The organism is Microbulbifer maximicatervae (SeqCode), from assembly GCF_052466985.1.
The window spans coordinates 1,328,392-1,443,734 of sequence record NZ_CP174298.1; the positions used below are offsets into that span (position 1 = coordinate 1,328,392).

95 protein-coding genes and 4 tRNA genes (2 of these 99 only partly in view) are annotated in these 115,343 nt (G+C 48.9%); 41 read left to right on the forward strand and 58 right to left on the reverse strand.

Translation table 11 applies throughout. The annotated features are described in order from the left end of the window. The 12 genes from gspL to ACJJI3_RS05895 all read right to left on the reverse strand — a co-directional run. On the reverse strand, positions 1 to 171 hold the start of the coding sequence (gene gspL, locus ACJJI3_RS05840) for a type II secretion system protein GspL (RefSeq protein WP_444941825.1). The gene continues 1,173 nt to the left of window position 1, outside the view; 171 of the gene's 1,344 nt are visible here — the first part of the coding sequence; its start codon is at positions 169 to 171; its stop codon lies off the left edge, out of view. Positions 172 to 182: 11 nt separating this feature from the next. Beyond that, a complete protein-coding gene (gspK, locus tag ACJJI3_RS05845; RefSeq protein WP_444941826.1) occupies positions 183 to 1,184 on the reverse strand; it encodes a type II secretion system minor pseudopilin GspK in 1,002 nt (333 codons plus the stop codon). Positions 1,185 to 1,232: 48 nt separating this feature from the next. After that, positions 1,233 to 1,922 (reverse strand): type II secretion system minor pseudopilin GspJ, encoded by a 690-nt coding sequence (gene gspJ / locus ACJJI3_RS05850; protein ID WP_444912991.1) that lies wholly within the window; start codon positions 1,920 to 1,922, stop codon positions 1,233 to 1,235. Between the two features lie 5 nt (positions 1,923 to 1,927). Beyond that, a complete protein-coding gene (gene gspI / locus ACJJI3_RS05855) occupies positions 1,928 to 2,299 on the reverse strand; it encodes a type II secretion system minor pseudopilin GspI (RefSeq protein ID WP_413665696.1) in 372 nt (123 codons plus the stop codon). Beyond that, on the reverse strand, positions 2,289 to 2,855 hold the full coding sequence (gene gspH / locus ACJJI3_RS05860) for a type II secretion system minor pseudopilin GspH (RefSeq protein ID WP_413665863.1): 567 nt from the start codon (positions 2,853 to 2,855) through the stop codon (positions 2,289 to 2,291). Before gspH ends, gspI begins: the two co-directional genes overlap by 11 nt. Before the next feature lie 19 nt (positions 2,856 to 2,874). Further along, positions 2,875 to 3,303, reverse strand: coding sequence for a type II secretion system major pseudopilin GspG (gspG, locus tag ACJJI3_RS05865; RefSeq protein WP_282932708.1), 429 nt, complete (start codon positions 3,301 to 3,303; stop codon positions 2,875 to 2,877). A 267-nt stretch (positions 3,304 to 3,570) separates the two neighbouring features. Then, positions 3,571 to 4,788 (reverse strand): type II secretion system inner membrane protein GspF, encoded by a 1,218-nt coding sequence (gene gspF, locus ACJJI3_RS05870; protein WP_413665695.1) that lies wholly within the window; start codon positions 4,786 to 4,788, stop codon positions 3,571 to 3,573. Positions 4,789 to 4,790: 2 nt separating this feature from the next. Then, positions 4,791 to 6,287 carry a type II secretion system ATPase GspE gene (gspE, locus tag ACJJI3_RS05875; RefSeq protein ID WP_444941827.1) on the reverse strand — a complete coding sequence of 499 codons (1,497 nt, stop codon included), beginning with the start codon at positions 6,285 to 6,287 and terminating at the stop codon, positions 4,791 to 4,793. After that, positions 6,284 to 8,299 (reverse strand): type II secretion system secretin GspD, encoded by a 2,016-nt coding sequence (gspD, locus tag ACJJI3_RS05880; RefSeq protein WP_413665693.1) that lies wholly within the window; start codon positions 8,297 to 8,299, stop codon positions 6,284 to 6,286. Before gspD ends, gspE begins: the two co-directional genes overlap by 4 nt. A gap of 57 nt (positions 8,300 to 8,356) precedes the next feature. Further along, positions 8,357 to 9,052 (reverse strand): type II secretion system protein N, encoded by a 696-nt coding sequence (locus ACJJI3_RS05885; protein WP_413665692.1) that lies wholly within the window; start codon positions 9,050 to 9,052, stop codon positions 8,357 to 8,359. A 220-nt stretch (positions 9,053 to 9,272) separates the two neighbouring features. After that, positions 9,273 to 10,202 carry an electron transfer flavoprotein subunit alpha/FixB family protein gene (locus ACJJI3_RS05890; RefSeq protein WP_444941828.1) on the reverse strand — a complete coding sequence of 310 codons (930 nt, stop codon included), beginning with the start codon at positions 10,200 to 10,202 and terminating at the stop codon, positions 9,273 to 9,275. After that, positions 10,202 to 10,951 carry an electron transfer flavoprotein subunit beta/FixA family protein gene (locus ACJJI3_RS05895; protein ID WP_282932702.1) on the reverse strand — a complete coding sequence of 250 codons (750 nt, stop codon included), beginning with the start codon at positions 10,949 to 10,951 and terminating at the stop codon, positions 10,202 to 10,204. Before ACJJI3_RS05895 ends, ACJJI3_RS05890 begins: the two co-directional genes overlap by 1 nt. 354 nt (positions 10,952 to 11,305) lie before the next feature. On the opposite strand from ACJJI3_RS05895, the gene ACJJI3_RS05900 reads away from it, so the two are divergent. Next, positions 11,306 to 12,943, forward strand: coding sequence for an electron transfer flavoprotein-ubiquinone oxidoreductase (locus ACJJI3_RS05900; protein WP_444941829.1), 1,638 nt, complete (start codon positions 11,306 to 11,308; stop codon positions 12,941 to 12,943). A 56-nt stretch (positions 12,944 to 12,999) separates the two neighbouring features. Here ACJJI3_RS05900 and ACJJI3_RS05905 read toward each other — a convergent pair whose 3' ends face one another. The 6 genes from ACJJI3_RS05905 to ACJJI3_RS05930 all read right to left on the reverse strand — a co-directional run bounded on the left by ACJJI3_RS05905 (position 13,000) and on the right by ACJJI3_RS05930 (position 21,010). After that, complete coding sequence (locus ACJJI3_RS05905; RefSeq protein WP_444897200.1) at positions 13,000 to 13,368, reverse strand: hypothetical protein; 369 nt, start codon at positions 13,366 to 13,368, stop codon at positions 13,000 to 13,002. A gap of 309 nt (positions 13,369 to 13,677) precedes the next feature. Then, positions 13,678 to 16,398 (reverse strand): TonB-dependent receptor domain-containing protein, encoded by a 2,721-nt coding sequence (locus tag ACJJI3_RS05910; protein ID WP_444941830.1) that lies wholly within the window; start codon positions 16,396 to 16,398, stop codon positions 13,678 to 13,680. Positions 16,399 to 16,520: 122 nt separating this feature from the next. Then, entirely contained in the window at positions 16,521 to 18,176 is a 1,656-nt protein-coding gene (locus tag ACJJI3_RS05915) for a beta-helix domain-containing protein (protein ID WP_444941831.1), read from the reverse strand. A gap of 590 nt (positions 18,177 to 18,766) precedes the next feature. Further along, positions 18,767 to 19,321: a DUF1285 domain-containing protein gene (locus tag ACJJI3_RS05920; RefSeq protein WP_444941832.1), complete on the reverse strand. Its 555-nt coding sequence runs from the start codon at positions 19,319 to 19,321 to the stop codon at positions 18,767 to 18,769. Then, the gene (locus tag ACJJI3_RS05925; protein ID WP_282932697.1) at positions 19,314 to 20,000 is read right to left on the reverse strand and encodes a TetR/AcrR family transcriptional regulator; all 687 of its coding nucleotides are present in this window, start codon (positions 19,998 to 20,000) and stop codon (positions 19,314 to 19,316) included. Before ACJJI3_RS05925 ends, ACJJI3_RS05920 begins: the two co-directional genes overlap by 8 nt. Before the next feature lie 329 nt (positions 20,001 to 20,329). Then, on the reverse strand, positions 20,330 to 21,010 hold the full coding sequence (locus ACJJI3_RS05930; protein WP_413665686.1) for a hypothetical protein: 681 nt from the start codon (positions 21,008 to 21,010) through the stop codon (positions 20,330 to 20,332). A gap of 349 nt (positions 21,011 to 21,359) precedes the next feature. Between ACJJI3_RS05930 and ACJJI3_RS05935 the strand changes: the two genes are divergently transcribed. Both ACJJI3_RS05935 and ACJJI3_RS05940 read left to right on the forward strand, forming a co-directional pair. Further along, positions 21,360 to 22,208 (forward strand): acyl-CoA thioesterase, encoded by an 849-nt coding sequence (locus ACJJI3_RS05935; protein ID WP_282932695.1) that lies wholly within the window; start codon positions 21,360 to 21,362, stop codon positions 22,206 to 22,208. A 69-nt stretch (positions 22,209 to 22,277) separates the two neighbouring features. After that, positions 22,278 to 22,354 (forward strand) — tRNA-Pro (locus ACJJI3_RS05940). Between the two features lie 438 nt (positions 22,355 to 22,792). On the opposite strand, the gene ACJJI3_RS05945 is transcribed toward ACJJI3_RS05940, so the two are convergent. Continuing rightward, positions 22,793 to 22,869 (reverse strand) — tRNA-Pro (locus tag ACJJI3_RS05945). 1,120 nt (positions 22,870 to 23,989) lie between these two features. Between ACJJI3_RS05945 and ACJJI3_RS05950 the strand changes: the two genes are divergently transcribed. From ACJJI3_RS05950 to ACJJI3_RS05975, 6 genes are all read left to right on the forward strand, one after another. After that, on the forward strand, positions 23,990 to 24,859 hold the full coding sequence (locus ACJJI3_RS05950) for a hypothetical protein (protein WP_444941833.1): 870 nt from the start codon (positions 23,990 to 23,992) through the stop codon (positions 24,857 to 24,859). A 91-nt stretch (positions 24,860 to 24,950) separates the two neighbouring features. Continuing rightward, positions 24,951 to 25,184 (forward strand): hypothetical protein, encoded by a 234-nt coding sequence (locus tag ACJJI3_RS05955; RefSeq protein WP_444941834.1) that lies wholly within the window; start codon positions 24,951 to 24,953, stop codon positions 25,182 to 25,184. Between the two features lie 85 nt (positions 25,185 to 25,269). Then, positions 25,270 to 27,177 carry a S8 family serine peptidase gene (locus tag ACJJI3_RS05960; protein WP_444941835.1) on the forward strand — a complete coding sequence of 636 codons (1,908 nt, stop codon included), beginning with the start codon at positions 25,270 to 25,272 and terminating at the stop codon, positions 27,175 to 27,177. Between the two features lie 397 nt (positions 27,178 to 27,574). Further along, positions 27,575 to 28,960 carry a hypothetical protein gene (locus tag ACJJI3_RS05965; protein ID WP_444941836.1) on the forward strand — a complete coding sequence of 462 codons (1,386 nt, stop codon included), beginning with the start codon at positions 27,575 to 27,577 and terminating at the stop codon, positions 28,958 to 28,960. A 311-nt stretch (positions 28,961 to 29,271) separates the two neighbouring features. Further along, positions 29,272 to 29,345, forward strand: a tRNA-Cys gene (locus tag ACJJI3_RS05970). Between the two features lie 90 nt (positions 29,346 to 29,435). Next, positions 29,436 to 29,522 (forward strand) — tRNA-Leu (locus tag ACJJI3_RS05975). A 731-nt stretch (positions 29,523 to 30,253) separates the two neighbouring features. Here ACJJI3_RS05975 and folE read toward each other — a convergent pair. Beyond that, on the reverse strand, positions 30,254 to 30,796 hold the full coding sequence (gene folE / locus ACJJI3_RS05980) for a GTP cyclohydrolase I FolE (protein WP_444941837.1): 543 nt from the start codon (positions 30,794 to 30,796) through the stop codon (positions 30,254 to 30,256). Between the two features lie 553 nt (positions 30,797 to 31,349). On the opposite strand from folE, the gene ACJJI3_RS05985 reads away from it, so the two are divergent. Continuing rightward, complete coding sequence (locus ACJJI3_RS05985) at positions 31,350 to 31,847, forward strand: 6-pyruvoyl trahydropterin synthase family protein (RefSeq protein ID WP_444941838.1); 498 nt, start codon at positions 31,350 to 31,352, stop codon at positions 31,845 to 31,847. 1,151 nt (positions 31,848 to 32,998) lie between these two features. Then, positions 32,999 to 33,463, forward strand: coding sequence for a RidA family protein (locus ACJJI3_RS05990; protein ID WP_444941839.1), 465 nt, complete (start codon positions 32,999 to 33,001; stop codon positions 33,461 to 33,463). Positions 33,464 to 33,623: 160 nt separating this feature from the next. Here the strand turns inward: ACJJI3_RS05990 and ACJJI3_RS05995 are convergent, their stop codons facing one another. Both ACJJI3_RS05995 and ACJJI3_RS06000 read right to left on the reverse strand, forming a co-directional pair. After that, a complete protein-coding gene (locus ACJJI3_RS05995; protein ID WP_444905356.1) occupies positions 33,624 to 34,319 on the reverse strand; it encodes a YopT-type cysteine protease domain-containing protein in 696 nt (231 codons plus the stop codon). Positions 34,320 to 34,705: 386 nt separating this feature from the next. Next, a complete protein-coding gene (locus tag ACJJI3_RS06000; protein ID WP_444941840.1) occupies positions 34,706 to 35,872 on the reverse strand; it encodes a dipeptidase in 1,167 nt (388 codons plus the stop codon). Between the two features lie 79 nt (positions 35,873 to 35,951). On the opposite strand from ACJJI3_RS06000, the gene ACJJI3_RS06005 reads away from it, so the two are divergent. After that, entirely contained in the window at positions 35,952 to 36,560 is a 609-nt protein-coding gene (locus tag ACJJI3_RS06005; protein ID WP_444941841.1) for an LEA/WHy family protein, read from the forward strand. Between the two features lie 30 nt (positions 36,561 to 36,590). On the opposite strand, the gene ACJJI3_RS06010 is transcribed toward ACJJI3_RS06005, so the two are convergent. The 11 genes from ACJJI3_RS06010 to ACJJI3_RS06060 all read right to left on the reverse strand — a co-directional run bounded on the left by ACJJI3_RS06010 (position 36,591) and on the right by ACJJI3_RS06060 (position 50,680). After that, positions 36,591 to 38,300: a sulfatase-like hydrolase/transferase gene (locus tag ACJJI3_RS06010; protein ID WP_444941842.1), complete on the reverse strand. Its 1,710-nt coding sequence runs from the start codon at positions 38,298 to 38,300 to the stop codon at positions 36,591 to 36,593. Between the two features lie 159 nt (positions 38,301 to 38,459). Then, the gene (pgsA, locus tag ACJJI3_RS06015) at positions 38,460 to 39,023 is read right to left on the reverse strand and encodes a CDP-diacylglycerol--glycerol-3-phosphate 3-phosphatidyltransferase (protein WP_444941843.1); all 564 of its coding nucleotides are present in this window, start codon (positions 39,021 to 39,023) and stop codon (positions 38,460 to 38,462) included. Between the two features lie 100 nt (positions 39,024 to 39,123). Further along, positions 39,124 to 40,938, reverse strand: coding sequence for an excinuclease ABC subunit UvrC (uvrC, locus tag ACJJI3_RS06020; RefSeq protein WP_444941844.1), 1,815 nt, complete (start codon positions 40,936 to 40,938; stop codon positions 39,124 to 39,126). Positions 40,939 to 40,982: 44 nt separating this feature from the next. Further along, the gene (locus tag ACJJI3_RS06025; protein WP_413665673.1) at positions 40,983 to 41,636 is read right to left on the reverse strand and encodes a response regulator; all 654 of its coding nucleotides are present in this window, start codon (positions 41,634 to 41,636) and stop codon (positions 40,983 to 40,985) included. Positions 41,637 to 42,186: 550 nt separating this feature from the next. Beyond that, complete coding sequence (gene murB, locus ACJJI3_RS06030; protein ID WP_444941845.1) at positions 42,187 to 43,203, reverse strand: UDP-N-acetylmuramate dehydrogenase; 1,017 nt, start codon at positions 43,201 to 43,203, stop codon at positions 42,187 to 42,189. A gap of 11 nt (positions 43,204 to 43,214) precedes the next feature. After that, complete coding sequence (gene kdsB / locus ACJJI3_RS06035; RefSeq protein WP_444941846.1) at positions 43,215 to 43,982, reverse strand: 3-deoxy-manno-octulosonate cytidylyltransferase; 768 nt, start codon at positions 43,980 to 43,982, stop codon at positions 43,215 to 43,217. After that, a complete protein-coding gene (gene lpxK / locus ACJJI3_RS06040) occupies positions 43,972 to 45,006 on the reverse strand; it encodes a tetraacyldisaccharide 4'-kinase (RefSeq protein WP_444912975.1) in 1,035 nt (344 codons plus the stop codon). Before lpxK ends, kdsB begins: the two co-directional genes overlap by 11 nt. A gap of 9 nt (positions 45,007 to 45,015) precedes the next feature. Next, positions 45,016 to 46,845 (reverse strand): lipid A export permease/ATP-binding protein MsbA, encoded by a 1,830-nt coding sequence (msbA, locus tag ACJJI3_RS06045; RefSeq protein WP_444917054.1) that lies wholly within the window; start codon positions 46,843 to 46,845, stop codon positions 45,016 to 45,018. An 83-nt stretch (positions 46,846 to 46,928) separates the two neighbouring features. Further along, the gene (locus ACJJI3_RS06050; protein ID WP_444941847.1) at positions 46,929 to 47,348 is read right to left on the reverse strand and encodes an ExbD/TolR family protein; all 420 of its coding nucleotides are present in this window, start codon (positions 47,346 to 47,348) and stop codon (positions 46,929 to 46,931) included. A gap of 15 nt (positions 47,349 to 47,363) precedes the next feature. Next, positions 47,364 to 47,987, reverse strand: coding sequence for a MotA/TolQ/ExbB proton channel family protein (locus ACJJI3_RS06055; protein WP_413665667.1), 624 nt, complete (start codon positions 47,985 to 47,987; stop codon positions 47,364 to 47,366). 113 nt (positions 47,988 to 48,100) lie between these two features. Further along, entirely contained in the window at positions 48,101 to 50,680 is a 2,580-nt protein-coding gene (locus ACJJI3_RS06060; protein ID WP_444941848.1) for a DNA internalization-related competence protein ComEC/Rec2, read from the reverse strand. Between the two features lie 270 nt (positions 50,681 to 50,950). Here ACJJI3_RS06060 and ACJJI3_RS06065 point away from each other — a divergent pair, with 270 nt between their 5' ends. Next, positions 50,951 to 51,889, forward strand: coding sequence for a porin (locus ACJJI3_RS06065; protein ID WP_282932674.1), 939 nt, complete (start codon positions 50,951 to 50,953; stop codon positions 51,887 to 51,889). A gap of 121 nt (positions 51,890 to 52,010) precedes the next feature. On the opposite strand, the gene ACJJI3_RS06070 is transcribed toward ACJJI3_RS06065, so the two are convergent. Beyond that, positions 52,011 to 53,495 (reverse strand): bifunctional 2-methylcitrate dehydratase/aconitate hydratase, encoded by a 1,485-nt coding sequence (locus ACJJI3_RS06070; protein WP_444941849.1) that lies wholly within the window; start codon positions 53,493 to 53,495, stop codon positions 52,011 to 52,013. A gap of 137 nt (positions 53,496 to 53,632) precedes the next feature. Between ACJJI3_RS06070 and ACJJI3_RS06075 the strand changes: the two genes are divergently transcribed. The 3 genes from ACJJI3_RS06075 (at position 53,633) to trhP (ending at position 56,457) form a co-directional block, all read left to right on the forward strand. After that, positions 53,633 to 54,277 carry a Crp/Fnr family transcriptional regulator gene (locus ACJJI3_RS06075; RefSeq protein WP_444941850.1) on the forward strand — a complete coding sequence of 215 codons (645 nt, stop codon included), beginning with the start codon at positions 53,633 to 53,635 and terminating at the stop codon, positions 54,275 to 54,277. An 87-nt stretch (positions 54,278 to 54,364) separates the two neighbouring features. Further along, on the forward strand, positions 54,365 to 54,934 hold the full coding sequence (locus tag ACJJI3_RS06080) for a cytochrome P460 family protein (protein WP_444941851.1): 570 nt from the start codon (positions 54,365 to 54,367) through the stop codon (positions 54,932 to 54,934). A gap of 167 nt (positions 54,935 to 55,101) precedes the next feature. Then, positions 55,102 to 56,457, forward strand: coding sequence for a prephenate-dependent tRNA uridine(34) hydroxylase TrhP (trhP, locus tag ACJJI3_RS06085; protein ID WP_444941852.1), 1,356 nt, complete (start codon positions 55,102 to 55,104; stop codon positions 56,455 to 56,457). Between the two features lie 97 nt (positions 56,458 to 56,554). Here the strand turns inward: trhP and ACJJI3_RS06090 are convergent, their stop codons facing one another. Continuing rightward, positions 56,555 to 56,782 (reverse strand): hypothetical protein, encoded by a 228-nt coding sequence (locus ACJJI3_RS06090; RefSeq protein WP_413665662.1) that lies wholly within the window; start codon positions 56,780 to 56,782, stop codon positions 56,555 to 56,557. A gap of 174 nt (positions 56,783 to 56,956) precedes the next feature. On the opposite strand from ACJJI3_RS06090, the gene ACJJI3_RS06095 reads away from it, so the two are divergent. The 5 genes from ACJJI3_RS06095 to ACJJI3_RS06115 all read left to right on the forward strand — a co-directional run bounded on the left by ACJJI3_RS06095 (position 56,957) and on the right by ACJJI3_RS06115 (position 62,707). Then, the gene (locus ACJJI3_RS06095) at positions 56,957 to 58,207 is read left to right on the forward strand and encodes an efflux RND transporter periplasmic adaptor subunit (RefSeq protein WP_444941853.1); all 1,251 of its coding nucleotides are present in this window, start codon (positions 56,957 to 56,959) and stop codon (positions 58,205 to 58,207) included. Positions 58,208 to 58,242: 35 nt separating this feature from the next. Further along, complete coding sequence (locus tag ACJJI3_RS06100) at positions 58,243 to 58,959, forward strand: ABC transporter ATP-binding protein (protein WP_444941854.1); 717 nt, start codon at positions 58,243 to 58,245, stop codon at positions 58,957 to 58,959. Continuing rightward, complete coding sequence (locus tag ACJJI3_RS06105) at positions 58,956 to 61,391, forward strand: ABC transporter permease (protein WP_444941855.1); 2,436 nt, start codon at positions 58,956 to 58,958, stop codon at positions 61,389 to 61,391. The genes ACJJI3_RS06100 and ACJJI3_RS06105 overlap by 4 nt, the downstream gene beginning before the upstream one ends. Before the next feature lie 89 nt (positions 61,392 to 61,480). Continuing rightward, positions 61,481 to 62,380: an alpha/beta fold hydrolase gene (locus ACJJI3_RS06110; RefSeq protein ID WP_444941856.1), complete on the forward strand. Its 900-nt coding sequence runs from the start codon at positions 61,481 to 61,483 to the stop codon at positions 62,378 to 62,380. Positions 62,381 to 62,431: 51 nt separating this feature from the next. Further along, positions 62,432 to 62,707 (forward strand): TehB family protein, encoded by a 276-nt coding sequence (locus tag ACJJI3_RS06115; protein ID WP_413665657.1) that lies wholly within the window; start codon positions 62,432 to 62,434, stop codon positions 62,705 to 62,707. A gap of 281 nt (positions 62,708 to 62,988) precedes the next feature. On the opposite strand, the gene ACJJI3_RS06120 is transcribed toward ACJJI3_RS06115, so the two are convergent. Beyond that, a complete protein-coding gene (locus tag ACJJI3_RS06120) occupies positions 62,989 to 63,840 on the reverse strand; it encodes a hypothetical protein (protein WP_413665656.1) in 852 nt (283 codons plus the stop codon). Positions 63,841 to 65,127: 1,287 nt separating this feature from the next. Here ACJJI3_RS06120 and ACJJI3_RS06125 point away from each other — a divergent pair. From ACJJI3_RS06125 to ACJJI3_RS06140, 4 genes are all read left to right on the forward strand, one after another. Continuing rightward, positions 65,128 to 65,700, forward strand: coding sequence for an SEL1-like repeat protein (locus ACJJI3_RS06125; RefSeq protein ID WP_444941857.1), 573 nt, complete (start codon positions 65,128 to 65,130; stop codon positions 65,698 to 65,700). A gap of 194 nt (positions 65,701 to 65,894) precedes the next feature. After that, positions 65,895 to 66,497 (forward strand): hypothetical protein, encoded by a 603-nt coding sequence (locus tag ACJJI3_RS06130; protein WP_444941858.1) that lies wholly within the window; start codon positions 65,895 to 65,897, stop codon positions 66,495 to 66,497. A 100-nt stretch (positions 66,498 to 66,597) separates the two neighbouring features. Further along, complete coding sequence (locus ACJJI3_RS06135; protein ID WP_444905377.1) at positions 66,598 to 67,104, forward strand: arsinothricin resistance N-acetyltransferase ArsN1 family B; 507 nt, start codon at positions 66,598 to 66,600, stop codon at positions 67,102 to 67,104. A 490-nt stretch (positions 67,105 to 67,594) separates the two neighbouring features. Then, on the forward strand, positions 67,595 to 67,912 hold the full coding sequence (locus ACJJI3_RS06140; protein WP_413665654.1) for a heavy metal-binding domain-containing protein: 318 nt from the start codon (positions 67,595 to 67,597) through the stop codon (positions 67,910 to 67,912). 12 nt (positions 67,913 to 67,924) lie between these two features. On the opposite strand, the gene ACJJI3_RS06145 is transcribed toward ACJJI3_RS06140, so the two are convergent. Continuing rightward, a complete protein-coding gene (locus ACJJI3_RS06145; protein ID WP_444941859.1) occupies positions 67,925 to 68,986 on the reverse strand; it encodes an FAD-dependent oxidoreductase in 1,062 nt (353 codons plus the stop codon). 272 nt (positions 68,987 to 69,258) lie between these two features. Between ACJJI3_RS06145 and ACJJI3_RS06150 the strand changes: the two genes are divergently transcribed. The 5 genes from ACJJI3_RS06150 (at position 69,259) to pbpC (ending at position 78,348) form a co-directional block, all read left to right on the forward strand. Next, positions 69,259 to 69,678 (forward strand): hypothetical protein, encoded by a 420-nt coding sequence (locus tag ACJJI3_RS06150; protein WP_444941860.1) that lies wholly within the window; start codon positions 69,259 to 69,261, stop codon positions 69,676 to 69,678. 296 nt (positions 69,679 to 69,974) lie between these two features. Continuing rightward, positions 69,975 to 70,364, forward strand: coding sequence for a hypothetical protein (locus tag ACJJI3_RS06155; protein ID WP_444941861.1), 390 nt, complete (start codon positions 69,975 to 69,977; stop codon positions 70,362 to 70,364). Between the two features lie 49 nt (positions 70,365 to 70,413). Beyond that, positions 70,414 to 70,572 (forward strand): hypothetical protein, encoded by a 159-nt coding sequence (locus tag ACJJI3_RS06160; RefSeq protein ID WP_282932647.1) that lies wholly within the window; start codon positions 70,414 to 70,416, stop codon positions 70,570 to 70,572. 295 nt (positions 70,573 to 70,867) lie between these two features. Next, the gene (locus tag ACJJI3_RS06165; RefSeq protein ID WP_444941862.1) at positions 70,868 to 75,985 is read left to right on the forward strand and encodes an alpha-2-macroglobulin family protein; all 5,118 of its coding nucleotides are present in this window, start codon (positions 70,868 to 70,870) and stop codon (positions 75,983 to 75,985) included. After that, positions 75,982 to 78,348, forward strand: a complete 2,367-nt coding sequence (gene pbpC, locus ACJJI3_RS06170; protein WP_444941863.1) for a penicillin-binding protein 1C — start codon at positions 75,982 to 75,984, stop codon at positions 78,346 to 78,348. Before ACJJI3_RS06165 ends, pbpC begins: the two co-directional genes overlap by 4 nt. Before the next feature lie 243 nt (positions 78,349 to 78,591). Here the strand turns inward: pbpC and ACJJI3_RS06175 are convergent, their stop codons facing one another. The 3 genes from ACJJI3_RS06175 to ACJJI3_RS06185 form a co-directional block, all read right to left on the reverse strand. Continuing rightward, on the reverse strand, positions 78,592 to 79,503 hold the full coding sequence (locus ACJJI3_RS06175) for a right-handed parallel beta-helix repeat-containing protein (protein WP_444941864.1): 912 nt from the start codon (positions 79,501 to 79,503) through the stop codon (positions 78,592 to 78,594). Between the two features lie 267 nt (positions 79,504 to 79,770). Further along, a complete protein-coding gene (locus tag ACJJI3_RS06180; RefSeq protein WP_444912953.1) occupies positions 79,771 to 80,373 on the reverse strand; it encodes a nitroreductase family protein in 603 nt (200 codons plus the stop codon). Between the two features lie 117 nt (positions 80,374 to 80,490). Then, on the reverse strand, positions 80,491 to 81,396 hold the full coding sequence (locus ACJJI3_RS06185; protein WP_444941865.1) for a LysR family transcriptional regulator: 906 nt from the start codon (positions 81,394 to 81,396) through the stop codon (positions 80,491 to 80,493). A gap of 103 nt (positions 81,397 to 81,499) precedes the next feature. Between ACJJI3_RS06185 and ACJJI3_RS06190 the strand changes: the two genes are divergently transcribed. After that, on the forward strand, positions 81,500 to 82,432 hold the full coding sequence (locus ACJJI3_RS06190; protein ID WP_444941866.1) for a DMT family transporter: 933 nt from the start codon (positions 81,500 to 81,502) through the stop codon (positions 82,430 to 82,432). Positions 82,433 to 82,490: 58 nt separating this feature from the next. Here ACJJI3_RS06190 and ACJJI3_RS06195 read toward each other — a convergent pair whose 3' ends face one another. From ACJJI3_RS06195 to ACJJI3_RS06230, 8 genes are all read right to left on the reverse strand, one after another. Continuing rightward, entirely contained in the window at positions 82,491 to 82,736 is a 246-nt protein-coding gene (locus ACJJI3_RS06195; protein WP_444941867.1) for a DUF2164 domain-containing protein, read from the reverse strand. 149 nt (positions 82,737 to 82,885) lie between these two features. Then, on the reverse strand, positions 82,886 to 84,439 hold the full coding sequence (locus ACJJI3_RS06200) for an alkaline phosphatase D family protein (RefSeq protein WP_444941868.1): 1,554 nt from the start codon (positions 84,437 to 84,439) through the stop codon (positions 82,886 to 82,888). 383 nt (positions 84,440 to 84,822) lie between these two features. Continuing rightward, positions 84,823 to 87,462: a TonB-dependent receptor gene (locus ACJJI3_RS06205; RefSeq protein WP_444941869.1), complete on the reverse strand. Its 2,640-nt coding sequence runs from the start codon at positions 87,460 to 87,462 to the stop codon at positions 84,823 to 84,825. A gap of 624 nt (positions 87,463 to 88,086) precedes the next feature. Continuing rightward, entirely contained in the window at positions 88,087 to 89,265 is a 1,179-nt protein-coding gene (gene prpF, locus ACJJI3_RS06210) for a 2-methylaconitate cis-trans isomerase PrpF (RefSeq protein WP_444941870.1), read from the reverse strand. Between the two features lie 3 nt (positions 89,266 to 89,268). Continuing rightward, the gene (acnD, locus tag ACJJI3_RS06215) at positions 89,269 to 91,866 is read right to left on the reverse strand and encodes a Fe/S-dependent 2-methylisocitrate dehydratase AcnD (RefSeq protein WP_444941871.1); all 2,598 of its coding nucleotides are present in this window, start codon (positions 91,864 to 91,866) and stop codon (positions 89,269 to 89,271) included. 126 nt (positions 91,867 to 91,992) lie between these two features. Next, a complete protein-coding gene (gene prpC / locus ACJJI3_RS06220) occupies positions 91,993 to 93,120 on the reverse strand; it encodes a bifunctional 2-methylcitrate synthase/citrate synthase (RefSeq protein WP_444905390.1) in 1,128 nt (375 codons plus the stop codon). Between the two features lie 87 nt (positions 93,121 to 93,207). Continuing rightward, entirely contained in the window at positions 93,208 to 94,086 is an 879-nt protein-coding gene (gene prpB, locus ACJJI3_RS06225; RefSeq protein ID WP_282932634.1) for a methylisocitrate lyase, read from the reverse strand. A 3-nt stretch (positions 94,087 to 94,089) separates the two neighbouring features. Continuing rightward, positions 94,090 to 94,770 carry a GntR family transcriptional regulator gene (locus ACJJI3_RS06230; RefSeq protein ID WP_282932633.1) on the reverse strand — a complete coding sequence of 227 codons (681 nt, stop codon included), beginning with the start codon at positions 94,768 to 94,770 and terminating at the stop codon, positions 94,090 to 94,092. A gap of 312 nt (positions 94,771 to 95,082) precedes the next feature. Between ACJJI3_RS06230 and ACJJI3_RS06235 the strand changes: the two genes are divergently transcribed. After that, complete coding sequence (locus tag ACJJI3_RS06235; RefSeq protein WP_413665638.1) at positions 95,083 to 95,607, forward strand: DUF2062 domain-containing protein; 525 nt, start codon at positions 95,083 to 95,085, stop codon at positions 95,605 to 95,607. On the opposite strand, the gene ACJJI3_RS06240 is transcribed toward ACJJI3_RS06235, so the two are convergent. From ACJJI3_RS06240 to ACJJI3_RS06260, 5 genes are all read right to left on the reverse strand, one after another. Further along, the gene (locus ACJJI3_RS06240) at positions 95,604 to 95,975 is read right to left on the reverse strand and encodes a hypothetical protein (protein WP_444941872.1); all 372 of its coding nucleotides are present in this window, start codon (positions 95,973 to 95,975) and stop codon (positions 95,604 to 95,606) included. The two genes, ACJJI3_RS06235 and ACJJI3_RS06240, sit on opposite strands and share 4 nt — an antisense overlap. A gap of 50 nt (positions 95,976 to 96,025) precedes the next feature. Next, entirely contained in the window at positions 96,026 to 97,285 is a 1,260-nt protein-coding gene (locus ACJJI3_RS06245; RefSeq protein WP_444941873.1) for a lipoprotein-releasing ABC transporter permease subunit, read from the reverse strand. After that, a complete protein-coding gene (gene lolD / locus ACJJI3_RS06250) occupies positions 97,278 to 98,030 on the reverse strand; it encodes a lipoprotein-releasing ABC transporter ATP-binding protein LolD (protein WP_282932629.1) in 753 nt (250 codons plus the stop codon). The genes ACJJI3_RS06245 and lolD overlap by 8 nt, the downstream gene beginning before the upstream one ends. A gap of 61 nt (positions 98,031 to 98,091) precedes the next feature. Beyond that, entirely contained in the window at positions 98,092 to 99,333 is a 1,242-nt protein-coding gene (locus ACJJI3_RS06255; protein ID WP_444941874.1) for a lipoprotein-releasing ABC transporter permease subunit, read from the reverse strand. Between the two features lie 51 nt (positions 99,334 to 99,384). Next, the gene (locus tag ACJJI3_RS06260; RefSeq protein WP_444941875.1) at positions 99,385 to 101,019 is read right to left on the reverse strand and encodes an alpha/beta hydrolase; all 1,635 of its coding nucleotides are present in this window, start codon (positions 101,017 to 101,019) and stop codon (positions 99,385 to 99,387) included. A gap of 264 nt (positions 101,020 to 101,283) precedes the next feature. Between ACJJI3_RS06260 and ACJJI3_RS06265 the strand changes: the two genes are divergently transcribed. The 3 genes from ACJJI3_RS06265 to asnS all read left to right on the forward strand — a co-directional run bounded on the left by ACJJI3_RS06265 (position 101,284) and on the right by asnS (position 103,827). Continuing rightward, positions 101,284 to 101,580 (forward strand): hypothetical protein, encoded by a 297-nt coding sequence (locus ACJJI3_RS06265; RefSeq protein WP_282932628.1) that lies wholly within the window; start codon positions 101,284 to 101,286, stop codon positions 101,578 to 101,580. Positions 101,581 to 101,747: 167 nt separating this feature from the next. Next, a complete protein-coding gene (locus ACJJI3_RS06270) occupies positions 101,748 to 102,221 on the forward strand; it encodes a L,D-transpeptidase family protein (RefSeq protein WP_444941876.1) in 474 nt (157 codons plus the stop codon). A gap of 199 nt (positions 102,222 to 102,420) precedes the next feature. Beyond that, positions 102,421 to 103,827 carry an asparagine--tRNA ligase gene (asnS, locus tag ACJJI3_RS06275; RefSeq protein WP_444897139.1) on the forward strand — a complete coding sequence of 469 codons (1,407 nt, stop codon included), beginning with the start codon at positions 102,421 to 102,423 and terminating at the stop codon, positions 103,825 to 103,827. A gap of 46 nt (positions 103,828 to 103,873) precedes the next feature. Here the strand turns inward: asnS and ACJJI3_RS06280 are convergent, their stop codons facing one another. Continuing rightward, positions 103,874 to 105,835 (reverse strand): GMC family oxidoreductase, encoded by a 1,962-nt coding sequence (locus ACJJI3_RS06280; RefSeq protein ID WP_444941877.1) that lies wholly within the window; start codon positions 105,833 to 105,835, stop codon positions 103,874 to 103,876. Positions 105,836 to 106,518: 683 nt separating this feature from the next. Here ACJJI3_RS06280 and ACJJI3_RS06285 point away from each other — a divergent pair. Continuing rightward, positions 106,519 to 106,896, forward strand: a complete 378-nt coding sequence (locus ACJJI3_RS06285; RefSeq protein WP_444941878.1) for a hypothetical protein — start codon at positions 106,519 to 106,521, stop codon at positions 106,894 to 106,896. A gap of 82 nt (positions 106,897 to 106,978) precedes the next feature. Here ACJJI3_RS06285 and ACJJI3_RS06290 read toward each other — a convergent pair whose 3' ends face one another. Further along, complete coding sequence (locus ACJJI3_RS06290) at positions 106,979 to 107,662, reverse strand: hypothetical protein (protein ID WP_444941879.1); 684 nt, start codon at positions 107,660 to 107,662, stop codon at positions 106,979 to 106,981. A gap of 616 nt (positions 107,663 to 108,278) precedes the next feature. Here ACJJI3_RS06290 and ACJJI3_RS06295 point away from each other — a divergent pair. After that, on the forward strand, positions 108,279 to 108,533 hold the full coding sequence (locus tag ACJJI3_RS06295; protein ID WP_444933074.1) for a DUF1330 domain-containing protein: 255 nt from the start codon (positions 108,279 to 108,281) through the stop codon (positions 108,531 to 108,533). 167 nt (positions 108,534 to 108,700) lie between these two features. Here the strand turns inward: ACJJI3_RS06295 and ACJJI3_RS06300 are convergent, their stop codons facing one another. Beyond that, a complete protein-coding gene (locus tag ACJJI3_RS06300; RefSeq protein ID WP_444941880.1) occupies positions 108,701 to 109,255 on the reverse strand; it encodes an RNA 2'-phosphotransferase in 555 nt (184 codons plus the stop codon). A gap of 74 nt (positions 109,256 to 109,329) precedes the next feature. After that, the gene (locus ACJJI3_RS06305) at positions 109,330 to 109,794 is read right to left on the reverse strand and encodes a GNAT family N-acetyltransferase (RefSeq protein ID WP_444941881.1); all 465 of its coding nucleotides are present in this window, start codon (positions 109,792 to 109,794) and stop codon (positions 109,330 to 109,332) included. Positions 109,795 to 110,018: 224 nt separating this feature from the next. On the opposite strand from ACJJI3_RS06305, the gene ACJJI3_RS06310 reads away from it, so the two are divergent. After that, positions 110,019 to 112,136, forward strand: coding sequence for a TonB-dependent siderophore receptor (locus ACJJI3_RS06310; RefSeq protein ID WP_444941882.1), 2,118 nt, complete (start codon positions 110,019 to 110,021; stop codon positions 112,134 to 112,136). Between the two features lie 288 nt (positions 112,137 to 112,424). Here ACJJI3_RS06310 and ACJJI3_RS06315 read toward each other — a convergent pair whose 3' ends face one another. Then, on the reverse strand, positions 112,425 to 112,817 hold the full coding sequence (locus ACJJI3_RS06315; RefSeq protein ID WP_413665625.1) for a DUF3224 domain-containing protein: 393 nt from the start codon (positions 112,815 to 112,817) through the stop codon (positions 112,425 to 112,427). A gap of 188 nt (positions 112,818 to 113,005) precedes the next feature. Between ACJJI3_RS06315 and ACJJI3_RS06320 the strand changes: the two genes are divergently transcribed. The 3 genes from ACJJI3_RS06320 to ACJJI3_RS06330 form a co-directional block, all read left to right on the forward strand. Continuing rightward, positions 113,006 to 113,215, forward strand: a complete 210-nt coding sequence (locus ACJJI3_RS06320) for a hypothetical protein (protein WP_444941883.1) — start codon at positions 113,006 to 113,008, stop codon at positions 113,213 to 113,215. A gap of 365 nt (positions 113,216 to 113,580) precedes the next feature. Further along, on the forward strand, positions 113,581 to 114,399 hold the full coding sequence (locus ACJJI3_RS06325) for a hypothetical protein (protein WP_444941884.1): 819 nt from the start codon (positions 113,581 to 113,583) through the stop codon (positions 114,397 to 114,399). Positions 114,400 to 114,609: 210 nt separating this feature from the next. After that, on the forward strand, positions 114,610 to 115,343 hold the 5' portion of the coding sequence (locus ACJJI3_RS06330) for a hypothetical protein (protein ID WP_444941885.1). The gene runs 133 nt beyond the window's last position; the window shows 734 of its 867 coding nt (coding positions 1-734); its start codon is at positions 114,610 to 114,612; its stop codon lies off the right edge, out of view.

The following is a 115,343-nucleotide window of genomic DNA, read 5'->3' on the forward strand; positions in this document are numbered from 1 at the left end:
AAATGCCTGAGCAAATTCTGAGTCCAGGGCTACTTGTTGCCAATTACCCTCTTGCCACTGATGCAAGCGCAGAGTCAGGTCAGCAGTTTCGCTCAGCCGCAGCAGAACCATAGACGACTGAGGAGGCGCTGGAGGGGCTTTAATCTCGTTAATACTCTTCTTCTTAAACATACAATTTCTAACTATTCACTCTCTTCAGTACTTTCGTAGTCGAGTAGCTCCTGCAACATTTGACCAGAAAAGGTCCGGCGCTGGCGCTGGCGCACCCGAACCGTGCCATCTGTGTTGTTCCGAACCAGGGCGGACTCCCAATACTGCCGGTAATCTCCATCGTCCCCGAGTTGGACAGCAATACGCGCCAGAAAGTGCTGGCTTTGAAAGGTAAAAGGCGCCGAGTTAGCAATGCCATAATCCGCATATTCACTCGAATCACTGATATAGCCGCCCGACTCGCGGAGTTGCACCAACTTGGAAACACTTGCGGAAGGCTCAATCGCCTCGATCAGCTCCTCAGAAGCAGTGTTGATATTTACCAGGGTTCCTGTCTCCGGGAGGGCACAAATGAAAGGTTCCAGTTTCTGCCAGTCCTCCAGCTCCATATCCACTACCGATGACAATTCAGAAGTATCACTGATCATTATGTCCGGTGTTCTGTGGGCGAGTTCCATACCCAAATAGCCGTCATCCTCTGTCCCCGACGTTCGTGGGGTATCGCCATCGTCCACCCAATCTGCAATTGACTTAGCGAGATCTGACTTCCCTGTAGTGTTATTCACCAGGCGCTGAAAGATCTCAAACTGATCGCTATTACTGCTATCGGACAAATTATTCACATTAAAACATGAATGTAAGTCCTTGATATTCATCCGAATTTTTCCGTTATCGGGATTGAATTGTAGAACGGGAAACGCCCAGGGTTCCAAACTGTGATCTACATTTTCGTTAGCATCCTGATCTTCTTCAAAGTCCTCTAACAGAGATACACGCGTCCAGGCTTCTGCGGCTTCGACAAACTCAGCAAGCTGAGTATTGGCAAGCAACGCACCACTACGGGAGATCGAAATTTGATCGCGCATTATAGAGTGAGTTACCGCCGAAATAGCGATCACCATTACCAGCAGCACAACAATCAAAGCAACTCCTGTTTGGCGTGCTATCGGTACCGGTATTACTCTACTCGTCATTGTCTAAGTACCTGGGAGAGCCACTAGGGCGGGTTACTGGTAGAGCCATTAGTCTTCGGCAGGCAAGAGTTGGAATACGCGGCGAACCTCTCCGTACTGCCGGGTGATAATCACAAATTCAATCGCTTTGGGAAGACGTATATCAGCACTGGTCGTGGAGTTGGTATTGCTAACCGGCGGCCACTGGGCAACCCAGGCATCACTCTCTGGGTCCAGGTATTGAAGAGTCAAGCTTTCAACCCCCATGAGAAGGGGTTCGGCAATAGACTCAGAATCTGGGGATCGATCCAGAACCTGCCAACGGCTGCGTAGTAGCAATCCGCCGATATCCTCATCCTCCCCTTCAACACCGATTGTCAAGGAGTCGCTTTCAAGGTCCTCGGAGTAACCAAGGCTATAACTCAAACGCAATAGCTCTCCACGAGGTTCGCCGGTGAGATTAGCTGCACCAAGGCGTGTAAATTCCAATTCATCCTCGTCACCACGCAGAGCGTGCTCATAGCCGCTATAGGCATTCTTAACTGCACGAGCTGTGATCTGCCGAAAATCATTGTCAATGCGATACATCGCCATGGAGAAACGGCGCAGTTGTTCCGCTCTCTGATCTACCACCTCTTCAGTGTCAAAGAAGAGTCCCAATAGTGAGAAGCAACCGACACTGATAATGGCAACGAGAACTAAAACGACAAGGACTTCAACGAGGGTAAAGCCCGACTGACTGGGAAGGCGTACAGGCATACTCGCTATTCCTCCGCCGCCCAGGCATCCAGGGTCAAGGTTGGGTTTTCTGCGTCCAGGTGGCCAACCTCAATAATAATATGGCGCAAGCGCTCATTAGTGGTGGCTTCCACACGGGCCCTCACCTCCCACTCCCTTTGCCCAAGTGTCACCTGATCTGTTTGTTCGCCTATAGGGGGCCAAGGAGTTTGAACACGAACTTGGGAAAGTACCTGCTGGGCGACCCAGTTTGCCGCTAGGCGATCTTCCATCATCCGCTGCTTATGAACACTACCCTGCATTGCCCCCAAAACAGCGATGGCAATGATGCCGAACATAAATAGAGCAACCAATGTCTCAATCAAGGTAAAGCCGCGTTGAGCACCCTTAAAATTCATCGGCCTGCCACTCTAGCTGCAATCCGTTCAGGCTGGTGTAAGAAATAGTCGCACCTCGAACGTCGTCGCCATTCTCAACAAGGTACATGGCAACTTCCACGGGAAGTACCTCTCCACTGGAGAGAGCAACAAATTGCGGAACGACTCGATCTTCATTGGTCTCTTCTGCAAATTCCGTGGATTCTGTCGACGGCAGCTCCGCCTCAGTTATCACTTCAAGGCGAACAATTTCCGGCAATTCATGGGTGGCAAAACGCGCAGCACGCCTCCCCGACGCAACCGAATCTATCGGCAACCAGGTCATTGTTTCTTGCTCAAAATGCACCACGCTATAAGTGCCCTGCTCAAAAACAACGCCGTAATGCATTTTGTCAATCAGGGCTCGATCCGCAACCAACTGCAAAAGGGCCGACAAGCGCTGGGCTTCTTTTTGCCACACGCGCCCGCCGGAATTCCCCATCGATAGAGTCGCCATGCCCGCCAGAGAGGCGATGATGACAATCACTACCAACAGTTCGATCAGCGTAAAGCCACGGCTTCGACCGATGCTATACATCAAGTGCAAATTTCAGGTGTTACAGGTCAGTAACGTAGATATCAGCAGCTTCGCCCTCACCGCCCGCTTTGCCATCGGCACCGAGGGTGAATAGGTCGTAGGCACCGGCACTGCCTGGGCTGATGTACTGATATTCATAGCCCCAGGGATCTTTTGGCGCTTTCTTCAGGTAGGGCTCAGTCCAGTTCTTCGCTTCGGGGAAGCCGGATGGGCGGGATACCAGTGCCATCAGGCCCTGATCAGAGCTGGGGTAGACAAAGTTATCCATGCGGTAAAGGTCTAGTGCAGTCTCGATAGCTTTAAGGTCAACCCTGGCCGCTTTCATTCGAGCTTCGCCGGTCTTGCCAAGAACATTAGGTACAACCAGTGCACCAAGCACCCCGAGAATTACGATCACCACCATAATTTCAATCAGGGTAAAGCCACCACTTTTACGTAGGGTTTTCATTTTTCTCTCCTAGTTCACTCTAACTCTGGGAACCCCAAGGGTCACGATACCCTTCGTGACCCCAATTATTTAAAAGTCACCAAATCAGTAAATTACACGATTCCCCAGCCTAAAGCAGCAACATGCCCAGCAAAACTGCCGCTCCCAGCCCAACAAGAATCTTCGACGCCTCTAGCAGTGTAAAGCCGGCGCTGTTGCGCAAGGATTTCATACCAACCTCCTGAAGCAGCTACGCAATTTCTCTTTGACCTACACCTAATTTGAGCATTAAACAACCAATTCGTTCATGCTCAGAATTGGCATCATAATAGCCATAACGATGAACAACACGATGGCAGCCATTATCAGCAGCATCAGAGGTTCAAAGATGCTCACAAAGGCAGTTACCGCACCCTGCAAATCCTGCTCTTGCGAATCCGCCGCACGCTGAAGCATTTCATCAAGAGTGCCTGAAGATTCACCACTTGCGATCATATAGATCATCATCGGTGGGAAATAGCCTACATCTTCCAGGGCTTTACGAAGGCTCCCGCCCTCGCGCACGCTCTTTTGAGCCGCATCGAGTCGGTCTTTAAGGAAGGTATTGGTCATTACTCCACCGGCGATACCCATGGCTTGAACCAGCGGCACACTGCTGCCCGTAAGAATCGCCAGGGTCCCTACATAGCGAGCACTCTGTGTCCCTCGCATCATCCAGCCAATAATTGGCAGCTCCAGCAAACGGTGGTGGAAACGATACCGAATTGCCGGGCGCCGCAGCATCATCACAGCGCCAAAAATGAGCGCCCCAAGTGCCGGCGGCACCAGCCAGCCCCAGGCAGAAATAAAATCGCTCATGGAGACCAGAATGCGGGTAGCCAGCGGCAAAACCTGCCCGGTGCCGGTAAATACCTCGATAACATCAGGTACCACGTACACCATCAAACCGGTTACAACCAATACACAGATAAATACCAAAACAACTGGGTAGATCAGAGCCAGCTGCACCTTCTGCCGAAATTGCTGCTGCCCTTCCGTGTAGTCACCGAGGCGATCCAGCACCGCATCCAAATGACCAGAGTGCTCCCCTGCTTCAACCGTAGCGCGATAGAGTTTGGGGAATGCCCGTGGAAAACTGCTCAGGGCCAAGGCGAAACTGTGCCCTTCAAGAATTTTGCCCCGAACAGCCAATACCACGCGTTTGATTTTTTGGTTGCGTGTCTGGTTGGCAATGGCCCCTAGGGTTTCTTCCAGGGGAATTCCCGCTCGAAGCAAGGTGGACATCTGACGAGTTAGCAGGGCCAGGTTTTTAACACTCAGCCCAGGGCTACCAGATAGAAAGCTGGCGCCGCCCTTCTCTTCTTTCTCGGTAGCTGCACTGACTTCCAGGGGCACCATGCCTTTCGCGCGCAGTTGCTGCCGCGCAGCGCGCGCGCTATCCGCCTCGAGCGTACCGCGACTCTTGCGGCCGGATGCTGCCAGCGCTGTATACTCAAAAGCTGCCACAATCAGGACTCCTGCGTAACTCGTAGTACTTCCTCAAGGGAGGTCCTACCCGCTAGTACTTTCTCTACGCCATCATCACGGATGCTGGGGCCGAGCTTGCGTGCTTCCGCAACCAACTTGCTCTCTGAAGCGCGATCGTGGATCAATTGGCGCATCACTTCGTTGAGCGGCACCAATTCATAGATACCGATACGACCGACATAGCCACTGTGATTACACTCTTCACAGCCATTAGGTCGATAGATGATGGCTTCCTCTTCAGGCCCGACGCCCAAAACCTCACGCTCGCTACTGTCAGCCACATGAGGTTGCTTGCATTCAGGACACAGAACTCGCACCAGGCGCTGGGCAAGAACACCAATCACGCTGGACGACAGCAGAAAGGGTTCAATTCCCATGTCCACCAGACGGGTTACCGAACCCAAAGCGGTGTTGGTGTGCAGGGTTGAAAGTACCAAGTGTCCGGTCAAACTCGCCTGGATTGCAATCTGCATAGTCTCCAGGTCTCGAATCTCACCGACCATCACTACATCCGGGTCCTGACGCAGGATCGCGCGAAGCCCCCGGGCGAAAGTCATATCAGCTTTGGTATTTACCTGAGTCTGTCCAACCCCTTCCAGGTTGTATTCCACCGGGTCCTCGACCGTCAGAATGTTCTTCTCACGGTTATTGATACTACCGAGGCCAGCGTACAAGGTGGTGGTTTTACCAGAGCCCGTTGGCCCGGTCACCAGGATAATGCCGTGGGGGTGTCCCAACAGGTCTGTCATCACGCGCAAGTCGCGATCTGCCATCCCCAGCTTACTCAGGTCCATTTTGCCCGCTTGCTTATCCAGCAAACGCATTACCACCCGCTCACCCGCCGATGACGGCATGGTAGAGACACGTACATCTACCTCTCGGCCAGCCATCAAAAGGGAGATCCGGCCATCTTGAGGCACGCGTTTCTCGGCGATATCCAGTTTTGCCATTACTTTAATACGGGATACCAGCAATGGAGCCAGAGCGCGCCGGGGTTGCAGTACTTCACGAAGTACACCATCGACCCGGAAGCGCACGACAAGGCGCTTCTCAAAAGTTTCAATATGAATATCCGAGGCGCCCTGCTTCAGCGACTCGGCAAAAATTGCGTTGATCAATTTGACGATAGGTGCATCGTCTTCCTGTTCCAACAAGTCCTCAGTCTCAGGCAGCGAATCGGCGACCGCTGCAAGATCCAGGTCTTCACCCAGGCCTTCGACTTCGGAGAGGTTGCCACCCTCCCTGTTTTCATACAGGCGCTGCAAAGCACCCTGGAAAACATCTTCCTCTACAGCCTCCAAAGATACAGCCGCACCACTGATGCGCTGTACTTCGGCAATCGCTGATGGGCTCAGCGGCGCCACATATTGGCAGAGGGGTTTGCCTTCCTGCTCGGTTAACAGAACCTTGTGACGCTTTGCGAAAGCGTAAGGAAGGCGGCGAATTGTTGGAGTCCCTGTTCCTGTTTCAGCCGTCATTTAGCTTCTTCTACCTCCAACACCTCAACCTCAACATCCACGTCTTCTTCGACTGATTCAATGGCAGCACCATCTATAGAACCATCTACTGGCGCAGGGCTCTCGTTGTAGGTGCCTGTTGGCGGCATCAGGTCAGGTAGTACATCACCGCGGTGCCAATCCCAGATCAGGCTGGTGCGGTCTTTTAGGAATATTTGCTTCTGCTGCATATCCATGTAGCGCTTGCGCGTCTCCTCATAGCCAGCAACCTGACTGCTGAGGATTCTGGGACGCAGGAACACCATCAGATTAGTTTTGCTAACACTCTTCTCAGTGTTTCTGAACAAGCGACCAATGCCGGGAATATCACCGAGGAGAGGCACTTTGGACACGGTTTCATTAACCTGATCTTCCATCAAACCACCCAGTACCAGGATCGCGCCATCATCGATCAATACTTTTGTGCGGATCTCACGCTTGCTGGTAACGATGTCGGACGCACCTTCCGCTGCAGCCGTAGCAGAAGACAAAACGTTTTCAACCTTTTGCTCGATCTCGAGAGTAACCGAGTTGTTGTTATTCACACGGGGAATCACTTTAAGAGTGGTACCCACATCCTCACGCTGGATGGTGGTAAACGGATCATCGTTACTACCAGACAGCAACTGTTCACCGGTAATAAAAGGTACGTTCTGGCCCACCAAAATCTCAGCTTCTTCATTATCCAAAGCCATAATTGTTGGTGTAGAAAGGATATTGGTATTGCTCTCTGACGCTACGGCATTAATCGCAGCACGGATATCACCGCCACTGAGGTAGCCCAGGTGCAATGCGCCAGCTCCCACCAAATCAGTCACAGGAAGTGAAAATGGGTTGGGTTCCCCATCGGAATCCGTACCTAACTGGTTATTCCAGCCGGCAACAGCATTACTGCCGGAACCAGCAATCCAACTAATACCCAGTTCGCTACCTGTACCTTCAACTACCTCTACAATAATTGCCTCAATCAAAACCTGCGCTCTGCGCACGTCCAACCTGGCAATAACACCTTTCATGGTTTCAAGGAGAGCGGGAGGAGCAGTTAACACCAGTGCGTTGAGCGATTCGTTAACTTGAATGCTGACTTCAATATTCGCCGCTTGCTGGTCTTTCTCTGTGTTCTGGATGCTACCGCTCATACCCTCGAGGATAGGCTTCAGATCTGCTGCATTGGCATACTGGATATAAACTACTGCGGTGTTGCCTTCGCCATCCAGCGGTGCATCGAGACGGCCTATTACCGTCTTAATCTGCTGGCGGGTAACAGGGTCTCCGGTCAGGAGAATACTATTGGAGCGTTCATCAACAGAAATACGCAGCGGTTGCACTTCCTTACCCGCTTTGCCTCCACTCGATTGAAGTAGATCGGTAAGAACTTGCTTTACTTCCTTCGCAGAAGCAAACATCAACGGCACCACTTCAATATCAATAGCGCCGGCGCGGTCAAGTTGCTTCACCAGGCGAATAATTTGGTCAATATTCGCAGCGCGGTCAGCAATAATCAGAGTGTTGGTATCAGCATAAGCAGCCAAGTGCCCAGTTTGCGGAATCAGCGGGCGCAACATAGCAATCAGCTGTGAAGCGGAAATATTCTCAACCCTTACCGTGCGAACAACCAGGGATTCCGCAGGAGCTCGAGTGGTCTCATCTGCGACAGGTATCGCCTGCTGCTTGGCCAGCGCATCGGGAACCACTTTCCAGGTTCCGCCCTGTTCCACCAAGCTAAAGCCATTGACTTGAAGCACCGACATAAATACATCAAAGGCTTCATTGTGAGTCATTGGGTCACCGGCAACTACGGTGACCTTACCCTTAACATTCGGGTGGACAATAATATTTTTGCCAGTGAAATCAGCAGCCCAATTGATCAGATCACGAATGTCTGCATTGTCGAGAGAAAGGGTAACCCGCTCCGGGCCCTGAGCCAGCGTTGCAGTACAAACAAAAAAACTCAATCCGACCGCAAGCAGCCGTCGATAAAACATCTTCATCATTATTTATCTGGCTCTAGTAAATGTTCAAAAAATCAAAACAATCTAGGTAGATAGTTTTTATTTAGGCTCACGCTGAGCACGACGCTCGCGGGCCAATTCACGCAGCTGCTCCATTCTCTCCCGAATGTTCTGCTGGTTCTCATCTCTTTGAGCAGTTCTTCTGGAGGAGCTGGAACTTGACGTTCTCTGTCTGGAACTGCTGACGCCTCTCAATGGTACGTTTGGCCTTCCGTCCACTTCTGGGTATGTCAGTTTTTCCATCCTGCCATTACGACGAAGAACCACATGGTCAACCTCAACAGAATAAAGTTCGGCGCCACCCGGAAGCCGATCACCGACATACAAACGCTTGGAGGGTTTACCTTTCTCCGACACCAGAGCACTGGCTTTGGTTTTATTGGAGCTGTCAAAAACACCGGATAAAACAATATTCAGCTGGGTCAGAGGAATATTTTCGAGGTCGACTTCAGGGACTTCTGTAGCCTTTTTAGGTTCAGCACGTCCAAAGAACGGCGTGCTGGGAAGACTGGCAGCGCTGGGGGGAGGAGCACCTCTCGGGCTTTTGCGCTCCGCGAGCAGGGATTCCTGAGGATCGCTTGGGACCAATAGGGAGCCATAGGCAAACAAATTGCCAGACAACCACAACAGGCCAATAGCTGACGCCGCCATAGTGCCACGGGAGAGACCTTTGCTCGACTCGCCCTGGGCAAACTTATTGCCAATTGAGCCAACGGCTCGCGCTAGAGGGGACATGAACATACCCACATACAAGTTCAACTTTCTGAGGTTATTGGTTTTTGACGCCTATTTTCTTGCCTCAGCCCGGGAAAGGCAACGCTCTTTCAAGTTAAACGCCGCAAACCCTCATTTCGTCCCTTAAATTGCACACTAGTTCCGCAGGTTGTCACCAAAAAACGAAAAAAGGCGGCATGACGCCGCCTTTTTCAATGCCCGCTAGTATAGCAATCGGGCATTACAGCTTTGTTTCAAGCTCTGGTACAGCTTCAAACAGGTCAGCTACCAGACCGTAGTCAGCAACAGAGAAGATCGGTGCTTCTTCGTCTTTATTGATGGCTACGATAACTTTGGAGTCTTTCATACCTGCCAAATGCTGGATTGCGCCAGAGATACCAACGGCAATATACAGGTCAGGAGCAACGATCTTACCGGTTTGGCCAACCTGCATATCGTTAGGTACGAAGCCTGCATCCACAGCAGCACGGGAGGCACCAACTGCAGCACCCAGTTTGTCGGCCAACTTGTACAGCATTTCGAAGTTTTCGCCATTCTGCATGCCGCGGCCACCAGAAATGACTACGCTCGCAGCGGTCAGCTCAGGACGATCGGATACAGCCAGCTCTTCGCCGACAAAAGAGGAAACACCAGCGTCATCCGCGATATCTACAGACTCAACCGCTGCACTTCCACCTTCAGCCGCCACGGCGTCAAAGGCAGTGGTACGTACAGAGATTACCTTGATGGCATCGGAGCTCTGTACAGTGGCAATGACGTTACCAGCATAAATCGGGCGCTTGAAAGTATCTGCACTTTCAACAGCGACGATGTCGGAAATCGGCTGGACATCCAGCAGCGCAGCAGCGCGTGGCAGCATGTTCTTGCCGGTAGTAGTGGCTGGAGCCAGGATATGACCGTAGTTTTTACCCAAGTCCGCTACCAGCTTGGCAACGTTCTCAGCCAACTGGTGCTCGTAAGCGGCATTATCTGCCAGCAGTACCTTGGAAACGCCTTCAGCTTTAGCAGCAGCTTCCGCTACAGGGCCGCAGCCAGATCCAGCAACCAATACAGCAACATCACCACCAATAGCCTTGGCAGCAGCGATGGTGTTGAGCGTAGCGCCCTTCAGTTCGGCGTTGTCGTGTTCAGCAATAACCAGAATGCTCATCAGATTACCTTCGCCTCGTTTTTCAGTTTCTCTACCAGTTCAGCAACGTCAGCAACCTTAATGCCTGCTTGACGCTCAGCCGGCGGCTCAACTTTCAGGGTTTTGGTGCGGGGAGTAATATCAACGCCCAGCTCATCCGGGGTCGTGGTATCGAGAGGCTTACGCTTTGCCTTCATGATGTTAGGCAGCGAGGCGTAACGCGGCTCATTCAGGCGCAGGTCAGTAGTAACAATGGCAGGCAGTTTCAGTTCAACAGTCTGCAGGCCGCCGTCAATTTCACGAGTTACCTTAACAGCGTCGCCTTCTACGGCAACTTCAGAGGCGAAGGTACCCTGCCCCATGCCAGTCAAAGCACCCAGCATCTGGCCGGTCTGGTTGTTATCGCCATCGATGGACTGCTTGCCCAGAATTACCATTTGAGGCTCTTCTTTCTCAACAATCGCTTTCAGGCATTTGGCTACTGCCAGAGGCTGCAGCTCAGCATCGGTCTCAACCAGGATACCGCGGTCGGCACCCAGGGCCAGTGCAGTGCGGATTTGCTCTTGGCATTGCTTGGAGCCCATGGAAACGGCGACTATCTCGCTGACAACGCCTTTTTCCTTCAAGCGCACCGCCTCTTCTACTGCGATTTCGCAGAAGGGGTTGATAGACATTTTGACGTTGGCTGTATCAACGTCAGAGCCGTCCGCCTTGGGGCGAACCTTGACGTTGTAGTCAACAACGCGTTTCACAGCTACAAGAACTTTCATGGAAATCCCGTCTCAAATATGCTTTTTAACAGCCGCGACTGATAATTCACGTCGCGAACGGATACGGTGTTCTGGTCAAACAAGTGTTTGAACGGCGTGTATGGTGGCGGTTCTATAGCGCAAAATCAATAGTCAAATGGAAGTCCCTCCTGCCATTCACAAAATCTATTTCCGGGAATAAGAACCACCTATCCACCCCCAGTAAGCCGTTGAAATACAGCGCATTTGCCATAGCAAATGAATAGTCATGCAATTGGTAGGGTTGATTAAACGCCTATATAATCCGCCAGCAATATAAATGATAAGGCCGGATTGGCCGCAAAAAAGTTGAATACAACTGCTGAGGAGAGTGCCGTGGAACGCGAATCAATGGAATACGATGTAGTGATCGTGGGTGCCGGCCCCGCTGGATTGGCCGCGGCCTGTCGTATTCGTCAGCTCAATGAAGACGTCTCTGTATGTGTCGTGGAGAAAGGCTCAGAAGTAGGAGCTCACATCCTATCCGGTGCTGTATTTGAGCCCACCGCCCTTAATGAACTCTTCCCCGACTGGAAAGAACGTGGAGCCCCCCTCAATACTGAGGTAAAAGGCGACGACATCTACGTCCTGCGCAGCGAAGAGAACTCTATAAAAGTCCCCAACATGTTTGTGCCCAGCACCATGCACAACGAGGGCAACTACATTATCAGTCTCGGCAACCTGTGCCGTTGGCTGGCAGAACAAGCCGAAAGCCTGGGAGTGGAAATCTTCCCTGGGTTCGCCGCTGCTGAAATTTTGTACAACGAAGATGGCTCTGTAAAAGGTATCGCTACTGGCGATATGGGCATCGGCATGAACGGAGAGCAAAAAGACTCTTACATGCCGGGCATGGAGCTGCATGCCAAATACACTCTCTTCGCTGAAGGTTGTCGCGGTCACCTGGGCAAGCAGCTGATCGAACGCTTTAAGCTAGACGAAGATGCCGACCCACAACACTACGGCATCGGTATTAAAGAGATTTGGAAAGTCCCTGCGGACAAACACCAGCAAGGCCTGGTTGTTCACACTGCTGGCTGGCCGCTGGAACAAAGCTCCACCCACGGTGGCGGCTTCCTTTACCACCTCGAAGACAACCAGGTTGTTGTCGGCTTGATTACTGACCTCGCCTATAGCAACCCCCATGTGAGTCCATTTGACGAGTTCCAGCGCTATAAACACCATCCGGTAATCAAGCAGTACCTGGAAGGTGGCGAGCGCGTCGCCTACGGTGCCCGCGCCATAGTAAAAGGTGGCCTTCAATCCCAGCCGAAAATGACTTTCCCTGGCGGCCTGCTGATCGGTGATAACGCCGGCACCCTGAACTTTGCCAAGATCAAGGGCAATCACACCGCGATGAAATCCGGCATGATCGCGGCTGAGTCTGTAGTTGAAGCCCTCGCCGCTGAGCGCAATAGCGAAGAGCTGACCGACTACACCACCAAGTATCGCGATAGCTGGGCCTGGAAAGAGCTGCACATGCAGCGCAACTTCGGCCCTGCCCAGCACAAATGGGGCAACATTCTGGGATCTGCCTATGCATTTGTGGATATCAATATCTTTAAAGGCAAGCTTCCCTGGACCCTGCGCGACACCAAGGCTGATCACGCCCAGCTCAAGCCTGCTGCTGACTGCGCAAAGATTGACTATCCGAAGCCCGACGGCGTACTCAGTTTTGACAAGCTATCTTCCGTGTTTATTTCCAATACTAACCATGAAGAAGACCAGCCTTGCCACCTGACCCTGAAGGACCCAGAAGTTCCGCTGAGTCACAACCTGCCGATTTACGATGAACCCGCGCAGCGCTACTGCCCTGCCGGTGTTTATGAGGTTATTGAAGACGCCAACGGTAAGCGCTTCCAGATCAACGCTCAAAACTGCGTACACTGTAAGACCTGTGACATTAAGGACCCAACCCAAAATATTGTCTGGGTAACCCCTGAAGGTGCCGGCGGCCCCAATTATCCAAATATGTAATTGGGTCTACTCATAAAAAAATGGCGCCGATGGCGCCATTTTTTTATGTGAGAAAGTTAATCTCGCAATATCCCTAAAGAGAGTAAAGTAGGTACCGTATAACCCCAGGCAGTATTTGAACAACCACTCACCCAAACGGCCACTCTTTTGTCAGCAACTAGTGCAGTCATAGCAACACTTAACTTTTGATCTGCATCAACCGCATCAGCCTGTATTACTATTCTATCAGACCTTTCGCAACCATCTGGATTGAGAAAGTCATCTGAATACGCCTCAAAAGCGATCTGATCATCACCCACTAAACGGACCGACTCTAACTTTCTTGTCCCACCATCACCAATGGCCCAAGCATTTGAAACAGCACTCAACAACAAAAAGAAGCCTATAGCTACCCGCTTAGCTCTATCAATATTTTTAAAATCCATGAATAAACCCTCTCCCTAAAACCTATAGTGTATTTAAAAAAACGCCAAGCAGTAGAAGTGTACCGCCTGATACTCAGGATTAGCAAAGAGCGGCTATATACTATGAAGTGAATCAACTGCTCTTCATTGAGATGCCCCTGTTAGCGATATTATATCCATATCAAAAGCCATGCGAAGATAGCAATTTACGATGGGCCACCTCATCGCTTTAACATGTCACATAGAAACCTAGACGTTAGACAGCAGCAAATCTGCTCAAGAATACTAAAATGGGTAGACACACCAATGCGCGCCTACCCTCACTGATCTTTAGAACTTATACTGCGCGCTCAATGCGAAAGTCTGCCCAACCTCCTCTTCAAAAACGGTGACACCCTGTCTCTCAATTTCAATGACTTCACCCAAAAGGTTCTGCACTTTCGCCTTCACCGTCACCTCATCAGTTGGATACCAGAAGTAAGTCAAATCCAGAGAGTGGAATGGCTGCTCAAATGAATCGGGATGAGGGTCTCGCCCCGCTTTGTAAAGGCGCTCACCAAATACGTTGTAAACCAAGCTGGCAGAATGGTTCCCGTCCGGGCTATCAAAGCCGAGTAGCATATTAACCACATAATCAGATGCCCCTGTCATTTCGCGGACTGCATTAGTCGGTGCATCAGCCTCATCACCGGCAACAATTTCCGAGTCTTGAAGCGTAATATTGCCCTGCAGGAAGAAGCTATCCATTGGGTCAGAGATAAAGCCAAGGCTTTTCATACCCTCTATTTCTATACCGGTAATCTCACCAGACTCAGCATTTATAATCTCTCGCGCAATATTGTCATCACTTGAGGCAGCTTCAAAAAACTCAATAGGATTAACAATATCCTTATAGAAAGCCGAAATAGTCAGGCTATCGCCGCTATCAAAAAACCACTCTGCACGAATATCGTAGTTGTCGATCTCCGACGGCCGAACATTGGAATTCCCCCTGATCTGATCATCAGTGTGCGGATCTATATAAATAGCGTCGGTAATTTCACGCAAGTCGGGCCGAACAGCGGTCTTGGATGCACCGAATCTCAACTGGAATGTCTCCGCCCAAAATGACCCCATATAGGTCAAGGATAATGAAGGATAAATATCATCATCCGTATATACCGCTTCAGCCAACTCCTCGGGGTCATTCGTAATCTGTGGTTCACTTTGTGAGAAACTATAGGGGTTCCACTCTAAAGCAGCTTGACTATAGTCCTCCCATCGGGCCCCAGCTGAAATACGCCAGGTTTCCTCAAGAGTCCAATCGAATTTACCGTAGACCGCATCTGTCGAAGTAGCGGCCAAATAACTTTGCTTGTTACTACCAGACTTGGCAAAAACAAAATTATTCTCATCATCGGTAATATTGGTATCACTGAACACATCACCCAGAGGGCCATCAAGAATTGCGCTATCAGCAACACTGAAGATATCCAATCCGAACTCAGTTTGCTTATAGGAGCGACCTTTCTCAATCCGAGCAAATCCTCCACTCAACTCCAGCGTGGACGAGGAAAATTCAACAGGCAATGTTGCAGACCAACCGTAGTTTCGAACCTCATCCTCCAGCTCAGTAAATCGGAAGCTAGCGCTCCGCGAAGCAATATCCACTGTTGAACTGAGAACTTCACCTGTTTCCGGATCGGTTTCGGTACTCGCAATAACCTCAACCTGATTGGGAATGTCAGTCATCGCTGTCGCATCGGAATAAAACCAGTCAACCACCAATTCCTCAGGAATCCAGCTTAACAAACCAACAGGCAGCAGCCCCTTAGTTTCCGGGCCAAGGGAATGGCTCCCTTTTAGCTGGTGAAGCTCCAACTCCCGTTCTTCATATTTCAGTTCGTAGTTTCTAAATCCAGTGCCGTCAGATAACAAGCGGTTTGAATTAAAATAGTCGCGGATAGAGGTTTCATCATCCGTATTCCTTAAGAACAAGCTGGTACTTTCAACCACATGTTCATCCGAAAAACGCAAGCCCAGGTTTAAGTTTCCACTGATATCCACGGAGTAAGTAGACTCATCTCGATGATCAATCTGCTCTTCCGGATTACCGTAATCACGAATAATTCGCTCACCTTCCCTCCACTTACTCTTGTAAGAGCCTCCAGCCAGAAAACCAAGCTCCCAATCATCCCCAAAGTAGAAGCGGTTCCCCACGCTAGCCTTATAATCTTGATCGGGATCAGTAGACGCCTTTGTGATTGAAATATCACGGTTCAAGCCCAGGGCCAATTCCCTGTTTATTGCTTGCGCCGCTTCATATGCCTCCTGATTACTGGAATACTCATTACCTTCAGCAATCAGGGTGTCACGAATACCTGCAACCGTCAGATCTCCTTTAAAGCGTTGCAGGGCTGCAGAAATTTCCCCAGACATAGCCCGGGTTCCATCATCGGTGCCCCAAATATCATCATCTCCACCGCTATAGCTGAGCGCATCCCCACTAACTTCACTGTTGCTACCTGTACCAATTTCGACAGAGTAAGTCAGATCATCAGGTATCCCCTTAGTTCGGATGTCAACATTGCCACCACCAAACGAGGCAGACTTATCTACCGAGTAGCTCTTCTGTACCGCCAGCGATTCCACGATAGAGGTTGGGAATAGATCTAGCGGGATGACATTTCTGGTCAGATCCGGGGATGGCACCGTCGAACCATTGAGAGTTGTACTTGAATATCGCTCACCCAAGCCCCTTACGTAAACGAACTTGTCACTTATCAGGGATAATCCAGATACTCGTCGCAGCGCTGCGGCTACGGTAGAGTCCCCCACCCTGCTGATCATCTCAGCCCCGAGGATATCCGTAACTACCTCCTCCTCCAGGCGCTCGCTAATTAGGACTTCAGCTGAGTCTCTAAGGCGCCCATGGACAATAACCTCTTCAACTTCAGGTGTAGAGTTTTCAACCAGCTCTGCATCTTGTGCAGACGCAACGGAAGCAAATGTCGAGCCCGCAGCTATCGCTAAAACAAGCGGCGCCCTTTGAAATTTTTCATACTTAGCCATCGAACCGGCCTCTTTTCGTTCCAAAGAATCGCGGTCTGAAATCAAAGAAGGCGCCGACTCCATCAGCGAAGGCGGCGCCTTAAATGATCGGGAGCTGTATCCCAGACCGCTACCTCAAGCTATTACTCAAACCACAGAGGTTGAGCGCGGTCACCTTGATGCAGGCCATAGGTCCAACCTTTAGTCCAGTCGGTACCATCCTGCTCAAGCGCTCCCAAATAGGCGCGACCCAACTCGGCAGAAACTGTCGGTGCAATGCCATCGATCATTTGAGCAGATTCGTCAACGGTAAACATCGCAGGAGAGCCGCCGAGCAAAACAAAGTCTGTATCGGCGTCAGAGGTTGGGTTAACTTCACCGGAGATGGTGGCAAATTGATTGCCACTATCTACAGCCCAAGTCTCCACATCAAAACTATCTTCATCAGTTTTAGTTCGATCTTCACAAGCAAAAATATTAGAAGTCAGGGCCACCTCGGTGCCTGCAGACGCTTCATCCCGAGTCTGAGAGCTCTCAACACGTAGGCAGTAGTTATCCCCAGCCACTCCGGTCTCATCAGCGAAGAAGGAAGCAACAATTATGGAGTTGGTGATCATCGGGTAAATTCCCTCACGCAGACGCCAACCAGCGCCCGGATCATGGGTACCCTCTTCTTGAGCGGAAATAATGCAGGTCAGACCGTCAATTACCGGGCGACTATTTAGCCCCTGGCCAATCAACGAAGAATAGTCAGTAGCATCGCTGTAGGACCCAATTCCATCGGCCTCAATACAGTGATTGCCGTCGGTCTCACTTTGAATCACCAACGCATTGGTAATGCTTCCGCGATAACCTTCATCGATATCAATGGAGTCATCACGAACATACAGCGCAACATAGTTTTCTACATCTACGGCACCGCCGAAGAATTCGATACCGTCATCATAAGTGGAGTAAGTTTGAAGGTTGCGAATGGTTGTTCCATTACCCACGGCGTCAAATGCAATTCCGTTCAACTCGTCACCACTGGCAACTTCAGCACCCGTGTGCTTTACAACAACATAAGAAAGCTCGCCAGAGCTGTCGGCATTATTGTCTCCACCGTAATAGGAGGTGTTGTCATCGGTGGAACCTTCAGCAGCTACGTGACACTCACCAGCAAGGGCTAGATTGCCGACATCAATAGAGCCTGTGTACTGACACTTATTGGTTACGCCAAAGCCATTTATAACCATCCCCCCCCACTGTGAAACCTCTTCGGGACCTACAGTGCCGAGGACATCAGTCTCTGAGGTGAAAGTGATTGGTGAAGTTTCAGTACCGCGAGCGAATACTTGTGATCCACGGTTTACAACCATAAATGCTGAATTATCTTTAAAGGCGATAGTAGCACCCGCTTGAATTTCTAGCTTAACGCCATCACCGCCCTCAGAAATCCCTGCTGCAGTCAGGTCAGAGTCGCTGGAATAACTTTCACCAACAAACAGACTGCCACTAAAGATATGAGCCCCATCGTTATCCAGCGCAGCCAAATACAAATCTTCAGTCAAGGGGTTTGCTGCAGAAACAAAGTCAGCAGTGTAATAGCAGTTACTATCGCTATATTCACCTTGTACACTAGAACTTTCTATAGTTGCACATGGATTCTCATCCGAAGAATCACCACCTGGATTGGTGATAGAATTGTCCACCGAGTTATCTACTGTTTCCGGCTCGATACTCACACCGCCACCGTCACAACCAGCTAATAGCGCAGCAATCGCAGCTGCCAGCAAGAGCTTATTCTGTACTCGCTTCATGTTTCCCCCTATAGGAATTTCAATCCAAAACTTTAATTGCTTCAACTCCGCCATTTTTAAAAAAATAAATGGCAGCAACCAAGCAAATAAAAACTATATTTTTTGTTTCGCCGTAGCGATTTGGACGGAGGGGAGTTTAGAAATGCACTGTTGCGGATTTGTTACTTATTTAGATATTTCCGTAAATTATCGAATTAATATTTTATTTCTTTCAGAACAAATACATTTATATTTCCATAAGATTTCAAACACTATTTTTTTAATAGAAATGAAATACACCAACACCATAGATAAATAGTATAGATATGTATATTCCCGGGCTATTTTCCGGATTCAAGCAAGCACCGGCACAATCAAGTATAAATTCCATAGTGGTAATCAAAATACAGGAGCGATAGTGGCATCCACTAAATAGTTTGATACTAAAGATTTTAATAAGGAAAGTTCGTCGAGAGAGTAAAGTTAGATGCTATAGAGTCAAGCAAATACTTTCTAAGCTCGAACAGTGAAGAGCAAGGCTATGAATTAAAGCCCCAGCTACAAATCAGCGCTGAGGCGCGAGGAATCCGCCAGCAGGAACCGGGAGCTATCTAATTGCAAGAACCCAGCAGGAAATCTCTTCCGTCACTTTGCACAAAAAGCTTATCGGTATCGCGCCCCCCTTCAAGCGCCCAGTCTACCAACTGGTAAAAAACATCACGGGAAACGCGAGCCTGTAACCCCCCTCGAATCTCCAGGTAGGGGATTGGCTGCGGCGGAGCACCAAAGTCTCTCAGTTGCCACTGCCCCTCTTCCGACAGCTCAACAACGTCGCCCACATTTGTGGTGAAAAGTAGCTGTTGATGAGTAATTCCGGGGTTGCGGGCCACCTGAGTGATCACAAATGGAACATCCTCCACTGTGATTCGCAGCTTTTCGACAGGGGTGACAAGGAAGTACTCATCCCCCTCACGTTTCAAAATGCTGGCAAACAGTTTCACAAGAGGGTGACGACGAATCTCTGTTCCCTCGTGGATCCAACGGCCATCAGATTTGATGACCATATCCATATCCCCACAAAGCTCTGGGTTCCACCTTTCTACAGGTGGATGCCCATGAAATTCAGCCTGTAATTTTTGCAGCTGCTGGAACAGGGGCTCAGCCAAGGGCGGACCCCGCAGAATCGCTGTGATGGCTTGTTTGGCTTCCCTCTGGCGTTTTGCGAGAGGACATATCACCGATATGCACACCCACATCCATAATAAACTCCATCAAACCTTCCCTGTCCTCTATTACATTGGCAAAAGACTTGGAGTGATAAAGCTCTACCGCCCCTTGCACAAGCGCCCAGTATGTTGAGTAATAGAAGTATGCAGGAACGTTCTTCAGCATGCCCTGCTCCATACGGCGCTCAAAGACCCGATTGAGAGAGGTGGCATTGGAATTACGAATATTGTGGAGCTCCGCAATCATTTCTGGAGCCAGGTTCAACGCGATAATCTTCTCCTCCAGGCGCTGGAAGAGTCTATCTTTGCCAGGATCGGCCATACGAGATTCAAAATAGGCGCGGGCTGGAGCGGTGATATCACCTTGCTCGGCCAGGGCTACAGCGGTCTTGAGACGTTCAGCGAGGGATTTTTCATAATCCATCAGCAAACGCATGTAGATTTCTGTCTTGGAAATGAAGTGCTTGTAAATCGTGCCCTTACCGATATCCACACGCTCGGCAATCTGTTCGACCGTGACTTTCTCTTCACCGTGCTCCAACAGAAGCTCCAGAGCCGCATCCAGGATACGCTGCTCCCGCGCGCGGAACCGCTGAACCTTCTCTTTTGCCTTATCCATACTTCCGACCTTCTTTGCCCGTAAAAATGGGGACTGAAATTGACTATTCATTCATGAATGATAGGCAATTCAAGTCGGTTGGAAAAGTAAATCGGGGAATTAGACTGCCTAATATTAAAAATATTAGGCCATTTTGCTCAAAATTTACTCAAAATGAGCCAATTTTAAGCTGAGAGCAGACCTTTTATTTTAGCATGTGGTGACGCTTGGCGAGCCCAAGCATTGCACATAACACATAAAATTCGACGATTGAGTGATTGCGGGGTAGTCCATTACCCCAATACTTCCGAATGAAATCAAGAACTACACCAGAACACAAGAAGCCACTATTAAACGGACTTCAGCTTTAGCTCCAACAGAGGCGCGACTACATCGTTGTCCTGCGTGCGTATCCAGAGCATTTCCTCCTCTGAGTAGAGCTCTGCAACAATCGCATTAGCTAATTCACAATCATGAGAAATCAAATGCTGCGCCAACCACTCTGCAGCAAAAGTACGTTTTTTGCCGAGCGTACCCTGTGAACGCTTGTACAGGTTTTTTACTGCCTTGCGCGCATACTCTACTGAGGCGATTCCCGGAGTCGCTTCAACCATCTTGCGATGCAACTTTTTGCTTTTCTGTTCGATGATATAAGGAAGCACTTGGCCAGAAACATAGTCGTGGGCGACCGATCCTTTACAAGGACAGCTATACGACTTCCTGTTTTCGTAGATTTTTTTCAGAGCATTGAGGTGATTATTGGTCTTGTATGCGGATCGGGCCGCCAAACCAGCGTAACCAATGGACAATGCTGTTCCAGCAACAACCAAACCAATACCCGTCGCAGAAGTCGCAGCCGCTGCACCGGTAGCCAGGCCGGTTAGTGTGGCACCTGTAGCCGTCTGTGCACCCCACACCCCATAATAAGCAGCGGAGCCAACCCCTCCAGCCACAGCCTTTGCGGTACGGTGCCGACTGACAACCTTGCCGAAATTCAGTGGTGGACGTATATCAATATTGTTGTGTGGCACCTGTGGTATCTCCTACTTCTCTTATTCAATCTTTGTTGGATAGCTGCAAACGAATTAGTCCAACTGTCCCAACAACTATTGGCGCTTTATACCACAGAAATAAGCAAGAATTCGACAAGTCGCAATAGTCAATAGCACAGAGTTTCAACTTGACTGAGAAAATCAGTAGCTAGTGTATGGAAAAGAGCTGGATAGCTATACGAGGTGGCACCTGTGACCAAAATGGGCCTAACGTTCAAAATATGAATGGGGTTAAAGGGATTTGCTGTTATTATCCTTTTGATTAAGAGCGCAAAGCTCCCCATCTGCAAACTCTGTTAAGTGGAATAGGTAACGGGCAAAATCCCTTATGTTGGAAAAATTAGGTAAGTTATTGGATGTTGAAGAGCTGGATCGAAATCTCTTCCGCAGTCGTCATCACGTTGAAAATTATCGTAAAGTGCTTTTTGGCGGGCAAGTTCTGGGCCAAGCACTGATGGCAGCAACTCGTACCGTTGAGCATCGCCTACCCCACTCCCTGCACGCCTACTTCCTCCGCCCTGGCTCTAGTGAGCTACCGGTGATCTACGAAGTAGACCCAATCCGCGATGGCGGTAGCTTTACCACTCGTCGCGTAGTCGCCAAGCAGCGCGGGCGCGCGATCTTCAATATGTCCGCCTCCTTCCAAATTCGGGAACCAGGATTTGACCACCAGGCCGACCTGCCTTGTGTCGAGATTCCCTCTCCTGAGAGCCTGAAAAACACCCAGGAGCTGGCCCTGGAAGCTGGATTGGTTAGCCCGCAGTACGATCAGCGGCGCTATATGATCGATTTTCGTCCGGTAGACCCGCAAAGCTACTTTGGCGCTGAAACTCGCGAAGCCAAATGCATGTTCTGGCTGCGGGCAGAGGGCGAGATGTCGGATGACCCGATGGAGCACCGGGCAGCACTTTGCTATGCATCCGATATGGGACTCCTGGGTACCTCCCTACAGCCGCACGACATATCCTTATTCGACCCCCAATTGATGCCGGCGAGCGTTGACCACGCGATGTGGTTTCACCGCGATTTCCGCCTGGATCAATGGCTTCTCTATGTAACGGATAGCCCTTCGGCAACCGGTGCCAGAGGCTTTACCCGCGGCCAGATTTTCACCCGCGACGGAACGCTGGTAGCGTCTACCTGCCAAGAGGGACTGATTCGACAAATAAAAAATTAAATCAGTGGTTTACAGCAGAAAAATTGCTGCTATAGTGCCGCCCCTTCGCAAATGTTGCGGAACAAAAAACGGTGAGTAGCGCAGCCTGGTAGCGCACTTCGTTCGGGACGAAGGGGTCGGAGGTTCGAATCCTCTCTCACCGACCATACAAAAAGAAAAAGCCCGCTTTTAGCGGGCTTTTTTGTGTTTATGATTTCATTCCTAGTAGAGCTTTTACTCTAAAGGTTTACATGGGTAATTACACAGCTGCCTTGAGGGTGTAATTTCTTAGTTGTTTATCGGTGAAAATAGTTAAGCCAGCCATACTCAAGGCCTAGCCGGTATTTTTGAACCCAATTCTTTATTTGCCCCCAACGCATCTGACTTTTGTAGTGCGCTTCCGCATTAGCCCCTGATTTAACGAAGCTGAATAGCAAGTGGCTCTAAGGTGGGGCCCCAACAAGGTACAAGTAGGAGTTGCTTGCACTTTTTCCAGGTGCGATGTGCTGAGGGAAAGTAAGGGGCAATCTGAACGGTTTTTCGTCAGCTCAAGCTAAAAGTTCAGAGTCAAAAAAGCCCGCTAAAGCGGGCTTTTTCTTTTTGTATGGTCGGTGAGAGAGGATTCGAACCTCCGACCCCTTCGTCCCGAACGAAGTGCGCTACCAGGCTGCGCTACTCACCGAGGCCGCGAATACTACTCATCCATTTTTCAAAGATCAAGTAATTTTTGGCGCGAATGTCATCATGAGTCATTTTGCCGACACAACCGGTCTTTGAGCTGTCCTCAAAGGCAGTCTAATCCGCATTATAGCTGGACCTCCCCGGCTCCAAGCGCCTCTTTCTACACTGGAGATTCAAGCTTTACTGTTGCTAGTAATTGCCCCTATCTCCGACACATCCATTTAGTCTGCCAACTAACAACCAATCCCTTGTTCTCCCTGGGGTCGAACACTTTCCACCAATCTATCCACTCTCTGAACCCCTCTTCTCGTATACGGCAAACTGTGGTCGCCAAAAAAATACCGATATTATTTCTATCCACTTTCTTGTATTTACGTATCTTCAACGACTATCAAGTACTTTTAGTTTTGAGAGCACACGTATAAAAAAATGCAAAGCTCTCCACGGAGAATGCAAGAGTTTGGTACAGAAAAACCAAGAAGGGTATACAGCGCGAGGCAATAGCAAATTACATTGAAACGCAACTAGATATCGTTTTTTGATGTTTTGAGTAAGTAGACCTTTACATAAAAGCGAACTGATAAGTTCTATAAGTTACTTTTCCAAGACATCGATATATACAGTTACCTTTAAATTCCAGTTCGCTATTTACGGATATTTCTACAAGTGCCGCTATTTTTCACCGGGAACCCGAGGGGATTTTTCCCGAGCCCTAACACCAACACAAGGGAGCAGCACCCTGCACGCCACAAGAATATTAACCGCTCATTTAAGTAGCAAATCCCGAGTGAGACTTTATTTTTAAAAAATCCTCCTTTTGGAAAAATTACAAAATTTTAAGAAAAATAGTGACTACAATTGCGCCCCCATTACCTTTTTGTTTCCCGCTCCATTTTTTTTCAAACTTTCCCTGTGCTTCTGAAAAGCTTCTCTATACTCAGATCAGCCGGCTGAGTGTCCGTCGCAAGATGCAACAACTCGAAAGCTCATTACCGATTTATTATCAGCAGGCTGATCCTAAAAACGGGGCTCTATCAAGCTCCAAAATTCTCACCCGTAAACCATGAAATAACCTGGGCGATAGCCCCCTATCGTCATTGGTCTACTCGAGGAGTACGTTCATGTACCAACCATATGCATATGCTCAAGGGATCTTTGGACAACCACAAAACTATGCCGCACCTCCGATTAATCCGGTCGTCGGACTCACTCCCCCCCAGCCATACCTACCGCTTCAACAGTTAGCACCACAAGGGTTGCTGGGAGAGTTTATTAGCCGCGCAGCTCCGGTAGTTGGTGGCATTGTCGGTGGACCACAAGGTCAATTGATCAATGCACTCGGCGGATTGGGCCAAGTACTGCCCTTCCAGGCCGCACCACAGCTTCCACACCAGTTAGCGCCCCACATTCCTCAGCAGCTTGCTCCACAGATTCCACCTCAGTTCGCTCATCAGTTTGCCCCCCAAAACTATCTCAGCGAATTGATAAATCGCGCGGCCCCTGTTTTGGCCAGTTACATCAATAACCCTCAGGCACAGCTAATCAATGCAGCCACCCAACTAGGTCAGCTCTTACCCTATCAAGCCGCTCCGCAACTGCCACCGCAAGGTCTCCTCGGTGAACTGGTTAGCCGTGCCGCACCTGTTCTTGGTAACTACATTGGTGCGCCCCAACAAGGTCAACTCCTTAACAACTTGGCGCGCCTTAGCCACCTACTACCCTACCAGGCCGCACCGCAATTCGCGCCACACCTCGTTCCTCAGACCTACGTCGGCCAACCGGTAAATCAACTGGCACCTGTGGCTCCGGAGCAGTATGGGTCGGTTCCCCCGCAGGCTTTTGCACCACTGAGTCAACCGGTGCCATTCCAGGCTTTCCCGCAGCCGCCACAGCAACCTTTTCAGAATTTGAGTGGCATCGGACAACCACTGCCCTATCAGGCAATGCCGCAACCCAACTCAGCCTTTCAGCAACAAGCTTATCTGCACTAAAAATGATGCAAAAAGGGGCTTCACGCCCCTTTTCCTGGGGGTGGGTTCGCCCCTGCCCTACTTTGGATAGCACAGTCACAATGAGAAGAAAATGAAGAAGTTTGAGCAATATGTAGCCGTACCCAATCGTAAGGTATCAGCTAGCACTCTGGAGCTAGAGGAGCTGGTGAAGGAAGCTTCAAATTGCCCCGATGTTAAGGACGTTACTTTGCGCAAAAGCAACGTCACCCTTGTGGCTACACCCGATGCCGTCGACGACCTAAGAAAGAAATTGAGAGGCAAAGTAATTATTGATCCGGATCAACCTATCCACCCTCTCAATTGAGACTGAAACCCACTCGATTCACCACTTTCAGACGTTTCACACGCGTACTAAATCAGTACCGCACTGAAAGCGAAGGAACATGAACATGACTGAATCCCGACAAGAAAAGGCCGCAGGAGAACCTTCGGTCGAGGTTGCAGAGAAAGTCGAGCTACTTATTTCACCCCGCCGCAGCCTAATGGCTAAATCCATGGGCGTGCAGCCATTGAGCTCGGGCTCAATGCACCATGTGATTTCCACTATTGCCAGGCAGGCAGGTTGTGAGGTGCTTCGTGAAATACGCCCCGGCAGAAAACTAAAAACGCTGTCTTCCGCCGATGAGGCCACCAATATTTACAAAGTCCGTATGGATGTGGATGCTGCTGCGGCACTTTACCAGACCACTCCACCAAACGTCGCCGTTGAACTGGACTCACTTCTCTCTTACGGGCAAGCGAGTTATTCGCCGACCTTTTCCGCAGTTTTTGCACAGCAACCCGGACTATTGCGTGAATACCATGTCCAGGCACAGCAGGTGCACTTCCGCGTTATCGGCGCAAAAGGTGAGCCCATACGCGACGCTCAAATAATTGTTGAAAGCGCGGGCTTTCCCCAGGAGGGGGTCACTAACAATAAAGGGGAGGTTGCGCTCAGTATTTTTGCGCAAAGCGGCGGCGCTCAAGTGAAATCACTTCTGATCCGTCCCGCCAAAGATTTCTGGAACAAATATATTCGCAGCCCCTCCCTATCGCTCACCGATGTGAACCTGGTGAAACTCCAACCTCTGAGCGAAGCCATACCCAACTTCCCCAATGATGCCTCCTATGGCTGGGGGCAAAAGTACATGGGCCTGGACCAGCTACCCGATGAATACACAGGCAAAGGTATCAAAATCGCAATCATCGATTCCGGTGCGGACAATAAGCACCCGATACTGAGCCATTTAAAGAATGGTATCGATGTCACCAATAATTACGATACCAATAGCTGGGTAGAAGATATCGTCGGCCATGGAACCCACTGTGCGGGAATTATTACAGGCCAACCCTCTGGCTCCGAGGCAATACGCGGATTTGCTCCTGAGGCCGAAATCTATGTATTCAAAGTTTTCCCCGGCGGGCAATTTAGTAGCTTGATTGATGCGCTCTCACATTGCATAGAGCTCGGCGTTGATGTGGTAAATATGAGCCTGGGCAGCTCTGATTCATCAGAGGCTGTTGAGCAGCAAATCGAGGAAGCGGTCCAACATGGTATCGCCTGTATAGTTGCCGCAGGCAACAATGGCGGGGCAGTCCAGTATCCAGCCAGATCCCCAAATGCTATGGCTGTAGGCGCTCTTGGAATGCTCAATGAATTCCCCAAAGATTCCTGGGAAGCGCAAACAGTAATACCCTCAACAGCATCAGCCGACGGTCTATTTGTTCCTAGGTTTAGCGCTTTCGGCCAGGAAATTTCTGTTGCCGCACCTGGTGTGGGTATCGTTTCGTCTGTGCCTGACAAAGGCTTCGATGTTCAATCAGGTACATCAATGGCCGCGCCGCATGTTACCGGTTTGGCAGCACTACTACTTGCCCACCATCCATTATTTAAAGGTGCGCTCCGGCAGAAAGATGTATCCAGAGTGACCGCCTTATTCCAACTGATCCAATCCTTGGCCGCACCAATGCCCCTCGGGGCAGAGAGAGTTGGCGCAGGTGTTCCCAAGCTTTTCGGTATCAACTCCGCTTTTGAGTCCGCTAAAGAGCAAGCAAGGGCCGCGGGTACTCATGCCGCAACCGCGCAAGGCCCCTCCCCAGCCACTCCATACTCTGGATTTACCATGAGTCCGTTACAGGGCTACCCCCCTCAAGCTACACCCAGTTGGCAGGGGCAGTTTGTGCCGGGAGGCTATTACCCTTCCGAAATAGCCGCGGTTAACCCCCAGCAACCAATGGTAAGCAGTTTTCCAGATGGATTTGCCCTGAGCGCCTACGGTATGCAGTTCGTTGATCCCCGTGCAATCAGATATTGGTAGCTCTGTCGCCATCATTAGTTAGACTGCAAAAGACCCTTCAAGACCGCAGCTATGCTGCGGTCTTGTTCTTCGTAGCGCTCAATTCCCACTTAGTCAGCATGCCTGCCCACTAACCCAGCCCTCTCAAAAGATGTTTGTGACGGCCCACCCATATCTATCTTCTTGTTTACTTATACGGGAAATGCTCATTAATATGTGCCGTTATATGATAACGACTTTGTAAGTGTATTCTTTTTAAGTGGTACATATCTGAAACCAATGCAATGAAACCTGACGGCACAAAACTGTCACCTCATAACTGGCTAGCTTGTGACCAGTTTGCTTGAAGGTGACACAAGGGCACCTGTAGGCTTAGATACTGTCGAAACGACTAATTGTTGGATTTCCCGCTGAAGAAATGATGCTTAAACGATTACTAACACTGCCGCTATTACTCGCCACTCTATCCCCTGCTGTTCAGGCTTATGAGATTCTTTACAGTGCAGAGATCTCACCCAACTCCAAGCTGGCTGAGGTGGAAATGGCGCTCAGCGGTGATGATATGCCAAGTAAGCTCGTTCTAAACTTGCGCTCTGGCCGCTATCAGGACCTGGAAAGTGACACCCCCCTAAAGATCGAGGGCGACAAAGCAACCTGGCAACCCGAAGGAAAGAACCCCGCCCTCAAGTACCGCTTTGTCATAGACAACCAGCGTAGCAACGGTGGCTACGATTCACGGATCACCAAAGACTGGGCAATTCTCCGCAGCGATAAATTGATTGCACCGGTATCGGCAACCAGCCGTGGCCGCTCTACCGCCCGCCTTAAGCTGGAACTTCCTGACCAATGGTATGCGGCCCTACCCTACCCTGAGATCGAAGATAACCTATACGAGTTATCTGACCCCAAGCGTAAGTTTGTAAGACCCAAGGGCTGGATGATTGTAGGGAAAATTGGCAGTCGGCAGGATATGATTGCCGGCACTGAAACCCGTGTTGCAGGCCCTAAAAATGAGAATATTCGGCGGCAAGACATCCTGGCCTTCCTAAATTGGAACCTGCCAGAGCTCAAGAAGATCTTCCCCCTCTTCCCTGATCATCTATTGATCGTAACCGCTGACGACCCCATGTGGCGCGGCGGACTGTCGGGAACACGCTCTTTATATATGCATGCTGATCGACCATTGATCAGCGGCAACCGCACCAGCAGCATGATCCACGAGTTAGTTCATGTGGGCACGGGAATTCACGGCGACGATGAGAGCGATTGGATTGTAGAGGGACTGGCTGAGTTTTACTCCCTGGAGATTTTAAGGCGAACTGGTGGCATCAGTGAAACCCGCTATCAGGAGGCAATGGATAAACTGATTAAATGGGGTAAGAAGGCTCCTTCACTATTAGTCGAACGCTCGTCCGGCCCCATTACCGCCCGTGCGGCCGGGGTAATGCAGCAACTGGATAAAGAGATTCGCGAGGCCAGCAATGGCAAGGCAAGTGTTGATGACGTCGCACGAGAACTGGCTCGAACACGCGGTGAAGTGACTCTGGAAAGGTTTAGATCCCTGTCTGAGAAAGCAGCCGGTAAACCCGTGGATACATTAGCCACAGAAAACCTGACAGACCGGCCGAAAGGCTCCAATAAACAGCAGACAAAAAAAAGCCCTGACGACGGGGGGGAGAGCGTCAGGGCCAAGACCATTAGGAGTGAAACTTGGAGGATTTCATCCTTGCTTCCGGGTGGCAGCCATGTGAGCCACCCTACCAGCATTACTAAACACGTTGGGGGAGATGTGTTAGCCAGATAAAGACAGTATCGAACACAGGTCACAGATTGCCAGCACACCTGAAGATTAATTTAGAACAAATGGAAATAGGTTCTTGAGCACCAGCGCTAAAAGTTATTACAGCCCTCCCCCACCATCAGAAGGTAACTTTTCCTACTTTTTTCACTTGTTTGCAACATTGATGAAAACAATGCTTGACTAATCCTCTAGAGTCCCTAAAATGGCGCCCACTTACACAGCGAAACGCACGTAAGTATAAGAAAACGCTAGGATTTTTCAGATTTATCAGATAGAATTCGCAGCGTTCTTTTCCGCCAAAGGCGGATAAAAAAGGCTAGGTGGCAGAGTGGTCATGCAGCGGACTGCAACTCCGTGTACGCCGGTTCGATTCCGACCCTAGCCTCCATTTTCCTCTTCATTGCAGTATCCTGTTGAACGCAATGAAAGTGAGAATGAAGGGCAACTATTAAACATCGCCCTCTCTCGCAAAGGATCTGCCCGGGTGGTGGAATTGGTAGACACAGGAGACTTAAAATCTCCCGGCTTCACGGCCGTGCCGGTTCAAGTCCGGCCCCGGGCACCAATCAGATCTTTGAAATTAATAAGTAACTCCCACTTCGTGCAAATCTGGCGCGCCCCATTTTTAGAATTAAATTTCTTCCACTGATACACCAGTAGTTACCGTTCCGCTTGTGCCGCCCATCAACCTACACTGAGCCTTATCGCCAGTTGGCCACCTTAAGATCCATCGTCCCTCAAGTTTCAGTTATAGAGCTACTGAGCCACTAAGCATCAACACCACCGGGCTCACTATTTCGCGAACATGCAAGACGGAAGAGTGTATAGCTTAAATAGACTTTAAGGGGTGCGAGACCTGCAACCTGATAATCACCGGAGGAATCTAGGGAGAAGCCGCACTCTATGGCAATTAGGCCGGCTACTTTTTATCTATCTTCGTTACAGCACGCCTCTTTATCAGGATGCCCGCTTGGCTACCAACGGCTTAGCCTTTGCGCTTCTCATGCCTTGGCTCTCAGAGGTGGCACCCCAGCATTTTAAATAAAATACTTATCTACGATGCAGTGAGAATCTGCATTTAGCCAGAAGTCCATGACCTCACCTTTAATCACCGTCGCAACTGAAGAGGCTAACCCCACATTATTGGAACCCTCTAAGGCAACTAAGAATGTTTTAAAATGGAATTCATTTATAACGAGGGCAGCAGCCTCGAGCTTCCCTGCACCTTCCTTGACAGCCTGAAAAATAGCAATTTACTTAGTCAACATTGGCTGGCTTGCAAGTAAATCGGCTTTGCTACCGATGCAGCAAAGAGAAAAACTCATTGCGTGTAGCTTGGTTGCTGCGAAAGGTACCGAGCATAGCCAAAGTTCTCATCATTGAATTTTGCTTTTGAGGACCGCGCATCATCATGCATGTGTGCCTGGCCTCAATAACTACAGCAACTCCGGTAGCACCAATGACACCTTGCAGGGTTTCAGCAATCTGAGTAGTAAGCCTTTCCTGGATTTGCAAGCGACGCGCAAACATATCAACGATACGCGCTAGCTTGGAAACACCTAAAATATTGCCATTAGGAATATAAGCCACATGACTGTGACCTATAAATGGTAGTAAGTGATGCTCACATAAGGAATAAAGCTCGATATCCTTAACTAGCACTATCTCATTGCTATCGAAAGGAAAAATCGCATTGTTGACTACATCTTCGATAGTCTGATCATAACCACGGGTCAGATATTTCATAGCAGTGGCCGCGCGCTCGGACGTGTCCTTGAGACCTGGGCGCTGTGGATCCTCACCTATTTCTTCGATAATTCGTGCGTAGTGTTCTTTCATACCATTCCCGCAACATCTTCACAGTCAAGTACATATTAAAGCTACCACCCACCCTGCTCACTCACAGCTCGGTAACAAGAACCGCATAGCCCCTGATAAAACCTTCTATACTTAAGAATAGACTCTTTCAAAAAAACTAAAATACAACCGAAATTTACACTGCCTTGGAGAACAACAGGTTAACTAAACTCATAAATAAGCCGTTATCAGGAAAAATAAAAGTATATCTCTTAATCATTTTTACCCGCAGCTCCCAAGTTAATTAAAGAACTTGAAGGTAGACCCTTGCTAAATGCATAAACTACACCTAACAAGACTTAATTTTTCATCAGAAAAATTAAATAGAATAACTTTCCACTTGAATTCGGCTAGGAAATACAAGAGAAATGGAAGCTCTCAAGACTCGAAAACTGATGCAAGAATCACAACAAAATAGTAAACCACATCTATTCTCAGCAATTTAAAGCTCGATTTACGATATAGAATATAATCATTAAGTACACTTTATTTTTTTGTTGTTTTTCATGGTCAGCCTTATATTAGGAATAGCTATATGGCATATCAAATCACAAAAACATTTAAGTTAGACATGGGCCATCGAACATGGAATCAGGACATGCGCAAAGGGCGCGGCAAAGAGTTCTACTCTGATGATATGCCGTATCCTTATAACAAATGCGCAAATCTACATGGCCACTCATTGTTAGTTTCAGTGACCTTATCTAGTGAAACAGTAGATCGCCAGAACTTTGTCATGGATACAGACCTATTTAAGGCACCTTTTCAAAAAATTATTGATCAAATGGATCATTCATTTATTGTTGATAAAAATGACCCACTATATCCAGACATAAAAAAAATTGTGGAGAAAGACAACTTAAGATTATATGTTGTCGACTTTCCCCCTAGCTTTGAGGCTTTGGCCAAATACTTTTATGGGTGTATGAAGGATATTATTGGCAAAACTGAACACGAGGGAGAAATTGAAGTACGCGAGGTAACAGTTACTGGTGAGCATATGACGGTAGAAGCAAGATACGGTATTAGTTAAAATTTTTGGAATCTCATAGCGCCCCTGCTATTTCTATAGACACAGAAATACCAGTCACTGCAATGATACTTTAAGCCACCCTCTAAAGGGGCCGAAACATACACCAAAGATACAAACCAATATCCGAATCAATCCTACCATTTCGGGAGCTCCAGTATCCGAGCCAACTTTTCCGGATGGGAGAATTTGAGGCAATACATCTCCCCTATCACCATAACTTTAGTTCCGACCTTTATTGGACAACCAGAGGTTCTTAGCCGCACCTCCACGCCTGTACACCTAGAAACACAGAAAAAAGAATCAAGCCCACCCCTTCAATTGCCAATGTATGCCATACGCTCATTTAACTACCCTAAACTAGAAATGAAATAAACCGACCAAGGAAGAATAAAAAAAACCGGCTTGGGGGCCGGTTCAAGAAAGGATGGTTGCTGCATGAAAACCAAAGCAGCTGTGAATATATTACCCCTCACACTAGAGAGCTGTCAATATATGCAGCTGTATAAATATACATGCATAGATGACATGTACGCCAATTTGAGAATCAGGCTTTGAAGCATTTAGTTTCGAGCGTTTCCGTTCTTTTGATGGCTGCTTAAAGAGGGGCATATCACTTCCCTAATTGAGTACTCAAGTTTAGCCATAATCCTGGCAAATCTATATTTCTACAATAAAATGTGTGTGTTGGTTTCAATTAAAAGAGGTCGGTCCACTCAATACAACGCTTAAGCTCGATTGGCTTAGGGAGAGAATAGCGCACCCGAATAGCAGCGCTGCCGAGTCAGTCACTCCAGAGCACTATTGTTCAATAATCCAGCAATGTTAAAAGTGGCACTCAGGTAAGCAATGGGATTGAGCTACTCATAATACGAGAAAACTCTCGCATTCATCACTGTCTCCAATGCGTACAAATTAGATACAAATTGCAGGTATAATCACCACCCGATATACCCTTTAGTACCTTAATCCAATTAGCTCGCTCCAGCAGGTTATACTCAACTAAAGCGAAGGTGGTTACTCATAAGCTCCAATACACACTTGCTCCAGAAACCCATCTAAGTTTTTTGAGGTAATCACCAAGAACAAAAAATGATCGACCGCAAGATACACCGGCCCCAGCTTTTATGAAAAACTTACAAAAAAAGATTCCAATGAAGATAAAGACACTACTTATAAATGCATTAATTTCTGCACTTTTCACTATCACGCTTTCCAGTTTCAGCTATGCAAAGGACGCTGAGCAGGTTGAATTTCTGAACCCAACAGGATCAGCCTCAAAGCTACCGTTTTCAGAGGCTGTAAAAGTTGGCAACCAGCTATTTCTTTCTGGCCAAATAGGGCTTTCACCGGAGACTAAGCGGTTAGCCCAAGGGGGATTCTCTGCGGAGACCAAACAGACTCTAGACAACATAAAGCAAACTTTGGAGCGCTACGACTACGAAATGAAAGATGTCGTTAAATGCACGGTCATTTTAACAGATATCAAGAATTTCCCTGAATTCAACAACATCTACCAAAAAGCTTTTGCCTCCCCCTACCCTGCAAGGACTACCTTTGCAGTGGAGTCCCTAGCGCTGGACGCCCAAATTGAAATTGAGTGCATCGCTGCCAAGTAGTCAATATTAAAACTGGGAGTGCCAGACTAATCCCCCTAATTGACTCATCAGGACTTTTACTGCGGTCTAAATTCTCTAGTATACGCTTGCACTTAAACTCAACGCACAGGGTCGCCTAAGCGACCCTGTGATACCTCAGGAAATCAACAACCCGGCTTACTTATCTAAAAGTTGAAATCATCCAGCTTCCACCAGCAGTGCCCATCGCCAGGTATATCAAAGCCAGCTGATGTAATTCGGCCTTAAAGCGGTTGTATCCGTTAAATACAAAGGAACCAAAATTGGGGTCAAAAAGTCTCCAGGTATTACCATTCTGTACTTGAATTGCAATTGCATGGCCGCTGTTGGGGCCCAGGAATCCTATCAATGCAAAGCCTTGATTAAGGCGGGCCATCCCCTGCCGTATCCATCGCAAAAATGTGGAAAAAGGCTCAAATGGGTTCAACTGATGCCCACGGGCGATACAGTGCTCGGTATACCCATCTGTCCGACAAATCGTCCTTAACCCTGACGATATACCCATCACATTTCCCTGTATCTGCTGCTGCGCGGAAATTGCCCTTTGCATTGTATAGATAGGCTGCCCAAAGGTGGTGGTCGACCCGCCAACAGCTCTTAAAAACATACCTGGAGTTGCTCTGTTGAGAGCGTTTCCAATTCCCGTATTATGGTAACGCTGTTGCAGTCCTGCCTGGAGGTGCATATTTATATGACCGCCGGGTTGCAAGCCGAGTCTCACCCACATGTAGGATAATGCGTAACAAACTCCGCGCCTTACGTCATTGTGGACACCGGGTTGGATGTAATTTGCCTGATCCAATAGAAATTCTGTTTCTGTTAGTTTTGGATTGAACATGGAGGTCTCCCTATTCTTTAGAGATAGTGGACTTTTGCCTATCCGCGGTATCGCGGCCCATGTTCTATTTTTCTCACCTACAGTTTTATCTCTATCAATTTTCTTGTGGCTTTTTTAGCTTTAAGTCATTTTAAAAAGTAAACCGGAATTTGATTACACTTGATTTCAATTGGCTTTTCAGGAGGTTAAGGTCAAAATATGATACAAATTTCCAGTTTAAACTGCGTTTGGATAAGTGCAGAAAGTAAATTTATTTTTAATCATATACGAGTACAAGTATTGCGCTGGTAATAACAAACTCATCAGAACAGTGAGCTATCAAATACCAGCGCTAATATATCTGTTGAGAAGGCTGCGGAATCTAAATTCAACCTTCCTATATGATATTAACTGGGAAGTTGAGTAAGGAAGAAATCTCTCAGGTTCTCACCCATTACTTTGCGGATCTCTTCTTCAGTAAACCCTTGCCGAAGCATTTCTGCGGTAAGCACGCCCAGTTCACTTACATCAAATGCAACCTTTACACTACCGTCATAGTCCGAGCCCAATGCGACATGATCCACACCCAGTGTATCAATGGCATAACGAATGGATTTAACAATGCTCTTGGGGCTTGTATCGCAGACAGCACCAGGCCAGAAACCAATTCCAACCAAGCCTCCTTTACCCGCTATCTCCTTCATTAGCTCGTCACTGATATTCCGGCGTGAGTTACACGCCCCTTGAAGCCCGGTATGGGAAACAATCACTGGGCGCTCGGCAATATCCAAAACTTCGCGGACGACCTGCTCGGAGGAGTGGGCGACGTCAATCACAATAGAGTGCCTTTCCATCTCCTGCACTGCTTTCCGGCCAAATGCGCTCAAACCTTGCCCGCTTTCTCCATGCAGGGAGCCACCCAGCTCATTGTCGAAAAAGTGTTGCAATCCCATCACCCGGAAACCAGCATCGTATAGGTGGCCGATGTTTTCGATCTTCCCTTCCAAAGGATGGGCACCTTCAGTGCCAAGGAGTGCAGCCAAAACCTCTCCGCCCTGCTTCCTTGCTGCAAGCACCTGTTGTAAATCTGCCGCACTTTTGACGATACGTATTTGGTCAGGCGCAGATTGCTGTAGCGCATTAACACGCTCTGCATGATAGAGCGCCCGCTGATACAAGCTGCCCCACGCCTTTACTGGCCACGCCTGAGCAATTGCCAACAAGGTTATATTATCGCCAGCTTTGCTGGAGTTCTTTTGATAGTTCTGCCCCCGGGGAGACTTGGTAACTGATGTGAAGACCTGGATACCCAGATTACCTTCTCTCGCCCGGGGAAGGTCCAGATGACCATAGTCGGCTCGCTTCCTCAAATCCCTGGCCCACAGGAAACTATCTGCGTGGAGATCACCTACCAATAGACTTTGGTGTAGCGCTTTAGCCTCAGGTGACAGCGCTGCAATTTTGCCCGGCTCTACTTTGTTCATCGACTTTTCAATAGCCGGAAGCAAAAGCCATTTCCAGCTGGCGAACAATATCACCACCATTGTTGTCAGAAGAATGAACCACTTGCTCATCTATTGTCTCCATTAGTAGAAATCCATGGGGAAGTTTGCACAGAGGCAACAACCTTCTTCGATCCATCAGGATCGCAGAATGAAGCAATTCGAGCGGTTGCTCAATAAGCAAGCAAGAGAAATAAAACTGTGGTGGTCGTGGAATAAGCGCTGGGACACCAACCTCGTACTTATCAGAAGAGAGAAAAATGAAGGACAAGCAGTGATCAAACTTTTACAACTGAACTTACTCGTATTATTCGCTCTATTCATGGGTGGTTGCGCCGCTTTATCGCCCAATTTTCAGCAGCCCGAGGTTGAGATTATTGGGCTGGAGCCGCTTCCTCCTGCCGTCGGCAGCGATCTGCGCTTCAGAATCCATTTGCGCATTTTCAACCCTAACAACCAAGAGCTACCCCTCTCCGGGATCTACTACAAGCTCAGTCTTGCCGGCCACAAAGTGATGACAGGAACCTCAAACAACTTATTGCCCATTGCCCCCTATGGCCAGGATGACATCTCGGTAGACGCAACTGCGAGCTGGATGGGGTCTCTATTCGCTGCCGCTGAATTAGCGAATAGTGGGCAGCAATCGGTACCCTATGAACTTCAGGCAAAGATTGGCCTGAGCAGGTCCATTGTGCCTTCCATTACAGTGCAGCGAAGTGGCGAAATTCGACTAAATCAGAATCTGGGCCTCTACCACTAGCCCAAGCCTACTCACTTTGGATATAGCGTTTTAATCTCCCCAGTCGCCGACCTTGTCGGCACCGGGGATTTGATACTCGAGATAGTCTTCAACAGTGAATGGCATCTCACTGATGACTGCGCGCACGCGCTCACCAATAGCCTGTGTCTCAGGGCGCGCATTGGCCAGCCCGGTATAGGGTATGCCTTTGCCGCTGGCTACGTCTGGATATTTACGTTTGAATAAACGGTGGCGAGCCACCATATGATTGAACTGGCCCTGGGTGTAAATTAACGGCACCAACTGCGGGGACTCCTCCCGGGGGTCCATATATAAATCGTAATAAGCCTCCGGCATCCCCGACCCTGCCACCTCCCCCGCTCCCAGCCAATGCCTCTTATATCGCCCCTTTACTGTTGCCCCCAATTCCTTACCCGTATAAATAAATACATAATCCCGGCGGCCATGAGTATCGCCGTTTAGGAACAGAGCGGTCTGGTCGAGGCCATCAACGACGCGATCCGTGGGAATAGCATCAGTTGCTCCACCCAAGCGAGCGAAAGTCGTATACAGGTCAGTGATATGAATAATATCTCCTGCCGTTTGTCCCGCTTCGATAGTTCCTGGCCACCAGGCAAAAGCAGGTACGCGAACGCCGCCCTCAGTAAAATCCCCTTTGCCACCCCGATACAACATGGGCAGCATTCCCCACCCCGCCGGCGGACTGTGAACCATAGGGCCGTTATCCGCCATTGCAACGAACAAGGTATTTTCAGCGAGCCCTAAGCTTTTCAATTCTTGCATCAGCACCCCGACAAAGTTATCCATCGCCGGGAAAGCATCGGCAACCATCAGCCCGGCTACCGAGCGCTTGGGGTTATACATCGCCATGAAATTAAGGAGATTGGGCCAGTAGGCAACGAAAAACGGTTTCTTCTGCTCTGCACTGCGACGAATAAACGCCAGCGTTCTCTGTTCTGCTTCTGGATCAAACTTAGCGAAGCACTCGTTGGATGTTCCGCACCATTCCCTCCCGGGTTGTCCCTTTTTCCCTTCAATATTCATTACCCAGCCAGCGGGAATCAGACCAGGGCTGTCCAACCGATAGGGATCAGGTGGATAGATTTCGGGGAACATGCCCAGCACCGCATTTGCTACATTTGCCTGGGGGTTAAACAGGGAGGTAATCTGGTTCATCGGAGTGAACAACGCCTCATCGAACCCCTGATTGTGTAAATAACTCTCCTCGATATCTCCAAGGTGCCCCTTGCCGAAAAAGCCTGTCGTATAACCCGCTTGCGAAAGTACCTCGGCAATAGTGACTTCTTCTGCGCGTAGACCGGAAAACTCATGGGGCATACCCACTTCACCCATGCCATAGCGCACCGGTAGCCGTCCGGTGAGCGCAGCAGCGCGGGTTGGTGTGCATGAGGGTTCAGAGTACATGCGGGTAAAATTGATACCCTCTGCAGCCATCTGGTTTAGATTTGGCGTTGAGTAGCCAAAGTTCTTTTGTAACGCAGGAAAGCCAACAGCTCCAAATGCAGTGTCATCCCACAGCAGGAATACTATATTCGGTGGCTGTCCATATTTCTGCCGCAACTGCTGTAAGCGTTGCTCAAGCTCCGCATCCTCTTGATCCCAACGTTCGCCGTTTTGCATCTTGAGAATATAAAACTCGGCATCGTGTACAACTTGCCCCTCGACATTGAGAGTGATGCAAAGCAGCCAGATCATAATCAGGTGGCTTTTGACGGACATGAGCTTCCTATAGATCGCAGAAAAGTATCTAACAATTTAGAGGAGCGCAGGGGCTTGGAAGAGGAAGAGCGAGTTTAAGCGGGGTAAAGAGCGCCTCGTTTTCCAGAAAATGCCAGAATCGAGGCGCCAATTTCGTGAGAGAAGTAAATTCCCCTCTATCTACTTATCCCGGCTGTCGGCCATAAGGGCGGGCCATGCGGCACGCAAGTACATCACCATTGTCCACAAGGTGAGGCCGGCAGCGATATAGAGCAGCAGATATCCAATAGTTTCCATCACCGGAAACTCTCTAACATCGAATGCAAGCAGAACAAGAATTGCTGCCATCTGTGCGGTGGTTTTGACTTTGCCTACATAGGAAACGGCAACACTGCTGCGCTGCCCGAGCTCGGCCATCCACTCCCGCAACCCAGAGACCGCGATCTCCCGACAGATAATCACCGCCGCAGCAATCGCAAACAGCGGATTGTCATGCAGCCCCACCAACAAGACCAATGCAGTAGCCACCATTAGCTTATCGGCAACCGGGTCCAGAAAGGCCCCCAGGGCAGTACTCTGATTTAATTTCCTGGCGAGATAGCCGTCAAGCCAATCGGTAACTGCGGCAACTGCAAAAATTGCAGCAGAAGCAATGTAACTCCACTTGTACGGCAAATAGAAAACCAAAACAAAAAATGGGATCAGAGCAACACGTAACAGTGTTAGTTGATTGGCGATAGTCATACTTTTCTCTATTCTTGCGGAGGGCGTACGTTATCAAGCCATCGCGCAAAATGAAACGCTTAAAAAAAACTGGCCATTTAATCGCCAGCTCAATCCTGTTCTACTCGTGGTGTAGTGCCGAGTATATATCCTGAGCCAGTTTCCGGCTGATACCATCCACGCTGGCAATCTCCGTTACTGTTGCGCGTTTTAGCTCCTGTAAACCTCCGAAATGTCGCAGCAGCGCCCTGCGGCGAGTGGGCCCTACTCCAGCGATACCTTCCAATGGAGACTCCCTGCGTTTTTTATCCCGTTTTGCCCGGTGGCCAGCGATAGCAAAGCGGTGCGCTTCGTCTCGCACTTGTTGAATTAAGTGCAGCGCTGATGAGTCGGCGGAGAGTACAAGCTCTTTGTTACTTGAAACCACATGTAATGTTTCAAAGCCCGCTTTTCGTGTAGTTCCTTTGGCAACACCAATAATTTGCACTCCGACAATGCCCAGCTCATTCAGAGCTTCGACCGCTTGTGTAACCTGGCCCCTCCCCCCGTCGATCAACAGGATATTGGGGAATTTGCCCTCGCCACCGGAAAGGCGTGTATAGCGCCGCTTTAGCGCCTGCCCCATTGCCGCATAATCATCGCCCGCCTGGATACCCTCAATATTGAATCGGCGATAATCCGACTTCACCGGGCCTCCGGTATCAAATACAACACAGGACGCAACCGTGGCCTCACCGGAAGAATGGCTGATGTCAAAGCACTCAAGCCTCTCCGGGAGCTGCTCCAGTTCTAATACTTCCTGGAGCTTCTCGAAACGGTTGTAGAGTTTTTGCTGGGCTGCAGTTCGACTAGTCAAATTCTGTTGCGCTGCCTGTTGCGCCATTTCAACCCAAGTGGCCCGCTTGCCACGCAACTTATGGGTGATACCGACATCGCGACCACACTGCTCGCTAAGAGCCTGTTGAAGTGGCTCGAGATCCTGTAAGGCCTCTGAAACTAAAATCTCACGGGGGATCTCTCGGGGACTGCCCAGGTAAAATTGCGGAACAAATGCGGAAAGTAGCTCTGGCGGTGTGAGTCCCAGGCGCTCACTGGGAAAATAACTGCGACTCCCCAGAATTCGCCCCTGCCTGACAAACAGAACGTGTACGCAACAGCTGCCGCCCTCACTGGCTATTCCCAGCACATCCACATCGCCACTTGCACCCTCAGCTACCTGATCCGCTTGTAGACGACGCAGCGCGGAAATTTGGTCCCGCAGTCTCGCGGCTTTTTCAAATTCCAGCGCCCGGGATGCCTCATCCATTTGATCGGCCAACTCTTGGATAATGCTGTCACTTTTACCCGTGAGAAACATCTCTGCATGGCGAACATCCTGGCGATAGTCCTCGGGAGAAATAAAATCGACACAGGGAGCGGTGCAGCGCTCTATCTGATATTGAAGGCAGGGCCTTGAGCGGTTGCGAAAAACACTGTCTTCACAAGAGCGGATTCGAAAAGTTTTTTGCAAAAAGTTCAGGCTGTCGCGAACCGACGATGCATTTGGAAAAGGTCCGAAGTATCGGCCTTTCTTGCGCTTGGCACCACGGTGGAATGCAATACGGGGAAAAGTGTCATTGCTGGAAAGAAAGATATAAGGATACCCTTTATCATCCTTCAGCATCACATTGTATGGGGGCCGCTGGGACTTGATCAGGCTTTGTTCAAGCACCAGGGCTTCGGTTTCACTGCGCGTAACGGTGACTTCGATGTTTCCAATACGCTGCACCAGCGCCATGGTTTTTGTCGTTAGTCCGGAGCTCCGAAAGTAGCTCGATAACCGATTGCGAAGGTTCTTGGCTTTCCCTACGTAGAGGATTTTATTTTCGGCGTCGAACATCTGGTAGACGCCGGGTTTGCGAGTTACTGTCGCGAGGAAACGCTTGCTGTCGAACATCTGGCAACCGGCCTCAATATTTTAAGAAATCAGCCACTTTTCAATTAAAGTGCAGCATCTGGGTCGAGAATTTGGTGTTTAACAGCGAGGATCGTCAACTCTACATCACTATTAATATCCAACTTCTCAAAAATCCTGTAGCGGTAGCTATTCACCGTTTTGGGGCTTACCGAGAGAGACTTTGCAATATCCGCAACCTTGGCGCCATTGACGATCATGTCTGCAGTCTGCAATTCCCTTTTAGATAATTTTTCAAACGGAGATTGCTGATCATCCTGGCCACTGACACTGCGCATCGCCATTTTGGTTGCCATGGAATTACTGATAAAAACACCACCTGAAATAACCGTCCGTATCGCTCGAACCATTTCTTCAAGGTCCGCGCCTTTAGTCACGTAACCCATTGCCCCAGCCTGCATCAAGCGGCCCGGGAATAAATCATCATCGAGTGCACTAACGGCAACAACCTTAGCCTCCGGGCACCGCTGCAGCAGCTTTCTAGTCGCTTCAAGGCCGCCCATACCTGGCATTTTTACATCCATCAGAATGACATCAACATTAGACCGGCGAACGAATTCCAGGGCCTCCTCGCCACAGTTTGCCTCTCCGGCGACTTCTATATCCTCAACATCACCCAGCATGCGCGAAATGCCCATTCGCACAAGATCGTGATCATCCACCACTAAGACTTTGATCAAGCTATCCCCAACTACGGATAAGTGCAGTGGCTACGCCGCGTATACATCCCCAACGCACGAGCTCTATAAACTGCGTTCTTCTTTTTAGCTCACGGTGAAACTACCCCGTGTAGGTCCCCCCGGAACCCAACCGCAACATACCAGACAAAAACGCTACTGCAAAGCAGAAGCACCGTTTCAAATGCTGCTGAACAGACATTTGACCACAGGATCTTGCTGCCTTTATAACATTTAATTATAGCGTAAAAACGTACCAATTAATTTTTCTGCGATCAAGATGAGCACTTCCGCAAAATTTGCGATAGAAGATTCATTTTATCGCAGAAAATATTTATGAAAGAAATCGGAATATGAGAAAATGTAAGAGGTTGAATTCGTTATAACAAAATAATCGTCAACAACTAGAACAATTCTCTACTGATATTCAGGCTGAAAACTGCCAACCCCACCCAATAATTTGCACTTTTCTATTGGGTACTTGCTAACTGCAATTCAGTGAAGAATAAAAGGAAGGATTGCCCGCACCCTCATGCAAACAATCTTGAATGGGTTAAGGGTAATAGCGCGGCTCAGGCTCCAGGGTAACACCAAACTTAGCCTGCACATCAGAAGCGATAGCGCGAGCCAATCTTGTCACTTCATCACCCCGGCCCCGGCCGGGATTAACCAAAACCAATGCCTGCTGGTGGTGAACTCCAACCGCTTCTTGCCGCCTGCCCCGCCAACCAGCGCGATCAATTAGCCAACCTGCCGCCAGCTTCCAACCTTCACCGCTGGCATAAGCTACTAAATCGGGATGTTCCGATTTTAGGTTTTGGTAAATGTCCGCATTCACCACAGGGTTTTTAAAGAAGCTGCCAGCGTTGGGAATTTGATCGGGGAGCGGCAATTTACTGTTGCGAATATCGATAACCGCAGCGGAAATTTGCGCGGGTGTTAAGGAGTTACAATCCCAACCTTGCTGGTCAATAAATTGCTGTAGAGCCGGGTAAGCTACCTTGGGCTGCCAATCTTGCGCAAGGCGAAGATTAACCTGGGTAATAATAAATTGATCGCGCAACTGCCCTTTAAACACACTGTCCCGGTAATCAAACTCACAGTCCGAAGCGGAAAAGTTATGTAGTGCACCTGTAGAAATTTCCATGGCCTGCAAGCTGCAAAAACAGTCGCGCAACTCTACGCCATAGGCGCCGATATTTTGGATTGGGGCTGCCCCCACTTTACCTGGAATCAGCGCAAGGTTTTCCAAGCCTCCCATGCCCTGCTCAACAGTAGACATAACCAGCTGGTGCCACCCCTCCCCGGCCGCCGCCTCAATCGTACCGCCACGACCATTGGGAGTAATTGTTAGCCCTCGCAGCCCGACCTGAATGGCAAGCCCGGGAAAGTCTCCCGTTAATACGATATTACTGCCCCCACCCAACGGCAGAATCGGCAAACGCTTCTGCTGCGCAAAACTCAAAGCCTCACGCAATTCATCCAAGGTTTCCACACGCGCAAAGTAAGCGGTGTTTGCTGAAATTGCGAGAGTATTGTGGGGCTGTAAATCGATATTGACTTCAATCATTAGGTTCTACATCAGGCCAGGGTTTCTCGCATACGCTGAAGATCCTGTTCAGTATCTACGCCACCGGGCACTTCTGCGCAGGCATCCGCTACGTGAATCTCTTGGTCGTGGTAAAGAAAACGCAGCTGCTCCAGAGCCTCGAACTTTTCTAGCGGGGCCATAGGCCAGGAGACAAACTGGCGCAATAGCGCAACACGGTAAGCATAGATACCAATATGGCGACGAGGTTCCAAGCCCCTTGGCAGTTCACTGCTATCCATCGCAAAGGCATCTCTGGGCCATGGGATTGGCGCTCGTGAAAAATACCTGGCCAGCCCGGACTCTGTTGTCACTACCTTGACGATATTCGGGTTGCGAAAATCCTCCACTGAGGTGATGGGTTCCGCCAGGGTTGCAACGCCGGCTCGCTTGCTAGCCGCCAGGTTTTCAGCTACTTGATTTATCACCTCGGCGGGTATCAAAGGTTCATCGCCCTGCACATTGACCAAAATGCGGTCCTCGGCAAGGCCCAGGTTCTGAGCCACCTCCTGCAGTCGGTCAGTTCCCGAGGCATGCTCGGCAGATGTCATACACACCTCGGCGCCGAAGCCATGGGCCACCTCCGCTACACGCATATCATCGGTGGCGATAACCACCCTCTGGGCATCGCTCTCACGGGCACGCAAATAAACATGCTCCACCATCGGCTTGCCGCCGATATCAGCCAAGGGCTTGCCTGGCAGGCGACTGGAGCCATATCGTGCGGGAATAATGACATCGAAAGAAGAGTTATTTTTCATTTTCACTAAACTGTTGCAGGTGCTTGTGCACCTTTTGGTAAAAAAGATCTGGCAACTTGGCCCGAACCTCGAGCGCCCACCAGTGACTCTCCCAGAAATCGCGACATTTCACCGCATCTTTCATGGTCATAATCACGGGGGTTTCCCCATCGAAGTGCAGTTCCTGGGGGCTGAATTGATGATGATCGTCAAAAGGTTGCTCTGTCACCTCGAACCCTAGCGCTTGCAGTGACCGGAAAAACCGCTTGGGATTACCGATCGCTGCCACCCCGTGGCAAGGCCCGACTTCAGGCCCTGACGGCAGGCGCAATGTGGAGGTTTGGTCGAGGTTAAACTGGTGCCAACAGGAAGGCTCGAGTGTCATTTCAAACTCTAAAAGCCCACCACACTGATCCCTGACTTTGGCTTCTGGCTCTCCATTACTAACCAGCATGTCGACGCTTTGCAGGCGTGTCACCGGTTCCCTCAGAGGTCCTCTGGGCAGCATATGGCCGTTACCCAAACCGCGATGACCATCAACCACACAAATTTCATAGCTGCGCCACAAACTATAGTGCTGTAGCCCATCGTCAGACAAAATAACATCGCACTGGTGATAGTCGATCAGGGCCTGCGCCGCCTCGGTGCGATTAGGGGAAACCATCACCGGCACACCAGTGATCAAGTGCAGCATCAACGGCTCATCCCCGGACTCCAGGGGGTGGGATTGGGCAGTCACCTGATAGGGATATTTTTCTGCACGACCACCATAGCCACGGCTGATAATCCCCGGATTGCGACCCCGCTCCTTCAGCCAGCGAGCCAGCTCCGCCACCAATGGCGTTTTACCCGCACCGCCAACGGTGATGTTACCGATGACGATGACAGGAACTGATAAGGGCTCCGGTGGAGTGCGAGAACTCATTACCCGGCGCCGCTTGCTCACCCCCCCATAGAGCAATTCCAGCGGAGTGAGCAGGGAGAGCGAGCGACCTTCACCCTTTTCCGGGTACCAGCGCTTGTTAAACCAGTCTTCCAGTGACATCCAGGTGCCCTACCCCATTGTTTGCTGCTGTAACAGAGATGCGTATCGACCACCCTGGGCGAGCAGCTCTGCGTGATTCCCGCTCTCTACAATTCGACCTTTCTCCATCACCAGGATGCGATCGGCATTCTCGATCGTACTCAGGCGATGGGCGATAACAAACGTAGTGCGGTTTTTCATGACTTCAGCCAGAGCCGCCTGAATATGGCGCTCCGATTCATTATCCAGTGCTGAGGTGGCCTCATCCAAGATCAGTATGGGCGCATCCTTAAGCAGGGCGCGGGCAATAGACAAACGCTGGCGCTGGCCGCCAGAGAGCATCTGCGCATTATCCCCCAGAACCGTATTCGCCCCCTCAGGTAGCTCTTCAATAAATTGAGCTGCATGTGCCTGCTCCATAGCACGCAGAACATTTTCCTTGGGTGCATGTTCCAATTCACCGTAGGCAATATTGCGATATACAGTGTCGTTAAACAGCACGATATTTTGGGAAACCATACTGATATGGCGGCGCAACTCTTTAAGAGGCACCTTGGAAATATCAGCCCCATCGACCAGGATACGTCCACCTGTCGGCTCGTAAAACCTAGCCAGCAGACTTACCAGCGTGCTCTTGCCGGAGCCAGATGCACCCACCAGGGCCACCGTTTCTCCCGGATTTACCGCGAAACTGATGTCGGAGAGTACTTTGGGTGCTGCCGGGTCATAGCTAAACTCAAGCCCTTCAAAAGCTACTGTGCCATTCACAGGCTTAGGTAGCTGAGCTTCACCATCCTGGGGCTCTCTGGGAGCATCCATTACTTCAAAGATACTCTCCGCTGCCGCAATACCCTTCTGGATATCGGCAAAAATTTCGGAAAGGCTGCGCACCGGCTTGGCCAGGGATGCAGCCGCACCAATATAGGCGGCAAAAACCCCAGCAGTCATGGACTCAACCATACCCGGTGCCAGAGCCAGCCAGACAATAGTTGCGGTAGACAAACCAACCAGTATCTGAATCACAGAAACACTGGCATTGTTTGCTACTACGAGCTTCATAAACTGCCGACGGTTATTGTCACTGGCAGAGAGGAAGCGGGATTTCTCGTAATCCTGCCCCCCATACATCCGCACCACTTGATAGCCATTGATCGCCTCCTGGGTGACATGGGTAACGTCGCCCATGGAATTCTGGATGCGATGGCTTAATTTGCGGAACCGCTTACCCACGATGCGCACAATAAAGGCGATCAAGGGGGCAAAAAGGAAGAAGGTTAAAGTCAGCTTCCAGTTCACCAGTAACAGGTAGGTCAAGAGACCGATTACCGTAAACGACTCGCGGAAGAGTACCTTCACCGCCTTGGTGATGGAGTTGGTTACCTGCTCAACATTGTATGAAACCTTTGAGATCAGGTAAGCGCCGGTATAGCGGTCAAAATAGGAGCTGGGGAGCTGGCCAATTCTCTCGAATAGCTGTGTTCGCAACTCATGGATCACTGCGCGGCCCACATAGGCTAAACCATAGCTGCCGACAAAATTGCCAATAGCCCTAAGGACAATAATCAGCAACATTGCGAGCGGTACAAGCCAACGAGCAGTCTCCTGGGGCATTACTCCGTCGGGGTAATAGGATGCTACAAACTTTGAGAGAAACCCGCGACTCTCTTGGATACCTGCCCCCACTGCATCGAGCAACAGCTCGGTCACAGCAATCAGGCTGACGCCCATGATCGAAAACAGGAAGAAGCCCAGTACCGCAACTCCGAAAATCGCCATGTGCGGGCGGGCATAAGTGAGCAATCGACGGTAAGTTTCCGCCCCATTTTGCGGTTTGCTGGGGGGCGCTTTTACTTTCTTCATACAGACCAATGAATGGACTCGCCCCAACTGGGGCGAGTGGGCACAGAAACCGAAGGTAAGTCAGCTCCCTACAGGGTTCCGCGCTAGTTTTCTTCCGGCTGCCGTGTAGTAATGCTTAGGTTGACAAAGCCTAGCTGTCCAGCGGCATCCATTGCCCGAACCACGGCTTGGTGATGAGCGGTGGCGTCGGCGGTTATCACAAGCGGGCGATTGTACTCGCCTGCGGAAACTTCCGACAGCGCAGATTTGAGGGTGTTGATCTTCTTATTGATCAAAGCTTGTCCATCTACTGAATAAGAACCATCAGCACTGATCAAAATCTCTACAGATTTTGGTTGGTCAACAGACTGTGGACCTGCTGCTTCAGGCAGGTTCAGCTTAAGATGGCTTTCCTTGGTAAAGGTTGTAGACACCATAAAGAAAATCAACAGCAGGAATACCACATCAATTAGTGGTGTCAGGTTAACCCCTTCCTGCTCTGTGGTTTGGCGGCGGAATTGCATCGCTTGCTACCCCGCTCAGGCTGCATCTTCGATTTTACGATCGCTGTGCAGAGCATCCACAAGCTTGACGGCTTCCTGCTCCATTGCCACAACAATCGTGTCAACGCGACGCTGGAAGTATCTGTGCGCCATTAACGCTGGGATAGCGACAGTCAGGCCAGCGGCAGTAGTGATCAATGCTTGGCTAATACCACCGGCCAGTACGCCTGCATTACCGGTACCTTCCACCATAATCGCAGTAAATACCTGGATCATACCGATCACAGTACCCAGCAAACCAATCAGCGGTGCTACGGCAGCAATCGTGCCCAGAGCACCTAGGAATCGCTCCAGTTCATGCACAACCTGGCTGGCAGTTTCCTCGATGCTATCTTTCATTACTTCGCGACCGTGGCGGGAATTGGACAGGCCCGCAGCAAAAATTTTTCCCAGTGGGCTGGAATCGCGCAGCTCCTTCAATTTTTCCGCATTGACCTGGTTATTTTTAAGCCAGCCCCATACCTCACCTAATAAAGTACGTGGTGCAATATGCTGCGAGTGCAAAGTCCAGAAACGCTCGACACAAATAGCAATAACCGCTACAGAGCAAAACAGGATTGGCCACATCAGCAGGCCGCCGGATTTTATTATCTCAAACACTTTCTTAGCCCCAGAAAACCAGAGGGAATTTTTGGAAAATTATTACTGCGTCCTCGACGCAGAGCAGCACTTTATCACAGCTGGTGCCGGCGGCTAAGTCCTCCCACGCATCCTTATTCCCTGTTGTGACTCGCATACCAAAACCGTGGTGCCACACGAGCCTGTAAAATTTGCGGCTCTTGATCTCCAGCTCGCCAGAAAAATTCTACCGCTCCGCTCTCCGCAGTACTGAAAATACTGGCACCGATATTTTGATAGCGCTTCACAACATCGGTGTGTGGGTGGCCAAAGTGGTGACGGAAACCGGCACTAAATACAACCCGTTTAGGCCTGGCCCACTCGAGCAAAGCGGCCGATGAAGAAGAGCGGGAACCATGATGAGGCGCAATCAGTACGTCAACAGCGGGAAATTGTGGATACATTTTAGACAGTTGATATTCAACCTTACGACTGATATCCCCAGTAAGCAGTAAACGCACCCCCTGCCACTCAGCCAAAATTACACAGCTGTGATCGTTCTCCTCACCATCCAGTAATTCCTCTCCCTGTGCCGTTAAGGAAGGCCATAACCATCGAAATGATATATCTCCCAGTTGCTCTTCCGTTCCTGCCCGACACTGCTCAGTAATCGTGGCTGGCGATAATGGTAAATTGCTAGCTAAAGTCCCCGGAGCATAGAGCTTTTCTGCTTCAATGTTTCTAAGTAAACCCGCCACGCCGCCGGCATGATCCCTGTCACCATGGCTGACGATCAGCACATCGAGTTCACTACCTCCGCTACTCATCAAGTAGGGAGCCACTATCGAACCTCCCGCGCTCCAGCCCGAGGGGATTGAAGGCCCTGCATCGTAAACAATACGGCTTTTTCCGGTGCTGATAACTACTGACAACCCCTGACCAACATCCAGCACTGATAATTTCAAACGCTCATCTGCCGGTGCCAGTGTAGAAATCCAGGGCTGAGCAACTGGAAGAAAAAATAACCAGCCTAACTTGCGCCCTGGCAACCCTTTAGGCAGCAAAAGTAGCACCGCGCCAAGCCCGGCAATGACTATCGCCAATGCAGTGGAAGCAATCGCAAAACCACGAAACCCCGGTATCGAATGATCGACAATATTGAGCGCAGTCATCAGCAGATCCAATTGCCAACCTGCAAACTGCAGCAGCCAAACACCCAGCTGAGTATCAATAAATACAGCACCTAACATAAGTGATGGCAAAATAGACAGGCCCATCCAGGGAATCGCTACAAGATTGACCAATACACCTGAAAGGCTAAAGCCAGAAAAATATATTATCGATGGGATAAACAGGCCAATTGCAATCATCCACTGGCTTCGCAACAGCTGCCATAACGATAACGGGGAAAATCGGTGCTGCCATGAGGTTACAGCACCAGGGGCCTCAGCCTTCGGCCTCCATTGCGGCTCTCGACTTAAGCTAATTCGCCCACTGAACCCCAAAAGCAGACTCCCGACGGCCACAAAGGACAACCAAAAACCAGCACTGTAAAAAGCCAGTGGCTGCAGGGTAAGCACTATTGCCAGTGCCAATGAAAAAGCAAAACCCGCTCCCAGTCTGCGCCGCCAGTGCCAACCCAGTAATAGCACCCAGGTCATTACAAGCGCACGTTGCGCGGATAGAGGAACGCCGGCGATCAAGGTATAAATAAGGCTCGCCACCAAGGCGAGTCCTATCGCAATACCAAAACGGCTGGTACCCGTAAAAAGCCCAATCCCTTTTGCCAGTACGGTGCCCATCAACAAAATACAACCGGCCACCATGCCCACATGTAAGCCGGATATGGCAATAAGGTGGCCCGTACCTGTCCTTTTAAGCAGGTCGGTATCACCTTCGCTCAACTGACTGCGATCCCCAAGCAATAGCGCAGCTATCAGGTCCGGTCGTTGGATCGGTAACTGACTAATTAGGGAGCGCAATTCATCCCTTAACCCGATAATGCCATTCCCCTGCCCCAGCCACTGAGGAGGATAATCGCGGGGGCGAACATACCCTGTTGCCGTAATTCCCTCTCGCAAAAGCCAGCCTTCATAGTCGAATGTATGTGGATTAACGCTCCCCCTGGGAGTTCTCAATCGCACAGGCAATATCCATTGAGAGCCACCCCGCAGGCGAGCCAGAGCCTCACCGTCAATTCGATACCAGGTTAGGTTGAGAAGGTTTCCGATAGATAGCTCTGGCGGTGCTAACTGGCCACCCTCTTCACCTAAAGAACTAGAAACAATATCCACAACTCGAGCGCGAAAACGCACCGTTTGTGATTCTGAACTAGCGCCAAACCCTCCCCCCTCAGTTAATTCAGGCAGCGAGACCAGGTTCAACTGAAGTACGAAGTCCGCACCATGTGCACCGAGGGGGAGCCGGCGATCCAGCGATGCTTCATGAGAGTGGAGTGCCCAGGTCGCACCAATAAAGGAGAGAAAGATCAGAGCAAGGGGGCGCCAGCGGCGTATTACCACCCAGGCAAACAAGGCTAGAGAGAGATACAGTGCCCACAGAGTGCTTTCAGCGGGTAATCGGGCAGAACACCCCACCGCGATAATAGAAAGCGAGTAGACCCAAAGGTATGTGCTGGGCCCCGTGTAGCCGAGAATGCCTCTCGCCTTAGCCAGCAGGTGAGAAAGCCGCTGAATTCGCTCCCGAAAACTCCATAATTCCATCCCCAGCGCCATCCCTTACACCATCTTTTTGTTCAACTATTGACCGCTTTCACTCAAATCAACGATGATTGCGAACCGCCGCTTCAGGCGCCTAAAACCTTAATATAGCTAGCTAACCTGCCATTCATAGCACTGGCCAGTCACATATTTTTAAGAAAAATGCCATTTTTAACATGTTTGTCATATTCAAAACGCAGAATCCGCACCAAATCGAAAGGCAGCCAACTAGGACGACACGGAAGGCACCTTTCAACCCAAAACCATAAACTGTGCGAGACGATTATGAATAAGACCGCTCTCTCTCTGGCCATCGTTGCCATGGTACCTGCTCTGGCCAACGCCCAAGATGAAGGCGATGTACTCGACTTTTACGGCAAAGCCAACGTCACCTTCCAGGCTGCCGATGAAGGTGACGATTCCGTCACTGACGTTCAGAGCAACGCTTCCCGCCTGGGCGTTAAGGGTGAAATAGCCCTGACTGAAGGCGTTAAAGGTATCTACCGTATGGAATACGAAGTAGATATGGACGGTGACGCTGACGATACTTTCTCCCAGCGCAACATCTACGCAGGTCTGGAAGGCGGCTTTGGCCAGGTCATCGCTGGTAAGTTCGATACTCCCCTGAAAGTTGCCCAGAAGAAAGTTGACCTGTTCAACGACCTAGAAGGCGATATCAAGAGCCTGATCACCAGCAGCGATAACCGCGAAGAAGACGCACTTCAGTACACTACTCCTTCTTTCGGTGGCTTCAAAGCTTCTGCGGCTTTCATCAGCAACAAAGAAGAAGTTATTGACGAAACTACCGGCGAAGAACGCAACAACGGCGTTTCCATGTCTGTCGCTTATGACAACAACGGTGTTTACCTGGCCTACGCTATGGACCAGGACGTTGAAGGTCAGGACGTTGACGTTCATCGTTTTGTAGCTCAGTACAACATCGGCCCTGTACAAGTAGGCGCCCTGTTCGAAGAGCAAGATGCTGACGGCGGCGAAACTGTCGACGGCTGGATGAGCTCTGTTGCTTACAAACTGGACCAGTGGACTCTGAAAGCCCAGTACGGCCAGTCTGATATCAAAGAAGAAGGCGGCGAGACTTTCAGCCTGGGCGCAGACTACAAATTCAACAGCGCAGCCAAAATTTTCGGCTTCTACACCGACGAAACTGCTGACGAAGACTACGATCGCAGCTACGCCGGTATTGGTGTTGAATACAAGTTCTAATCATTCCTTAAATGTGGCGGTCCAAATTGGAAAGTGCGATTCTGCCGCTTGGGGAAGATTGAGCAGTAAAAAAGGCGGCCTTTGGCCGCCTTTTTTACTCTGGAATTTCCTAAGGAGCCTTCTAAATAACCAATAGATCCATAAAGCGATTAACTGACAACTGCTTTAATCCTTGAAGATCATTAATAGCTGCAAATATTTTGTTAGCCCGCCCTTGAGGGAATCGCGTAGCTAAATTACTACGGAACTTATCTTCCAATAACGGAATCCCCTCCCGTCGGCGACGGCGGTGTCCCATCGGGTATTCAACTTCAATCTTTTCTGATGCGTCACCACTTTTAAAAAATACTTGTACCGCACTGGCTATAGAACGCTTATCTGGGTCTAAATAATCTTTTGAGTAACCTTTATCTTCTATCACTTCAATCTTGTCCCGCAAGATATCGATCTCTTTGTGCTCGCGATGAAAATCGTCTTCATAAAAACCTGGCTGTAAGTCACCAAAAATAAGCGCCACTGCAACAATATATTGCAAACAGTGATCCCGATCTGCCGGATTATTTAATGGACCTGATTTAGTGATGATGCGAAGGGCTGATTCATGTGTGGTCACCACTACTTTAGTAATATTATCGATACGGTCTGCAACCTGTGAATGTAAAATGATTGCCGCCTCACAAGCTGTTTGACCATGAAACTCAGCCGGATAAGAAATTTTGAATAAGATATTCTCCATCACATAGGAGCCAAAACTTCTAGGGAACTGAAAACTGCACTCTGGTGGTGGTTTTAGTTGCTGCTCAGCATTCATCTTGCTAAAAAGGACATCATAAAAACCCCATTGCTTTGCCGTAAGTACTCCGGGCACCCCCATTTCTCCACTTATCGCCAAATCAGCCAAGCGAACCCCACGGGAACTGGCATCACCTGCAGCCCAGGACTTGCGTGATCCAGTATTCGGGGAGTGCCTATAGGTCCGCAATGCTCCACCATCCGCCCACGCCTGAGACACCGCGGCCATTACTTCCTCCCGCCCAGCACCTTTAAGCCAGGCAGCCACTGCGGCAGAAGCAACCCGCACCAGTAGTACATGATCGAGCCCAACCCGATTAAAGCTGTTAGACAATGCCAAGACACCTTGAATCTCGTAGGCTTTGACCATTGCTTCGAGTACCGCGCCCATTTTTATTGGGCTTCCCCCTTTAACTAATCGGCCTTGCGACAGGTGGTCACAAACGGCCAATATTGCCCCAAGATTGTCAGAGGGATGCCCCCATTCAGCCGCCAACCAAGTGTCGTTGTAATCGAGCCATCGAATTGTACAGCCGATATCCCATGCGGCTTTTATCGGGTCCAAGCGAAACCGGGTGCCAGGTACCCGGGCCCCATTCGGCACCCAGGTCCCCTCCACCCAGGGCCCTAACAGCTTTGTACATTCAGGGAAACTCAACGCCAGAAAGGCACACCCCAAGGAGTCCATCAGGCTTAACCGTGCTGTTTCCCAAGCATCACTGGAACCCACTTTGAAATGAAGCACATAATCTGCGATATCCTGTATCACCTGATCGTAATCGGGGCGGATATTCGGAGCGGGGTCAGCAATCATGATTGAATAGCCCGTGAAATTGTCGGAGGGCAAAACAGATGGAGTAAGATTAGCTGTTTCCTAAACTTCAGATAGTTAAACAAACGACCGAAGAATTCTATATTGTTAGGAATCTCTAAAAACAGGAATCAACCCACTTGCAACGAACTAGCGACCCAATAAAAAAGCTTCGATTCCTCAAAGAAACGGTATTACTCCGACAAGGGGATTCTGGTCCCCAGATTTATTTTATTCATGCCGGCTACGTCCTTATCCAAAAAGTGGACTACTGCGGCAACCTAGCCATTATCGATCTCTATGGGCCCGGATCATGGTTTGGACCAGGTCTAACTGGGAAAAACCTGGACATTCAAGCAACCGCCAAATCCGGCAGTGAGCTGGAAGTTACATCCATTCAACATCTAAACGCCATGATGGAGCGCCAATCACAGACCCACGATGGGCTATTGCAACAACTAGCCACAAGGGAATCTCAGCTTCAGCAACGTCTTTTCCTCCACATCACCGCCCCTTTACCGGTCCGGTTGGCCAATTTGTTAGCACAACTATTTAATTACCGGGGACAACCCTGTGGTCATGGACATCAACTCGACATCAAGTTGACCCAGTCCGAATTGGCCGCCATGGCCGGTGGCAGCAGGCAAACAGTCAGCCAACAGCTTAAACAGTGGAAGTCTGATGGAGTTATCGACTATACGCGCCAATATATCTGCCTTCTCGATCAAACCGTGTTAAAAGGCCTGGCAGAGAACCAAATATATGCGCCAGTGTCAGCCAGCTGACAGTTTTACCCTTCCCGCCTTCATATACTTTCCAGCAGCTGAAACCCGGGTATAGCTCTCCCACATCAACAGCAATGGAAAAGGATTATGCGCAGCGCCTACTTATTTACCTCTTTAGTTCTGACACTCGTATTGGGTATTTCTGCAAAGGCCGATGAAACCCTCAATTCAACCTATAAAAGCATGGTTGATAGCCAGGGGAATATTACTTTGCCGGATAATTACCGCCGGGAATGGGTCTTCCTGGGCTCCTATCAGGTAAAGTCCTCGAGTGGCGATGGATGGGATACTCATATTGTTTATACCCAACCCCAGGCAGTAGAAGGGTATCGCAAAAAGGGGAAGTTTCCCGATGGGACAGTTTTGGTAAAGGATGTTAGTAGCACCCAATCGGAGCCCTTAACCACAGGGTTGGCTTATTACTCCTCAGACCTTCAATTCACTTTTATGATGGTAAAAGACGATAACAACCGCTTCCCAGAAAACCCGGCATGGGCAGAAGGCTGGGGATGGGCTTTATTTAAGCCAGGAATAGCCAAAAGTGAAACTGAAACCTGGAAAGGCACCGGGCTTAACAACTGTTTTGGATGTCATTTGCCTGCCAAGAATAATGACTGGGTATACACACAGGGTTATCAGCAGGTCCTGCAGAACTAAAAAGTAAACAGCAAAAATCAGAGGTTAGAGGTCTATTATTCGGCTAGAGTAACAGCATAGATTCCCTCCATAACAGCTTATCACCCCCACCCCAGCGCTAATTGATTTATATCAATTAGCGCGATCTTGAATACCGTTAACATGCGGCCGCGTCCGACTATTCCACTATGAGTTTTTCCGTGTTTAAACCTGAGTTACTGTCCCCCGCAGGGACTTTAAAAAATATGCGATATGCGTTTGCCTATGGTGCCGATGCCGTTTATGCCGGCCAGCCCCGTTACAGCTTGCGCGTGCGCAATAATGAATTCAAAAATACTGAAACCCTGCGCCTAGGCATAGAAGAAGCACACCAGCAAGGAAAACAGTTCTATATCGCCTCCAATATCGCCGCCCACAACGATAAAGTTCGCAGTTACCTGCGGGACCTGGAAGAAATTGTCGAAATGGGACCTGACGCCCTGATTATGTCCGACCCAGGCCTGATTATGATGGTAAGGGAACGCTGGCCTGAACTACCAGTCCACCTATCCGTACAGGCCAATGCGGTAAACTACGCGACCGTAAAGTTCTGGCATCGCCAGGGGTTATCTCGGGTGATACTTTCCCGGGAACTGTCCCTGGATGAGATTGAAGAAATTCGCCAGAGAGTGCCCGAGATGGAGTTGGAAGTCTTTGTCCACGGTGCGCTCTGTATCGCCTATTCCGGGCGCTGCTTGCTATCCGGTTATATGACCCATAGAGATGCCAACCAGGGCGCCTGCACCAACTCCTGCCGCTGGCAATACCAAGCTCATGAAGCCAAAGAGAATGAAGTTGGCGAGTTGATTCATGTGCAAACCCAGGAACCTATCCAGCAACCCGCCCAGCAACCCACCTCCGCCAGTGAAAGTACTTCCCAGGCCTTTTTACTACAGGAAGAAGGTCGCCCTGGAGAATATATGCCGGCCTACGAAGATGAGCACGGTACCTACATCATGAACTCCAAAGATCTGCGGGCCGTACAGCACGTCAAGCGTCTCTCGGAAATGGGCGTTCACTCTTTAAAAATCGAAGGTCGCACCAAATCCCACTACTATGTGGCTCGTACTGCTCAGATCTATCGTCGCGCGATAGACGATGCTGCAGCAGGAAAAGACTTTGACATGAAGATGATGGACGAATTAGAAACCCTCTCGAACCGAGGCTACACGGAAGGTTTCTACCGTCGCCATCCACCAGCAGAATACCAGCAATATGAAAAGGGATTGATATCAACTCCGGGCCAACAGTTCGTAGGCGAGCTTATTGACGGCAGTCCTGAGTATTTGACGATTGATGTAAAAAATCGCTTTGAACGCGGTGATCAATTGGAGTTAATGACTCCCAGCGGTAGCTTGTTCTTCCCCTTGGAGCAAATGGAGAATACGGAAGGCAAAGCGATCGATGTAGCTCCAGGATCCGGGCATATCGTGCAAATACCTCGACCAGAGGGGGTTGATGACGATCAACTTCAACAGGCGCTATTGGTCAAAGCTCTGGGATAACCCTCGGCCTGTAATTTGCACTATGGCTTATCAAGCTCTTCGTTTTGCAAATATATTTTGTTAAAGGTGTAGTGGTTTAGACAATCTACCGGATTCACTAAGCCACGACACCTTTATTCCCACTACATCTCCACAATTTTACTTGTGAACCTATCCTCAAAATGCATTGGGTAATCGTTAAACCTCTCAAGTTACTGCCCACCTCATAATATTCAAACCATCCTGTATTTCCCCACCATTCACCGCAAGCAACTGGTTCTTGTACCAATTTTCCTGCATTTTCAGCCTCACCTAAAACCCTTTTAAAGCCCTGAGTTTTGATCACAAAAATATGCTCGACAGTACTAATTACAAGATAAAAACCCGCCCTCCCTCGGAGTTCCAACAGGAATACACCCGTTTTAAATAGTTATGATTTTCCACCTCTAACTCGCCCCCGCATCAAGGTTTCACAGTAGAAAAGCGTGCAACGATTGCTTAACCAAGGAAATGCCGCAATATGGATATTATTAAACCTAAGAAACGCCCCCTGATTAAGCACCCTTTAATGCTGGGTGGTGCTGCTCTTGCTTTTGTGGCATTTACCAGCACCCTCCTGTTACTTCCTGACAGCGCCTATAAGGTAGAGCGGGAACAGCTAATGTTGGGTACCGTCCAACGGGGAGACCTACAAGTTGTGGTAGATGGTTATGGTAGGCTGCGTTCAGACAAGCAGACGTTAATTACCGCTCTAACCGCAGCGAATGTTGAAAAAATCATGTTGCGTCCCGGTGCAGAAGTACAAAGTGATAGCATCATTATGCAGCTGAGCAACCCAGAATTAATGCGCGACCTGGATGCAGCCGAAACCTCCCTGGAACAAGAGGAAGCTAATCTGCGGCGGCTTGTTCTGAACAATCAGCGCGATGTTCTCGCGGAGGAAGCCATACTCGCGGAACTGAACTCCAATTACCAAGTGATCAAGTTGCGTCGCGAAGCTGAGGACGAGCTGGTAAAAAGTGGAGTGGTTTCCCAACTCACCTACCAAACCACCGTCTTACGCCAGGAACAGATGAAAAAACGTGTGGACCTGCAAAAACAGCGTATCAACCACCTGCGCAAAGTCGCCGTCGAATCAGAGTTAATCCAGCGCGAGCAAATCAACCAAGCCCAAACCCAATTGCAAAGTATCCAGCAACGAGCAGATCGACTGACCGTACGCGCCGGCCTGGACGGCATACTACAACGGCTGCCAGTAGAGCTGGGGCAAGGTGTCGATCCCGGCCAGGAGCTGGCGTTGATCGGCAGCGAGACAGATCTTCTCGCTCTGGTTCAAGTACCACAATCCAAAGCAGAGCAACTGGAGGTTGGCCAGCCCGCTGAAATTGATACTCGCAGGGAAAAAGTCGAGGGTGTAGTAACCCGTATTACTCCTGAGGTTCGGGACGGCAATATTGAAGTGGAAATTGCTTTTAGCGCAGGCGCCCCGGAGTCTGCCAGGCCACAACTCAACGTCGATGCCCGGATCTTCACCGCCACTATGGAAGATACACTGTTCGTCGAGAGACCTATCAATGTACAGAGGCACAGTGAGACCAACCTATTCCTGATTAACGAAAACGGGGAGGAAGCGGTACTCCAGCCCATCAGCTTCGGTGAGGAGTCGGGCCGATATATCCAGATCACCCAAGGCGTCAATGAAGCGGACCGTATCATCCTCTCGGATATGGCCAATTTTAATGAAGCTGAGCATATCCAGATTATTGACTAAAGCCTGAAACCCAAAGCGAGAACAGGGAGTTCGCTATGTCCAAGCCAATCCTCCATATGGCCGGGATCACTAAGGTGTTCAGCACCGAAGAAATGGAAACTCACGCCCTCCGGGGCGTTGACCTGAGTATTTACCAGGGGGAATTTGTATCTATCTGCGGCCCCTCGGGTTGCGGTAAATCCACACTTCTCTCGATTCTCGGCCTGCTGGACCTCCCCACCAGCGGCGGCTATCAGATTGAAGGCATTGAAGTCGCTCAATTGTCGCTGAGTGAGGCGGCGACTATTCGCAACGAGAAAGTAGGCTTTATCTTCCAGTCCTTTAACCTGATTGACGAACTCTCTGTCTACGACAATATCGCCCTGCCCCTGCGATACCGCCGCAATCCCATTCCCAAGTCTGAAGCCGACAAAAAAGTGAAACACTGCCTGGAGAAGGTGGGGATGAGTCACAGGGCCTCTCACAAACCTAACCAGTTGTCCGGTGGCCAACAGCAGCGAATCGCCATAGCCCGGGCGCTAGTTGGCAATCCATCCCTGCTGCTGGTGGACGAACCCACCGGCAATTTGGATTCCCACAATGGCGATGCGGTAATGGAAATGCTGCGGCAGCTCAACAATGAAGGGACCACCCTGTGCATGGTGACCCATGACCCTCGTTATGCAGACATGGCCAGCCGCCAATTGCATCTGCTGGATGGAAAAATATCAACGCCGCAGCCCATACTAGAGCCCCATGAGATGGCCCTATGATCACCACAAAGGACCTGTCCATTGCCCTCCAGTCCCTCAATCGGGCCCGGAGCTACGCCACCACTATTATTCTGACCCTGGGTATCACTCTCGGCGCCCTGGTAACGCTGTTTAATCTCAACTACCAACTGTTAGCCGCACCCCTACCCTACCCGGACGAAGATCGGCTGTATGTCGTGAATGGTAATCTCTACCAGAACAAGCAGCTGCGGCTGGAAAACAACAGCCAATACCCTGCCCTGGTTGAAATCTATAAGAACGACAGTTTCTTCGAGTCCAGCGCCCTGGTGTACTTCTGGGAAGATGTGGTTCGCAATTTATCCGGATCACCACGGGTTAATGTTTCCTATGTCTCTCCGGAATATCTCCAGCTCGCTGGAGCACCCCTGGCCCTGGGCAGACAATTCAATGCCGATGAAGGGCTCGACAGCCGAGTCCCTGTAGCGGTTATCAGCTATCAAACCTGGGAGCAAATGTTCCGGCGCAACCCAAATGTCTTGGAGCAAAGCCTGCAATTTGGGGAGGTGGACTTTCGCATTGTCGGCGTCACCGCCAAAGACTTCATTGAACCCCAAATCTATAAGCAGGGCCGGCAAACGGCGGTCTGGCTGCCCTGGGACTTTAACGATACACAAGTAGAGCGCAGAATTAATTGGAGAGGCTTCCTGCCTTTCCGCATGCTCACAGGAAAGCTGAAGCCGGGCATTGACCCCGCCAGTGCGGGGCATGAATTGAGCACATTAATGGATGCCCAGTATCAAGCGGCCCTAGCGGGAAGATCCTCTTCGGTAGAAAGGTCCGTTGAATACCGACTCACCCCCTTCGCCAATAAAATACTTGGCGACAGCGCCACGCGAACCCTAATGGTAATGGGCGGTACACTGGTGCTTCTGTTAATTGCCTGCGCCAATGTTACCAACCTGATTCTTTCTCGCGCAGCCAAACAACAACGCAATATGGCGATACAGGTCGCGTTGGGCGCACATAAAAAACATATCTTTTTGGCCCTGCTATGTGAAATCGGCCTACTTATGTTAGGGGCTGCATTACTTTCTCTACTTTTAGCCCTGGGATCGACGGAAGTATTAAAGGTGATAGCTACGGAACAAATTCCTCGCATTCAAGAGCTCACCTTAAACTGGCAGACACTGGTTTTTGCACTGTTGTGTGCCTTACTGCTCGCCCTGTTCTTCTCAGCCATAGTCAGTCGCCAGGTTAATTACCGCGCACTGAATCAAATGCTGCAGAGCAGCGGCAAAGGTTCCGGCGTACAGATCTCGCCTCTAATCCGCAAAGTCCTCATCAGCAGCCAAGTGGCGATGACCAGTTTGCTTATCGTCGCCAGCTTGCAGATTTTCCTTCAAGCTAACCGACTGATTAACCAGCCCTTTGGCTTCCCCTTGGACAACGTTCAAGTGATGACTCTGAATATCGGCAATCTTAGGAGTGCCCCCACTGCCGAACGGGAGAGTTATCTGAAGGCCATCAGGCAAAGATTGCTGGAGCACCCTAAAGTACAAAATGCCAGCCTGAGCCTAAACACTCCTATCTCCATCAGCCGGCCACTCTGGACCACATCCCTGAGTCATGATGCCAGCCGACAAAACCCTGTGATGGCCAAGACCACAGTAGTCGACGAAAACTACCTTTCCATTTTGCGTATGCCACTGGTCGCTGGCCGCCATATCAATGCGGCTGAGTTTTCCGATAACAATCGCATGATGCTCGTCAACGAAACCCTGGCCCAGAAACTGGAGCCGGATGGAGAAATATTAGGCAATCGCTACTACTGGCGAGGTGATTTTCCCTACCAAGTGGTCGGTGTAGTGCGCAACGCAAGCCTTCCCGGCAAAAAAGAACCCGCCCGCTTATTTGTACGCGGTATCAACGTGAGCTACCCCCTACTGGTACTCAGGCATAAGCCTCACCAACCGCTCAGCACCACAGAAATAAATCGGGAATTTGCCCAAGTAAACAGGCAGTACAAAGTTTCCGAGCTATTCTCCCTGGAGCAAGCACGAGATCTACTCCTAAGCAATGACCGGGTCTCAGTTTGGGTAACCACCGCCCTGACGTTACTGGCACTCAGCCTCGCTGCCATCGGTATCTTTGGAGTGCTCAGTTACAGTGTACAACTGCGGCGTACTGAGCTTGGCGTGCGCATGGCAATCGGCGCCCGCCCAGCGACGATTTTCTATCACACCCTGATCGATAGCCTGATTCCCGTAGTTATCGGTATCGCTGTAGCGACTTTGGTCCTAGTCCCACTGGCACTTTGGCTTGAGCAAAGCGAGTTCAGTATTGAAACCAGCCTCTGGGGCTGGCTGCTACCACCACTGCTTATTATCGCCCTAACCGCCTCGGTGACCCTGCTTTCTGTATGGAGGATAATCAACAAGCCCGCGATTTACGCATTGCAAGGAACAGGATAATTACTTTCCACCTGATAGCCGCTGCTTGAGGTTGCGCGCTCATCGTGCAATCTTTACAGCAAATACAACAATAAGAAATGGAACAGCCAATGCAGCCTCAGCAGTGGTTATCAAACGGAAAGATTTTTGATTATCAAAACCACCAACTCTTCTATGTCGATAGCAACCCAAGCTGCCGACATAAGCCAGTACTGCTTTTGATTCACGGTTTTCCGACCAGTAGTTATGACTGGCAAAAGGTATGGGCCCAACTGACAGAGCACTATCGCTGTATTGCTATGGATATGCTGGGATTCGGTTACTCAGACAAACCCAAGCAGCATAACTACAGTATCAATGGGCAAGCTGATTTACATGAAGTTCTTCTGCAACATTTAAACATCAACAAGGTCCACCTGCTGGCCCATGACTATGGGGATACCGTTGCTCAAGAGTTACTCGCCAGAGCCAATAGCGGCGGTACCACGAGGTATGCCTCAGCATGCCTGCTAAACGGAGGTCTATTTCCAGAAACTCATCAAGCGCGTTTCGTACAAAAACTGCTGCTCTCTCCCGCAGGCTTCCTGATCAATAAACTGATGAATTACCGGCAGTTTTGCCGCAGCTTCAGTGCCATTTTCGGACCAGACACACAACCCTCTGACAGAGAATTGCGAGACTTGTGGCAAATTCTCCAATATAAGAATGGCAACCGGCTCCTCTATAAACTAATCAGCTATATGCGCGACAGGCGCCAACATCGTCAGCGCTGGGTCGACGCCCTAAAGCAATACCCCGGCCCCCTATTACTAATCAATGGCTCATTAGACCCAGTTTCAGGGAAGCATATGGTGGATCGATTTCGGCAACTGATAGATCGGCCAGCGGATATTGTTGAGCTGGGAACGATTGGGCATTATCCGCAGTGGGAAGCTCCTACTCTTCTAGTCTCGACCTATCTAAAGTTTATTGAGGCCTATTCAAACAAAGAGTCTCAAGTCAGCCTATAAACAAAGCCTGGACTGCCAAAACCCACCCAAGTTGATATAAGGCCAGAATCAATGAAAGAGTTTCCGAGGAATATAGCTCCATATAAGAAAACCCCTGAATTCACTGAGGAGAATATCCCTCCAGGGCTATTGAAAGATCATACTACCAAGGAAGGCGTATGGGGGAAGATAGTGATCCTCTCCGGATCATTGGAATATACGATTCAAGAGCCCGAAGTGGAGATTATTGAACTGAGCCCTAAGAAGTTTGGCGTCGTAGAGCCAACTATAAGGCATCACATAAGACCGTTAGGGGATGTAAAATTTTATGTTGAATTCTATCGATAGAATCAAACTATCAAGTTAGCCAGACCTGGCTAACACTTTACTTCCTCAAGTTTCAGAAAGCTGATAGGCTCAGAAGGTATTTAGTGGCATACAACAAGGTGCGACCTACTATTGGTTAAGAAGGAAAGAATACACTACATTCAGGGGACGCTGTGGATACTTTTCTGTAAGCTCGTGATCGGCATCTATGCTTCATTCAAATCAAGCGTGGGGCATTCTTTCCTTTCGCCTATCTACCACAAGTATCTTTGTGTAACGAAACATAATAGGTAAGGTTGATTTTAGATTACTACGGACTTGCTATCCCAATAACACATCCTATGTCTAGCACCCTTAGCTGGATAAATTAAATCTAGCTCTTCTTGAGATTTAGGACCTTTATAGATATGCATATTATATCCAAAATTATCCAAGATCTTGGGAGAATATAAGATCATAGAGGTACCCATCGGACAAAACTTAACCCTGTCGGACTCGTCCATTTGATCAAACAGCATCATCCAAGAAAAAAAGTAAGGCTTTATTCCAGCACTCTTCAAGAGCTCTTCTTGTTTTTTTAAGAAACTTACCTGATACCGAATAGAATCCACACGAGTATCGTTTGTGACATCATAATAATCATTACTTTTAACCTCCAAAATATTTACCAAACCTTGATAGGACGGCGCCCCATGAAAAAGAAGCAGTGCATCATCATGCACGATTCTCTTTTTGGCGGCGGCCATAATATAATTCGCACAAGCAGATGCACATAAATCAAAGCCAACAACTGTACTTCTTAACCTTGAAATTTCCTCAGCAATATTCACTGCGGGACGACCTTCACCACCAGGGGACCTCACAACAACAATTAAGTCGGAGCCATCTACCAAATTGGAGGTTTTAGATTTAAATTTTAGCTCGGCTTCATTGCGATGTATGGGTCCATCCATACAAATTCCACCAGGGACCTCTTTGATTTCGAACTTAGAGTCTCTTGCATTATCAAAAGTAAACTCCTTTGAATCAAACCAAGCCCCACAATGATTTACTATCTTTTTCTCTATCGCACTATAAGTCGCTTCAACAGCATGGACCTTAACTCCGCCTATACAATACAGCATCGAAAGAACAGCAATATATTTGTTAATCAACAGCGTGAACTCCAACAAAAAAGTTAGTGATAAATATTCTCACAAGCATAGAACCGTTTACTTGTATTGAGTTCAATATTTTTTCAGGCTTTCTTGCGCTGCACGCAGAAAAAACATGGCAACCGCCAGCCATCAATATCCGGCCGCAATTGGCCACAGGTAAAGGCTAATTTTTAATTCCCGCTTTTTCCTTATACACCTGTTCCTGCACCTCTTTAATAGCACTGCCGCACCATGTAAAACTCTGTGTTACATTTGGAACCCTCTCAAAATAAGCTGTAATACTCTGCATGCCTGCATAATTGATACAAGCAAGCCAAATAATGAGTTTGACTAGCCTGGCTGCAACAGCAAAGTGATAGTGTGTGAAAGACGGGGCAAAGGCAGATATTCTCCGTGGAGGTAGATTGCTTGTTTCTCCATAATTTACTAACTGAACATACCTGCAACTACAAATCCTTTGTAACGACTTAATACCTTTCATGTGTTTATGGCATATTTATTCTTTCTCTGTAATTAAGTCACGTGGTTGAATCACAAGGAATTACAGAAGCTACTTATGGCTGGTGGTCAGATCTGTAATATTTCTTAGTTTGGAAAGATCCCTGTCGGAGGTGCCCGATAGTGTGGTGAGTTCGTACCCTTGTTTCATTAAGGTCCCCTCTCTTAAATATCTAAGTAGAGTCAACTCACCACTTATCAAAAAACGAACACCTTGGTTGAATTTTACTCAGGACTACCAATTTTAGCCAAGCCTATTTGCCATCAATGACACAGAGTTTGGGCGGTCTAAGAATCATATGGTTGCCAAACTTACAAAATTTCTGGATAGTCGTTGGATATCAATAGTCATCAGAGAGCTTCTAGGTCAAAGTTCGCCGACTTTATACTCGGAAACAGTTTAACTACAGTAATAATTTGACTCAGCCATCCAAGATAGCAGTGTTCAAGCCCAAGGAAAAAATGACAACGAAATTAATATTATCTGCTCTAGTATCCCTAACTCTTACTAGTTGCGCACACCAAGAGGACACACTGAACAATGAGCTGTGGCCTGGGGATCTAAGTATGTATCAACTTAGCTACTCTGGAGAGTTGCATCCTGTCAACATTCTGCCTCCTTATAGGCAGCCCAGAGTCAAAGAGCGCGATTATGAGAAACACCTTATCTCCGATCTTATAAATTGGTACATCACACCTAGATATATAAAAATCATTTTTTAGTGGCAATTATAGATTTCAACCTTACATTTTACTATTGAACGGAATTTTACTTTAGTGAATAGAATGATAGCCCTTACAGTAATCGCATCGGTTTTCCTTTGTTCGCCCTATTCGCATGCGGAAAAGTGTGATAAGAAATATTTAAAGGAGATGGAATATACAGATATTGAGTGTCAGTTCTACATGGGAACAGCTGCGTATCGACATGAAATTTATTCTGTAGCAGCCTCGCATTGGAAATATATCTTAGAGACACCTATAAAATATGCAAGAGATGCAGAGATAAAGGCAATGGCGCTAAGTACATTAACTTTTCTCACTTATAACGGTTTAGGTGTTGAGCAGGACCGGGCCGCTGCTGTCGACACATGGAAGCAAGTCGTAAAAAAAGGTGGTTTTGAAGCACGAAGGCACCTCGGTGCTGCCTACTCAGACGACAACTTTAGATACAGAGACCCTGTTCAGGCACTGGGCTGGTATGAGTCTATATTTTTACTCTATCCAAACCATAAAGATCTCAGTGAATCCGATCAGAGTATTTATCTGGATGCGAAGAGAGAGGTTAAAAGATTGAAAGCGCTTCTGAGTTCAGAGGAACAATCAAAAGCTTTACACTTTGCAAAGTCAACCATGTAAAACCAATCCGGACTTGCTATGCACCTTTCACTATTGATATATGGTTCTTAAAGAAGAACATAAAGCAGCAGTGATAATTAATGAATATCAAGTCTGCCCTTTTTGGAGGAAGAGGAAGCTTCCCTAAAGAATTATCACACACATAGAAACTACCAGTTGCCATCACTCCGATGGCCAGACGTGTAGAGTTCAATATGAAATATATCCCACTTAAGTATCTATCTCTTTCTCTTGGATTTGTCGCTCATACCTCCCTCGCTGTTGAGACAGAGGAGGGTTACGATTCTCACAACGACAAAGCTACGCCGGAAAATATCCAACTAGCAGAACTATTTAACCAGGATCAAAATGCACGCAATATACCTCACAGTGAAATTGACTGGAGTTCACTCAATAAAGAAGACGAGGATCGACGAAAAAAAGTCTCAAAAATGCTAGCAGAAGGCCGAATCAGAACCTCAAAGGATTACTATAATGCGGCACTTATCTTCCAGCATGGTAATAAATCAGAAGATATAAGACTGGCCCATGCTCTTGCCACTATTGCAGCAACCCTGGCAGAGGATAAGAATAAAGCTAATTGGCTAAAAGCGGCCACTTGGGATCGCTTAATGATGAATCTTGGTCGGCCACAGTGGTACGGCACTCAGTTTGTTAAAGACGACTCTGGAAACTGGAGCCTGTATAACATTGATTCTGATATAGTCTCTGATCAGCAGCGAATAGATTGGTCGGTTCGTACACTAGAAGAATCAAAGGCCATGGAAAAATCGCTAAATAGCAAAAAAGAAAAGTGAGTATTAATAAAACTCTTCAGAGCCAGCCAGCAGATACCAGGTTAGTCAGTTCACCACCAATCTCTGGCCAATGCTATCAACCATAGGGAGAGACAATAGTATGATACGAGCAGTTAAAGCTTCTGATTCTGCAGGGATTGCTAAAATCTACAATTACTATGTAGAGAATACTTGTATCACTTTTGAGGTAGAGCCAGTTTCTGCGGAAATTATCGCCGACCGAGTCGAAGAATGCTCAAAAAACAATCTTCCCTGGTTAGTTGCTGAGAATGAAGGCCGTTTAATTGGCTATTGTTATGCCAGTAAATGGAAAGGACGCTGTGCTTACCAGTATTCGGTGGAGGCTACCGTGTACTTGGACACGAACTATTCTTCTAAAGGCTGGGGCTCGAAGCTCTATAATGAACTGTTTAAACAGTTAAGTGAACTCAATGTCCACGCAGTAATCTGCGGCATAGCTCTACCAAATGCAGGCAGCGTAGCACTTCATGAGAAGTTTGGAATGGAAAAAGTTGCTCATTTCAAAGAGGTCGGCCGAAAGTTTAACCAGTGGATAGATGTTGGTTATTGGCAGTGCTTACTTCCCTTAAGGAAGGAGAAAGCATGAAATAAGCACATCATGAGGGAGTACATTTTAAGCAACTTTTATGTACCCGCATTAACCCCACTAGGGATTTTTAACCTAAATTTTACCAAATTCTCTCTAATCTAAGGTCATAACTGCGCGCTTTTGCGCAGCAAGGGCTATTACATTGAGTAGCCGAGACTTTATTGAGGGCACTGATTTCCCTCCCAATTTATACCAAAATAAAAGTGGACAACTTACTATAGAGAAAGTTGCAGCAATTACTGGATTGCTTTTAATTTAACTCATATTCCATCAAAAGTTACTGACCTATATGATGATTACACTTTTCACCCCAGAACCCCACCTCATTTAATGTAAGATAAAAGCTAAAATCCAGAAAAGACACGATAGCTAAAAACAAAAATTCGACCACCATCAAACAATTAAATATATTCGCATAACGGATCCAGGTTAGGGTAAGATCACCAATAGAGCCAAAAATATAGGTAATTATAATTAAGGAAATGATATGATTTTTTCAACTACAGAAACAGTACCAGGAAGAGAAATATCGGAGGTACTGGATATCGTTACGGGCAACGTTGTTCAATCAAAACATATCGGCCGTGACTTAATGGCAGGTATAAAGAGTATTGTCGGTGGAGAGATACGAGGCTATACGGAAATGCTGACCGAAGCGAGAAACAAAGCTTTTCAAAGATTGAGTGACAGTGCCCGGCAAAAAGGCGCTGATGCCGTGGTAGGAATTCGTTTTACTACAAGCGCAATTATGGATGGCTCCTCAGAAATTCTTGTTTTTGGTACAGCTGTAAAACTAAAAAAATAGGTTGGAATGCCCCTAAAGCTCTACCGCAAACTGCCCCAGTTTTCTCCTCACCGCAGGAATAGAACTGGCGGCAGCGATTAACGCTCGAAATTCAAATCTTGCTTTCAGGGATTGTCCAGTGATCATTTTCCGGCCACGCTCAGTAACCTCAATAACCTTTTTATCTTCTTGATGGCGCAATTCAGAGTAGCCTAAGAGCTGCCCCTCAGTGATTCGTTTTGCCAATTCGGCTGCATCAGCTATCCCAAGGTTCATACCTCGACCTCCAACCGGAGAGTGACAATGGGCAGCATCCCCAGCTAGATGTACCCTACCCTTTGAGTAAGTTTCCGCTTGCCGAATTGAGATTTTAAAGGTTCCCTCCCGCCTAACCCTCTTAACATCCACCGCCATCGGAAATGCCTTAATTGCATTATCACAGCTAGCTACCAGACGGTGCCGGCCTTCTCCCAATGGCACCGCAACAGCGACCACGCCAGATTCCATTTTGACCAAGGTAAACTTTCTTTTAGGGGGCCAATCCCCTGTATCAACATCCGCGATTGACCACACTTCATCCAAATCAAATCCAGGATAACTGATACCTGCAGCTTCACGAACAGTACTGCGAATACCATCCGCTCCTACGACCAGGTCAAATCGCTCCTCTTCACCATTATCAAAAAAAGCCACTACCCCACTCTTTTCCTCGGTAAGGGTTTTGAGTTCTTTCCTGTATTCAACTTCGACTCCCATACCAGATAAAACCTGAGCCATGAGAGCTTCAGTTCTGTCTTGAGGAAGTCCAAGAATGGCGGGGAAATAGGTCCGATTGGAATGGAGCGGAAACTCTAGTGCTAAATGCGTATTTAGGTAAATGCATGCGCTCTGAACAGCGATCCCCTCAGCAATCAACTTTTCAGAAACGCCAGAGTGTGAAAGCAACTCAAGGCTGCGAGAAGTAACTCCCACCGCTCGACTAAGGGTTGAAGCGCTATCCCGGCGGTCCACAATTCTTGGCAATAGCCCTCGCCGAGCAAGCTCGACCGCTGTAGTAAGGCCAGTGGGCCCAGCCCCAACAATCAGTACTTTCACAGGCTACCTCATATAACCCCACCTAACAGTAAGATAGTACATACGAAAGAGTAAGGGTGACTATCTGGTCTGAGACTCCCTATAAAAACCTAGGCCGCTATCTGTGATCTCTTTACAGCAATACCAGTCACCGCTTGGTGAGAACGTACTTAAACTTGCGAAGTCGAAACCTCTAATATCTGGCAACGATCTACAAAAGACTCGTCTTGGCAATAAGTACCCACTGTTATATCGATATTTTTTATATTTCAGCTCTTGGGTATAATTTCTAAATGATTACACCACTTTACGATGATGTACATGGACTCGCACTTGAGATAGTCAATAAATCCGCCTCTGGGGATAAAGCTGGGTGCCAAGACTCCCTCAACTCGCTAGAGAGACTATGCGCAAAATATGCCGGAGGCGAGCTAGACCATCCCCTACAGTGGGAGGCTCTGGGTGATTTTTCAGAAAGCTGTGAGGATGCAATACAGGCATACACCCAGGGACTTAACTGCTCCATAAAATTAGATCTCCCTTTGTATTCAGCTTCAATTGCCCTGGAAATGGCTGAACGTTTTTTGAGGCTAAACAATCAAGATAAAGCCTTGAAATTTGCCCATAAAGCACGTACTTATTCTGTCAGTGCAGAGAATTACGAACTACAAAAATCCATTAACAATTTCCTTAGAAATCTTATACAGGTTTAGTTTATCCTTAAAGACCATCCAAGCTGAGTTATCATAGTTAACTAAAACAATGATTCTAAGATCACTGATTACTTCTATAATAGTCAGCCTAAGTTACACTCTGGCTGCACATTACATTTACGATAACTCTTTTGGTGAAGGTGAAATTCTGAAGCTCCAGGCCTCTATATTGATGTTTCAAGCCTCAGTCGTTTTCATACCTACATTAGCTGCCTGCTTACTAGTCACATTCTGGCAAAGCAAGCTCAATAGAAAGACAAAATAAGACATTCTGTATGCCCCCAACTTCAAGCATTATGGCTACCGCTTCAAAAATCAGCCTTTGCCTTATAGCAAGTTCAATAGCAATTCTTATTTCCATTATGGAGTACTGGCGAGGGCTTAATGGTAACGAACTGCTTCTAGCCAAAAGTGTCTCCGCTGTAACAGCTGCCGGGCAAAGTGGCCCCAAGTATTTAGAACCGACGCTAGTTGCCGGAAATGATGGTATTACTGAAGTTCAAGTCATCTTAATGGCTCTAGGCTTATCGGCACTTTTGGCCTTAAGTTCGCTGATAGTGGTGACGATTTACAGGGTCAGGCATGGCCATCACAAACTCTATCTGCCTTTAGCTTTTTGTTCCACAGTTCTATGCTTGGGTATTATTTATGTTGGGTTAAAGTCCGGTATTCAGTATAGTCTTTGAAGTAGGACAAGCTTAGGCTAGAACTGAGGCATAACAAAGGAATATCAAAGTGAAAAGAATTGCCACCGCACTGCTATTTTTATTTGCGGCGATTGCCTGCTACGCTTTCGGAGTCCCTGTGGGAGGGGTAATCTTCCTTGCTCTTGGCATTATCTTTGAAGGAATCTTCTGGATTAAGCTATTTAAACGTAAAAAGAAGCCAACATAAGTGTAGTGATACAACGTTATTTCGCCTAGATTCAATTGAACTAGTGATTATCAAATAAATTACACACTCCAATTTGGTACCATAGAACAGGAAGGTCGCTTACCCCCTAAGCCACCTAATTGCCACCCCACCATTCCATAAATTTATTTTCCAGCCATCAGTAATCCCGCCTCACATTGATACACTCTTGCATCAGAAGTAGATACCGAGCACGGAAACCATGGAGGAAACTTGAGACATATTTAAAGACGGACTAAATTGTGCGCCGTTAAATGGATTCTATAAGGAAATACCCATGTCCCTTCACCGCTCACCACGCTGGATTGCGGTCATTCTTCTTTGTCTTATTGCTATGGCTTGCTCACAAGAAAAGTCAGAGAAGAAACTCGCTGACACCCCCAAGCTTGCGGAAGGCGGGAGCGTTGAAGAGGGTAACAACCAGGCACAAGTTCTCAACCCCACTGAGAAAGTGCATGAAAAAGAAGCGGCCTCTTCTAGTGAAATAAGCTCGAAATCTGATGACGCTCAGCGCACTTCTGAAACTAATTCTACTGAGCTGACAGAGAATGATGCTACCCCTGCACAAGTCACAGCCAGCACTCAAATCTCCGGGGATCACTTTCTAAAGGTCCTCCACATTGGGGAGCGGACGTTTAAAGATGCAAGGGCCATCGCAGTTATCTTTTCTGAACCTTTACTGGGCAATGCCCATTTTGGCTCCTACTTGAATCTATCCCGTGACGATGGCGAGCGTGTAAATGGTGGTTGGGTTCTCTCTGATAACCAGAAAATTCTCTATTTTCCTCGTATTGAACCAGATACTCGCTATAAACTCACCGTGCTCCCGGGTCTGCCCAGCGAAAACGGCTTGGAGTTACAGGAAGAGAAACAGGAGAGGATTCGCACCCGACGGATTGAGCCCAGTATCAGCTTTGCAAGCAATGGAAGTATTTTTCCCGCGACGGTAACTCCCGGCCTACCTGTTACTGCAGTCAGTGTTGAGGCAGCACAGATACACTTCCATAGAGTGAAACCTGAGCATTATTCCGAGTTCTTCAGGCTGATCAAAAGCCAGTCACTAAAATACTACTATCGCTTAAAGTCCCTCAATCAAGTGGCCGATTTTGTCTATAGTGCCCAGTTCAATCTCACCAAGGAGAAATACGTCCAGCGAGATTTCGACCTCTCTATCGGGCATATAAAGCCCCTGCAACAACCAGGAATCTATGTCGCAGTTATGCAGCCTGCAGGCGTGTATGACACCAACCTCTATGATGTCACCCACTTCTCCATCTCCAACTTAGGCCTTCATGCGCGGTACTATCCAAACAGTGTTGACCTCTATGTTTCATCTCTGGATGAAGGGCAGGCTCTTAAGGGCATTGAGGTTGAGCTGCTCAACAACAAAGGGGAGCTAATCCAGCAATACACAACCGACCAAGACGGCCAGGTGCGCTTTGCTCTGACGCAGGAACAGGAAGGCTCACAGCGCTTCTTCATCGCAAGAGATCCTGATACCGGTCACTTCTCCATACTCGACCTACGTAAACCTGCATTGGACCTTTCGGATTTTCAGTTGGGCCAGCGCCCTTCGAGACCGATGGAGTTTTTCATGTATGGCCCGCGAGATCTGTATCGCCCCAATGAATCGATCCAGGTGAGCGGGCTGCTGCGCAATTATGATGGTCGCTATATCAAAGACCTGCCGATCAAGGCAGAACTCATAAAGCCGGACAATACCAGCGCGCGCGCATTCACATGGCACGCCAGCGCACCCGGATACTACGAAAAGCTTATCCCACTTCCACAAAATGCACCTACCGGTGACTGGCGCCTGGATGTTGAGCTAGCCGATGGGCGCAAAGTGAAATATCCATTTAAGGTAGAAGAATTCCTGCCAGAGCGAATGAAGCTGGTTTTGCAAGACGGTGAAGAGCGCAGCCTGGTAGAGGGCCACAAAGAATCTTTCGAACTTCAAGTAGAAGGTAGTTATCTCTATGGTGCGCCAGCGGCAAAGAACCGCCTGGAAACTCTGGTGCAAATTAGCCACTATCGCGAGCCCTTCCCCCAGTGGAAAGGGTTCTTATTTGGGAACACTAATGAATCTTTGCCCACGCGACAGTTTCATGCGCCTACGATTGAACTCAATGAGGAAGGGTTGAGCAATCTGACCTTGCGCTCCCGTTGGAAACGAGCAAAGAGCCCGCTGAAAATCAACTTAGTTTCCAGCCTGTTCGAATCCGGCGGCCGCCCGGTAACTCGCCAACATCCAGTCCTGGTATGGCCCACACACCCGGTGGTAGGTATTCGCCCAAATTTTGGAGAGGAAAACCCATCGGCCAACAGCAGGCCTGAATTTGAAATAGTGGTTGCAGACGCACAGGGCGAGCCTGTTATCGGACGGAATCTCAAAGCGGTGTTAATTTCCGAAGACCGCCAGTACTTTTGGGAGTACTCTGCAAATCGGGGCTGGCACTATGAATACTCAAGTGCTGAATTTGAAACTTTCAGTCGCCAGCTCCAAATCACCGAAGAGCAGCCCCTGAAGCTCACGGTCCCAGTGGAACACGGCCACTACCGTTTAGAAGTCACTGATACCAATACGGGGGCAACCAGTAGCTTACGCTTCCACGCCGGCCGGGACTGGTTTTACTGGTGGCGTAAGGATCAAGTAGCCAAAGGCCAGGCTGCGCGTCCGGATACCGTGGCCCTGTCACTGGATAAACCAAGGTACTCTTCTGGAGATCTGGCGCAACTCACCATAGTACCGCCCGCTGACGGAGAGGCGTTGGTGTTGGTGGAGAGCGACCAACTATTGTGGTCCAAACGACTACCTGTAGAAAAGTCGGGCACCAATATCGAAATCCCAATCTCTCCTGAGTGGGATCGCCACGACACCTATATTTCTGTTACTGCTCTGCGCCCTGCGGACAAAAATGAGCGTATCGCCCCCAATCGCGCTTTTGGTCTCGCCCACCTGCCCCTGGATCGCGATCCTCGGCGTCTGCCCATTTCACTGGAAGCGCCCACGAATGCCCTGCCCGGCTCGGAAATTGAAGTTACCATTTCTGCCAGCGAAAATTCTATTGAACAAAACGGAAGCAAAGCCTGGGCCACCCTGGCCGCCGTCGATGTCGGCGTACTCAATATCACCCGCTTCAAAACCCCGGATCCCTTCGAGGCCTTTTTTGGCCAGCGCCGTTACGGTGTGGATGTAAGGGATATCTATCATCGCATTATTGAATCCAACAGTGGCAAACTGGTGGAGCAACGTTTTGGCGGCGATGCGGAACTGGCCCGAGGCGGCGAAGAGCCCAACTCCGACGTTCAAATAGTATCTTTATTCTCGGGACCCGTTGAATTTGATACTCAGGGCCAAGCAAAGGTCGCGCTACAACTACCGGAGTTTAACGGACAGCTGCGCCTGATGGCGGTTTCTTTCAGCAAAGACCGATTCGGTAGCACCGACGGAGAAGTAACAGTCGCCTCACCGGTTGTCACCCAAGCCGCCTTGCCTCGCTTTATGGCCCCTGGTGATAGCAGCACACTGGCCCTTGACCTCAATAACTTAAGTGGCCGCTCCCAAAAACTCACTGTAAATATGCAATCAGTGGGCGCGGTAGATTTGGAAATGGGTGAGCGGTTGCTGGAACTGGCGGATGGTGAACGCAAAACTTTGCGCTTCCCAATCACCGCCAAAGATGCCACCGGAGATGCGGAGTTCAAACTGGTCGTGCAGGGTGCCGTCGATAAAGATGGAAATGATATCGATATCGAACAGAAGTGGCGCCTGGGCGTGCGCCCCGCTTGGCCGGCAACCACACGCAACCAGCGCAGACTCCTGTCCCAGGGCGAGAGCTTCAGTGCCGATAGCAGCTTCCTGGATTCCCTAATGCCTGGAACTGTTCAAACCCTGGTATCCCTGGACAGCCGACCGCAACTGCAGTTACAGGATCACCTATCCAACCTCCTGCAATACCCCTACGGCTGCCTGGAACAAACCTCCAGCCGGACCTTCCCACTAGTCATGGCAACGCCGCAGCGACAGCAAAAACTGGGCCTTGAACCTCTGGATGAGAATGAGCGGGCCGAGCGTATCGACGCAGGTATTGAACGCATTTTCAGTATGCAAAAAGGGAACGGCAGCTTTGGCCTATGGAGTTCCGAGTCTTCCGAAAGCCAGTGGCTAACCGCCTATGTAGTCGATCTTCTATTGCGGGCCCGGGACCAGGGAATCGTATTTGACAATAACCGCCTGGAATCCGCACTCAAGCGCCTGCAGGACTATGCCCGTGAGCGCGGTGCTTTCTATCAGCAACGCTATAGCTATAGTCCCGATTTCTATGCTTATGCCGCAAGAGCTTACGCAGCCTATGTGCTCTCACGAGTACAGAAAGTGTCTCTCGGGCAACTGCGTACCCTTTATGAAAGCGGCTCGAGCCTGACCCAATCTCCCTTGCCAAACCTGCATATGGCAATCGCTTTGCACACCATGGGCGATGCCACCCTGGCCCAGGAGGCCCTGCAAAAAGCGCTTAAAATCGAGCGCAAACGCCGCAGCTACTATGGCGATTATGGATCAGACCTACGGGATACGGCTCAAATGATCTCCCTGCTCCTAGAGCACAATTTCGCAGGTGATAAAACGGAATCCCTGGTGTTCGAGCTGGCCGATCTTCTCCACGGTCGCCAATATCTCAGCACCCAGGAGCGCAATAGTGTGTTTATGGCTGGAGCACAGTTGCAACTCAATAGCAGCGCAAACTGGTCTGCGACTTTGGCCAGTATTGATGGCTTGCGCGAGCTCAATAGCGATAACCCGCACAGCGCATTATTCCGCGGGCGCGAAGCCGCCAGCGCACTTGAGGTAACTGCACAGATAGAAAAGCTCTATGCAGCAATCACTATCAATGGTTACAGCAAGAAGTCACCTGAGGCGGAGATGGATAAAGGTGTCAGAATTAAACGCAGCTACCACAATTTGGATGGCACGGAAGTCATCCCCAACCAGGTTCGTGAGGGCGAGCTTTACCTGGTGCGTTTGCAAATTGATGCGGACCAACGCCTGCCCGACCTACTTGCAGTGGACCTATTGCCCGCAGGTTTTGAGCTGGAGAATCAAAACCTGGCCGACAGTGTCAAAGTGGATGAACTCGAGTTCGATGGCAAAAGTATTGCCCAGTGGCAGGACACCCAGGACAATATCCAACACACTGAATATCGCGATGACCGCTTTGTGGCGGCACTGGATCAGCTGAGATACAAAACCACCAATCTCTTCTATATCACCCGCGCAGTAACCCCCGGCAACTATCAGGTACCCCCACCCTACGTAGAGGATATGTACAAACCGGAACGCTTCGCTATCGGTGAAAATCCCCTAACGCAAATGCGGGTAATCGGTAAACAGTGAAGCTGTTGGCCACTATCCGGAGAGCCTGGCAAAGCAGCAGTCGCAGAGTTCGCGCACTGCTGCTTGCGCCCGCCGCCCTCACAGCGGTACTGCTACTGCTCGACTTTGCTTTCCCTCCTCCTCTTCCCGAAACTCAAGATTTTGCACGAGTCGTTGCAGATCGTTACGGCAAACCACTACGTTTCTTTGCCGACAGTCGCGGAGTTTGGAGATACCCAATATCTCGGGAAAATGTATCACCGCGCTTTATCGAAGCTCTTCTCACCTACGAAGACCGACACTTCTATCGGCACCCCGGAGTAAATCCGCTAGCCCTATTGCGAGCTTCAGTCCAATACCTTCGCAATGGACGAGTCGTTTCCGGCGGTTCCACTCTCACCATGCAGGTAGCGCGACTACTGGACCCACACCGCAAAACTCTGCCGGGCAAAACCAAGCAGATATTGCGTGCATTGCAATTGGAGTGGCACTTCAGCAAGAATGAAATTCTCGATCTGTACCTGAACCTCGCACCTTACGGCGGCAATATTGAAGGCGTGGAAGCAGCCAGCCGTCTATACCTGCGTAAATCAGCCTCCGATCTTACCCATGCGGAAGCTGCACTGCTAGCTGTACTGCCTCAGGCGCCGAGCCGCCTGCGACCAGATCGGCATCCTCTAAAGGCACAAAAAGCCCGGGACAAAGTTCTGGATAGACTGCAGTCATTTACCGTCTGGAGCGCAGAGGATGTTAAACGCGCCCAGCTTGAGCAGGTCTATGCGGAACGCTTGGAATTCCCGCAAAACGCCCCGCACCTAGCCCGCAGACTGGTAAATACCATCAGCGACCAAGAAGTTATTCGCACCACAATCGACGGCAACATCCAGCGCGGATTGGAAGATTTCCTTCGGGATCATATGGATAGCTATCCAGCCAAAACATCTGCAGCTGTTGTAGTTTTGGAGAATTCCGATTTATCCGTGCGAGCCTACGTGGGAGCTTCTCATTTTGGTAACGGGCGCCGCTATGGCTATGTGGATATGGCCAGGGCTGTACGCTCACCGGGCTCTACGCTCAAACCCTTTTTGTACGGACTTGCCATTGATGAGGACCTGATTCACAGCGCCTCCCTGCTCAGCGATGCGCCCCGCATCTACGGCGATTACCGCCCTGAAAATTTCCATCGAGGCTTCGCCGGCCCTGTCACCGCCACTGCCGCCCTTCAGAAATCTCTCAATGTCCCTGCAGTTCAGCTACTGGAACATTACGGCCCCGGTCGATTGGCCGCAGCCCTGGAGAATGCCGGACTAGCACTAGAGTTTCCCAGTGGTGGTAGACCCAACTTGGCCATGATTTTGGGGGGCGTAGGTGCTCGTCTTGACCAGCTGACAGGTATTTATGCCGCACTGGCACGGGGAGGCCAGACTGCAGCTCCCCGCTATTTACCCGAGGAGCCCGTACGTGAAAGGCATCTGATGTCTTCTGAGGCGGCTTGGATTACATTTGAAATGCTCGCTTCCAATCGCGGAGGTTCCCGCCGTTGGCGCAATCTGGTGCGACAAAACAAGGCAGATATCGCCTGGAAGACAGGCACCAGCTACGGCTATCGGGATGCCTGGGCGATTGGCGTAACTCCCGGCTACACCGTCGGCATTTGGGTAGGCCGACCGGATGGCACTCCCCTACCCGGTTACTATGGCTCCATTAGTGCCACACCTCTGTTGAACGCAGTTATCGCCGCATTACCAGACAACAAACAACAGCACCTGAAAAAGCCAGACTCAGTAACTCAAGAGACTATTTGTTGGCCGCTTGGGGGCCAGAAGACGCTCACACAAACCAGCCACTGCCATCTGCAACACAACGCCTGGTTAATCCAAGGGCGCACACCCAGAACACTATCGCCGCAAGGTGAGCCTCTGCGGGCAGCACAAACCTTTAGTTTCTTTGCAAACCGGCAAGGTATGCGGGTAAAGCCCAGTTGTATGGATTCTACTACTGAAAGGCATAGCCTAGCCCTTTGGCCGAAAGAACTGGAATCCTGGCTACCTGAAAACCACACCCGGGCCCAACAAATTCCTCCGACGGCTCCCAAGTGTTACACCCCGACTGCAACAACGGGGACTCCACTAAAGATTATCGGAGCTGGAGATGGTAACCAGTATCGACCTACCGGCAAAAATGCCCCACTTCCGCGTTTAACTCTGAGCGCGATTGGCGGACAGGGAAAGCGCTATTGGTTCCTAAACGGTGAGCCCAAGGGCGAAACCCTCGGAAACGAAAACCTAGCACTATTTCCGGGAAGTGGTAAGCACCAAATTGCTGTACTGGATGCTAGCGGGAATGTCGATCGGATTGAGATTTTTGTAGGAAACGACAACTGATTTTCATAAAGCAGAAGACTGCCATGTCGTTTCTCTCACAGAACATATCCCTTAGTGTCACCCTATCGGCAATCGAGTGTCAGCATTGGCGTGGAACATCGTAGTTCGGGTTTAATTTTAGTAACTCCCAAAATAGGGAACACACGAATGCACAGCACACCTTAAACGCAGTATATCTTTCCGTCTTCTCCAACAGTATCACTTACACGCTTCTACTTTCCCCAGATTAAAACCTCCCCGATCTTAATCCAAACAGGCAGGTTCTGCTGTTACATGAGTATTGCCAATCCAAGTATTACTTCCACTACAGGTTGGATCGCTAGGATCACGTAAATCAAATGCAGAATTATCAAGCGATGTATTACCTACCACCACATTATTCTCATTATTGAATCCAGCGATATTGATACCGGCTATATCAGGCGAGCCATTTGTCCCATTTTCCATTACTATATTTTGTATTATAGAAGTACTTGATACATCCACATTGAGTTCAATCCCATTACTCGCACTGCCGGTTACAAAGTTCTGAATAACTGTTGTGTTACTTTCATTAATATCAATTCCGTTATCACCATCAGTACTACCGACAACAGTATTTAGCTGAACCAGTGTAAACACACCATTTACCGTAATCCCCTGATCACCGGCTGATTCAATATAATTATTGATAATTTGGTTTCGATCGCCTCTAACATCTATACCATCATCATTGCCAGTATCAATAATTTGATTCCCAACAATATTATTGGAGTCACTATCAATAACAATTCCCTCTCGTGGAGAGTTTAAGATCATAATTCCATCTATGGTATGAAATCCATCTCCCTCCAGGTTTAAACCATCTGGACAGTCGGTTATCGTCCCACCATAAACGGCACCAGATAATCCATTAACCAAAATTCCAGCGATACCTTCTAGATTTGGGTTATCACAAATAATTTCCCCGCCCTCTGCCATCGTAAGGCTTCCACCGGGTCCAGTTACTGTTACCGCATAGGGATTCGCCAGGCTCAGTTCACAATTCAGCGTTTCCGACAGGGTTTCAGCTGTTGTTATTACATCGCCACAATCAACAGCCATAACAAGTGGTGATGAGAATAAAGTAGCACTTGTGACGAAAGCTGTGACTAACTTGTGGTAATAGGTGTTCATAGCAGGTCCCTCTCATTGATATAAGAAAATTGTAGGCATAAGCCACCCTTCACGTATCCAATATCAATGAAAAGAATTTATTCTGAGCCTAAGGGGGCTTTCATTATATTGCTCTATATCCCATCTATTGTATGAGCTAGGCAAGCATAACGAAACTTTGATAACGCCAGTAAATAGACACTGTAATTGCCTTTACAATTTACCCAATTAATCTTTGAGGCCTACTAAAAGAACCTCAATAGCGATTCACCCCTATTTATCATCTCCTTAAAAGCTATTCTCGAACAGGACGTCATTTATCGACAGCTGTCCACCACGCCCATTCGCAACTTTTGCCGCTTTTCCAATCACTATCATCATCCCGATCAAATAACCTTCGGGCAAATTGATCAGCTCAGCGACTCTCTCTGGGTCAAAACCAACCATTGCACCAGTGTCATATCCCATCGACTTTGCCGCTAACATCATGGTTTGTGCTGCCAATCCACAGCTTCGAATAGCCTCGTCCCGCTGTAGTTGCTGCTTACCCTTGTAGAACTCAGTTAGCATTGGCACTAACACATCCCTAGCCTCTTTCGGCGCTTCGGCCCAGTACCGCTCCGGCCGGTCGCTCCAGGCATTAATATCTGCACAAAGTATGATCAACTCAGAAGCATCTTCTACTTGCTGTTGCCCCCAGGCTGCATCTTTAAGCTGACTGCGAAGGGAAATATCTGTGACACGCAGGAAACGCCAGTGCTGAATATTGTAAGAAGTCGGCGACAACATGGTCGCCTGGACCAGACGGGTGAAGTCCTCGGCAGGCATCTCTGCAGTGATATCGAAATGCTTAACCGAGCGGCGGGATTCAACAGCTTTAAACAATTCCATAGTTTCTCTCTGACTATCGTTCGTTGATTGAATGTCGATGAGAAGAAGCTTATTGGGTTTCCCTATCGCTGATAATGGGGTTCGACGGAGACTTACTGTTGACGAAAGGTTAACAATTTACTGATCCCAGTAAGGTGTATCGCCGCCAAAGTACTCTATTGCAAAGTCTATAAAGGCGCGGACTTTGGCTGGCATAAACTGCCGCTCAGGGAAAACCGCGTAGATAGACTTGGCAGGCATCTGGTACTCCTCGAATAGAGGAATTAGCTTTCCAGCCTCAATATCTGGTCCTGCGACAAAGGTAGGTAAACGGCCAATTCCTACTCCATGGAGCAGAGCCTCCCTCAGTGCCTCGCTGTTATTTACCCGGTAGTTACCCTTCACCTCGATGGTATGTAAGTGATTGTCTTTGATAAAACCCCACTCTTTCACATCCCTGGAATAAGTAAAAATCAGGCAATTATGGGCGGTCAACTGCTCCAGTTCTGTGGGCTCTCCGAATTCCTTCAAGTAGGAAGGTGACGCACAGAGTACACTTTTCAGAGGTGCAAGTTTGCGGGCAATCAGGCTGGTATCGGGAAGGTCACCTCCGCGAATAGCGATATCAAAGCCCTCCCCCACTAAATCGACAACTTTATCGTCCAGTATCATGTCGATACTAATCTCGGGGTAACGCTTCATAAATACGGGAATTAAGGGAGCCAGATGCAATCTACCAAAGGACATAGGAGCATTGATCCGCAAGCGCCCCCGAGGCTCCCCCTGTAGCTGCAAAACTGCGTCTTGTGCATCTTTGGCTGATTTATAAGCAATGCGTGCGTGCTCATAAAAATGCTCCCCAGCCTCCGTCAGGCTCAACTTTCGCGTAGTTCTGTGCAAAAGCTTCACCCCAAGCCACAGCTCCAACTGGGTAACCCGCTTGCTTACCGCTGATTTTGAGATGCCAAGTAACTTTGCCGCCGGGGAAAAGCCACCGGTTTCTGCCACAGTCACAAATATTGGAATCGCTGCAATTGTCTCCATAAGCGACTGTTTCCTTCTCCTCAACAGTGAGTGTCTATAATGCTGGATTATCAGTTTACCAGAAACGACATACACTTATCTCTCGCTAATAGAGGGAAGAAGCATGAGTGAGCTTACCAGGGGCATAACCCCATCAACTACAAGCCCCAACACCTCGCTCTGGTGGGTTCACTGCCTGATGATACTTTGTACACTACTGGTTGCAGGATCATTTCCTATTGGGGAGTTAATCGCCGATTCACTCCCGGCGGATTCCATGATGTTGATTCGATTCTTAATTGCGGCGGGACTATTTGCACCCTTCATATTTTTAAAGCACGGGATTCAGCTTCCAGAGCCAAAAAAACTACTGGGGTATGCACTACTCAGTATCCCATTGGTTGTCTTTTTCTGGTGTATGTTTGAAGCACTCAAATACACCACCGCAGTGAATACCGGCGCTCTTTTTACAACCGTCCCGGCGATGACTGCCATCTTTACTTTGATCATCAATGGCGAGCGAAGCAGCACCCGAAAAGTTATCGGCCTAACCCTTGGGACTCTGGGTGCAGCCTGGATTGTATTCAAGGGGAGTATCTCAACAGCGATAGCGCTAGACCTAAACAAAGGGGATTGGATATTCACCCTAGGTGCTATATCACTCAGTTTATATAACCCGCTTATCAAGAAGGTTCACTCAGGGGAGCCTACAGAGGTCATGACGTTCTGGGTTATTCTATTTGGCGCGCTCTGGTTACTATTGCTCTCTTTTCCAAACTTGAACCAGATAGAATGGCGAAATATACCCACCGAGACTTACGGCGGGCTATTCTATTTAGCCTTATTCTCAACTTTAATTAGTTTTTTCCTGCTGCAATTCAGCACATTAAGGATCGGGGCAACCAAAGTTGCGGCGTATAGCTTCTTGAATCCGATATTTGTACTTATAGTGGCCATAGTATTGGAAATGGCAAACTTTAATATCAGCTTTATACCTGGAATAGTATTGGTTTTTGCAGCCATGCTATTTATCCAGGCGGAAAAACCTAAGGAATAATATCTCTGAACAGCATATAAGAGATAGAATCGTACTGTCATCAACAGGTGCAATAATTCTAGTCGACAGGCTTTTCTATCTCATAAATTGCATCAGAAATATCCTCCAACTTAGAGGACACTATTACCTGAGCATCATGTAAACCCTGATTATAAAATCCGGCCCCCAACTCCTTTGCAAGGAAATCAATAAAGAACTCCGCTTCAAAACCGCCAATTTCCAGCTCAAATTCTTTAGACAAATAGCCCCTGACCTTCTCGATTAGCTCTAATTTCCGTCTCTCTTCCAATTGTATTTCGGACATACTTCTACCTTGCATTAAAGAAAGCATGCAAGTATGACACAAATATATTAATCGTGGCGCCCCCAAGCAATTATAGAATCTTCTACAATATATTTCAGGGGAGAGGTATCCAAATTCAAATCTCTATCGATTATTTGTTGCGATAATACCTAATCCACTACTTTAATTTTTGATGTCCCATACTCACTGACAATATCTCCGTAAGTATCAGCGCTCGGACCATTTATAGATCTTACTGTTTCATAGAGCCGCCATCGACCTGTAAACTGATCACTTTCAAATTTACTAATCAAGTAACCTGCTCTATTCCCTTTGCGGAACTTCATATGAGGATTTTTCTTTAACGTAGTCTCGGTGCTACGGTTATCTGCGATTTCGTACCAAATAGCACCACCATCCCCGCGGGTCAGGGATGGAGCCGTTATTTCAATCGCGACATTATCTCTACCCGCATTGTAATCATCCGCAAAGGGATCTAAGGCGAGCCCTGAGGCCATTGCTTTATGTAACCCCCCGGACAAGACCACGATATTGTCTTCAAGCTCACCAAATAAATTCAATAACCAGTTATGGGATTGGGGGTATCCTCGCCAGGCACTCGGGGAGTAATTGTTCCACCATTCAAAAACCGGTGCCCCAGAGCAAACTATTCGCCAGCGCGCACTGGATTGCTTAATGGCCTGCTCAAACCATGTCGCCTGTTCCTGACCAATAATACTGCGGCCAGGGTAATCAAATTCAGAAAATATAGGTTGCCGTTTCTTGAAGTTATCCGGCATATCATTGATTGGCTCATCCCGATCATAGAAGCACATATCCAGGAAGAAGATATCAGCCATTTCACCATAAGGAACAGAGCGCCATACTCGCCTCGGCGCACTAAAACGGATTGGCATCCAAAGGAAGAAGGTTTCCATTGCAGCTTCCATCACTTCTTCGAAGTCAGCTCCGTTGATTTCCGGCCCCTCTCGCCAAACACCATTTCTCAGGTCGCCATCATCCCAAATCACCATCCAGGTGTGCATTTGATGTGCTTGCTGTAGAAATTCATCCCTTCTAATTTCAGAGTATCTAGCGCGGTAACTCTCCCGGTCAAATTTGAAGTCAGAGTACTCAAACTTACGGTAGTCACCAGAATTTGAGGATGCATAGGAGTAGTCCCCCAGGTGGATAACAGCATCAATATTCTGCTCCCGCTCCACCATATCCCGGTAGCCTACAAACTCCCCATGCTCAAAATGTGAGCAGGAAGTAACAACAAACTTAAGAAAAGAAACATCCTCGCTAGTCGCTGGAGCCAATTTTATGCGACCGACAGAAGAAGTCTGATCCCGGTACTTAAATCGGTAGGTATAATCCCGACCGTAGTTTAGTTCTGTAACATCCAGCTTAACCGTAAAGTCTTTTGATTCATCCGTTTGCAGATACCCGGATGAAACAATCTGGCCAAACGTATCGTCGAGAGCAACTTCCCAATAGACAAGGGGAGAAACCTCCTCAGTGGTTACCCTTGTCCAAATAATAACCGAATTGGCTGTTGGGTCTCCGGAGGCTACGCCATGCATAAAGTAGCTCGAGGTACTAGCGAACCCATCATACTCATAATCGAGCACATCACTACTGGCCCTCAGCGATGGCGCCATAGCGCTAACGGTTAACAGCCCACCCCATTTTAAAAGCGTCCGTCGATCAAATCTGTTCATTGTAAGCAACCTTGCCCTTGCCACGGTATAAATGTTGACACGCAAGTGAAGCAAACGATGATGACAAACAGGTTAAGGCTAAACTTCCTTTAAAAACGCAAGATCCTATTCCATTGGAAAGCTAAAATTTTCCTACAAGTATTTTCACTCACAGTTGCTTCCAAATAGCTTACAACACATGTTTTGGGGTAATTACAGCAACAGATTATTTATTGCTCTAGATAGCTCACAATAATATTTTTCCAGAACAGCTGAATTAATTACATCATTAGATCTGCGACATCATGTCGATAGTATATTGATCAGTGAGAAGTTCATTAGGCAATAAAAAAGCCGGACTGCATAATACAGTCCGGCTTTTATCATACTCGCTTAGTAACTACTTAGAAGTTGTAGTTAAAGCGCACACCGTAGCTCATTGGGGTAGAGAATGGACCAGATACCAGGCCATCACTTCCATCTGCATAGTACGGAACAACTTCGTCAGTCAGGTTGTTGCCAAAGGCTTCAACATTCCACTGATCGTCCGGGCTTACATACTTCACGGAAGCATTTACCATCCAGAAAGAATCACGGCTGTCATCAAAAGCAGAAGTATCACCAGTGGGGAAATCGTGCTTGTCGACATTCCAGTAGGTCAGGTAAGACTCATCTTCCCAGTGAATACCGACAAATGGAATGATCGCTCCACCGTGGGCTAACTCAAAGGTGTGGTCATAATTGATAGTAAAGCTGAACTCAGGTGATGCAGGCAGCTCATTTCCTTTCAGGTTGCGATAGAGTTCTTCATTGCTGTTATCGTGAGCTGCGCCCCAGTCATCAATCTCAAACAGAGACTGGTTATTGAAGTTCCAGCGGTTCCAGAAATCAGAGGTAATTTCTGTTTTCATCCAAGTGGCGAAACCACTAATTCGGCCATTTGGATATGGAGCCCAGTCAAACTCAAACTCCATTCCCATTATTTCGGCTCTGGCGGCATTTTTTGTGAGATAAATTACGGCAGGCTCTGTCGTAACTTCTCCCGTCAAATTGCCTTCATCATCAACCTCTTTAACATAAAAAGTATAGGCAGTATCCGGCGCAGCCAGCTGCATATCTTTATACTTGGAGAAGAAGAAAGTATTGGCAAGGTTCAAGCGACCATCCAGGAAAGTCCCTTTTGCACCAAGCTCCAAAGTGACCACAGTCTCTTCATCGTAGTTGGTATCAAAAGTTGCTGCTACAACACGGTTGCCATCATCATCATAAATGTAGTCGGCAGTATCAGGGTCCTGCTCATACTGAGTAATTACATCGCCTAGACCGCCAGATTTAAAGCCGGATGCAACGTAAGAGTACAGCATCACATCATCTGTCAGATCGTAATCAAGACCAATACGGAAATCCGCATTTTCCCAATCGTCACTAACATCATTGTAAGTGTCTACGGAATAGATTGAATCATCAGCAAAGTAACCGGTAGACAATTCATTAAAGAGCGCCTGACTGTATGCAGGGAAACAGCCGTACTCGCCAGTTGCATCAGTATCAAGTGACCAATCACGTGTACAGCTTAAGTTATTGCCGCCCTCATCACTTTTCTCATCATATGTATAGCGGCCACCAAGTGTCAGGTGCAGAGTATCGGTGAGGCTATAAGTTGCCTGGGCAAATGCCCCCAGTGCATCAACATTTCTCTCTGGCTGACGCCAGAAAACGGCATTATCCAGCGAAGCCAAGAAGTAACCATTGAGGTCATTGGACTCATGGAAGTAGAAGAGACCGGTGATCCATTGAAGCGGAGCATCATCAGTAGATTGGAGCTGAAGCTCATGGGAATATGAAACATTCTCTGCATCTGTGATGCTCATGCTCATATCCCAAGTATTGCGGCCGGCGTCAACATCGATCAGGTTACTGCGGTTTTGTACCGCATAGCCAGTGTTGTACACAAACGCCATGCTGTCGCTAAAGTCCCAGCGGAAGTTGGATCGGAATGAAGTCATCGTAAGGTCAAGTTCACCAGGAACATTAACCGCTACCGTATACTGATCGGCTCCAGAACCGTAGTAGGTTTCGCAGTTTACGCCATCATCGCGCTCATCAGCTTTATCACAGTCAATGGTATTAATACCACCGGCACTGCTGTCCTGATAATGCTCAGCAACGGCATACCAGGAAATATCTTCGGTTGGTTCCCACAAGGCGCCAATACGTACTGCCTGCTGGTCAACATTCCCGTAGAAATCATCAGCATCAGCCCTTACCAGGGATACATCCTCAGATGCCCACCAGTTTCCGTTTTGGGTGAAAGTGCGATCTGCATCGTCAGAAAGAGTAGTCGCCCCGAGACTATCTGCACTAACATAACGGTTGTCATATTGGTTAGCGTCGTAGTAACCAGTCAGATAGGAATCCCGAGTCTCATCCAAAAAGGATGCGCGAAGAGCAAAGGTGTCAGAAACCGGAATATTAATAACACCCTTGACCAATTCTTGATTCCAGCGGCCAAGTTCAACACCTACGGAACCTTCAAACTCATCGATTACCGGTCGCTTTGAGATAACATTGATCGCGCCTACCGTAGAGTTTCGTCCATAAAGGGTACCCTGAGGCCCTCGCATGGCTTCAACCCTTTCAGAGTCAAACATCATTGCCATAGCAGACTGGGGGCGTGAAGAGTAAATACCATCGAAGTGTAGGCCTACTGCCGGATCGCCAAGTTCACTGGTATTGGTGGAGCGCACGCCGCGCATAGAAATTACTGGTGAAGACTGGGAGGCATCATAGCCAATATCCACATTGGGGATAGTGTTGCCCAGATCTTTTACATTCTTAATACCCTGGCGATCGAGCTCTTCTTGCGTAAATGCACTGATCGCTACGGGGGTGTCCATCAAATTGGTTTCGCGCTTGGTTGCGGTAACCGTTACTTCTTCCAGCGCCCAATCGTCATCCTGTTGGCTATCTTCCTGAGCCCAAGCCGACACTACCGCGACATTTGCCATTGCAATTGCAAAGGTAAGTGGTTTTTTAATTCTCATTGATGTCTCTCCAATCTGCTGCAAAAGGAAAGCCACATTTATTTTTTAATGAATGGCCATCCCATAGGGCCGTCGGCAGTACGGCGGCTAGGCTAAAATCTCAAAAAGAAGGGACGTAAGAAACTCAGATACGATAGAGCGGATCGCGACTAGGACAAAGAGGACTAGTTCACAATTTGTTGTCACTAGCTGCGACCAGCAAGTCAAGTAAGTACTGAAACCGTAGGATTCATACACCAGCTTTCTACGAATGTTGGGAGTTTTTTAGAGTCTATCTGCTTGCTCACCCAACGCCTCGCATCCCAACAGCAGGCCTTAAATATACGTGCGCTGAGCAATAAAGACTATATCTAAACAGACCTGGATGTGACTATTAAGGCAAGCCCTGTCTCACAATGATAAAAACACAGCTTTTTTCTCAGATAAAAACCTACCGGAAAACACAGGAAAACCGGAAAAAAAGTTATTGTCAGGATTACTGAGATTAATATTCGCCTATTAATTTAAATATATACGGAATATTAAATTTGATTGGAGTAAAAATGTAAAACCGATTCCTAATCATTTTTACAGTAGGAAATAAAAAGGGGCCAAAAGGCCCCCTGTAAAGAAATCACCAAAGTCCTAAAAGCTATTGCCAGGTATTCGCACCCAACCTTCCATTAGGATTCGGGCGCTGCGACTCATAATGGCCTTGGTAGCAGTCCACTGACCATCGACCTCTTTGGCTTGAGCACCCACACGTAAGGTACCCGATGGGTGACCGAAGCAAACAGAGCTGCGTTCTCCCCCGCCAGCTGCAAGGTTAACCAAAGTGCCCGGGATCGCCGCAGCGGTGCCAATAGCTACTGCTGCCGTGCCCATCATGGCGTGGTGCAACTTGCCCATAGATAAGGCGCGCACGAGGAGATCAACCTCGGAAGATGCCACTGCCTTACCACTGGATGCAGTGTAATCCTGCGGTTTAGCGACAAAAGCAACCTTAGGGGTGTGATGACGATTGGCAGCTTCTTCAATGGTAGAAACCAACCCCATCTTTACCGCACCGTGAACGCGAATACTCTCAAACATCGCCAGCGCTTTGCTGTCACCATTAATGGCATCCTGCAATTCAGTGCCGGTGTAGCCAATATCTTCTGCATTGACGAAAATCGTCGGAATGCCAGCATTGATCATGGTGGCCTTGAGCACACCTACATCGGGCACTTCCAGATCATCGACTACGTTACCGGTAGGAAACATGGCACCCTCACCGTCGGCAGGGTCCATAAATTCCACTTCCACTTCAGCCGCCGGAAACGTCACTCCGTCCAGCTCAAAGTCTCCGGTTTCCTGAACTTCACCATTGGCCATAGGTACATGGGCAACAATGGTCTTACCAATATTGGCCTGCCAGATGCGCACGGTGCAGATGCCATTTTCTGGCACTCTGTCGGGCTCTACAAAACCGCTATTGATGGCAAAGGCACCCACGGCGGCGGTGAGATTGCCGCAGTTACCACTCCAATCAACAAACGGCTTATCGATGGAAACCTGACCAAACAGGTAGTTCACATCGTGATCGGCTTTATCGCTGGGCGATAAAATTACCGTTTTGCTGGTGCTTGAAGTAGCGCCACCCATACCGTCGGTCTGCTTACCGTAGGGATCCGGGCTGCCAATCACGCGCAGCAGCAAGTTGTCACGGGCCTGCCCCGGCACTTGTGCAACTTCGGGCAGATCTTGCAAGCGGAAGAAAACGCCCTTGCTGGTTCCCCCGCGCATATAAGTCGCGGGGATTTTTATTTGAGGAGCAAACTTCATAACTCAGACCGTCGCTTCTGCTTCGAGGAAGTCTTTGGCAAAGCGCTGCAAAACACCCCCAGCCTCATAAATGGAAACTTCTTCTGCGGTATCCAAACGACAGGTAACAGGAGCCTCAATCGTCTCACCATTAGCGCGGTGGATAAGCAAGGTCAGCGTGGCATGGGGAGTGCGCTCACCGATTACGTCAAAACTCTCGGTACCGTCGATACCCAGGGTTTCACGAGTAGTGCTCGACTTAAACTCCAACGGCAATACCCCCATACCGATTAGGTTGGTGCGGTGAATTCGCTCGAAGCCTTCGGCCACAATCGCTTCCACACCGGCAAGGCGCACACCTTTCGCAGCCCAGTCACGGGAGGAGCCCTGCCCGTAATCGGCACCAGCAATGATAATCAGCGGCTGCTTGCGATCCATGTAGGTCTCGATGGCTTCCCACATACGGGTAACCTGCCCTTCCGGTTCGACTCGAGCCAGGGAGCCCTGACGGACCTCGCCGTTATCATCGCGCACCATTTCGTTGAGTAGCTTCGGGTTGGCGAAAGTTGCACGCTGGGCAGTGAGGTGGTCGCCACGGTGGGTCGCGTAGGAGTTAAAGTCCTCCTCCGGCAATCCCATTTTCGCCAGGTATTCACCGGCAGCACTACTGGCCAGAATGGCATTGGACGGAGACAAGTGGTCAGTAGTGATATTGTCACCTAGCACCGCCAGCGGGCGCATGCCCTTCAAGCTGCGCTCGCCCGCCAGGGCACCTTCCCAATAAGGTGGACGGCGAATATAGGTACTCATCGGGCGCCAGTCGTAGAGTGCGTGGCCCTGCTCTTCTGCGGCATCCCGCTCTTCGAACATCGGAATATACACATCGCGGAACTGCTGTGGCTTCACGCTCTGACGTACGATCGCATCGATCTCTTCATCGCTGGGCCAGATATCTTTCAGGGTAATCGGGTTGCCATCGGCATCGTATCCCAGCGCATCTTTTTCAATGTCGAACCGGATGGTGCCGGCAATAGCGTAGGCAACGACTAGCGGCGGTGAAGCCAGGAAAGCCTGCTTGGCATAGGGGTGGATACGACCGTCGAAGTTGCGGTTTCCGGACAGGACTGCAGTGGCATACAGATCGCGGTCGATCACTTCCTGCTGGATTTTCGGGTCCAGGGCACCGCTCATGCCGTTACAGGTGGTGCAGGCGAAAGCCACTACGCCGAAGCCCATCTGCTCCAGATCCGGTAGCAGGTCGGCCTCTTCCAGATACATTTTTACCGTTTTGGAGCCTGGAGCCAGGGATGACTTGACCCAGGGCTTACGGGTCAGGCCGAGCTTGTTCGCATTGCGGGCAATCAGGCCTGCGGCAATCATATTGCGCGGGTTGCTGGTATTGGTGCAGCTGGTAATCGCGGCAATAATCACAGCACCATCGGGCATCTCACCGGCTTTCTCTTCCCAGGCTTTAGCGATACCGCGATTAGCCAGTTCCGAAGCCGGCAGAAGCGCGTGGGGGTTGGAGGGGCCAGCAAGGTTGCGACCCACTGTGTCCAGGTCAAACTTCAGTACCCGCTCGTATTCGGCATCCTTCAAGGTGTCGGACCAAAGGCCCGTTTCCTTGGCAAACTTCTCTACCAAAGCTACCTGCTCATCATCACGGCCGGTGAGTTTGAGGTAGTCGATGGTTTGCTCATCGATAGAGAACATGGCCGCAGTAGCGCCATACTCTGGAGTCATATTGGAAATAGTGGCGCGATCGCCCAGGGTCAGGTTGGAAGCCCCCTCACCGTAAAACTCCAGGTAGGCTCCGACCACGCGCTCGCGGCGCAGGAATTCAGTGAGAGCCAATACCAAGTCGGTACCAGTAATACCCGGCTGCAACTTTCCAGTGAGCTCCACTCCAACAATATGCGGCAGACGCATATAAGAGGCGCGGCCAAGCATCACGCTCTCAGCTTCCAGGCCGCCAACACCCACAGAAATCACACCCAGAGCGTCTACCATCGGCGTGTGGCTATCGGTACCGACACAGGTATCCGGGAAGGCCACGCCCTCGCGCACCTGCACCACCGGAGACATCTTCTCCAGATTGATCTGGTGCATGATGCCGTTACCGGGGGGAATCACATCGACGTTTTCAAATGCGGTTTTGGTCCAGTTGATAAAGTGGAAGCGGTCTTCGTTACGACGCTCCTCTACCGCACGATTTTTTTCAAAAGCATCCTTCTCAAATCCGGGGTGCTCTACCGCGAGGGAGTGATCCACAATCAACTGGGTGGGAACCACTGGATTTACCTTGGCGGGATCACCGCCTTTATCGGCAATGGCATCGCGCAGACCGGCCAGGTCTACCAGCGCAGTTTGGCCGAGAATGTCGTGGCACACCACTCGGGCTGGAAACCACGGGAAGTCCAACTCGCGCTTGCGCTCAATAATCTGTTTCAGGGAGTCGGTCAGTTTTGCCGGCTCGCAGCGACGCACCAGGTTTTCCGCCAGAATACGTGAGGTATACGGCAGTTTGGCATAGGCTCCGGGCTGGATCGCGTCAACAGCGGCTCGGGTATCGAAATAATCGAGGTCTGTTCCGGGCAGTGATTTGCGGTAATCAGAATTCATAGCAGGTAAATCAGTCGAATCTTTTTTTAAAATCGTGTCTCTTCTGAGGGTGGCTCCAGGCCACTCACCAAAGGCAACCTGGAGCCGGCACACCGGGTGTGCCTCATTTCAAAAGTGAAATGAAAATTAACCGCGCTCAGCGATTGGAGTTACTGTACGGGGCTCAACACCTACGTACTCTGCACTCGGGCGAATAATGCGGTTATCAGCGCGCTGCTCGAAAACATGTGCAGCCCAGCCGGTAACACGGGACATTACAAAAATCGGGGTAAACAATTTTGTGGGAATACCCATAAAGTGATACGCGGAAGCGTGGAAGAAGTCTGCATTACAGAACAATTTTTTCTCGCGCCACATCACTTCTTCACAGCGAACAGATACCGGGTACAGCACGGTGTCACCAACATCCTCAGCCAACTTTTCAGACCAGCCTTTGATAATCTCATTGCGCGGGTCGGACTCGCGGTAAATGGCGTGGCCGAAGCCCATAATCTTCTCTTTGCGCTCCAGCATGCCCAACAGTTCTTTCTCTGCTTCGTCTGGATTGGAGAAACGCTCGATCAGTTCCATTGCCGCTTCGTTGGCACCACCATGCAGAGGACCACGCAGGGTGCCGATAGCACCGGTAATGCAGCTGAACAGATCGGACAAAGTGGAAGCACAAACGCGAGCGGTAAAAGTAGACGCGTTAAATTCGTGCTCTGCATACAGAATCAGGGAAACGTTCATGACCTGCTCGTGCAGTTCATTGGGTTTCTCATCGCGCAGCATATGCAGGAAGTGGCCGCCAATGCTGTCGTCATCGGTTTCAGTTTCGATGCGCACATTGTCGTGGGTGAAACGGTACCAATAGCAGATTATTGAGGGGAACGCAGCCAGCAGGCGATTGGCTTTATCCAACTGCTGGGCGAAGGATTCTTCACCTTCCAGGTTACCCAACATGGAACAACCGGTGCGCATTACATCCATTGGATGGGCATCAGCCGGAATGCGCTCAAGCACTTCTTTTAATGCCTGCGGCAGGCCACGCTTGGCTTTCAGCAGCGCCTTGTACTCCGCCAGCTCTCCCTCAGTGGGTAATTCCCCATAGAAAATCAGGTAGGCAACTTCTTCAAACTCACAGTGCTGGGCCAGATCTTTAATATCGTAACCGCGGTAAGTCAGGCCGGAACCGGATTTGCCCACTGTAGAAAGTGCAGTTTTACCTGCTACCTGGCCGCGCAGACCAGCACCGCCCAATGCTTTCTCTACCATCTTCTTATTTCCCCTGTTGTATACACATTTACTGTGTTCATCCAATTGAAAGCGCAGCGCCCGGCTTTCGCATCGGGCAGCTTGTCCCTACTTTGTGAAAAGGTCGTCCAGCTTCTGCTCAAACTCGTGGTAATTCAGGTAATCGTACAGCTCCTCACGGGTCTGCATGGTGTCGACAACCGCTTGCTGATCGCCATTTTGCAGGATGCTGGTGTAGACATTTTCCGCCGCGCGGTTCATCGCACGGAACGCCGACAGTGGATACAGTACGATATCTGCGCCCGCTTCGCCCAAATCTTTGGCGTTATACAGCTTGGTTTTACCAAACTCGGTAATATTCGCCAAAATCGGCACATTTAGCGCGTCTTTAAAGGCACGATAGTGCTCTAGCTCAGTAACCGCTTCCGCGAAAATGCCGTCGGCGCCAGCCTCAATACAGGCCTGGGCGCGTTCAATAGCCGCATCAAGCCCTTCCTGTGCAAAGGCATCGGTGCGGGCCATTACAAAGAAATCATCATCGGTACGGGCATCTACTGCCGCTTTGATACGGTCGACCATCTCCTGCTTGGAAACAATCTCTTTATTCGGGCGATGGCCACAGCGCTTCTGCGCTACCTGATCTTCGATGTGTACCGCAGCGGCACCAGCGCGGATCATCTCTTTAACGGTGCGGGAAATGTTGAAAGCGCCGCCCCAACCAGTATCAATATCCACTAAAAGCGGTAACTCACTGGCAGCAGTTATACGGCGCACATCCTCCAGTACATTATCGAGACTGGTCATACCCAAGTCCGGCAGACCGTAGGAGGCGTTGGCAACACCGGCGCCAGACAGGTAAATCGCCTTGTGACCAATACGTTCGGCCATAATGGCGGAATAGGCGTTGATGGTACCAACCACTTGCAGCGGTTGATTCTCGGCGAGTGCAGCGCGGAAACGCGCGCCAGCAGAAGGCTTTTGGCTCATGCTCTACCTCAGTTTCTTTTCAATGTTTATTCTCGAGGCGCGGATATGCCGGCGCATTAACAGCTCCGCCAGCTCACCATCCCCGGCCTCAATGGCCTCAATAATATGATTGTGCTCGCGGAAAGCCCGCTGGGCCCGGGGACTGGCCATCCCCAACTGGTAGCGATACATACGAACACGGTAATAAAGTCGATTGCACAGGGTATCGATCAGAAGATCATTCTTTGATGCCTGCACGATACGGAAATGAAAATCAAAATCCCCTTCCGGCTGGAAGTACGCTTTACCGGCCTGCAGCTCTTCCTGCTGCTCATGGTGATAGAGCATTTGGCGCAGCTCGACCAGGTCTTCCTCGGTGCGCTGTTCCGCTGCCAGACGGCAAGCCATACCCTCGAGGGCTTCGCGAACTTCATAGAGTTCCAGTAAGCCGCGCTCACTTAACTCTACAACCCGGGCTCCGACATTGACCTTGCGTTCCAGCAGTCCCAAAGACTCCAGGCGCATCACTGCTTCGCGCAAACTCCCGCGACTGGCATTAAAGCGGCGCGCCAGTTCCGGCTCGCTAATTTTGCTGCCAGAGGCGATTTGCCCTTCCACAATTTCAGCGCGCAAAGTCAGAAATAAGCGTTCAGCAAGGCTTTGGCGCTCCTCTGAAGCTGAACCGGCAGTACCAACTACAGTCATGCAAGACCTGGATTGTCGACAATATTAATGGGGCATGACATTAAATCACCAGCATTCTCTCGTCAACTGCAGGTATCCCCGATTAAACATTAAGGATTGTTGACAATAGGGCAAAATAGGTGACTTTCAACAGAGCAGTAGTCTTGCCATGTTTAAGTGGGCATAATAGCGCCCGCGCCAGATGAGCCTGTTCGACTAACGCGAGCGCTCTATGCTTTATTTGGGGCTTAGGGAAAATCCCACAGATAGAATATCCAGGCCTCGGAACAGCGCTTGTTTTAGGCTGCCACCACCCAGGTTACAGACAGAGTTATGCCGAAGAGTATTATCAGGCGATGGCTGCCAAGCCCCGAAGAAGTTAGAGCCAACAATGGCCTCAAATTTCTGGGGACTCTTCTCCACGACCCCAACCTTTTTCATTTGAACCGACACTCAGTCTCGGTCGCATTTGCGGTTGGCGTATTTACCAGCTTCCTCCCTTTGCCAGGGCAAATGGTTATTGCCGCTCTGCTCGCACTTTGGCTGCGCTGCAATCTACCTTTATCGATGATTCTTGTATGGATCAGTAACCCGATCACCATGCCGGCTATTTTCTTTAGCACTTACAAGCTCGGCGCCTGGGTTCTAGGGGCGCCACCGGTGGATTTCAGCATCGAACTGTCGTGGGAATGGTTGACCAGTGAAGTCGGGAAGATCTGGCTGCCACTATTTACCGGCTCTCTGATTGCCGGGGCATTCTTTGCGACAGTGGCCTATTTTGCCATGCGTGCCCTCTGGCGCTGGCACGTTGTGAAAAGATGGAAATTGCGAATCCAAAGGCGATCAGCGGTCAGTTAACTTTTCCCACTGTAAACCCTCTGCAGGCACCAACAGGCAAAAGCCCCTGAAGCAATTGCCAGCAATGCCTGCAGGTAATACTCGGTAAGAGCACCCAGCGCCAGAGCTGCAATAGCTCCAACAAATAAAGCCTTGCGGGCCACCTTAATTTTGGCGGTAGCCGCAGCCAACGCGGCCGCCCACACCACCATAAACGCTGAAAGTACCGCTCCCAGTGAAACAATCCAAATGGGCCAGATCTCCCACCCCTCTGCGTAGCAAACGGAACCACTACGCATATCAGGCGGACAAAAAACCCGTAGGTACCACCCATCCAGCATCAAGGTAAAACAGGCAGCCAGCACCCAAGCCAAAATTGCGGCGGGCACCGGCAGATATCTTCTAAAAATTGATACCCTACCCAAAAGCCCGGCCCGACTTATTCATTGCGCAAGGCCGCTGCCGGCTGAACCCGACTGGCCTTAAAGGCCGGATACAAAGTTGCCAGCAAGCTAAGCAGAAAGCCCGCCGCCACAACCAGTGCCACGTCTCCCCATACCAACTGGGACGGCAAATAATCCACGGGATAGACATCAGACTTTAGGAACTGGATGCCGAGCATTGATTCCAGCCCCGCTACCAATTTGGTCACCGTCAGCGAGCCCAACACCCCCAACGCACCACCAACTACAGCCCCCACAAGCCCGACCAGCGCCCCCTGACTCACAAAAGTCAGCAAAATCTGTCGAGTACTGGCCCCCATAGTGCGGAGGATGGCGATATCGGTATGCTTATCGATAACCACCATCACTAAAGTGGAAACCACATTAAAAGCGGCAATCGCAATAATCAGGAAAACCAGTAACCCCACCAGGTTGCGGGACATCTGAATAGCCTGGTAGAGGTTGCCGTGGGTTCGGCTCCAATCAGTGCCGTAGAAATTGCCCCGAGGCAGGTCTTGCAGAAGACGCCGCATAATCCAGTTGGCCTCGAGCATTTCATTGACCCGTAACTGGACCCCTGCCCCACCGCCACCTCCAGCCAGAGCCCTGGCCTGCTGCCAGGCAACCAGGGCGAGAGATTGGTCCAATACAGTGCCAGAGTGAAAAACCTGCGCAACTTTAAATCCAGCAACCCTGGCTGCCTTGCGTGCACCGGTGGCACTATCGTTATTTGGCACAATCAGGGAAAGGTAATCACCCGCCTCAACCCCCAACTTTTCAGCGAGCCCTTTACCCAGAACCACACCCGGTTCAGACGGGTCAAGCAAGGCATCGAAGGATGAGGATTCAAGGAAGTCCCCGATATTGGAGACTTCAGTAATTGTCTCCGGGTTGACCCCCTGCACCAACAGCGGCGTCACTTCAGCCCCACGCCTGGCGAGCGCATTGACCTGCCACACTTCTGCCGCGGAGAGAACCGCGGGGTCGGAAACCAATTGTTGGCGCAACTGGGCCCAATCCACATCAGGGCTCCCATTGTAAATAGTGACATGGGGCATGATTCCCAGGATTCGCTCGCGCAATTCCCGGTCAAAACCATTCATCACCGACATCACCACAATCATCAAGGCGACACCGAGGATCAAACCAATCATCGATAAACCGGAAATGAATGAGACCAAACCGGCCGAATCGTCATTTCTGCGCTGGGCACCGGCATAGCGAAGCCCAATATAGGCGGGAAGAGGCTTAAACATGATCACCCTGGTGCCAGTCAGCAGTCAGCCGCCCATCGATCAGATGCAGACAGCGATCCAGGGCTGCCGCCAGATCCGGGTCATGGGTAACAATCACAAAGCTAATTCCCATCTCCTGATTCAAGCGATCCATCAATTTATGGATCTCTGCCGCCGTAGCCCGATCCAGATTGCCAGTGGGCTCATCCATCAAAACACAGGCAGGCCTTGTCACCAGTGCCCGGGCAATGGCCACCCGTTGCCGTTCACCGCCAGAAAGCTGTGATGGCTTGTGCCCCATGCGCTCACCCAGGCCTACCGCCGTGAGCATCGCCTCGGCCTCTTTGCGGGCTTCGGCAACTGAACGCTTGCCGATCAGTAATGGCATGGCGACATTTTCCAGGGCGGAAAACTCGTTAAGCAAATGGTGAAACTGGTATACAAAACCGAGACTGCTATTTCTCAACCAGCCCCGCTCATTGGCGTTGAGTTCAGCGAGATTCTTACCCGCAACCCAGACCTCACCGGAGCTTGGGGTATCGAGGCCACCAAGCAAGTTGAGCAGTGTCGATTTACCAGAGCCAGAAGCGCCGACGATGGCCAATTTCTCGCCCCGCTTTACCTCAAGCTCAACACCACTCAGAACCTCCAGGTCCCGGCCTCCCTGGCGATAATGTTTGCGCAATTGCCGACAAGCCAAAACAGCACCATCCGGGGCCGGAGCTGGCTGCGCTTTTTCCGTATCTATTTCCACTCGACTGTTCATCAAATTATTCGCTGTCTCTCAACATCTATAAATCACACCAAAACAGGCCGACTTATATAAATTATTCGTAACGCAAAGCTTCCGCCGGCTCAATCTGTGCCGCTCGCCAGGCAGGAAATATCGTTGCCAGCAGGCTCATACAAATTGCCGCCGTTAACACCACCACTGCATCGCCAACACGGAATTCAGAAGGCAGGTAACTAACAAAGAAAACACGGGGATCAAATATCTTGGCGCCTACTACCGACTCAATCCAGCTCACCATTTCAGTCAGGTTCATCGCTATCACGATGCCTAAAACAGCACCGGCAAAAGCGCCGATAATGCCAATGGCACTGCCCTGAATCACAAATACCGCCATAATCTGACGGGAGGTCAGCCCCAATGTTCGCAACACTGCAATATCGGAGCGCTTATCCGCAACCATCAGTACTAATGCGGAGACAATATTGAATGCGGCCACGGCGACAATGATCATCAGCATCAACGTGACAACGGTCTTTTCCATTTTAACTGCCTGGAAAAGACTTCCCTGGGAATCCCCCCAATCTTCACCCTGAAAACCCTCGCCCAGCTCATTTGCATAAACAGAAACAAGCCCCAGCGCATTGTCCATATCGTCAAAGCGCAACTGCAGCCCCTGGACCTTACCCGTCATCCGGGTCAGGCGCGCAGCATCTTCAATATTGATCAGCGCGAGATTCTGATCCACCTGCGCACCCACAGAGAAAACACCGGCAACCGTGAAACGCTTTGTTCTGGGGAATATACCAGCGGGGGTCACGCTGACTGCTGGCAGGGTCAGTATTACCGAATCTCCGGGAATCACATTGAGCTGATGGGCAAGGATTCGCCCCAGAACCACCCCGTAGCTGCGGGGCTCGAGCAAATCCAGGTTACCCATCACCATATGCTCACCGACGGTAGACACCTTGCGCAGCGCTTGCGGTTCCACACCTTGGAACTGGGCACCGTGACTGCTGCCATGAGCACTCAAAAGGGCGTAGCCATTCACAAAAGGGCTGGTCGCTTTAACATGTGGCTGAGCTTCCAACTGCCGTGCAGGTGTCTCCCAGTCCACAAGACCGCCTTCCCGCTCGACAAAGCCGTGAGGTACAACACTTAGTATTCGGGTTTTAAGCTCACGATCGAAGCCGTTCATAACAGAAGCGACAACAATCAACGCAAAAACACCAAGGGCCATTCCCAGTAGAGAAAAGCCATTGATAAAGGAAATAAACTGCTGCCTGCGGCGGGCAGCCACGTAGCGCAGACCAATAAATAGGGGAACAGGTTTTAACATAGGGTCGATTTAAACGGAAAAACGTCAGGAAATCCAAAGATTTAGGCAAGTTTACCGAACGTTGTAAGTCTTGAGCTGGGCCTTCAGGCGCCTCAACGCCTCCTCATCCCACTCCTCTGGCTCTGTAAGGGCGAGCCACGCCAAGGTGTATCCCCACGGGGTATACCGATGGCCAAAAGATAACGGCGCGAGCCCTACATTTAAGTCTGCCAGTAGCTGCAATCCGGTAACTAGAGGGTACCACTGGAGATCCGGCGATACATCAGGTCCTCTGGGATGGTTCAACCAGTCGGGCCTTTCCAGCGCCCAGCGCACACTAAAGAATACTATCGGGTCACTGGCGTGCTGCAAAAATGCAATCCTGAACTCACCCCATGGCTCACGACCAATATAGCCTCCGTACTGATTACCAAAGCGCACCACCTCCCCCCCTTTGAACTCTGGCAGCCAGGCGGGAGTGCCCGGATCTCGATTTCTGACAATCCGGCTCCACATGCCTACACCGAGGGGCGGCCCAGCCCAAAGGGCTCCATCAATCGGGTCATCGATAATGTCATAAAAATCGAAGGAGTCTTCGGAAAGTTGAGCGCCAAGACTGAGGCCAAACAAGTAAACTCGGGGCCGCTCATCTTCTGGCAACTCAGCCCAATAATCATAAATGACCTTAAACAATGCTCGCGCCGACTCGAGCCCCTCAGAATCATCCGCCATCAGCGCTATCGGGCTGGATAGATAGGAGTACTGCGCCGCAACAGTGGCGGTATTACCTCGATACAAAAACTCTAAAGAATTTACAGCACCGGGATCAACCCAGCCGGCGCCGGTTGGAGTTGCCACTAATAAGATCTCACGCCGGAATGCACCAACCCGCTTTAATTCCTCCAGCGCCAACTGAGCGCTCTTCATGGGCGTCACAGCACTATCAAGCCCAACGAAAACCCTGATGGGCTGTACTGCAGAACCAGCCACCTCTTTTATTTCTTCCTCTGTCGGCCCCAGCGTTAAGAACCGGCGCCCCTGATTGCCAATGTCATCCCACTTAATCAGCGAATTGGCGCCGCCAGGAAGGTTGGGGTCCGCCGGTGGGGGAATACTTTTCGCATAAGAATTATCTAGCCGCTGGTAGGTCGATGAAATCACATGCAACCCTGCTTTCAATAGCACCCCATTAAAAACAGCCCAATAAAGAAGCACTGCCGCCAATACACCCACAAGCATCGCCACTCGCTCGGGCACATGCTGCTCCACATAGCAAGCTACCAGGAGGACTATACGCTGAAACCCTTTTCCCAGGCACCACAACACCAGGAACATGAGGAGAGATATTACAGCGATCGTAATAGGCTCTACGGATCCAACCTGCTCCATACCCATAAGGGCGCGGATAGAGTTCTGCCACTTCACTCCCTGCCAGAGAGAAACAAGAAAAAGAAGGAGACATACGGCTAATACACTTCGATCAAATAGACGTCTTTGCCATGTGGAAATCGGCAGATTGGGAATACCCAGGTATTTCCAAAGCCAACTCAGAAAGACGCCGAAAACATAGCCGACAAAGAATGCGACGCCGCCCAGTATTCCCTGCATTACATCACTGCGAGGAATAAGGGATGGCGTAAGGGAGAGCGCAAAGCAGATAGAACCAATAAGAAGGCCGAGAATTGAAAAGGTATTAACCAGCCTCATTCTTGTCCGCTCGACAAGCCAAGCATAATTAACAGCCTAGCATAGGCGCCGATACAGCCAGCCAAGCCGTCTTCTGTTAAATCGCATCAAAATTCGAACTAGTAGCGCTGCAAGAATTTAGCCGTCAACTCATGGCACCTAACATTCCAAAGAGGCGCATTTATTTCTATTCTTGGCGCGAAAACGTGAAGAAGAACAGGAGCATTGGCGGAAATTCTGTTTTAATGGGACGGCTAATGGAACATCTACATCGGAGAACAAAAAATGTTCAGCAGACTCCGCAGCGGATTGAATTGTCTCGCTGGCTCAATGGCACTACTTCTTACTTTTGGCGCCCAGGCGACAACCATTGAAGTACCCGTAGGCACCCAGGGTGGGGAGCTCACCATTGAAGAAGTCCGTGGGCTTAAAAAACATGATGTGACCTCACGCCTAGGGGAACCCCTTGGTATTGAGGGGCCAATTGGCGAACCCGCTATCACGCGCTGGGAATACGGCGAGTTCTACGTTTTCTTTGAACAGGACACCGTCCTACACACAGTGAAAAAACCCAGCGGCTGATCTAGCACATCCCGGCAGGCGCTCAACTGAAGCTGCCTGCCTCACCCAAAGTGAAGCACCCCACTCTAGCTGCAGTTGCAAGATAATTCAGCCCCGCCCTTTTGCTGATTCGGAAAATTTATATCACAGCAACCTGAATCAACCACCTCCAACCGGAGTTACAAGCCGTGCGCTATATCGCCATTCTGCTTTTTACATTAACCACTATTGCCCAGGCTGAAGTCACTCTGGTGGAAGTGATTAAGTCCGAAAACAAAATGCACTTGCTCGATGGCGACAAGGTTATAAAGAGCTACCATGTAGCCTTCGGCGGGCAACCCCAAGGACACAAGCAGCAAGAAGGCGATGAAAAAACCCCTGAGGGACACTACACGCTGGATTACAAAAAAGAAGACTCCTCTTATTATCGGGCAATGCATATCTCCTACCCCAATGCCGAAGACCGCGCTCAAGCTGAGGCTCGGGGAGTCTCACCAGGTGGCTTCATTATGGTCCATGGCCAGCGCAATCGACTGGGCTGGCTCGCTCCAATCACCCAACGTTTTAACTGGACTGATGGTTGCATTGCCCTTACCAATGACGAGATGGATGAGTTTATGGCTCTCGTAAAAATCGGCACCCCCATTGCAATCCGCTGGTGAGACATCACCAATATAGAGGCCATAACAGCTCTTCAAAGTCCTTAGGGAGATTTTGAAGAGCTGCCCGATAGCCAAGGGACTGGATTTCCCCTCTACAACCAGTCAATATGCCCGCCGTAACTTCACCTTGGTGGGGTGGTCAACTTTTAGGCAAGCTGACAGAACACCACCTTCCGGACTAATGAGAAACCGATAGAAAATGACAGTAAAAGTCGAATCCGTAGATAGCCTATTGAAATCCAGCGGTCGCGAGGGCGAAGAAGTCCGCGTTCAAGGCTGGATCAGAACCCGCCGCGACTCCAAAGCCGGCCTCTCTTTCCTGGCCGTACATGACGGCAGCTGCTTTGATCCGATCCAGGTCGTTGCTGAGAATCACCTGCACAATTACCAGTCAGAAGTGCAGCGCCTGACTACCGGCTGCGCGGTAGATATCCTCGGTACCATCAAACCATCCGAAGGCAAGGGTCAGTCTATCGAACTGCTCGCCACCGAAGTCCAGGTTGTCGGCTGGGTGGAAGACCCGGATACCTATCCCATGTCCCCCAAGCGCCACACTATGGAGCACTTGCGCGAACACGCTCACCTGCGCCCGCGCACCAATGTCAGTGGTGCCGTAGCCCGCGTACGTAACTGTATCGCCCAAGCGATTCACCGTTTTTATCACGAGAACGGCTTCCTCTACGTGCACACCCCAATTCTCACCGCTTCTGACTGTGAAGGTGCTGGCGAGATGTTCCGGGTCAGTACCCTGGATATGGAGAACTTGCCGCGCACAGATAAAGGTGCGGTGGACTACAGCAAGGACTTCTTCGGCGAAGAGAGCTTCCTCACCGTATCCGGCCAGCTGAATGTTGAGAGCTACTGCCTGGCCATGTCCAAGGTGTACACCTTCGGCCCCACCTTCCGTGCAGAAAACTCCAATACCACTCGCCACCTGGCAGAGTTCTGGATGGTTGAGCCGGAAGTTGCCTTTGCAGACCTGGCAGATGTAGCCGATCTCTCTGAGCAAATGCTGAAGTATGTATCCAAGGCGGTACTGGAAGAGCGCGCCGATGATATGGCCTTCTTTGCCCAGCGCATCGACAAGGAGGCTATCAGCCGCCTGGAGAATATCATCGACAACGATTTCGCCCGCATCAACTACTCCGAAGCGATTGAAATCCTGGAAAGCTGCAAAGAGAAGTTCGAGTTCCCCGTATCCTGGGGTATTGATCTGGCCTCTGAGCACGAGCGCTACCTGGCAGAGAAGCACTTCAAAAAGCCAGTTATCGTGATGAACTATCCGAAGGACATCAAAGCCTTCTACATGCGCATGAACGACGATGGCAAAACCGTTGCCGCAATGGACGTTCTGGCACCGGGGATCGGCGAAATTATCGGCGGTGCCCAACGTGAAGAGCGTTTGGAGAAGCTCGATGAGCGTATGGATGAAATGAATGTACCCAAGGAACACCTGGACTGGTACCGCGACCTGCGCCGCTACGGTACAGTGCCTCATGCGGGCTTTGGCCTGGGCTTTGATCGCATCGTATCCTACGTGACCGGCATGGGCAACATCCGCGATGTAATCCCCTTCCCGCGCACACCGAAGAACATCTCGTTCTAAATAAAAAGCCCCGCAACGCGGGGCTTTTTATTTCACATACAAATCTTCAAGCGCTCAGCCCAGTTGCTGTAGCAATGATGTCATCGCTCGCCTTTTCACTGATCATATAGACCGGCACCACAATGAAAAAACCGGGGATTCGGGGGAACACCGAAGCATCCACTACCCTTAAGTTATTGGTGCCGTGAACCCGGAATTTACTGTCGACAACTGCCATAGGATCACTGGCAGGCCCCATTTTATTGGAACAGGAAGCGTGATGCCCCCAAGCTTGGTTCTTAACAAACTCACCAATTTGCTGATCTGATTGAACCTCATTACCGGGCAATAATTCCCTGGAGACCTGCTTGCTCACAATAGGGCCCGACATAATATCCCTGGAAATTTTTACCCCCTCAATAACTGCCTGAAGGTCTTCTCCCAGAGCATCATTACCCTCACCAAAATAGTGGAAGTTGATTTCCGGTGTGTCCCTGGGATCAGCAGATTGCAGGGTCACACGCCCGGCGGTATTGTTCGTATGGCCTTTCAGTACAATCCAGGAGAAACGGTCTTTGTAGTCCCGCAACGCCTGGGAGTACCCGGGAAAGTATCCGTGGAAATCGGAGGGCACTCCGAAAATAAACAAGTCGGGATCTTCCAGCTCCGGTTTGGAACGTTTAACCAGAGACAATACTGGACCATTTCCACTGTAGGGCCCCTGATTGAACCAGCCATAGCGATAGCGATTTAAACAGGGATCATTCCCCTCCCCCCAAGTGCAATCTTTAAGAAGGGCAAGATCCTCACTCATCTCACTAACGATTCCGACCTCATAGCGATCCTGGAGGTTCTCTCCTACCCCAGGCAGATCTACCAGGGGCTCTATGCCGTGATCTCGGAGCTCATGGGCGGGACCAATTCCCGACAACTTGAGAAGTTGCGGGCTATTGAAGGCCCCTCCAGACAAGATAACCTCACGATTTGCCCGCACTTGCCTCAAGACTCCGGCAGTACCACTTTCATCATGGTAAGGGTCTGCCTTATACAGGCTCGCCCCCTCTAAAAACTCCACTCCAACAGCAGTATTCCCCTCAAACAACACACGAGTTGCCAGTGAATTTGTACGAATATGAAGCAAGTTTGGGTAAATTGACTGGGTATCCAAGAGGTATTCGCGCACACTGGTACGGCGGTTTCGGCTATCTGCTGCCATAGGGGCGATAAAAGGCCCTTCCTGGCCACCGGCCACGTCCCAATGATTGATATCCAAGCGAAGATTGCCACTGATAATTTTTTCCAAAGCCCCTTCGAGCCCATACTTGGCCAGCGCAGCCTGCGCAACTTTCAAGATCGCCGGGTCTTCCAGCAATAACGCGGGATTGCCGCGATTCGTAGGCAGCCAACCATCAAAACCGTGACGGGATGGATTGGAGAAAATTGGGCGGGGCACATATTCACAACGCTCTAAACGCTCGAAATATCGCCGCATATTTGCGCTATCCCAGGAAATATCCCCTGTATCCCGTGCTATGCGGTCAAAATCATTGTTATGTGGATAGACCGTAATCAGTGCATGGTGCGTGGTACAACCACCGATAGTACTCGCCCGTGGGTAGAGGATTCCCTTCCCGGAAACATATTTGTCGTCCAGTTGCTGCTGATTGATATCCGTATAATGCTTAACAAAAAAGTCCCAGCTCAATTTGGGGTCTTCAGACGCAAAGGGGTGCCATGCTGGAATATTATGGGTGTCATCACTGGGGTCGGCAGCACCAGCTTCCAACACCAAAACAGAAAATCCCGCCTTTGCCAAATTTACCGCTAATGGCCCTCCACCCGCACCCGACCCAATAATCACGTAGTCATATTGATCATAGAAATTCCGATCCAACATTGAGAGAGCGGAAACCAATCCTGTTGAAGCCGCGCTGGCAGCAATACCCAGTTGCATCGCCCCTTTAGTAAAATTTCTACGGCTAATTTTTTTACTCGCCACTTTTTTGTCAATCGAATCCTTCTCTTCCATAGTGCTTATCCATTTTTATACGTTGTATCCGAGATAAGCATTATGCACGCCAGCTTTTGCAATTCTGTCTTGCAGGGATTGCTTTAATCTAAAACTCGACCTACTTACCAGCGCCAGGATGTATCACATGCCTAAAAGGTATATCGACGCAAGACTTCTTAAATGAAATTAAATAAACCTCTCCCATTCCACCTGGAAACTCCAGAAGAGAAGCACCTCTGAGGCATCAAATAAAAAGGCAAACAAGTTTTTAAGCTGGCCAAAACCAGAGTTCACGATTCAAAATTCAACCAACCAGATAAACCTTCAAGCACCACCTCAAAAAGGAAATATAAATAAATTTGAACAACTGCAAGGCAGTTTATTATTTTAAGCATTACAGCAACGCTTAAAATAATAAATTACCCAGTCCGGCAAGTAACAAACTCAACTCACAATGGCGGTTTTCGTGAATTTTCTACACAATCAGTCGCTGGAATATTCTTACCCCCCCTATTGAGAGCTTAAAACATTGCCCAAAGTATCAATCTGTCTATATGATGCAATCATCGAATTTGATTGCGATTTTTGGAATAACAACTAGATTAATAAACACTAAAAAATAAAAGCGATCCGATTCAACCCAAAATGCTCAGGAGCATCGGACACAAGTTTTAGTTGATGACCGTGAGAAGGAGATCAGAATGTCTGGAAAAGAGCTCTATATCACCTACGAAGAACTTTTAAAACTCGAGAGTTTTAGAAAACCTAACTCAACACCAAGAACACCACAAAACATTGATACCACCCACCTTGATGATATCGAAGTAATCATTGCCAACGGCAAAGGAATTCAAGCTCTCGATAGAGAAGCTATCAACAAACTACCACTAACAGGATGGGTTTGTAGATTTCCCGCCCACATTCACCCCCCCAAAGGGTTGAAACTCGTTCAAGTCAGCGAGCACCTATTGAATATTGCTCCGGCTAGAAATATGCCGTTGCAAAAATTTGAGGCTTTAGTCAAGGAACTCACTATCAGCGCCATCACAATATTCAAGAAGCAAGGTCGAGCCGTCTGATATATGACCCTGATTACGGCCGACTGCAAAACGGTATGCTATTGAGCTGCCGCTTTGCTATCTCTCCACTAAGTACTTACCCCTAGCCTATTAATTTCTGAAATGCGATTAGCTTCCTGATGTAAGCTCGCATTTCCGGAGTATCAAATTTCCCCTGATAACGATCAGGATCGTTGACCGAGCGCCCCTTAATACCGGGACAGCCGCCAAATCGTATTAGTGTGGAAAAAGCAGGCATTAACTGCAACTCCTCTACCGAAGCCTTGATTTCTAAATCCAAATGATCTGAGTACTCTTCAATATATCTGGAAACCGTCCCCATACCTGAAAGTGTTTGTGCACAAACCATATTTCCAACTGTCCCAAACTTGGGAAATCGATGAACTTCTTTAAAGTCCACCTTATCAAAGCTGGCCAATAGATTTTCCTTCAATACCAACTCGGCAAACTCCAGGTGCTCCCCCTTTTTGGGTTTCAAGCCTGTCACCTGGTAGTGGAGCGCCTCAAAGGGAACAAAAAGATTGCTCCACCCCTTTTCAATTTTTGAAATTGCATATTCCTTATAAGCAGCTTTTTCCTGATACTTATCGATAGTCTGAAAGATTGAAAGCGCCAGACCAACAACTGCCACCCCGGCTGCAACACCGCCTATCCTGGTTACCCTTTTCAGGCCAATTTGGGTTTCATCCCATGTCTTCCCATGAATTGCCAAAAGAGCCGCGATAGCTGTAAGTGCATGCCCTAAAATAGAAATAGTCAGATCCATAAGCTCCCCCAGAAAAAACTCAAATTTCAATATGCACTAAAAATCAAATCTTGGTATCACTATCTACCGATACCAGAAAATCCCAACACAGTAGATACACGCCACATTGCGAAAATCACCGCCAAACTATCTGTTTTCATTAATGGGCAGGAACAAATAGAAAGATACACTTACTCAGAAAAGCTAATCAATAAGTTAAAATTACTATTTTTAGACGGGAGCCTTATAAGAAACCCAAAACAAAACAATCGTACCCATTTGGGCTCACCTCATCGCACAGAATTAAATAGCAATATACGGAGCTTGTACTTTTCCTGTGGATTTAATTAGAAAGTAGGCAGGGCAATAAGGGACAAAGATTGACTCACAAGATAGCGTTTTACTAACCATACTATTTAAGTCAAACCCCTTGACTCCATACCATTAATAAAGTTAAAGGCCAATTATAACAACCGGCCCCCAACTACCTGCCAAATATCTCCTTTACGACCCAAAGGCTACTATTGGGAACCTTTTTAAAACTTGACCCCGAATAGCTAACTACTATAACTATTCACAAGGTTGTATAACACGCAGCATCTACTGACCAACTGGTATCCATATGATACATCTATTTATGCACGCGAATGTTAAGGACTTCAACGAATGGCACAGAGTGCTAGAAGAGTTCATGCCTATAGTGAAGCAAATGGGCGCTACAGCTACATCTGTATATCGAGAAATTGACAACCATCACAATGTAACAGTGATCCATGAGTTTCCTTCGAAGGAGCATGCTATCAAGTTTGTCAATAGTAGTGAGCTTGAAGAATCTAGAAAAAAGGCTGGCGTGCTTGTAACTCCAAAAATTTGGTATACAGAAAAATTATAATTATTCCTTATTATGGCACAAAAATTTATAAAGCTATCTTCACCTCCAATAGGCCTATCCATTCAAGGGGTGTATCTTGATCAATGGCTCTTCCTTTATAAATAAGCTGACTCTAGAGTATCCCTCCACTAACAGTACCCATACAACAATACTGACAATCCCTACCTTTAAAGTAACTTCATATACTTGACTGGCACATGATCAACCAGCCACACATTATTAGCAGAGCGATAAAAATCGAAACCATCTCGATGCATGGATTTAGCCTCCACCCTTACCAGTACGGGCTTGCCATACCTGGCCCCAACAGATCGAGCAACTGCCTCGGATTCCGACAGGTGAACATGATGCCTTTGCATTTTCTTCAGTCCTTGCGCGAGGATATCTTCAACAAAACGCTCTGCAGTGCCATGGAGAAGCGCACCTGGTGGCTCAAGGGGGCTTAAATGTAAATTAATATCTACAGAATGTCCCTGATTGGCTCTGATAGAAAGGCCATCATCACTTATAGAAAACCGCTGCTTATCATTGGTTTCCACAACGACAGAAACCAAATCCCTGTTTAGCTCAAAGTCTACAGTTTTCTGAATCAACTCATCAACTGCCACCCATCCATTCTCATCCATAAACAAGCCGATGGCTTCAGGCTTATGCCTGAGCAGGTAGCTGAAGTATTTTGATATCCTACTCAGCTCTCTACTGAATTCAGTATCTCTGTTCAATTCTAATATTCCACAACTAAGAATATAACTCGAAATTTTATGATGGGGCATTCACCTTGGCGAAAATGTACTCATCAAAATAAATACCCCCTTTTTTTTACTGAGCAGCTTAAAGTCCCTTCATGCTTATACCCCGCCTTCTGTAAAACCTTCACTGATCCGACATTTCCAGAAAAGACAGAGGCATAAAGCCTGACAATATTTTGTGAAGAAAAAATCTCACGAGTAAACTGAGTCAAAGCAATAGTAGCAATTCCTCTCCCCCAAAATTCTCGCGCAACCCAATATCCAACCTCACCGGAGTGAGAATGCTCAAACAGCTGCTCGCGCATACTTATAATCCCGCAAAAGGCCCCTCTGTACTCTATTGCCTTTACAACCCCTTCCTTCTTACAACCTTTATCAACCCACCAAGCAGCATCTTCCAATGTATAAGGGTGAGGAATTCTCGATGACAAATACTTAAACACAGACTCATCATTTAAGTACTCAACCAGTAGTGCTTCATCATTCTTTTCAATATTTCTTAATTCAATCATTCGTACAAACCATCAATTCCTTAACCTATTACTGACACCCTTTCAAGGAAAATCAATGCTTTGTTGACGGCTAGGGTTCTAAGCTATCAACTCTTCCTACCTAATCTCCAGTCGGCACAATAGCTTTTTAGCTTCCTACGACTGTTTCACATTTATTACTACATCTCAAAAATGACAGCCATTATCAATTATAATCGACCCTATTTGTACGGAATTCTATCAATATGTACCCTCAACAACTCAACTTGGCAGTATGGGCCTCACTAGCCCCTGCTGCGTTGGTGTCTGCCCAGGAAATAACTCAAACGGTAGAAGAAGTTGAAGTTATTGGTAGAGCCCAACAATTTTATCTGGACTCTCATACACAAGCTGGAACTAAAGCAGACGCAGACTTATTAAATATTGCGATGTCTGCTCAGGTACTAAGTGAACAGCTCATTGAAGACCAGGCTGCCCGCGATATCACTGACTTGTACCGCTCCATCGCAGGAGTTAGTGAATTCAGCTATTCCGGAGTCACATTTCGGGGATTTCGAGACAATAAAAATATATTTTACGATGGAGTCCGCGGCGATCCCTATTCAGGGTTTAGTGTGCCTCAAGTATCAAATGTAGCGCGCATCGAGGTACTAAAAGGGCCATCCTCCGCCCTCTATGGCGGCGGTGAGCCCGGAGGGATGATTAACTACACCTCCAAGAGGCCAACCTTCGATGAGCGTCGTGAATTAACAGTCACCTCCGGAAGCGAATCGCTAAAAGGAGCTTCTATCGAGCTAACAGGCGGTGTAATTGAAAATATCGCCTATCGTTTAGGAGGATTCTATGAATCTCAAGATAGCTTTCGCAATAATGCGAACAGCGAGAACATTGAACTTGCCGGGGGACTACTATTTGACCTCTCAGCAGGCACTCACTTGACGACCACCTTCGAGCACATAGAACAAAACCTAGGCGGTAACCGCTTGCGCGGCGTACCCGTTAATGATGACGGCAAATTCCTGGTAGATCCTTCCTACAACACCAACGAAAAAGCTGATTATCAAAACCTAAAAGCCTTGGTTCTTCGAACTAAAGTCAAGCATAAGGTGACAGATAGCCTGAACTTTAACGCAACATTGCGTTACATGGAAAATGAAAGGGAGCAGGCTTATCACGAATCACGCGGTTGGGTAGACATCAATGGTGATGGAATGGCCAATGCTGAAGATGGAACCATCCGCCGTGAGTACCGCGATCAGTACCGGGCAAATGAAGAGCTGAGCCTTACTTTGGATTTTGTGTATGACACAGACATTTCAGGTATGAATCATCAGATTTTGCTTGGTGGTGACTATCATGATGTTGATACAAAATATGACTATTGGCGAGCGCGCCCTGGAGCAGACGGTGTTACAAACCTCAACATCTACGAACTCAACTACGGCATAACTGACCCGTCAACTTACAACCTTATCAATATGAATAAGGATGGTACGGCCAGCATCCGTACCAGCATTTATATCCAGGATACTGTGGAATTGACCAATCAGTGGTTCTGGATGCTAGGTGCGCGCCTTGATCAGTTCGATGAAACTGAAAAAGAAAGCGGCAATAGCTACAAAGATAATGATGCAAGCTACCGTACAGGCATCACTTATAAGCCCGTAGATACACTATCCCTCTATGCAAATTACTCCCAGAGCTTTAATCCGGTGAGCGCAGACGACTTTGAGGGCGGCGCCGAGGAGCTTGAACCCAGTACTGGCAGTCAAGTGGAGATTGGTGTGAAGAAGGAATGGCTGGATGGGCGTATCCTGACCACTCTAGCCTTCTATCAGATAAAAAAAGCAAATATGGCCCAAAGTAACCCCGCCTATATCAGTGCCGATGAGACCCCGAATGAAGCCGAAATTATCAACCTCGGGCAGGTTCAAAGTGGTGGAAGCGAGTTCACCTTAGTCGGTGACATAACTGAGAGACTCAGCATAACAGCTAATTATGCGTACAACGATACGTATATCGCTGAGGGTGACTCACGCAATGTGTCAGACTCAGGTCAGTTCGTAAATGCACCCAAGCACCAAGCAGGCTTGTGGGCCCGCTATGACCTCAGTATATGGGACTCAGCATTTGCCATTGGTGCCGACTATGTGAGCGATCAAATAAGCTTCGATGATCAAAAAGTAAAGGCCTACACTGTACTCGATGCCAGCTGGGCAACTCGTTGGGATGATATTCAGCTGAGTATCAACGTGAAAAACCTTTTGAATAAAACGTATGCAGTGAGCGGTTTTAATGAGCGGCAAGGACATTTTCCCGGCCAACCACGAGAGCTAATCGCCCAGCTTTCCTATGACTTTTAGCGACCTAGCAATTTATCGTCAGCGGATTTCCACTGGCGATATCATCTTGTTCTATACAGGAAGGAAGTTCTTTGACGATACACTCACCAATATATCCCCGCAGACTTACCCACCTGTTCAGCCCTTCTTCTAAACTTAGATATTATGAAAACGACACTGATCCCCCAGATTGAATTTCTATTAGCAAATATTCAATCCGAGGTTGCACCTTCAATCAAGACGAGTACAGACCGTATAAATTTCGATCGAATAACCTCTCCATGACGCTATACAGACAGCAAACTCCTATTAATCAAGTTGGTATTCAAAGTCGTAGTAATGAACTCCACCATCCACCTGAATAGACATTTTCCCAGAGAGTCCCACTAGTTCTCCAGTGCCAGAATCAGGCACAACTTCTAAAATAAGGAAGTCCTCTCCTTTCTTCATAGTCCCAAAGTGCTGTAAAACAAACGTGCCTCGCTTACCACCTAAAGTACCGGCAACTTGCTCTATAGCTACATACCCCGCAGATCCTTTTACGGGAGTCATTGCACTTAACATTTCTCCTCGACTTTCTCCTGAAAGATCACCGTAAAAGACTTTATTAATTGACATACGCCCCAAGCTGTTTCCTTCACTGCCTTTCGCATACGGATCCATCGGCTTTACAGTAACCTCGAACTTTCCTGAAATTTTCACTCTGCCTCCTTTTTAAAGCAGTAAAAGTCTAAATTAAGCCATAACCATCCAAGCCCTATTTGAGCCCTTAGCGTTACTTGCCAGTTTTCCATTCTAACCCACAACACTGTATGCATATACACAAAGTTAGTGAACACCTGAGTAGATTGAATTGTAAACATTGATCTCAACCAAAATAGGTAACCTTGGTGTACCAGCTCTGCGAAACCAAAGACTTTGATAAATTGAGCCAGAACCTTAAGTCCACAGCGCCAATATTTAGTGGAACGCTTATTGTTGACGCTTCCCTTGCAGAAGTATCTGTAGCCTCTTTGGCGGATTTTGCAGACACGGTAGAATCCGAAGGAGTAGAAGAAAAGGAAGCATTTCTTGAAAAGTTACTACTGAGACCTCGGTAGCGGCATTGAATGGGGCTACGGGAACCATCCATAAAGTGATGAATGTAGCTATTGACTCCGTTACCAGTGATGCACCCACAGTATTATTACTTGCTACTGGTGGAGTAGCAAGTAATAGCCACAACAGTGAAGCACATAAGAGGTGGCCCTCTACAAAAAGCAAGTTTGCTTTTGGGCAAATGTACCATGGAGACTTGTATTCAATGTCTACGAGCACATTGATCAGCTTGAGGCAAGCAACTAAATTTCGTGCTAACCTCACAGTTTAATATCAGCCTGTTAGTGTGAAGCCCTAGATGTTATTTGGTACTACGACAAACCCTAAGGGGCCTGACTTTGGCAAGTCAAAGTCGTTAAGATGTAACTTGTCCGGCACAAGGCTTAATTTCGTAAAGCCGCTCAGTAATACTTTGGTACCAGAAATTACCCCTTTAGACTCCGTCTTAGCTCTGAATCCGGATCTAAACATTTTCTCTTTGGAGGGTTTTGTTGAGTTTTCTGATAGAGCTTGGGGATTTCCTCTTGCAGAGGAAAGCTATAAATATCACGGTACGCCGCTATGGAATCCTGATATTGGCGGAGTTCACTTTACTGCAGAATTGAGAAGACCTAGCAGCCACCCTAACTTGCTTGAAGCTGCTAATTATAAGCATTGGATCGAAAGAGATATTAAAGCCTACTACGAGCCAAGCACAGGATCAGCTTTTGATGACTGGCTATACCTACTTCCTCTTTTTTGGAAAACATTTAAGCTACCCAAAACAGGCAATATTCAATGGGTAGCCTATCTCGTTCAGAATTTCTGCGGCAGAAAGGACAATCAATTCACATATTTTGTACGGAGCGCAGTTTCAACAGAGCATGATTTAACCTTTACTTTTATAGCTGCAGATCAATATAACCCCGGTGCATTCAACCTCTTCAAAAAGATTGCTCGCTTTATTTTGAACAAAATTGAAATCACACTTATCGACTCCACTGAAAAGAAAATTAAGTACCTGGAAAAAGTAGGTCTACGTGACTTTACCGAGGAAAAGTCAATCTGTCGATATGACGATGCCTCCAAAAACCATTTTGGGAACTATGAATTACTGGAAGCCCCCTACTTTTATTTCACTAAAATTGGCAAAACTATAGGTCGTAGGCTTTGGGTCGACAAAGCCTCCTCTATACTGCCTAACTGAGCCAACCTTCAAGGAAACTCAACTAGACTTCATTCAGAAACACCTCTCTGAGTGTGCTGTAGTTTTCCCTAACACTGATCAGGTAGCAAAATGTTTAGCATTACCTTCTCATAACAACTATAAAATCATAGACATCGTGGAGATATGCGCAACAGTAAAGAACCTATGTTACTTCACCACTTAATATCAGCTTAACAAAGAAAATTGTAAATGTTATTTGGAACCACAAAGAAACCTAAGGGACCGAACTTAAGTAAATCCATGCCAGTAACTTGCAACCTATCTGGCACCAAACTTAATTTCGTTAAGCCCCCCAGCAATAGGTTCGTACCAGGAGCGGTCGACTCAACCCCTGTTCTCCCACTGAACTTCAACTTAAATATCTACTCTTTTAAAGATTTCGTAAAGCTGTCAGATAATGCTTGGGGTTTGCTACTAGCCGAAGAATACTACAAGTACCGTGGCACACCCTTATGGAATCCAGAGATTGGCGGGATGGACTTTCGTGCAGCACTTAGACGACCAAATGGCTCCCCAAGTTTATTAGAAGCCAACAACTATGAACGATGGATTGATAGAAATATTAAAGCCTATTACGAGCCTGACACTGGATTATCTTTTAACGAATGGTATTATCTATTCCCTCTTTTTTGGCAGACTTTTAAACTACCAAAAACAGGAAGTATTCAGTGGGTCGCCTATATTGTTCAGAAATTTTGCGCACGAAAAGGAGATCAATTTACTTATTACGCAAGAGCGGCAATTTCCCACGAGCACGAACTAATCCTATCCTTCAGAGCAACAACAGATCAATATGAATCCGGTGCTTTTAGTCTTTTTAAAAAAATCGTTCGTTTTATCTTAAATAACATCGAAATCAAACTCACCAAATCTATTGAAATTGAGATTTCGGAATTAGAAAAATCAGGACTGCGCAACTTCAG

Excerpts from the sequence above, each read along its gene's own strand:
- ACJJI3_RS05955 (WP_444941834.1), top strand. The coding sequence starts at position 24,951 with ATGAAGAAGTTTGAGCAATATGTAGCCGTACCCAATCGTAAGGTATCA.
- ACJJI3_RS06070 (WP_444941849.1), bottom strand. The coding sequence starts at position 53,495 with ATGATTGCTGACCCCGCTCCGAATATCCGCCCCGATTACGATCAGGTG.
- prpF (WP_444941870.1), bottom strand. The coding sequence starts at position 89,265 with ATGAAGTTTGCTCCTCAAATAAAAATCCCCGCGACTTATATGCGCGGG.
- ACJJI3_RS06105 (WP_444941855.1), top strand. The coding sequence starts at position 58,956 with ATGATCACCACAAAGGACCTGTCCATTGCCCTCCAGTCCCTCAATCGG.
- ACJJI3_RS06205 (WP_444941869.1), bottom strand. The coding sequence starts at position 87,462 with ATGAGAATTAAAAAACCACTTACCTTTGCAATTGCAATGGCAAATGTC.
- gspI (WP_413665696.1), bottom strand. The coding sequence starts at position 2,299 with ATGAATTTTAAGGGTGCTCAACGCGGCTTTACCTTGATTGAGACATTG.
- ACJJI3_RS06290 (WP_444941879.1), bottom strand. The coding sequence starts at position 107,662 with ATGGATCTGACTATTTCTATTTTAGGGCATGCACTTACAGCTATCGCG.
- ACJJI3_RS06175 (WP_444941864.1), bottom strand. The coding sequence starts at position 79,503 with ATGAACACCTATTACCACAAGTTAGTCACAGCTTTCGTCACAAGTGCT.
- ACJJI3_RS06265 (WP_282932628.1), top strand. The coding sequence starts at position 101,284 with ATGTTCAGCAGACTCCGCAGCGGATTGAATTGTCTCGCTGGCTCAATG.
- ACJJI3_RS06230 (WP_282932633.1), bottom strand. The coding sequence starts at position 94,770 with ATGACTGTAGTTGGTACTGCCGGTTCAGCTTCAGAGGAGCGCCAAAGC.
- ACJJI3_RS06135 (WP_444905377.1), top strand. The coding sequence starts at position 66,598 with ATGATACGAGCAGTTAAAGCTTCTGATTCTGCAGGGATTGCTAAAATC.
- murB (WP_444941845.1), bottom strand. The coding sequence starts at position 43,203 with ATGATTGAAGTCAATATCGATTTACAGCCCCACAATACTCTCGCAATT.
- pgsA (WP_444941843.1), bottom strand. The coding sequence starts at position 39,023 with ATGACTATCGCCAATCAACTAACACTGTTACGTGTTGCTCTGATCCCA.
- msbA (WP_444917054.1), bottom strand. The coding sequence starts at position 46,845 with ATGAAGAAAGTAAAAGCGCCCCCCAGCAAACCGCAAAATGGGGCGGAA.
- ACJJI3_RS06050 (WP_444941847.1), bottom strand. The coding sequence starts at position 47,348 with ATGCAATTCCGCCGCCAAACCACAGAGCAGGAAGGGGTTAACCTGACA.
- ACJJI3_RS06245 (WP_444941873.1), bottom strand. The coding sequence starts at position 97,285 with ATGTTTAAGCCTCTTCCCGCCTATATTGGGCTTCGCTATGCCGGTGCC.
- ACJJI3_RS06285 (WP_444941878.1), top strand. The coding sequence starts at position 106,519 with ATGTCTGGAAAAGAGCTCTATATCACCTACGAAGAACTTTTAAAACTC.
- ACJJI3_RS06295 (WP_444933074.1), top strand. The coding sequence starts at position 108,279 with ATGCACGCGAATGTTAAGGACTTCAACGAATGGCACAGAGTGCTAGAA.
- kdsB (WP_444941846.1), bottom strand. The coding sequence starts at position 43,982 with ATGAAAAATAACTCTTCTTTCGATGTCATTATTCCCGCACGATATGGC.
- ACJJI3_RS06130 (WP_444941858.1), top strand. The coding sequence starts at position 65,895 with ATGAAATATATCCCACTTAAGTATCTATCTCTTTCTCTTGGATTTGTC.
- ACJJI3_RS06110 (WP_444941856.1), top strand. The coding sequence starts at position 61,481 with ATGCAGCCTCAGCAGTGGTTATCAAACGGAAAGATTTTTGATTATCAA.
- ACJJI3_RS06060 (WP_444941848.1), bottom strand. The coding sequence starts at position 50,680 with ATGGCGCTGGGGATGGAATTATGGAGTTTTCGGGAGCGAATTCAGCGG.
- ACJJI3_RS05915 (WP_444941831.1), bottom strand. The coding sequence starts at position 18,176 with ATGAAGCGAGTACAGAATAAGCTCTTGCTGGCAGCTGCGATTGCTGCG.
- prpB (WP_282932634.1), bottom strand. The coding sequence starts at position 94,086 with ATGAGCCAAAAGCCTTCTGCTGGCGCGCGTTTCCGCGCTGCACTCGCC.
- ACJJI3_RS06095 (WP_444941853.1), top strand. The coding sequence starts at position 56,957 with ATGGATATTATTAAACCTAAGAAACGCCCCCTGATTAAGCACCCTTTA.
- lpxK (WP_444912975.1), bottom strand. The coding sequence starts at position 45,006 with ATGTCACTGGAAGACTGGTTTAACAAGCGCTGGTACCCGGAAAAGGGT.
- gspE (WP_444941827.1), bottom strand. The coding sequence starts at position 6,287 with ATGACGGCTGAAACAGGAACAGGGACTCCAACAATTCGCCGCCTTCCT.
- acnD (WP_444941871.1), bottom strand. The coding sequence starts at position 91,866 with ATGAATTCTGATTACCGCAAATCACTGCCCGGAACAGACCTCGATTAT.
- ACJJI3_RS05925 (WP_282932697.1), bottom strand. The coding sequence starts at position 20,000 with ATGGATAAGGCAAAAGAGAAGGTTCAGCGGTTCCGCGCGCGGGAGCAG.
- gspH (WP_413665863.1), bottom strand. The coding sequence starts at position 2,855 with ATGTATAGCATCGGTCGAAGCCGTGGCTTTACGCTGATCGAACTGTTG.
- gspD (WP_413665693.1), bottom strand. The coding sequence starts at position 8,299 with ATGATGAAGATGTTTTATCGACGGCTGCTTGCGGTCGGATTGAGTTTT.
- prpC (WP_444905390.1), bottom strand. The coding sequence starts at position 93,120 with ATGGTAGAGAAAGCATTGGGCGGTGCTGGTCTGCGCGGCCAGGTAGCA.
- ACJJI3_RS06190 (WP_444941866.1), top strand. The coding sequence starts at position 81,500 with ATGAGTGAGCTTACCAGGGGCATAACCCCATCAACTACAAGCCCCAAC.
- ACJJI3_RS05960 (WP_444941835.1), top strand. The coding sequence starts at position 25,270 with ATGACTGAATCCCGACAAGAAAAGGCCGCAGGAGAACCTTCGGTCGAG.
- ACJJI3_RS06115 (WP_413665657.1), top strand. The coding sequence starts at position 62,432 with ATGAAAGAGTTTCCGAGGAATATAGCTCCATATAAGAAAACCCCTGAA.
- ACJJI3_RS05965 (WP_444941836.1), top strand. The coding sequence starts at position 27,575 with ATGATGCTTAAACGATTACTAACACTGCCGCTATTACTCGCCACTCTA.
- ACJJI3_RS06000 (WP_444941840.1), bottom strand. The coding sequence starts at position 35,872 with ATGAGCAAGTGGTTCATTCTTCTGACAACAATGGTGGTGATATTGTTC.
- ACJJI3_RS06005 (WP_444941841.1), top strand. The coding sequence starts at position 35,952 with ATGAAGCAATTCGAGCGGTTGCTCAATAAGCAAGCAAGAGAAATAAAA.
- ACJJI3_RS06150 (WP_444941860.1), top strand. The coding sequence starts at position 69,259 with ATGATTACACCACTTTACGATGATGTACATGGACTCGCACTTGAGATA.
- ACJJI3_RS05885 (WP_413665692.1), bottom strand. The coding sequence starts at position 9,052 with ATGTCCCCTCTAGCGCGAGCCGTTGGCTCAATTGGCAATAAGTTTGCC.
- ACJJI3_RS06280 (WP_444941877.1), bottom strand. The coding sequence starts at position 105,835 with ATGGAAGAGAAGGATTCGATTGACAAAAAAGTGGCGAGTAAAAAAATT.
- ACJJI3_RS06155 (WP_444941861.1), top strand. The coding sequence starts at position 69,975 with ATGGCTACCGCTTCAAAAATCAGCCTTTGCCTTATAGCAAGTTCAATA.
- ACJJI3_RS05905 (WP_444897200.1), bottom strand. The coding sequence starts at position 13,368 with ATGGATTTTAAAAATATTGATAGAGCTAAGCGGGTAGCTATAGGCTTC.
- ACJJI3_RS05935 (WP_282932695.1), top strand. The coding sequence starts at position 21,360 with ATGTTGGAAAAATTAGGTAAGTTATTGGATGTTGAAGAGCTGGATCGA.
- ACJJI3_RS06140 (WP_413665654.1), top strand. The coding sequence starts at position 67,595 with ATGATTTTTTCAACTACAGAAACAGTACCAGGAAGAGAAATATCGGAG.
- ACJJI3_RS06100 (WP_444941854.1), top strand. The coding sequence starts at position 58,243 with ATGTCCAAGCCAATCCTCCATATGGCCGGGATCACTAAGGTGTTCAGC.
- uvrC (WP_444941844.1), bottom strand. The coding sequence starts at position 40,938 with ATGTTCGACAGCAAGCGTTTCCTCGCGACAGTAACTCGCAAACCCGGC.
- gspJ (WP_444912991.1), bottom strand. The coding sequence starts at position 1,922 with ATGCCTGTACGCCTTCCCAGTCAGTCGGGCTTTACCCTCGTTGAAGTC.
- ACJJI3_RS06165 (WP_444941862.1), top strand. The coding sequence starts at position 70,868 with ATGTCCCTTCACCGCTCACCACGCTGGATTGCGGTCATTCTTCTTTGT.
- ACJJI3_RS05890 (WP_444941828.1), bottom strand. The coding sequence starts at position 10,202 with ATGAGCATTCTGGTTATTGCTGAACACGACAACGCCGAACTGAAGGGC.
- ACJJI3_RS06310 (WP_444941882.1), top strand. The coding sequence starts at position 110,019 with ATGTACCCTCAACAACTCAACTTGGCAGTATGGGCCTCACTAGCCCCT.
- ACJJI3_RS06260 (WP_444941875.1), bottom strand. The coding sequence starts at position 101,019 with ATGAGGCTGGTTAATACCTTTTCAATTCTCGGCCTTCTTATTGGTTCT.
- folE (WP_444941837.1), bottom strand. The coding sequence starts at position 30,796 with ATGAAAGAACACTACGCACGAATTATCGAAGAAATAGGTGAGGATCCA.
- ACJJI3_RS06305 (WP_444941881.1), bottom strand. The coding sequence starts at position 109,794 with ATGATTGAATTAAGAAATATTGAAAAGAATGATGAAGCACTACTGGTT.
- lolD (WP_282932629.1), bottom strand. The coding sequence starts at position 98,030 with ATGAACAGTCGAGTGGAAATAGATACGGAAAAAGCGCAGCCAGCTCCG.
- ACJJI3_RS06180 (WP_444912953.1), bottom strand. The coding sequence starts at position 80,373 with ATGGAATTGTTTAAAGCTGTTGAATCCCGCCGCTCGGTTAAGCATTTC.
- ACJJI3_RS05950 (WP_444941833.1), top strand. The coding sequence starts at position 23,990 with ATGTACCAACCATATGCATATGCTCAAGGGATCTTTGGACAACCACAA.
- ACJJI3_RS06200 (WP_444941868.1), bottom strand. The coding sequence starts at position 84,439 with ATGAACAGATTTGATCGACGGACGCTTTTAAAATGGGGTGGGCTGTTA.
- ACJJI3_RS05910 (WP_444941830.1), bottom strand. The coding sequence starts at position 16,398 with ATGGCTAAGTATGAAAAATTTCAAAGGGCGCCGCTTGTTTTAGCGATA.
- ACJJI3_RS06080 (WP_444941851.1), top strand. The coding sequence starts at position 54,365 with ATGCGCAGCGCCTACTTATTTACCTCTTTAGTTCTGACACTCGTATTG.
- ACJJI3_RS05985 (WP_444941838.1), top strand. The coding sequence starts at position 31,350 with ATGGCATATCAAATCACAAAAACATTTAAGTTAGACATGGGCCATCGA.
- ACJJI3_RS05990 (WP_444941839.1), top strand. The coding sequence starts at position 32,999 with ATGAAGATAAAGACACTACTTATAAATGCATTAATTTCTGCACTTTTC.
- gspG (WP_282932708.1), bottom strand. The coding sequence starts at position 3,303 with ATGAAAACCCTACGTAAAAGTGGTGGCTTTACCCTGATTGAAATTATG.
- ACJJI3_RS06235 (WP_413665638.1), top strand. The coding sequence starts at position 95,083 with ATGCCGAAGAGTATTATCAGGCGATGGCTGCCAAGCCCCGAAGAAGTT.
- ACJJI3_RS06125 (WP_444941857.1), top strand. The coding sequence starts at position 65,128 with ATGATAGCCCTTACAGTAATCGCATCGGTTTTCCTTTGTTCGCCCTAT.
- ACJJI3_RS06185 (WP_444941865.1), bottom strand. The coding sequence starts at position 81,396 with ATGGAGACAATTGCAGCGATTCCAATATTTGTGACTGTGGCAGAAACC.
- gspK (WP_444941826.1), bottom strand. The coding sequence starts at position 1,184 with ATGACGAGTAGAGTAATACCGGTACCGATAGCACGCCAAACAGGAGTT.
- ACJJI3_RS06065 (WP_282932674.1), top strand. The coding sequence starts at position 50,951 with ATGAATAAGACCGCTCTCTCTCTGGCCATCGTTGCCATGGTACCTGCT.
- asnS (WP_444897139.1), top strand. The coding sequence starts at position 102,421 with ATGACAGTAAAAGTCGAATCCGTAGATAGCCTATTGAAATCCAGCGGT.
- ACJJI3_RS06195 (WP_444941867.1), bottom strand. The coding sequence starts at position 82,736 with ATGTCCGAAATACAATTGGAAGAGAGACGGAAATTAGAGCTAATCGAG.
- ACJJI3_RS06010 (WP_444941842.1), bottom strand. The coding sequence starts at position 38,300 with ATGTCCGTCAAAAGCCACCTGATTATGATCTGGCTGCTTTGCATCACT.
- ACJJI3_RS05895 (WP_282932702.1), bottom strand. The coding sequence starts at position 10,951 with ATGAAAGTTCTTGTAGCTGTGAAACGCGTTGTTGACTACAACGTCAAG.
- trhP (WP_444941852.1), top strand. The coding sequence starts at position 55,102 with ATGAGTTTTTCCGTGTTTAAACCTGAGTTACTGTCCCCCGCAGGGACT.
- ACJJI3_RS06255 (WP_444941874.1), bottom strand. The coding sequence starts at position 99,333 with ATGTTAAAACCTGTTCCCCTATTTATTGGTCTGCGCTACGTGGCTGCC.
- ACJJI3_RS05995 (WP_444905356.1), bottom strand. The coding sequence starts at position 34,319 with ATGTTCAATCCAAAACTAACAGAAACAGAATTTCTATTGGATCAGGCA.